This is a genomic window from Kribbella sp. NPDC056951 (assembly GCF_042674205.1).
Lineage (GTDB): Bacteria > Actinomycetota > Actinomycetes > Propionibacteriales > Kribbellaceae > Kribbella > Kribbella yunnanensis.
Genome location: NZ_JBHUQZ010000003.1, coordinates 275,678 through 389,995, shown reverse-complemented (window position 1 = coordinate 389,995; position 114,318 = coordinate 275,678). Strand labels below are relative to the sequence as shown.

Here is a 114,318-nt window from a genome sequence, read left to right as displayed (position 1 = left end):
GATCTCCGGATCAAGTTCAGCAACCAACACCCGTGACGGCGACTACGCCTCCACGCTGGCACTGTCGAGAGCCCGCATCGCGGCGTACGACGCCCGCTCGAACGAGAGCCTGACACTCATCGCCCGTGGTTCCGGCACGGCGTACGACGAGGCCTACAACGCGTCGGCGAAGGTGGTCGACGAACAACTCGGGAAGATCTCCGGGGGCACGGCCGGGTCCGGCCTGTGGAGCACCTACCAGCAGTCCCACGCCGACGTCCGATCCAAGGACACCGCCGGCAACTGGGACGCCGCCGTCAAGGTCGCCACCAGGACCTCCGTGGACGCGTTCGGCGCCTTCGACCAGGCAACGGCGAAGGAACTGGAGAACACGAGCAGCGGCGTCAGCAGCGAGCTGAGGGACGCGCGGGACGGGCTGCCGCCGATCGGGTGGCTGGGACTGCCGATCGGGATCCTGGTGGCGCTGCTGATCGCCTGGGGAATGTCGCAGCGACTGGGGGAATACCGATGAAGAAACTGATCGCCGCCTCGGCCGCCGTGCTCATGACAGTCACCGCCTGCGGTTCCGGCGCCTACGACGCCACCCAGATCCCGGCGAAGCCCCAGCCGAAGGCCGCAGTCGCTCCCGCAGCGCCCGCGGCGTGCAACGACCCCAACCCGCTCCGCTCGTATGCGCCTGCAGGCGCATCATTGGACAGCCAAGCCCTGGTAAGGATCAAGAAGAACCGTCGGCTGATCGCGGGTGTATCCGCAGACAGCCTGCATCTGGGGTCGCGGAACCCGATCAGCGGCCAGATCGAGGGCTTCGACATCGACATGGTCAAGGCCGTGGCCAAGGCGATCTTCGGTGAAGACGGTCATCTCGAACTGCGGGTCATCTCCAGTCCGCAGCGGATTCCCTCGCTGGTGGACAAGAAGGTCGACATCGTCGCGCGCAACATGACGATCAACTGCGTGCGCTGGCAGCAGATCGCGTTCTCCGCCGAGTACTACCATTCCGGCCAGAAAACCCTTGTCCCGCTGGATTCCACCGTGACGAGCACGAAGGATCCCAAGCTGGATGGGAAAACCATCTGTGCCCCGGCCGGTTCGACGAGCCTCGACAACCTGAAGAAGCAGAACCCGAACGTCATCCCCATCACCGCCGACACCGACACCGGCTGCCTCGTGTTGTTCCAGTCGGGTAAGGCGTACGGGATCAGCGGCGACGACACGGTGCTGGCCGGCGACGCCGCTCAGGATCCGTACGCGAAGGTGTTGCAGGAGAAGGCGTTCAGCGCCGAGCCGTACGGGCTGGGGATGAACAAGGACGACCACGACCTCGTGCAGTTCGTGAACCAGGTGCTCGAGCAGATGAAGGCCGATGGGCGGTGGATGGAGTCGTACAACAAGTGGCTCGCTCCTGACCTCGGCGAGCTGAAGGCACCGCCGGCACCCGTCTACGGACGGCCCCTCCCCCGATGACGGTTCGGACGCCTACTGCGGCGGCCCCGGCGCCTCCGGGGCGGATGGGGAGCAGCGTTCCAGCTGGTGAACTGCTGCCGTTCCTCAGCGAGCTGGGGAACTGGCGCGATCGGCGGAAGGCTGAGCTTGAGGAGTTGGATCAGGCGGCCCTGCATGCCCCGGATTCGGATGCTTTGAGTGCTGATGTTGTGCTCAGTATGGCGGTGTGGAAGGCGGTTTCGGATCGGTACGAGCTGATTCTGGTGACGTGGGATTCGGGGCGGGTCGGGCCGACTGAGACCGAGCGGATCTCGACGTTGATCTGGGGTGGGCTGGATACCGGGAGTGCCGGTGGGTCGCTGGCGGTTTCGTTGCCTGAGGCATGCAAATTGTCGGATGCGTTGGCTTCCAGTTTGCGGGCCAAGCTGGCGTTGGAGCCGGGGGATGCCGACCGGGCCGCGAAGTTGCGGCAGTTGCGGGCTCAGGTGGAGCGGATCGGGGATCTGGTCAAGCTGGAGCCGGCGAATGTTCGTAACGCGGCGCTGGCCGAGCATCACGATCTGGATCGCCGGCTGACAGACCTTGCCGACCGCAACAAACGGGGTGCGGATGTCGGCGGTTTGATCGGACCGTTCGAGATCGACGCGGCGCGGGCTGAGCGTGACCTGATTGTCGGTGCGGCTACTCGCAAAGAGCGTGCGGCCGACGTAGCGCGCGCACGGTCGCTGCGGAGTGAGCTGGAAGCGCAGGGGACGGCGGTGCGGGCGCTGGCTGACAAGGCGGTTGCCGCAGTCACACCGGCCCCGCGGCTCGCCGTACCGGATGTCACCGCGCTCGGACCTGTGCCGAATACCCCGGCTGAGCTGGAGAGGTACCTGACCCGGTTGGACGCCGTACGGCGGGCGCTCGGGCAGGCGCAGGCTGCGTACGGCGCGGCTGTGGCGCGGCGGGACGAGTTGGCGGCGCTCCTGGATGCGTATCAGGTGAAGGCGGGGCTGATGGCCCCGAACAACGAAGACCTTGCGGAGTTGTACCGGCGTGGCCGTGCGGTGATGGAGTCGGAGCCGGTGGACAGTGTCCGGCTCGCTGCGCTCGTCACGGCGTACCAGGCCTACCTGGAGAGCACAGGAGGGACCAGATGACGACCACTATCGCCTGCACGCAGCCTGGCTGCACGGGCACCATCATGGACGGGTACTGCGATGTGTGCGGCTCGCCTGCACCCGCTGGTGCGGTCAGCCCGTCCGCGGTCGCCGGTGCGCCCGATGTGATCGCACCTGACGAGGCTGACCCGATCAGCTCGCCGTCGACGGTATCCCGCGCGTCGAACCGTCTCGCGTCCACACCGCTCGGCTCTGCCCGCGCTGCGGCCGCAGGTTCGAAGCTGACGCGCCGACTCGGTACGTCGTCCACCCGCCTGCGTGGTGCGCGGCTGGGTGCCGGTCTGACCCATGTACCGACGATTCCGCCGATCGACGCGAGCAAGGCGATCCTGGCGAACCCGATGGTGCCGGAGGACCGCCGGAACTGTCCCAGCTGTGGCAACCCGGTCGGCCGGTCGCGTGACGGGCAGCCGGGGCGCACCGAGGGCTTCTGCCCCAAGTGCCGCAACCCCTTCTCGTTCTCGCCGAAGCTGAAGGACGGTGACCTGGTCGGCGGCCAGTACCTGGTCAGAGGCTGTCTGGCGCACGGTGGCTTCGGCTGGATCTACATGGCCCAGGACAAGAACGTCTCGAACCGCTGGGTCGTCCTGAAGGGCCTGCTGAACTCCGAGGACCCGGACGCCGTCGCGGCCGCGATCGCCGAGCAGCAGTTCCTGGCCCGCGTCGAGCACCCGCTGATCGTCGAGATCTACAACTTCGTCACGCACGAAGGCGCCGGCTACATCGTGATGGAGTACGTCGGCGGCACCTCGCTGAAGACACTGCTCAAGCAGCGGATGGCGGCCAACAACAACCAGTACGACGCCCTGCCGATCGACCAGGCCATTGCGTACCTGCTGGAGATCCTGCCCGCGTTCTCGTACCTGCACGACCTCGGGCTGGTCTACTGCGACTTCAAGCCGGACAACATCATCCAGGTCGGTGACGCGGTCAAGCTGATCGACCTCGGCGGTGTGCGGCGGATCGACGACCTGGACTCGGCCATCTACGGAACGGTCGGTTTCCAGGCGCCTGAGGTGGCTGAGGTCGGTCCGTCGATCGCCTCGGACATCTACACCCTCGGCCGGACGCTGTGTGTGCTGGCGATGGAGTTCCGCGGGTACCAGTCCCGCTATGTCACCTCGCTGCCGCCGGTGGGCGAAGTACCGCTGTTCCAGAAGTACGACTCGGTCTACCGGCTCCTGCTCAAGGCGTGTGCCAAGGACCCGGCGGACCGCTTCCAGACCGCTGACGAGTTCCGCGTGCAGCTGCTCGGCGTACTGCGTGAGGTCGTTGCGGACAAGCAGGGCATCAAGGCTGCCCAGCACTCCGCATCGTCGTTGCTGTTCGGTACGCCGGGCGACAAGTCGCTCGGGCTCGGTGATGCGGCCGCACCGTGGCAGCGGCTGCCCTCTCTGATCGCGGATGACAGCGACAAGATGGCCGGCTGGTTGAAGACCGTCAGCGTGCCGGATCCGCTCAAGCGGCTCGAGCTGCTGGTGGACGCGCCCGAGCCGTCACCGCAGATCCTGCTGGAGATTGCCGAGACCTCTCTCGAGGTGGGGCCGGACCGCTACGACATGGTCGACACTGCGGTGGCGGACCTGCTCGCAGCCGACCCCTGGGAGTGGCGGGCGGTCTGGATGGCCGGACTGGTCGCACTGGCCCGGGGCGACGCGGCTGCGGCCCAGTCCGCGTTCAACGCTGTCTACGGCCAGGTGCCGGGTGAGCTGGCGCCCAAACTGGCGCTGGCGATCGCCTGTGAGCTCAGCAGCGAGTTCGACGTTGCCGAGGGCCTTTACCAGACCTGTGCGCGCACCGACGCCAACTACATCGCACCGTCGGCCTTCGGGCTGGCGTCGATCCGGACTCACCGCGGCGACCTGGACGGAGCGCTGGGCGCGCTGGACCTGGTACCGCGAACCAGCGGCGCGTATGTGCGCGCTCGCCGCCAACGAGCCGGTCTACTGGCAGGATCGGGGCGTGGCCTGGATGCGCTCGCCCAGGCGATGGACAGCATCGAGTCGCTGACCATCGACCCGGTCGACCGGGCCAACCTGGCAGCGAGCGTGTTCCGGAACGCACTGGACGAGGTACGGCAGTCCGGTCCGCAGGAGGGTCTGCGGATCGACGGCCGGGAGGCGACCGAGCCGGCCCTGCGGGACGGGCTCGAAGCCACCTACCGGCAACTGGCCGACCAGGCCGAGAGCCGGCCGGAACGGATCGCCCTGGTCGACCTGGCCAACGAGGTTCGAGGATGGACGTTGCGATGACGAGTACGACCGACACGGTCTGCCCCACCTGTGGTGGCCATGTGTCCACCGCCGACCGCTTCTGCGAGGCGTGCGGCGCCGAGCTCAAGCCCGGCGAGCTGGCCCCCGCCGCGGCCGCTCTGGACACCGACACCGAGCCGACCGTCGAGATCCACGCACTGCCACCAGCCGGACCTTGTACGTCGTGCGGTGGCACGGTCGGCGCGGACGGGTACTGCGAGACCTGTGGGACCAAGGCGGCCAAGCCGCGGGACCACTTCAGCGAGCAGCCGGCGCCGTGGGTGGCTGGTGTGTGTGACCGGGGTATCCGGCACAGCCGCAACGAGGACGCGATGGCGATCGCCGCCGACGCGGAGCAGGGCAGCCGCGCGCTGCTGGTCGTCTGTGACGGCGTGAGCTCGTCACTCGACTCCGACGTCGCCTCACTGGCTGGTGCGCGCGCCGCACGCGACGTACTGACTGCTGGGCATGCACAGGGCATCGGCACCGAGTCGTCGCGTAGCGGTGCGATCGTGGCCCGGCTGACCGCTGCGGCTGATGCCGCGAGTGACGCCGTACTGGCGAACACCAGCCCCGACAGCCCGAACCCGGCGTCCTGCACGTTCGTGGCCGCCGTACTGGAGGACGGGCTGCTTGTGGCGGGGAACGTGGGCGACAGCCGGGCGTACTGGTTCCCGGACACGTCCGAGGCCGTCGCACTGACCGTGGACGATTCCTGGGCCGCTGAGCTGATCGCTACCGGCATCTCTCGTGCGGAGGCCGAGTCCGGTCCGCACGCGCATGCGATCACCCGCTGGCTGGGCAAGGACGCTCCGGATCACACACCTCGTACGACGACTGTCCGGGTGACCGAGCCGGGCTGGGTCATGGTCTGTTCGGACGGACTGTGGAACTACTGCTCCGAGGCGGCACCGTTGGGCGAGCTCGTCCGTCAGACCGCTGCGGCCAACGGTGGCGACCCGCTCGCCACGGCATCCGCGCTGGTCGACTGGGCGAACGCTCAGGGCGGCCAGGACAACATCACCGTCACGCTTGCGCGTGTTTAAGGGGAGGACCCGAGATGGCAGACTTCACCGCCGCTGTTTACCAGAACGAGTTCCTGCCTGACGGCGGTACCGACGTGCACGCGATCGTCACCGTGAACTGCACCGGTGCCGGTGCGGCCGGCCAGTCCGGTACCGGTGACGCGGGCGAGATCATCATCGTCGACACCTCCGGCTCGATGGGCAAGGAAGGCGTCCAGGCGGCCGCGTTCGCCGCGCAGACCGCACTCGACCAGATCCTCGACGGGGTCTGGTTCGCGGTCATCTCCGGTAACGACCGCGCCCAACTGGCGTTCCCGCCGTCCGCGGAACCGGTGATGGTCAAGATGGATCCGTACACCCGGCAGGCCGCCAAGGACGCCGTCTCCCGCTTCTACGCCGACGGTGGCACCGCCATGGGCACCTGGCTGCGACTGGCCGGGCGGGTCTTCGCCACCGTCCCGTCGCTGTCGCAGAAGCACGCGATCCTGCTGACCGACGGCGAGAACCAGCACGAGACGCCGGAGGCGCTGACCCAGGCGATCAAGGCCGTCACCGGCCAGTTCCAGTGCGACACCCGCGGTGTCGGCGTGGCCTGGCAGGTCGACGAGGTACGCCGGATCGCCCAGGCGCTGCTCGGCACTGTCGACATCATCCCGGCGCCGAACCAGCTCGCGGCCGAGTTCTCGAAGCTGATCCAGAACGCGATGAGCCGTGGTGTCGCCCAGGCCGACCTGCGCGTCTGGGCGCCGCAGGGTGCGGAGGTGCTGTTCGTTCGCCAGGTCGCACCGACGGTCGAGGACCTGACCTCTCGCCGTACGTCGATCAACCCGCTGACCGGTTCGTATCCGACCGGGTCGTGGGGTGACGAGTCCCGTGACTACCACGTGTCGATCCGGCTGGCGGCGAAGGGCGTCGGCCAGGAGCAGTTGGCTGCCCGCGTCCAGCTGACCATCGGCGACAACGTGGTCGCACAAGGCCTGGTGAAGGCGCTGTGGTCCGCCGACGAGGCGCTGACCACGCGGATCAGCCCTGAGGTCGCCCACTACACCGGGCAGACCGAACTGGCCGAGGCGATCCAGGACGGCCTGGCCGCGAAGGCCGCGGGTGACACGGCCACGGCGACCACCAAGCTGGGCCGTGCGGTTCAGCTGGCCGCCCAGACCGGCAACGAGGAGGCCACCACGCGGCTGCGCAAGGTGGTCGACATCGACGACCAGGACACCGGTACCGTCCGGCTGAAGCGGACTGTCGAGAAGGCCGACGAGATGGCTCTCGACACTGCGTCCACGAAGACCACCCGGGTGAAGAAATGAGCACAGTGAACTGTCCGAGCGGACATCCGTCCGTCTCGACCGACTACTGCGATGTCTGCGGCCTCCCTATCGGTGCCGCAGCCACTCCTGTCGCACCGCCCGCACCTGCGGTCGCTGCGCCCGGTCCCGCGGTAGCCACGCAGACGTGTCCGAACTGCTCGGAGTCGGCCGCTGCGGACGCGCTGTTCTGCGAGAGCTGCGGCTACGACTTCACCACCGGCACCATGCCTCGCCCCGCCTCATCACTCGACCTCTCGGCGACTCCGCCGACCGCACCGCCCGCACCGGCACCCGTGGTGGCCGAGTGGGTCGTCGAACGCTGGGTGGATCCCGACTGGTACGCCGTACAGCAGAGTGACGACCCGTGTCCGTCACCTGGCCTGCCAGTGGTGATCCCGGTGACCGAGAAGAGCGTTCTGGTCGGACGTCCCTCCCGCAGCCGTGGCATCGCTCCTGAGGTCGACTGTGGCGACGACACCGGTGTGAGCCGCCGCCAGGCCCAGCTGACCACCGACGGTCAGCGCTGGTGGGTCGAAGACCTCCAGTCCTCCAACGGCACCTACGTGGCTCCCGCAGCCGGCCCTCTGCCCGAGATCCCCATCCCGCCGGGCCAGCGCCAGGAGCTCAACTCCGACGACCGCATCTACGTCGGTGCCTGGACCCGCCTGGTCCTGCGCAAAGCCACTCCGGAAGAACAAGCCGGCCAGGCCTGAGGTCAACTGGCGGCGAGGTCTCGCATCCGGAAGCACAACCACTCGATCACCACGGTCCCCAGCACGACCGGTAGGAGCCAGGTCCACGACTGGTCGGGGACTGTGGTGATCAGAATGCCCGTCCACAAGGCGATCCAGGCACCGCCGTACCCGCGCAGCACTCCGCGGTACCAGAGGCCGCCTGGCGCCTCGGCAGCGCGCTGGCCGAGGTAGACGAACAGGTAGGTGGCCAGAGCGACCGGCCAGAAGAACCACAGTCGCTTCCAGTCGTACGGAACCATCACCAACGCGCTCAGGCACGTCACCGCGATCACCCAGTGGTAGATCTCGCCGACCCAGTTCAGCCGGCGTCGGCGCAGCGTTACCACGATGGCCGGGATCCCGAGCAGTACTGCCAGGACCCCGGCCCCCACGTGCACGATCAGTGCGAGATCTCGCACCGGAAACTCCCTGACATGTCAGGGAGCATAGGGCTGGCTCACGCCTCCGGGAAGGACAGAACCCGGCGTACGGCGAAGTTTCGGTAGCCGCCGCGTTCGAACGCCTTCGCCATCGGCACGTTGCCGAAATCGGTGTCGGCGCGGATCTGCTCGGCCCCGGTCTCGGCCAGCAGGTGGGTGATCTCGGCGAGCAGGTCGTCGATGTACCCGTTGCCGCGGTGCTCGGGCAGGACGCCGAGGTAGCCGACGACCGGTCCGCCGTTGTTCTTCGACGGGATCGCGAACCCGATCAGTTTGCCTTCGGTGTCGTACCCGAACCGCCACCAGTCGCGATCGCCCACGAGCATGGTCTGATACAGCTCGACCTCCTCACGGGCGGCCGCTTCGGCGCCGAGCCGGGCGATATCGCGAGCGGTCGCCGCGTCCAGGCTGCCGGCGCTGACACGCATGAACATGTCGACGAACGCCTCGTCGTCGGCCCGCTCGAACCGCAGCCGGGTCGACCTCGGCGGCAGCCCGCTCTCCGCCAGCCACTCGTAGCGCAGCCGGTCGGTGACCGCGGTCCAACCGGCCGCCGTACCAGCCTTCTGCCGTGGTTCGAGCGCTGCCACCACGGTGGCGTCGGACTCCCAATCGCCGTCGAGGAAGAAGTGGTACTCCGGCGGCTCGGCGTCGGACGGCCGGCTCTGCATGCCGTGCTTGATCAGCTCGGTCCACACCGGAACCGGGTCGCCGGCACCCGCGTAGTACAGGCCGTCGATGCTGTACGGGTACGTGTCGTCGATGCCGCCCCACCAGATGGCCACGGCCTGGATGGCGCCGTCCTCCTCGACGACCCAGCTCCAGTCGTGCCGGTAGTGGCCGATCTCGAGGTACTCGTCGAAGCGCTCGAGCGTGACGGTGTTGACCGTCGGCTGCTGCTCGATCAGGGTACGGATGGTGTCGAGGTCAGCCTCGACGGTGTTGCGAATACTCACAGTTCCTCCAGCAGGAGGCGCGCCGCTCCGCTCAGTGCGAGCTGTGATCGCGGGCAGGTCGCGCCGGAATACCGAACAAGGTGATCATCGGTCGCTCCTTCCGCTCGAGGCATCTTCTCGCCGGGCAGAACTCTAGGGCCGACCGGGGTCATAGTCCAACTGTTATTCATACCTGGGATGTGCGAGCGTTTCCCGGGCCGGGCAGCCTCCCAGCCATGAGAACCCTCATCACCGCCCTCGCCCTCACCGTCGCGACCACAGTCGCCCCCACCACGGCGTACGCCGCCATCCCGACCTGCGCGTTGAGTTCGCTGCCGTCGCAGGCCTCGGACACCCTCGACCTGATCCACTCCGGCGGCCCGTTCCCCTACCGCCAGGACGGGACCGTCTTCCAGAACCGGGAAGGCATCCTGCCGAGCCAGTCCAGCGGCTACTACCGCGAGTACACCGTCAAGACGCCCGGCTCCCCCGACCGCGGTGCCCGCCGCCTGATCGGTGGCGGCTCGCCGGTCACCAACCCGGCGTACGTCTACTACACCGCCGACCACTATGCGTCGTTCTGCAAGGTGACCTGAACGCAGAAGCGGTCCCGGGCCGAAGCCCGGGACCGCTCTTTGTCCTGCTGAACTTCAGTGGATCAGAAGTCCATGCCGCCCATGTCGGGCGCGCCACCCGGAGCGGCCGCAGCCTTCTCCGGCTTGTCGGCGATGACGGCCTCGGTGGTGAGGAACAGGGCCGCGATCGAGGCTGCGTTCTGCAGCGCCGAGCGCGTCACCTTGGCCGGGTCGATGATGCCGCTGGCGATCAGGTCGACGTACTCACCGGTCGCGGCGTTCAGACCGTGACCCGGCTCGAGGTTGCGAACCTTCTCCACCACGACGCCGCCCTCGAGGCCGGCGTTCACCGAGATCTGCTTCAGCGGGGCCTCGACCGCGGACCGCACGATCGCGGCACCGGTGGCCTCGTCACCCTCGAGCTCCAGCTTCTCGAACGCGACGACCGACGCCTGCAGCAGCGCGACGCCACCACCGGCGACGATGCCCTCTTCGACGGCCGCCTTCGCGTTGCGAACGGCGTCCTCGATGCGGTGCTTGCGCTCCTTCAGCTCGACCTCGGTGGCCGCGCCGACCTTGATCACCGCGACGCCGCCGGCCAGCTTGGCCAGCCGCTCCTGCAGCTTCTCGCGGTCGTAGTCGGAGTCGGACTTCTCGATCTCGGCGCGGATCTGGTTGACCCGGCCACCGATCTGGTCCGCGTCACCCTCGCCCTCGACGATGGTCGTCTCGTCCTTGGTGACGACGATCTTGCGGGCCTGGCCGAGCAGCTCCAGGTCGACGGTGTCGAGCTTGAGGCCGACCTCCTCGGAGATGACCTCACCGCCGGTCAGCACCGCGATGTCGACCAGCATGGCCTTGCGGCGGTCACCGAAGCCCGGCGCCTTGACGGCGACGGCCTTGAAGGTGCCCTTGATCTTGTTGACGACCAGGGTCGCCAGCGCCTCACCCTCGATGTCCTCGGCGATGATGGCCAGCGGCTTGCCGGTCTGCATGACCTTCTCCAGCACCGGGACCAGGTCCTTGATGCTCGAGATCTTGCTGTTCACGATCAGGATGTACGGGTCGTCGAGGACCGCTTCCATCCGCTCGGTGTCGGTCACGAAGTAGGGCGAGATGTAGCCCTTGTCGAAGCGCATACCCTCGGTGAGCTCGAGCTCGAGGCCGAAGGTGTTGCTCTCCTCGACGGTGATGACGCCTTCCTTGCCGACCTTGTCCATCGCCTCGGCGATGATCGAGCCGACCTGGGTGTCGGCGGCCGAGATGGACGCCGTCGCCGCGATCTGCTCACGGGTCTCGACCGGCTTGGCCAGTGCCAGCAGCTGCTCGCTGATGGCCTCGGTCGCCTTCTCGATCCCCTTCTTCAGGCCCATCGGGTTGGCGCCGGCGGCCACGTTGCGCAGCCCCTCGCGGACGAGGGCCTGGGCCAGCACGGTGGCCGTGGTGGTGCCGTCACCCGCGACGTCGTCGGTCTTCTTCGCGACCTCCTTGACGAGCTCGGCCCCGATCTTCTCGTACGGGTCCTCGAGCTCGATCTCCTTGGCGATCGAGACACCGTCGTTGGTGATCGTGGGGGCGCCCCACTTCTTCTCCAGGACGACGTTGCGGCCCTTCGGGCCGAGCGTCACCTTCACGGCATCGGCGAGGGTGTTCATACCCCGCTCGAGGCCACGGCGCGCCTCTTCATTGAAAGCAATAAGCTTGGGCATTCTCCGCGAGTCCTCCCGCGTCGAGTCTTTGGTGGTTCAGCCGGCCAGATGCCCGCGACGGACGGCACCGAAGTCGTGGCGCTCATGTCCCGCCCCGCTCCCGGCACCTCATCTGGGCCGTCTCAGTTCTCACTCCGTGGGCACGAGCCTTATCACTCTCACCCATGGAGTGCTAACCAAGTATTAGCACTCGCCCCAAACGAGTGCAAGCCAGGTCAGACCCTCGCGGTGAAGGCGATCTCGATCAGGAGCTCCGGAAACGCCAGCCGGGTGGTCCCGACGATGGTGCTGGCCACCTGCGGATCAGGGCGCCCGTACGCCGCCTTGCGGACCGGACCGGCGTAAGGGAAGGCCTCGTCCATGTCGCGGACGTAGAGCGTCTCCTCGACCACGTTCGCCAGCGAGGCGCCGTACCGCTGGAGGAGCTCCTCGGCGTTGGCGTACGCCTGCCGCATCTGCGCCTCGATCCCCTCGAGGATCTCGGTACCGCGGTTGCCCACCTGGCCGGACAGGTAGATGGTGTCGCCCGACCGGATCGCCTGGACGTAGCCGTAGTCCTGCTCCCACGGCAGGCCGAAGTTCTCGATCACGGATGCACTCCCTTTAGAAAGATTGATTTTCAACTAACCTAGGGAGGGCGGCCCGGCCGCGGCGATCGGCCGCAGTGCCAGGAACCGCCGGATTCGTGCCTGCGGAGGAGTGCTCTTGCCTGAACTGGTCGTGGCGTTGCTGAAACTCCCGCGGGCGATCTCGCTCGACCTCGGGATCGCGGCACACGTCTTCGGCCGCCACGACGGCTACCGGGTGATCGAGGACAGCGACCCCGCGACCGCGGCCGGAGCGGACATCATCGTCGTACCGGGTTTCGACGAGCCCGAGCTGCCGCCACCGGCGCCGTACCTGGAGTTGCTGCGTGACACTCCGGCCCGGCTGCTCGGGATCTGTACCGGCACCTTCGCGCTGGCCGCGGCCGGCGTACTGGACGGCCGTGAGGCCACCACGCACTGGCACTACACCGACCAGCTGCGCAGCCTGCACCCACAGGTCACCGTGCTCGAGAACAGGCTGTACGTCGAAGATGGCAAGGTGCTGACCTCTGGCGGCGGGGGCGCTGGTATCGACGCCGGTCTGCACGTCATCCGCGCCGACTACGGCGCGGCGGCCGCCCACGAGGTCGGCAAATGGGTCCTCGCGGCCCCCGAGCGAGGCGGAGAACACCGCCAGTACGCCGACGTGCTCACGCCAGTGCGGTCTGACCTGGGACCGGTGCGCGCCTGGGTCCAAGACCACCTGGCTGAGCCGATCACCGTCGACCGACTGGCCACCAGGGCCGCGCTGTCCCGCCGTACCTTCATCCGCCGCTTCGAGGGCGAGACAGGCATGCCGCCGATGCGCTGGGTCGTCCACCAGCGCCTGCTGGGCGCCCGCCGCCTCCTCGAGACCTCCGACTGGACAGTCGACCGCATCGCCGCCGCCAGCGGCTTCGGCAGCGCCACCTCACTCCGCGAAGCCTTCCGCCGCGAGCTAGGCACCTCCCCCTCCAGCTACCGCAGGCGGACGTCGATGTCCTGACTCCGGTCGACAGACTGCGGTTCCGGCCGCTCGGCCTCCCGCCGTACGGCGCGCTCCACGGTTTCGCGCACCTTGGGCGCCAGGTCGTCGCGCTGAAGGAGCCGGTCCGCCGTCCGCAGCAGGTGGTCGTGCGATGCCGGAGTGGGCGGCTGCGCACGCTCTTCGAGGATGGCGTCCTTTACGCGCGGTGGACGCTCCCAGGTGCCGCTGGCGGTACGGCGGTTCTCGTACAGCACCGAACCGCCGCGGTCGACGAGGTAGATGTCGTCGATCAGGCCCTCTGTCTCCAGAGCCTGAGCGGTGTCGGGCAGCTCGTCGTAGAACTCGTCGTGCAACTCAGGGTCGAACCAGCCACCGTCTCCCCCAGTATCCAGAGCTGTCTGATGGCGCTCTGCCAGTGACAACGCGCTGTCCGCCTGGTTGACGACCAGGTAGACGAAGCTGCAGCGGTAGCCCAGGTCCCGCAGGTCGCCTGCCCACCGGCGCGCCCACTGCTGTCGGGCGAGCGGATGGCTGGCCACGAGGTCGTACCGCGGGTCCCCTGCGCAGATGTGCGCCAGGATGGCCTCGTGCAGGCGGGCGTTCGGCCCGTTCTCCAGGGCGTCGGCCACCATCTCGAGTCCCTGGATCCCGTACTGGTGCCGGAGGACGTCGTACCGCGGATGAACCCGCAGGCTGTCGTCCGCCTCGTACCGCACCACGCGGTCGGCGCCCAACGCCGAGTGGACCAGCCGTGACATCGTCGACTTGCCCGCGGCCGGCTGGCCGCCGAGCACGACCGCGCGCGGTCGGACACCCGGTGCCCGGTCCGGAGGGTTGGGTGGCGTGAGCTGCGCGAGTCGCTCGGCAAACGCCCGCTCCAGCTCGGCCGGCGTGAGGGCTCCAACCATCCGGGCAGCTTATTCAGTTGTCGAGCTGGGCGATCAGGTATTTCGGGGCGGTCAGCCGCCACGCCTCGGTGAGGAGCTCTCCGACCTCGTCCTCGTCGGCGACGGCCAGGGTCACGTCCAGCCAGGCGAAGCGGCCGCTCTCCCAGGACGGGGCGTAGACGTCGGGGCTTTCTGCGATGAGGGCCTCCTGCTCTTCGCGGAAGGCCTTCACGATCAGCCGGGTCTCGTCCTCGGACAGGTACGCGAAACCCTTCTTGCGCACCTTGAACGCGGGCTGCCCGGCCCAGCCCTCGTGTTCCTCGGCTCCGGGCAGCCCCTGCACCAGCTTCTGCACCACCTGCGCATCCATGCCGGCAACGCTAGGCGGCGGCACCGACAGTTCTCAGCCGACGACCGTCACCGTCACGGTGGAGCCGTTCGGCACCATGGTTCCCGGCGTCGGCGACACCGCGGTCACTGCACCCTTCGGCACACCAGGCGCCGGCTTGCTGACGATCGTCGGCACCAGCCCGTAGTCCTTCAGGGCCGCTAGGTACTTCGCCTGCGACGTCTCCAGCTCCAGGGTCTGGAACCCGGGCACGCCGGTCGCGTCCTGCACGAACCAGATCTGCTCGAGTGCCTTGCCGACCTCAGCCTCGCCGGTCGACGACTCAGCCTGGATCCAGATGTTCCGGGACGGAATCAGCACGGCCCCGGTGCAGACCGGCACCTTGTTGCGCTTCACGCAGACCGTCCGCTGCCGTTGAGCCTGCACGCCCTCCACCTCGAAGGTCTCATCGGCCTTGAACTCGGACGCGGGCTTGCTCCCGATCTGCACGCTCTCGACGCCGGCCGGGTACGGGGGCAGGCAGTAGCCCTGGGCCCCCGGGTCCACGATCACGGTGTTCTTCGTCGGCGTACCGCACTTCAGCTGGTTCGTCGCCCAGTCCTTCGGCACTGCGACTGCGGTGTGGCCCACGCCAACCAGCCGTACGTTGTCCGGAACAGTCGCGGTCGGCGTCCCACCTGCCACTGGTGGCTGCTCGAGCGGACTGGCGCCGTTGTTCGTCAGTGCGGTCGATCCGCCGATCACGGCCGCTACGGCGACCGCCGTACCGGCTGCCGACCAGACTGCGGTACGGCGGCGTCGGCGGCGCGTCGCACCGGAGCGCATGGCGTCGATCGGGGGCGGGTTGACGGCGGTCCGCTCACCGGCTTGTTCGAGGAGCTCGGACAGTTTCGATTCGTTCATAGGATCTCTCGCAGTTCTGCCAGATTCGGGTCCTGGGCCAGTGCTTTGACGGCCCTGGAGAGACGGCTCTTCACGGTGCCGGCGGCGACGCCGAGCACGGAGGCCATCTGCTGTTCGGTCAGGTGTGCGTAGTAGCGCAGTACAACGGCTGTCCGTTGATCAGTCGGCAGCCGGTCGAGGGCACGCGTCATCAGGTCGGCGTCGTCGACACCTGCGGTCCGGTCCTGGTCGGCGTGCTCAGGCAGAGCAGCCGATGGTTTCTCGCCGGTCCAGCGGCGTCTCCGCGCCGAGAGGAAGCTGTTGACCAGCATCCGGTGCACGTAGGCGTCCCGGTCGTCCACTGCGCTGACCCGCTTCCACTTCACCAGGCACCGCTCCAGCACCGTCTGGACCAGGTCCTCGGCCTCCGGATGCGAACACCCCAGCAACACCGCGGACCGCACCAGCACCTGCCAGCGCGCCGCCACATATTCAGTGAAGTCATCCATTCGGCACCCTCCCTCACCGTAGAGACAGCCTGGCCCGCCCCTCAGGTTCCACGAAAGTAGTCAGGGTGTCCGACCAGGGTCCCCGGGGTCAGGTCAGGGGCCACTCGGTACCGATCCTGATGTGGCGGAGGGGTCTCAAACGGGACAGTAGAGCCATGACGAACTCCAACGCACCGTTCTCGAACCTGTCCGGCAAGGTCCTGCGTCGCTCCAGCTCCCAGCGGATGCTGTCCGGCGTCTCCGGCGGTCTCGCCGAGTACCTCAACATCGACGTCACCCTGGTCCGCCTCGGCATCGTCGGCCTCACCATCATCACCGGCGGCACCGCCATCCTCGGCTACGCCATCGCCTGGATCGTGATGCCCGAGTCCGACGGCAAGGCCGTCTGGCAGAGCGCCCAGCACACCAACAACCACCAGACCCAGACCCCCGAGGCCGACATCGCCTCCCGCATCTACGACGACGCCCCCAAGCCCCCGGCCGCCTGACCTCGTCCTGTCACACTCTGCCTGTGCAGAGTGCTGAAGAAGTCACCAGGTGCCCCGACTGCGGACATCAGATCCGTGTCGACCGGCGCTACGTGACCTGGTGCGAGAAATGCGACTGGAACGTCGATCCGACGCCGTTGCTCGACCTGACCCCTGCCTGGCGGCTCAGAGTCGAGCAACGGCTGGTCGACTCGCTCTACCGCGAACTCGAACGCGGAGCGATCCATCGCCCCAGCTGGGACGCCGCGCGGATCACCGCCAACCTGCTCTCGGTCCTGATCCTCCTGCTGCCGCTCATCGCGTTTCTGACCGGCATTGGGCTCCTGATCTTCTACCGGCCCTTGTGGTTCAGCATCATCCTGGCGCTGCTCGCTCTGACCATCGCCTTCGTGTTCCGGCCCCGAGCCGGTCACATCGACGAGGCCAACATCTGGTACTCGCAGGTCGGCTGGCGCTTCCGACCGGTCATCGGTATCGGTCTGCCGCTCTGGATCGGGCTGCGACCCCAGGAGCGAGTCGCCATCCTGGCCCACGAGTTCGGCCATGGCCGCCACGGCGATCTGCGAAGCGGCTGGCTGATCGGCAACGCACACAGCGTCCTGGAAGGACTGAGTGCGACGTTCAGCGAGAGCCCTCTCGATGCGGCACGCCGCGAATGGGGTGCCGAGGAGCTCAGCGGTGGGACTCTGTTCAGCCGCATGGTCAACGCGACTGTCGGCACGGTGGTGCGCGGCCTGAGCGCCGTACTGAACCGCCTCGAGTTGCGCAGCGGTCAGCGCAACGAATACCTGGCAGATCGTCGCGCAGGTGAGGTCGCCGGCTCTGAAGCCGCTGCGCATGCGTTGGAGCGCACGCTGCTGGCTGATACCTCGTATGACGCTATGGTCCGAGCGCTGCGGTTCCCGAGCGAGCTTGCTCCGCTGGACGCGGTACGGCGCGCAGTGACCGAGGTGCCGGCCCGGGAGATCGAGCGGCGGCTGCGAGTGAGTCGGGTGCACGGGACTCGCACGGACGCGACCCACCCGCCGACGTACCTGCGCACGAAGCTGATCCGGACCAGGCCGGCCACGTCGGCTCGCGTGGTGATGGGGATCGATCAGGCGCGCAACATCGACCGAGAGCTCGCATCGGCGGCCGAGCAGGTGTTGAAGGAAGTGAAGGCCGAGCTCTAGCTGGACAGCGATGCGGCCTTGAGGGTGGCTGCGGCGATGTCGGGGTGGTCGGCAAAGACGCCTTGGAGGCCTAGGGCGGCGAAGCGGGACAGTTCGGTGCGGAAGTCGGTGTTGGTGGGGAGGAAGCGGCGTTCGGCGCGGAAGGTCCAGGCTTGGACTCCGAGGCCGGCGCGGTGCGCTTGGTCGACGAGGCGGGTGGGCTCGCCTAGTGCGCCGGTGGGGGTGCGTGGGATGACCAGGTCCTTGTGGGGCGCCAGGATCTGCGCGTACGTCGAGATCTCGCGCAGACCGGACGGGTCGAGCAGGTCGGTGAAGGTGCGGCCGTCTCCTACCCGGAGGAAGTCGTACGGCGAGCTCTCGGAGTCGACGAGCTGGACCAGCGGTACCCGGGTCATGACGGCTAGCCGGCGCAGACTGGTCGGCTCGAAGGACTGGATCATGATCTCGTCCGTGCGCAGGCCCAGAGCGAGGATGCGCTCGGTCAGCAGCTCTTCCAGCGGCAGACCGAGCCGCCGGAAGTACGTCGGGTGTTTGATCTCGGGGATCACGCCGATGGTCCGCCCGAGCCGCAGCGACTCCTGCCGGGCCAGTGCGACCACGTCGTCGAACGTGGGCACTCCCTCGGTGCGGTCGTAGGCCGTATTGGCGGACCGGAGCGCAGGCATCCGCTCGCGGGCTCGCAGCAACCGCAGCTCGGCGTACGTGAAGTCCTCGACGAACCAGCCGGTCACGGCCTCGCCGTCGACGATCTTGGTGATCCGCCGGTCCGCGAAGACCGGGTGCTCCGCGACGTCCGTCGTACCGGAGATCTCGTTCTCGTGGCGGCAGACCAGGACGCCGTCGAGCGTGGCGACCAGGTCGGGTTCCAGGTAGTCGGCCCCTTGGGCCGCGGCCAGGCGGTACGCCGCCGGCGTGTGTTCCGGGCGGTAGCCACTCGCTCCCCGATGCGCGATCACCAGCATGGGTCCAGGACAGGCGGCGCACATGGCTGACCGGGAACTCGTTGCCCAACGCAAGGTGAAGGTCACCGAACCGAACCACGGCCTATGCTCTGAGTCATGACCGGTCCGATTGCAGTCAAGGACCGTGCTCTCGGGCCCGATCTGGCCCGCGGATTTCTCCTATTGTTCATCGCACTGGCCAACATCCACGGTTTCCTGCATCCGCCCGGTGTCGGCGACATCCGCGCGATGCCGATCCCCACTACGCTGCCGGACCGGATCGTCGCGTTCCTGGAGACCACTCTGGTCGACGGACGCTCGTACACGATGTTCGCTGCACTCTTCGGCTACGGCATGGTGCAGATCGCCCGACGCCAGACCGGTGAGTGGAAGAGCACCCGCAAGCTACTGCGTCGCCGCGCACTCTGGCTGATACTGCTCGGCCTCCTGCACGCAGTGCTGCTCTACTACGGCGACATCCTGACCGCCTACGGGCTCATCGCGCTCGGACTGGTCTCGGCGATCCGCTGGAGTGATTCGCGGCTGCTGGTCTCCGCAGCGGTCATGACGCTGTTCGGGTCCTGGGCTTTCGCCTTCCTGTCCACTCCGAACCCACCGGACTCGGCCGCGGAGATGTACCCCTGGGCGATGGATCACAACCCGCTGCTGGGCATGGCCGGCCGGGCCTTCGCCATCTCGATCAGCGCCCCGGTGCTGGCGGTCACGGCGGCCGGTGCGTTCCTTTTCGGCATCTGGGCCGCGCGGCGCGGCCTGTACGAGCACCCGGAACAGCACCAGCAGACGCTGCGCCGGATGGTGGCCATCGGCGTACCGCTGTCGTTCCTCGGCGGTGTCCCACTCGCTCTCTACACAGCAGGCCTGCTGCCCGCCACCGACGCCAACATCATCCCGGTGGCCGGGCTGCACGCGCTGACCGGCTTCGCCGGAGGTCCGGCGTACGCCGCTCTGATCGCACTCTGGTCACTTCGGGTACGACGTACTCCCGTGGTCACCGCGATCCAGGCGACCGGCCAGCGCTCGCTGACCTGCTACCTCACGCAGTCCGTCGTCTGGACTGTCCTGTTCGCGCCGTTCCTGCTCGACCTGGGCAGTTCCCTGAAGCTGTGGCAGTCGGTGTTCGTCGCCGTCGCCACCTGGGCCTTCACTGTGTTCCTGGCTGACCAGATGCGCCGTCGCGAGCTACGCGGCCCGTTCGAGGTCCTGCTCCGCCGGCTGACCTACCGCAACCAGACTGCTCGCCAGTAGGTACTGCGCCGCGAGGTAGGTCGCCATCACGAGATACGGCCGCGCACCGAAGTCATGCCCGGCCAGTTCCACGCCAATGAGCGCATCGGACAGCAGGAACACCGCACCGCCCACTCCGGACCGCCAACCGTTCCATGCGCTCGTCACAGCAGTAGCGATCAGCAGCAGCGAGTACGCCGCCACCGGGGCGCGCACATCACCCAGATCGGGCCACAGCAGCGCCAGTACGCCGACCCACAGCACGCCGTACGCCGCAGCCACGACCAGCGACCGCTGCGTCGTTCGGCGGCTGAACAGCAGCACGTAACAGACATGCGCGACGCCGAACGCCGCCATACCCGGCACGAGCTGGTCGATCTGCAGCAGGAAGTCGCCGACCAGTGAGAAGGCCAGTCCGACCAGCAGTGTGATCGGGCCACCGCTTAGACGCACCCAAACCGCCAGGACCGGCATCAGCAGGACCTTGGTGATCGACTCCGGCCAGGGCTCGCCGATCGCGATCGTGACCAGGTGTACGACCGCGATCACGCCGTACGCGCCGAGCCATCCCGAACCTCGCTTCATGGCCTAGATGGTGCCTGGTCATCCGCGATTAATTCGCATGCGGGTTGTCGGTGGGCGCGCCTAGCCTGAAGGAATCATGCGAAATCTCCCTCTTGCCGATCCCGGCATCCCCGACGACCGCTCGCCGGCCCGCTACCTGCTGTGGGTCGCCCGCGGGCAGGCTCGCACGCTCGCGGGCGGGATGTCGTTCGGAATCCTCTGGATGGCGTCCCAGGCGTTCATCCCGGCGATCCTGGGCAAGGCGATCGACGAGGGCGTCGCGGCCAAGGACGGCGACAAACTGCTGCAGTGGACCGCGGCGCTGTGCGCGATCGGCGTCCTGCAGGCACTCGCCGGGATCATGCGGCACCGATTCGCGGTGACGAACTGGCTGATGGCGGCGTACCGGACGGTCCAGGTGATCACGCGGAAGTCCGCCGACCTCGGTGCGACGCTGCCCAAGCACCTGGCGACCGGCGAGGTGGTCAGCGTCGGGGCGAGCGACCTGGCCTCGATCGGGACCTTGATGGAGGTCAGCGCCCGGTTCGCCGGTGCGATCGTGGCGTTCGCCGTGGTCGCGACGATCCTGCTCTCGACGTCGACCGTGCTCGGCCTGGTCGTGCTGATCGGCGTGCCGGTGATGTTGTTCTGCCTGGGCCCGATGCTGCGGCCGTTGCACCGCCGGCAGTCCGCTCAGCGCGAGGCGGTCGGCGAGCTGAACTCGCTGGGTTCGGACATCGTGGCCGGGCTGCGGGTGCTGCGCGGGATCGGCGGCGAGGACTCCTTCTCGCAGCGGTACCGGCGTGAGTCGCAGGAGGTCCGCCATGCCGGTGTGCGGGTGGCCCGGATCCAGTCCGTGCTGGACGCGGCGCAGGTGCTGCTGCCGGGCACCTTCGTCGTGCTGGTGGTCGGCATCGGCGCTCACTTCGCACTGCGCGGTGACCTCAGTGCTGGTTCGCTGGTCGCGTTCTACGGCTACGCGACGTTCCTGGTGCTGCCACTGCGCACTGTGACCGAGTTCGTCAACCAGCTGATGCGTGGACTGGTCGCAGGCGCCCGGGTGATCCGGGTGGTCTCGCTGCGCCCCGAGATCACTGACCCTGCCAACGCCGTGCAACTCCCCGACCGGGGCGACCTGGTTGACCCCGTATCCGGTGTCCGAGCGCGGGACGGTCTGCTGACCGCGATCGTCGCGGCCGAGCCAGACGTGTACGGCGTTCTCGCCGACCGCCTGGGCCGGTACGACGAGGGCAGCGAGGTCCGGTTCGGCGGAGTGACCCTGGCCAGTGCGACGCGCGCCGATGTCCGGCAGCGGATCCTGGTCAGCGACGCCGGCTCCCAGCTGTTCACCGGCACCCTGCGCACCGAGCTGGACCCGGCAGGCCGCCGTACCGAGGAGCAACTGCTCACAGCGATCCGGACTGCCTCGGCCGAGGACGTACTGGTCGCCCTGGCGGACGGACTCGACTCCGAGGTCGAGGAGAAGGGCAGGTCGTTCTCAGGTGGTCAGCGGCAGCGGCTGGTGCTGGTCCGCGCCCTGGTGGCCGACCCTGCCGTGCTGGTGCTGGTCGAGCCGACCTCGGCCGTCGACGCGCACACCGAGGCGCGGATCGCCGACCGCTTGCGCGAACACCGGGCCGGCCGCAGCACCGTCGTACTGACTGCGAGCCCGCTGCTGCTGGACCGGGTCGACGAGGTCATCTTCGTCGCCGCCGGCCGAGTGGTTGCGGCGGGCAAGCATCGTGACCTGCTCGCCCGCGAGCCGCAGTACCGCCGGACAGTCACCCGGCAGACCGAGGAAGAACAAGAGCTGACGGAAGGGGTGCGACGATGAGGCAGATCCTGCCAGTGGCAGACAGCGCTGAGATCCGTCGGCATGCCCGCCGGCTCGCGCTCAAGCATCCGCGCGCATTGCTGATCGCACTCGGCCTGCATGCGGTCGCCGCGGTCTCCGGGCTCGCTGCGCCGCGGCTGATCGGTGACCTGGTTCAGAACGTGCAGAACGGGACAACCGCGAGCAAGGTCAACCTGGTCATCGGGCTGATCGCTGGGTTCGTGGTCGTGCAGTCGCTGCTCACCCGCTGGGCCCGCTACCGGTCGTTCGCGCTCGGCGAGCAGGTGCTGGCCGAGCTCCGCGAGGACTTCGTCGACAACGCCCTGGCGCTGCCGATCGGCACAGTCGAGCGAGCCGGTACGGGCGACCTGCTGTCGCGCACCTCGCGTGACGTCGACACACTGTCGCGGACCGTGCGCTTCGCCGTACCGGAGACGATCATCGCGTTCGTCACCGTGCTGTTCTCGCTGACGGCGACAATCCTCGTCGGCGTCTGGGTGCTGGTCCCATTGCTCGCGATGGTGCCGGTGCTCTGGCTGAGCACCCGCTGGTACCTGGGGCGTGCCAAGGACGGCTACCTGCGCGAGAACGCGGCGTACGCACAGATGACCAGCTCGCTGGCCGAGACGGTCGAGGGCGCGCGCACGGTCGAGGCCCTCCAGCGGTACGACGACCGCGTGCGGCGCGGCGATGACGACGTACGGGGCTCGTACAACGCCGAGCGGTACACGCTGCGGTTGCGCACGGTGTGGTTCCCGGCCGTCGAGGTCGGGTATCTCATCCCGATCGTCGGCACCCTGCTGTTCGGTGGCTGGCTGCACATCAACGGCCATGTCACGCTCGGCGCGGTGACCGCCGGCGTGCTGTACGTGAACCAGCTGATCGACCCCGTCGACCGCCTGTTGTCCTGGGTGGACGAGCTGCAGTCCGGTGGGGCCGCATTCGCCCGCCTGCTTGGGATCAACGACGTACCGGATGACCGGACGGCGTCTGGTCGCACTCCGGACGGCGAGCTGGTCGAGGCGAAGGACGTGCGGTTCTCGTACGTCGACGGTCGCGACGTGCTGCACGGTGTCGAGCTGACAGTGCAGCCGGGTGAGCGGATCGCCATGGTCGGTCCGTCCGGCGCTGGGAAGTCGACGCTGGGCCGGCTGGTCGCCGGGATCCATCCGCCGCGCACTGGCTCCGTCACGGTCGGCGGTGTCGGGATGACCGAGCTCCCGCTGGATGAGCTGCGCAGACAGGTCGCACTGGTGACACAGGAGCACCACGTCTTCGTTGGCACCTTGCGCGACAACCTGTCGATGGCACGGCCCTCCGCGACCGACACCGAGCTGTACGACGCACTTGCGGCGGTCGACGCACGTGAGTGGGCCGAGGCGTTGCCGGACGGGCTCGACACGCGAGTGGGTTCCGGTCAGCTCGCACTGACGCCAGCACAGGCGCAGCAGTTGGCACTGGCCCGCCTGGTGCTGGCTGATCCGCACACGCTGGTCCTGGACGAGGCGACCTCGCTGATCGACCCGCGTGCGGCCCGGCACATGGAGCGCTCGCTTGCCGCAGTACTCGAAGGCCGCACGGTGATCGCGATCGCCCACCGGCTCTACACCGCCCACGACGCCGACCGGGTCGCTGTGGTCGAGGACGGTCGGATCACTGAGCTCGGCAGCCATGACGAGCTGGTCGAGTGGCATGGGTCGTACGCCAAGTTGTGGAAGTCCTGGCACGGCTGAGACTTCCAGACGCCAGTGAGCCCCGTCGATCACCTCTGATCGGCGGGGCTCATTGTCCTTTCAGCGTTTGCGCAGCACGAGCACTGCGGAGTCGACATGTGGAGGTGGGGTAAAGGCCTTACGGGGAAGGCGTAGCCCTACAGACGGCTCGTAGTGGCGGTACCACCGCTGTGCGCCCGGTGCCTCACCGCGGACATAGCGGTTCACCACCTGCCGCTGCAGCACCAGATCGGCCGACACCAGGCGAGAGCCCGGCGCCAGCAAGCGCTTCAGCAACGCGGTCGACAGCGTGTACGGCGGACTCGACACCACTCGGAACGGCCGCGACGGCAACCGCAGGTCAGCGGCGTCGGCACGGACCACCGTGACCGGCTCGTCGGCGAACCGCCGGCGCAACCGATCGGCACGCCCCGGATGCAGTTCGACTGCGATCACCCGGGCACCGGCCCGGACCAGCGGTCCGGTCAAGGCACCGAGTCCGGCTCCGACGTCGAGAATCAGCTCGCCAGGTACGACCCCGGCAGCGTCCACTACTCGTTGAGCCCACCGGCTATCGAGCGGATGCCATCCCCAGGCACCCCGCGCCTGCCCGGAGCCGGGCACGACGCACCATCACAAAGTACATATTCATGCCGTCGACCCTAGACCGCCGTGCGCCCAGTACTCAAAGCATTTTCGGTGTTGCTCCGAGCGACAGCACGGTCTCGTCGGTCCGCCGCTGGGCAAGCTGCAGCCGGGCTCGTTTCGCCGCAACCAGGCCCGGCTTCGCAAGCTCCCGCCGTACGTCGAGAACCCGGACCGGCAGCGTGTCGGTCATCAGCAGCGGCGCGTAGCCGGCCTGCTCGGTGGTCCACTTGTCGCCGTCGCGCTTGAAGCTGAAGCGAGCCAGCAGGCCCTCGGCCCGCGTGCTGTTCGGCTGGCGATGGGCGGCGACCAGGTTGCCGAGGCCGTAGGCGACCCACTTGCCGTTGTGCTGTTCCATCGGCTGGACGACGTGCGCGTGATGGCCGATCACCAGATCAATGTTGCTATCGGCAAGTAGTTGCGGGGCGAGCTCACGCTGCTGATCGTTGATCTTCGCCGAGTACTCGGTCCCCCAGTGGCAGCTCACCACGACGATCTCGGCGCCGCGATCCCGGGCCTCCTTCGCCATCCGGCTGATCGTGGCGACGTCGAGCTTGCCGGCCCGCCAGGTCTGCCCATTCGGGTACGGCAGGCCGTTGAAGCCAAAGGTGTACGAGAGCGACGCGATCTTCACACCGCGGACGTCGATGATCGTCGGAGTCTCGGCTTCCTGACGGTTCCGGGCGGTGCCGGCGGTCCGGAGTCCGGCCTTCTCCAAGGTGTTCAGCGTCCTGTCGACACCGGCCGCACCTCCGTCGAAGCTGTGGTTGCTGGCTGTCGTGCACAGGTCGTAGCCGGTTTGCTTCAGCGCGGTGGCGATCTGCGGCGGGCCCAGGAACAGCGGGTAGCCCTTGTAGGGACCGCCCATCGGCGCCAGCGGCGTCTCGAGGTGCGCGATCGCGAGGTCGGCCTGCTGGACGTGCGGCTTCACGCCGGCCAGCAACGGCGCGAAGTCCCAGGCACCGCCGTGGCCGTCGCGGCGTGCCGTTGTCCACAACCGTTCGTGCAGGAGAACGTCGCCGGTGGCAACAATCGAGATCCGGTCCGGGCGCGCTCCGGAAGGCACCGATGGATTCTCTGGTGGACCGACCGATCCGCCATCCGACGGCATGCTGGGCGAACTCAGACCGACATCCGCACAACCTCCGACGACAGTCGCCCCCGCCCCGGCCAGCAGTGCACCCAGCACCGCACGCCGTCGTACCGCCATCACAGCCCCCAAGATTCGGTGTCCTTCACTCAACGGACGGCCTGGGGCGCTCCTGGGTTCGACCGGTAACCCGATCGTGTCCTTGCGGGTACCGTTTGCAGCCAAAGGATCACGGAGCGAGGGCACAGGCGATGGTTGAGCTGAAGACACCGGCAGAGATCGAGGCAATGCGCGCGGCCGGACGGGTCGTCGGCAACGCGTTGGCCGCAGTGAAGAAGGAGGCCGCGGTCGGCGTCTCGCTGCGTGAACTCGACGAGGTGGCGCGGGAGGTGCTCCGCGCGGCCGGTGCGGTGTCGTTGTTCGAGGGCTATCAGCCTGGATTCGCGACGAGCCCGTTCTCCGGCGTGATCTGTACGTCGGTGAACGATGCCGTCCTGCACGGACTTCCTTCGGATCTCAAGCTAGCGGACGGCGACCTGCTGAACGTCGACTGCGGCGCCTCGGTCGACGGTTGGTGCGGGGATGCGGCAACCAGTTTCTGCGTCGGTACGCCACGACCGGAGGACCTGCAACTGATCGAGCTCACCGAGCGCGCCTTGGCCGCCGGTATCGCGGCTGCACTTCCGGGCAACCGGCTCGGGGATGTCGGTGCCGCGATCGGCCGCATCGGCAAGGAAGCCGGAGTCGGCACCAACCTCGACTTCGGCGGCCACGGCATCGGCCGCCGCATGCACGAAGAACCCCACGTCCCGAACGCCGGCCGCCCCGGCCGCGGCTTCAAACTCCAGGTCGGCCACACCTTCGCCATCGAGCCCTGGTTCTGGTCCGGCCCCGGCAGCACCTACCTCATCGACCCCGACGGCTGGACCCTCCGCTCCGCCGACGGCACCCGCGGAGTCCACGCCGAACACACCATCGCCATCACCAAGGCCGGCCCCGAAATCCTCACCCTCCCGTAGTCACCCGTCAGAACAGGGCTTCTTGTGCCGGCGGCTCGTGGCGGCGCTCCCGGGCGGGGGTCGCTGAACCGCGGAACCGAGGGTGGGTTGCGGCGGGCTCGCCCCAGCCGGAGTCGGCGCCGTCGACCACGCCGAAGGGGTTGGAGCGGTGGCGAGAGCTGCAGCCGAAGCCGTGTTTGTCGAGGAGGGGGCGGACCTTCTGCTCGAAGGCGGTGCGGTAGCTGGGTGCGGCGTTCGAACCGCGCGCGTAGAGCGATTTGTACCGCCCGACCAGCTCAGGGTGGTCGTGGCCCAGCCAGCCCATGAACCAGTCCTTCACGCCCGGTCGAAGGTGCAGGACGAGCGTGGTGACTCCGGTCGCGCCCGCCGCTGCGAGCTCACCGAACAGATCGTCGAGCTGATCGGCCGAGTCGGTCAACCAGGGCAGCACCGGAGCGACCATCACCCCACAAGGCAGACCTGCCTCACGCACGGCACGGATCAGCTCGAGCCGACCGCGCACAGACGGTACGCCGGGCTCCAGCCGCCGCCGCAGTTCCTCGTCCCCGAGTGCGAGCGACACCCCGATCCCGACCGAAACCTCGCTCGCCGCGGAAACCAGCAGGTCGAGATCACGCCGCAGCAGCGTCCCCTTCGTGAGCACCGACAACGGCGTACCGGAACCCGCCAGCGCGCCGATGATCCCCGGCATCAGCCGGTACCGACCCTCGGCCCGCTGGTACGGATCCGTATTGGTGCCCAAGGCAACCTGTTCCCGCCTCCACGACGGCCGCGCCAACTCCCGCCGCAGCACGTCGGCCACATTCGTCTTCACCACGATCTGCCGATCGAAGTCCAGCCCCTGATCGAGCTCCAGATACTTGTGCGTCGGCCGCGCGAAGCAGTACCGGCAAGCATGCGTACACCCCCGGTACGGATTCACCGTCCAGTTGAACGGCAACCCGCCACCAGGCACCGAATTCAACGCCGACCGCGCCACCACCTCATGAAACGTGACCCCCCGAAACTCCGGCGTAGTCACCGACCGAACCAGCCCCGCAATCGACCCCATCCCCGGCAACGCACCAGGAACCTCCGCGTCAAGTTGCTGACCAGCCCACCTCACGCAGAACAGTCGAACACATGTTCTACCCAGATTCAAGTTACCTCAGGCCACAACCTCAGGCCGGACCTCAGGCCGGACGCGTGTAGGTCAGCGCGAGATTGCCTCGCGGGAACGACTTCACGTCGACCAACTTGAGCTTGGTGAACTCGGTGAACAGCGGACTGCCACCTCCATGCGCGACCGGGTTGATCAAGAGGTGGTACTCGTCGACGAGATCGGCGAGCACGAGCGCCTGCGCGAAGCGGACGCCACCATGCGCGAGGATCGGGCCACCATCCTGCGCTTTCAGGCTCGCAACCTCCTCCGCGAGGCCCCCGGAGCAGACCGTCGTCGTCTCCCAGGGCGTCTCGATCGGCGCTCGCGAGAAGACGACCTTCGGAATCCTGTTCATCGCATCCGCCTCCGGCCCTTCCTGAAAAGGCCAGTGCGCCGCCATATCGCGGTACGTCCGCGCACCCATCACATGGACACCCGCGCCGCCGAGCACCTCGGCCATGTGCGCGACGAACTCCTCATCCTCGTCGTACTCGAGGAAGAAGTCGTCAGGAACACCCGGCGGTGGTGCGGCGTAGCCGTCGAGGGACAGGCCGTGGCGGAGGATGAGTGGGCGCACGAGAACTCCTCAGGAGGGTCCGACGGTGAGGACCTCATGTTCCCGCAGAGTTCAGCGGAAGGCTTCGACGTTTCGCATTGCCCAGTCTCGGTACGGCGTTGCTGGGCGGCCGGTGAGGTTGGCGACTGTGGGCTCTGGGGTCATCGGGTGCTCGGCCATCATTCGGAAGCCGTCCAGGAGCCACTGGGCGGTTTCCAGGCCGGTGAACGGTTCGAGTTGGTCTAGGTACTGCTGGGGCGTGAGCTCTTCGAACTTGATCTCGCGCCCGAGCGCCGCCGCGATGTGCTCGACCTCCTGGGGCTGGGTGATCGCCTCTGGACCGCTCATCACCAGCTTCTGGTGGTTGAAGGACTCATCGAGGAGCGCTACCCGCGCTACGGCGGCGATGTCGACCAGGTCGATCGGCGTCTGCACGGCAGCGGCGTACGGCGCTCGCACCACGCCCTCTGACTTGATCGTTGGGGCCCAGTCCAGGGTGTTGTTCATGAACTGGCCGGGTCGCAGGAAGGTCCACTCGAAGCCGGCCTCCTCGATCGCTCGCTCGACGCGGTAGTAGTGCCAGTTCGCCGGATCCCCCTGGGCCTCGTACTCAGCAGGCTCCCCCGACAGCACCACCACTCGCCGTACGCCGGCCTCCTGGGCGCACCGGACGAAGTCATCGACGTACGCCGGCAGGGGCGCCAGGTAGACCGTGTCGATCCCCTGGAGTGCCGCCGGCAACGACTCCGGCTTGCCCAGGTAGCCAGTCGCGACCTCGACACCTGCTGGAAGCGCAGCGCGGGCCGGTTTGTTCGTCAGCGCCCGCACCGGCGCTCCGGCCGCCACTAGCTCATCCACCACGAGCCGCCCGACGCTCGCCGTCGCACCGGTCACCAAGATCGTCATGCCGTTCCCCTCAGCTTCGAAGTAATTCTCGTAGGGTATACGAGAATTCAAATCAGCGCCTATGGTTGGTTCTGTGACGGTCGATCGCACGCTTGCGCTGCTGTGGCGTAACCACCGCCCGCTCGCCCCGGCCGCCAAGGGCGCAGGGCGGCGTCCGTCGCTGGATGTGAACGAGGTGGTCGCCACCGGGATCCGGCTGGCGGACAGTGACGGTCTGGCCGCGGCCTCCATGGGCGGGGTGGCCAAGGAGCTCGGCGTCGGCACCATGACGCTTTACACCTACGTCCCGTCGAAGGACGACCTCCTGGAACTCATGGTCGACCAGGTGCTCGGCGAGCGTAAGCTACCCGGGCCCAACGACCCCCGTCCGGACGACTGGCGTGCACAGGTCGATCTGTACTCCGAACAGACCCAGCTGATGTTCAACCGGCACCCGTGGCTCTCACAGGTCTCCCCGATCCGCCCACCCGCCGGACCGGGATTACTGGCAGGCCGTGAGTACCTGCTGTCCGTGGTGAGCACTCTGAACCTCACACCGCGCGACACGAACACCGCGGCGCTGGCAATCTCGACGTACGTCGACTCTGCGGCCAGCCTGGCTGCGGAGAGCCAGCTGATCGAGCGGACCAGCGGTCAGAGCCATGACTCCTGGTGGATCGAGCGCTCGGACCTGTGGGAGACGTACTTCGACGTCGAGCGTCATCCCGCGATGACTGCGGTCTGGAACGCAGGTGGTTTCACCGCAGGTCCCAACGAGGTGGCAGCCGAGTCGTACCGCTACGGACTCGACCGCCTCCTCGACGGCATCGCGAACGCCTAGACGTCCAGTGAGATCCAGGCCGGGTCATGGTCGGTACCGTCCCGCGCCAGCTTCTTCCGGCGACCGATGAAGGCGCCCTTCAGCCGTGGCACCAGCGCCGGTGACAACCAGATCTGATCGATCAGGTCGAACGACCGTGGCTGCCGCGCGCCCTTGAACGTCGACGTCCACGCTGGGTTGGCCGGGAGCTCCACCGTGGTCTTCACCGTGCCGATCTCGGTCGGAGCGGTCAGTGCGTTCACCAGACCGGACTGCGCGTACGCCGCTAGTGCCGGCGACTCCGGAGTGTCGTTCATGTCCCCACAGAGCAGGTATCGCTGCCGACTGCTCATCCGCGCAGCGATGATCCGCACGATGGTGTCGGCCTGCCGCGTGCGCAGCAACTCGGCCTCCGCAGCGGCCGCCACCGGGTCTGCCACAGTGAAGTCGACGAACTTCGACTTCAGGTGTGTTCCGAACACCGTCAGCACCTTGCGCCCGCGGGCGTCCAGAATCTCCACCTCGACCAGGTCACGCGAGAAGATCGGCCGCCCCGGCACGTCCGGGTGGAACGCCCGCTGGTAGCTGGTCACACCACCGATCGGCCGCCGCGACAGGATCCCGATGTCGATGAACCGGGTCGCATCATTGCCGTCGATCACCATCACGTGCTGGTACGCGCCGTTCAGATGCTCTCGGTTGAACTCCCGCAGGACGTCGACGTTCTCGACCTCCTGCACCACCCAGACGTCCACATCGGCCGTCAGCAACCGCTCGGCCACCCGGTCGGTGTCCTCCGGCTTCTTGGACACCAGCAACTTCCCGCGGCCGTCCAGCTGCAGCCGGCGCCGGTGCTCGTCGTCGAACGTGTAGGTGGCCGGCACCGTGCTGGTGCCCTGTGCGAGTACGTCAACCGCACCGGCGAAGTTCCAGCGGTCGAACAGGTTGTTGAGATTGAAGGTCCCCACCGTCAATGCCATAGCGTCCTCCCCCAGACACCTCTCAAAGTACGGTGCGAACTGGCCATTGGGTAGGTTGGCGGCGAACAAGGGGGTGTGGGGTGAGTGAGAACTTCCAGGTCGACCTCCAGGGCATCGTCGACCTGCTGAGCAACCATCTGTACAGCAGTCCGCGGGTGTACCTGCGAGAGCTGCTGCAGAACGCCGTCGACGCGATCACCGCGCGCGAGGCGGTCGAGCAGGGGGCACCGCGACGGATCGACGTACAGGCGACGGACGGGTCCCTGAGCATCGCCGACACCGGCATTGGCCTGCTGCCGGACCAGGTGCGCGAGCTGCTGGCCACCATCGGCCGGAGCTCGAAGCGGGACGAGATCGGGTTCGCCCGCTCGGAGTTCCTCGGCCAGTTCGGTATCGGCCTGCTGTCGGCCTTCATGGTCGCCGACGAGATCGAGGTCGTCACCCAGCCCACGGGCGGCCCGGCCACCCGCTGGCTCGGTACGGCGGATGGCCGCTACGAGCTCGCCGCCACAGCGGACCGCGCCGAGACCGGTACGACGGTGACGCTGAAGGCCCGGCGTGGTGCGGAGCAGTGGTACAAACACGCCACTGTCGTGGAGCTGATCCGCCTGTTCGGCGCACTGCTGCCGATCGAGATCCGCGTCAACGGTGAGCAGGTGACCGACGGCAAGGCGCCTTGGGAGAACACGGGAGCACTGCAGCGGGCCGAGCTGGTGGGCTATGCGCAGGACAAGCTCGGGTTCACTCCGTTCGACGTGATTCACCTGAACAATCCGAGCGCCGGACTGACCGGTGTGGCTTTCGTGCTGCCGTTCGCCGCGAACCCGGCCGAGCGCGCCACACACCGCGTGTACCTGAAGCGGATGCTCCTCGCGGAGAACGTCGAGGGCCTCCTGCCGGACTGGGCCTTCTTCGTCCGTGCGGTCATCGACACCTCCGAGCTGCGGCCGACCGCGAGCCGGGAGGCGCTGTTCGACGACGGCACGCTGGAGGCGACCAGGGACGCGCTGGGCGATCAGCTGCGTGGCTGGCTGGTTCGGCTCGGCAACACCGACCCCGCGAAGCTGGACCGGTTCCTCAGCATCCACCAGCTCGGTGTGAAGGCGCTGGCCCTGCACGACGACGAGATGCTTCAGCTGGTCCACCGCTGGCTGCGGTTCGAGACCAACCATGGCCGGATGACCACTGCGGAGCTGCAGCAGCGCACCAACCAGATCAGGTACGTCACCACGGTCGAGGAGTTCCGCCAGCTCGCAGCGGTCGCGGCCGCGCAGCAGATCACGGTGGTGAACGGCGGCTACACCTACGACAGTGAGCTGCTGGCCCGGCTGCCGGAGGTGGTGCCCGAGCTGAGCACCAGCCGATTCGACCCGACTGAGCTGAGCACGAGCTTCGACAGTCTGGATCCGGACACCGAGCTGCGGCTGCGGCCGTTCGTCCAGCTGGCACAGGACGCACTGGACCCGGTGGGCTGCGAGGTCGTCGTACGGGCGTTCGAGCCGGCCGGGCTGCCTGCGCTCTACCTGGTTGACCGCTCTGCCCAGTTCGCGAGTGAGTTGCGTGCCACCAAGGACCGGGCCGACGCGCTCTGGTCAGAGGTGCTCGGTGCACTCGACACCAAGGACGACAGTCGGCCACAGCTCGTGCTGAACTACCGCTCCCCGCTGGTACGGCGGATGGCGTCACTCAATGATCGTGAGCTGACCCAACTGGCGGTGGAAGGGTTGTACGGGCACGCGTTGATGCTCGGCTACCACCCGATCACACCGGCCGACTCTGCTCTCGTGAACCGCTCTTTCCTCGGCCTGCTCGACCAGGCCGTCCCCACGCCGGAGGACCAGACGCCATGAACCCGGAACTCATCGACCTGCTCCAGCGTGCCGAGAGCGCGCCGTACGGGAAGGTCCGGTCGGCCCTGCTCGAGGACGTCGTACGGCGGGCCGATGCGGCCAGCGAAGCGGAGCTGGCGTTCTACAGCCGCCTCGCACTCGTCACCGCGTATGTGATGGGTGGCGAGCCGCGGAAGTCGCTGGTGCCGTTCGCCCGCTGCGTGGCGGACTGGGACGCGGAGCCGGACAAGTATCGCGAGTACTCACACCTGTTCCACTGGTGCTACAAGTACGCGCCCAGCACCCTCAGCAAGTTCCCCGAGGTGCCGCTGGACCGCGCGTACGCCGTGCTGGACGACATGGAGCAGCGTTGGCGGCTCAGCGGGCACAGCATGCACGCCGTCCACCAGCACCGCTGGCTGGTCGCGCACCACATCGGCGACGAAGAGACTGCAGCCGAGCAGTTCCGGCTCTGGTCGACCGCACCACGTGACGACCTGTCCGACTGTGTCGGCTGCGACCCGACCTCGAAGGTGCACCACCTCACCTCGGTCGGCCGGACGGCGGATGCCGTCGCACTGGCCGTGAACGTGCTGGACGGTCAGCTCACCTGTGCCGAGCAGCCGCAGCAGATGCTCACCGCACTCCTCCCGGCTTATGTTGCCGAGGGCATGTACGACGAAGCTGTCGACGCGCACCGCAAGGCCTACCGGCTGCTGCGGAACCGGGTCGGCGAGCTGAGCGAGCACGCCGATCACGTCGAGTTCCTGGCCCGCACCGGCAATGAGCTCAAGGCGGTCGAGCTGATCGAGCGGCACGCGGCCGAGCTGGCCGACCCGCCCTCGCCGTACGCGGAGATGGCTTTCTCGGCAGCGGCATCACTCGCGCTGAGCCGGGTGGACAGCGACCTGGCGATCCGGCAGCCGCAGGCGGACGCAGAGCCGGCCGCCGCGCTCGCCGAGCGCTACGCCGCGCGCGCACTGGAGCTGGCTGCGCAGTTCGATACCCGCAACGGCACCACGCATCGCAGTGAGCAGATCCAGCGCGTGCTGACCGCAGAGCCGTGGGTCGAGTACCTGCCGCTGTCGGAGACCGCGCGGCGCGCTCAGCTGCGTAAGCAGGCCCAGGCCGAGCAAACGGAGCAGACAGCGCCGGCCGAGCGTCCTGCCGTATCCGGCAGTGGCTGGCTCGACCGGGCCGAAGAGGACTGGCTGAACTTCGACAGCGAAGCCGCGATCGCAGCCTGGCAGGCCTTCGAGCGTGAGGTGCCGGAGAGCGAGTGGACTCCGCTCGACCGCGCCCGGCTGCTCGACGGTCGCGGCCTGTCCAGCAGCGAGGACCCGCAGGTCGCACTGGACGCCTGGAGCGAAGCGCTCGCGCTGTACGACGAGCTCGGCGAGGAGGTCCGGGTCCTCCGGACCCGTGGGCGGATCGGCCGGATGCTGTGCGAGCAAGGTCAGGTCGCTGAGGGACTGGCCGCCGGTGAGGAGCCGATCCGCTGGCTGATCGCGAACGACGAGCTCGAGCGGCGTCCGTCGCAGCGGGACTCGCTGGCGATCATGTATGCCCAGGCCGGACGGTTCAGCGAAGCCATCCAGGTCTTGACTGAGCCGGGGCCGGCACACACGCGCGTCGAGCACGCCGGCAGCACTGCGATCCTGCTGGCCAACCTGCTGCTGCAGGACGAGCGTTTCGAGGAGGTCGAGCCGGCGATTGCCGTTGCCTTCGATTCACCGCATGACGCCCAGCGCTCGTTCGCACATCACCTGCGCGGACGCGTGCGGCTGGAGCTGGAGCGCCCGGCCGAAGCGGCCGAGGACCTGATCGAGGCGGTCGCGCTGGCCACCGGCGTACCCGGTCTGGAGGCGCACGTCGCCTACTCGCAGCTGATGCTGGCCCGCGCCTACCTGCTGACCGGCCGTCCGCTGGAGGCCGCCGAGTCGGCCGAAGAGTCGCTGTCCGTGCTGACCGATGACGCCCTGGCCGACGCCCGCGGCGTACTGATCGACTCCTACCGGATGCTCGGCGAGAACGAGTCAGCGCTGGCCAAGGTCCGTGAGCTGCTCGCCGATGTCTCCCCCGACGCCCACCCGGCCTGGCTGGCCACTCTGCGCCAGGACGAGGGCATTCTGCTCGAACAGCTCGACCGTGACGATGAGGCGGTCGAGGTCTTCCTCGATGCCGCCCAGTACTTCGGCACCGCGGATTCTCCGCTGCAGCAGGCGCAGGCCATCCGCTTGGCCGCCCAGTCCGCCCGCTACACCGGCGACCACGCCCGGGCGCTCGAGCTGGCCACCTCGGCCCAGCCGATCCTGGATGCACTGCCGTCCGCCGATGAGGACGTCATCTTCCAGACCGCTGGTGTCCACTGGGACCTGTCGCTCATCCACCTCCAGCAGGGCGACCAGGCCACCGCGGTCGCCCACGCTGACCATGCAGCCGACCTCTACGAACGCGGCGGCTACGAGGACCAGTACCTGAACGCCCAGCTCCTGCTGGCCGAACACGGCACCGAGGACGAGAAGGCGCTGGAAGACCTGTTCAACTCTCTGGAAGCGGCCACCGACCTCTGGTACCGCACTGGCTACCTGCTGGTCGACCGCCTCCGCGGCGTCGGCCAGGCGGAGGCAGCCGCAGCGTTGGAGACCCGCCTCAACAGCGAGTCCTGATCACCCGCGCCTGAACCAGCCCCGCCGCTTCTTCGCGGCCGGGGCTGGTGCTGGTGCTGGTTCAGGAGCTTCGGTCTGCAGGTTCAGGACGTCCCGGGCGAGACTCGCTGCCGAGGAGTTCATGGCCGGCGTCGCGAGGACCAGCTGGGCCAGCGACTCCAGGATCGTCAGCGGCCGCTCGCGTGCTGCCTCGACCGCCGCCATGAAGCGCCAGCCCACCAGCTCAGCCACGTCCTCGCGCGTCGCCGGATCTGCCCAGGCGGTGGCAATCAGCGCCAGGGTCGCCGACTCCGTGACCCAGTCCTCCGGACCGTAGGCCAGATCAGCCAGCACCTTCCTGCGGGTGGAGTCCGGCCAGGCCTCATCGGTCCGGTGATGGGCGATCCCGAGACAGGCCCAGGTCTGCAGCTGCCGGATCCACATCGGCCAGATGGCCAGGTCGTCCGACGGCGGCAGTACCGGATGCACCAGTACGCCGAGCAGGTCGTCGAGCGAGGTGTCCGCCAGCAGCACGGCTCGGTCGTACGCCGCCGGCAGGTGCAGCCACTCCCAGTCGGCCACCCGCGCAACGGCCTGCGCACCGGCCTCGGATGGCGGTGCAACCGCGGGGCGAGCGGTAGTCCCGTCGTACGACCAGACCGCTACCTCGATCTGCCGCATCGGTCGGCCGTCGAGCACTGCAGGCTGACGTGGGTCCGGTGTGAGGATCTCGTTGAACGTCACGTCAGACCCTGGGGCGACCTTCTCGACGGAGAGCAGTGCGCTCGGCGGCTCGATCGAGGAAACCGCCAGCGACAGTTGCGGCCGCTCGTCGCCCGGGCTGTGGTTCTCCAAGAACTGCCCGAGCACGTTGATCACCGCCTCGGTCGGGATCGCGATCCCACCGAGCCAGGTCTGCCGGGACCGGTCGGTCAGTTCGGCGTCCGCGTGCTGCGCCTCGTGGCTGTCCGGCTCCGCCGATCGACGCAGGTCCGCGATCGCAACCAGCTCGTTGACGTCGCCGTCGCGGCGATAGCGCAGCCCATGCCGCTCGACCAGCGAACAGTCGTGACCAGGCTCGATGGCAAGCGCCCGGTCGGTCCACTCGATCGCCTCGTCCAGCCGGCCCGCCGTACCGAGCAGACCGGCGATGTCGGCGTACAGCGACAGGTTCTTCGGGTCAAAGGTCAGTCCGTGCTGCAGTGCGGCGAGGGCCTCGTCGGTGCGGCCCTGCTCACGCAAGGCGTAGCCCAGTGCGATGTCCGCCCGGTCACTCGGCTCCAGCTGCGCAGAACGCTCCGCTGCGGCCGCTGCCTCGACGTACTCGCCGCTGCGCCGCAGGTAGATCGACGCCGCCCACCACAGCCACGAGGACTCCGGATGTGCCGCAGTCATGTTCCGGGCCAGCGCCAGGTACGGCGTGAAGGCCGCCCGTACGTCGTCCTGTCGCAACTCGGGCATCACGCGGAACAGTCGCGCGAACACGCTGACCAGATCGCCCGGCTCAATCCGTGCGGGCGTGGCCGGGTCCAGCACCCAGGGTGCATCCGCCCAGCGCATCGCGGGCTCGTGTCCTTGCGCTGACACCAGTAGCTCCAGCGCCTCGGCGTACTGGCCTTGGTACGCGAGCGCATGTGCCCGGGCGACCGCCGTACCGACGTAAAGCTCGCCGTCGAGCGGCCACAGCTCCGGACCGCCGTCCGGCCGGCTCACGAGCATGCCCAGCACCTCGTGCGCCTCCGGCAACGTCGGGAACGCACCCAGTGCGCTCGCGACGTGGTCGGCCGCATGGCTCAGCTCGTTGTCGTCCAGCGCCAGTCTGGCCAGGCTGACTTCACCTTCCGCGGTCAGCCGCGGATCCCCTACCCCTTCGTCCACCCGGTCAGTATGGCGACGGCAGGGTCACTCCCACTCGATGGTGCCCGGGGGCTTGCTGGTGATGTCGACGGTGACCCGGTTGATCTCGTCGACCTCATTGGTGATGCGGGTGGAGATCCGCTCCAGGACGTCGTAGGGGAGGCGGGCCCAGTCCGCGGTCATCGCGTCCTCGCTGGTGACCGGACGCAGTACGACCGGGTGGCCGTAAGTGCGGCCGTCACCCTGGACGCCGACCGAGCGGACATCGGCGAGCAGCACGACCGGGAACTGCCAGATCTCGCGGTCCAGGCCGGCCGCGGTCAGCTCGGTGCGAGCGATCAGGTCGGCGGCGCGGAGGATGTCCAGACGCTCCCGGGTGACCTCACCGATGATGCGGATGCTCAGACCCGGCCCCGGGAACGGGTGGCGGTAGACCAGGGTCTCGGGCAGTCCGAGCGCGATACCGAGCTCGCGGACCTCGTCCTTGAACAGGGTGCGCAGCGGCTCGATCAGGCTGAACTGCAGGTCGTCGGGCAGCCCACCGACGTTGTGGTGCGACTTGATGTTCGAGGTGCCCGCACCGCCACCGGACTCGACCACGTCCGGGTAGAGCGTGCCCTGGACCAGGAACTCGATGTGGCGCTCGGCGTCCAGCTTGCGTGCGGTCGCCTCGAAGGTGCGGATGAACTCGCGACCGACGATCTTCCGCTTCTGCTCCGGGTCGGTGACACCGGCCAGTGCGCCGAGGAACTGCTCCTCCGCGTCCACAACCTCCAGCCGGGTCCCGGTGACCGCGACGAAGTCCTTCTCGATCTGGTCGGACTCACCGGCACGCTGCAGACCGTGGTCGACGTACACACAGGTGAGCTGGTCGCCAATAGCCCTGCTGACCAGCGCAGCGGCCACTGCGGAGTCCACTCCGCCGGACAGCGCGCACAGCACCTGCTTGTCACCCACCTGCTGGCGGATGAGCTCGACCTGCTCGTCGACAACGTTCGTGGTGGTCCAGTCGCCGACACAACCGGCGATGTCGTACAGGAAGTGCTCCAGCACAGCCTGTCCGGCCTGCGAGTGCAGCACCTCCGGGTGCCACTGCACACCGGCCAACTGCCGGTCCACATCCTCGAACGCTGCCACCGGTGCACCCTCAGACGCAGCCAGTACGGCGAAGCCGGCCGGCGGCGCGTGCACAGCGTCACCGTGCGACATCCACACGTTCAGCTCCTCCGGGATGCCGGCCAGCAGCTTCCCGGACTCGCTCACGGTCACCGGCGTCCGGCCGAACTCCCGCAGCCCGGTACGGCGCACCTCGCCACCGAGCGTCTGAGCCATCGCCTGGAAGCCGTAGCAGATCCCGAACGCCGCAACGCCGGAGTCGAACAGCGCGGAGTCGACCCGCGGCGCCCCCTCGGCGTACACGGACTGGGGCCCGCCGGACAGGATGATCGCCTTCGGCTGCCGGGCCAGCATCTCCTCGACCGGCATCGAGTGCGGCACGATCTCGGAGTACACCTTCGCCTCGCGCACCCGCCGCGCGATCAACTGCGCGTACTGCGCTCCGAAGTCGACAACCAGAACCAACTCATGCTCCGCCACCGTCAAAGCGTATCGGTGCAGGTCAGCAAGGTTGTAACCAGCAGCCGCTTCGGTGCGCGGAAGGACAGCAGGTCGATCATCGGGGGCTCCTCCACCAGCCGTGCGCTCCGCAGGAGTTCTGCTGCGCATTCCAGGGCCACGCGGGTCTCCAGACGGGCTAGACCGGCGCCCAGACACCGGTGGATGCCCACACCGAAGGCCAAGTCCGCCGGACCGCCGTGGCCGGTCAGCCCGAGCAGCACCTCCGCCCCAGCCGGTACCTCCACGTCGCCGACAGCAACCGCCGAAGCGGTCACCCGGCGCCAGGTGGGCACCGACGACGCCTCCGCCAGCACGTCCTCGACCGACACTGCCGTTCCACCCACTACCCGGTGGAAAGCCGTGGAGATCAGCTGGGTGGTGGTCTCCTGGCCGGCTATCAACAGGAAGTAGCCGACCGCACACACCTCTTCGTCGCTGAGGCCCAGTCCTACCAAGGCACCGAACAGGTCCTCACCGCCACTCACGCGAGCCGCGGTAGTCCGGGACCGCAACCAGCCGTAGAACTCGGCGGCGCTGTGGGCCAACTCCAGTTGCCGGTCCTCATCCGGGTAGCCCCAGAACAGCTCGAGCGAGTCGAGGCTCCAGGCCTTCAGCTCGGCGAGCGGCACGTCGCTGAGCCCGAGCAGGTGCAGTACGACGAGTGCTGGTGGCTCGGCGGCGACGGCCTCCACCAGGTCGACCTGCTCACCCGCGGCGAGGCGTTCGGAGGCGGCAGCTACTCGGTCGGTCAGTAGCGTGCGGGTGAGGGGTTCGACGGCTGCCACTCGGGCTGGGCTGAAGAAGCGAGCGACTGCGGCGCGGATTGCTCGGTGTGACTCACCGGCGTTGTTGGCCAGCGTGGGCGGTAGGGCGAACCCCACGGCGGACAGGACCCGGAGGGCCTTCACCGAAAGTGGTGTGTGGGCCAGTACGGCGTTGTCCGGGCGGAATGTCGCCGGGTCCAGCATCACGGCGCGGACCTGCGCCGGGTCGTCGACTACCCAGTACCCGAGCTCATCGTCGTACCGGGCTGGGCAACCGGTCACGCGAACCAGCCGGGCACGGCCTTCGTGAAGGTCTCCTGGTCGTAGTCACCGGCGCCGGCGGGGATGCGGGCGAGCACCTTCAGGCCGGTGGTGGCCGGGAGGTCCTCGAGGTTGCACTGCTCGGCCAGGTCGGGCTTGTCCGGCCAGGAGCCGATGATCAGGCCCTCGACCGGCAGACCGCGCGCCCGCAGCGCCTCAACGGTCAGGCCGGTGTGGTTGAGCGTGCCCAGGCCGGACCGGGTCACGACGACGAAGGTGTACGGCTTGGTCAGCGCCTTGGCCAGGTCGATCAGAGTCCCGCCCTCGGCGTCCAGACCGACGAGCAGACCGCCCGCGCCCTCGACGATGACGTTCTCGTGGGTGGCGGCGAGTCCGTCGACCGACTTGGCGTGGACCTCTGCCGTCGGTAGCGGGACGCCCTCGCGGCGCGCAGCGGTGGTCGGCGCGAGCGGGTCCCGGAGGCGGACGCCCTCGTAGAGGGTGGTGATCCCGGTCAGGCGGTTGACGTCGTCCAGGTCGGCGGGGTCGTCCGGGCCGACACCTGTCTGGGCCGGCTTCACGACTGCGACCTTGCCGTGCACTGCAGCCCGTACGGCGAGTGCGGCGGTGACGACGGTCTTGCCCACGCCGGTGTCGGTACCGGTGACGATGGTGATCATGAAACCTCGCTGATGGCTTGACTGATAACGGCGCAGGCCCTGGCCAGCTCGTCGTCGGACAGACCGGCATGGGCGGTCAGCCGCAGCCGGCTGATGCCGTCCGGAACCGACGGCGGCCGGAAACTGCCGACCAGTACGCCATTGTCCCGGCAGAACTCCGCTGCGCGGACAGTCTCTCGCGGACCGGGCATCGGGACCGAAACGACCGCCCCGGCGGCCGCTGCGACCCCAGAGGCCGCGGCCAGCCGGGCAGCGGCTGAGTGAATCGCCGTAGGTCGGTCCGGCTCAGCCTCGAGCACCTGTAGCGCGGCCAGTGCAGCAGCGCAGGCCGCCGGTGTGAGAGCTGTGTCGTAGATGAACGGCCGCGACCGGTTGATGAGGTGCTCACGCAGCACGGCAGGGCCGAGTACGACGCCGCCCTGTGACGCCAGCGCCTTGGACAACGTCATGGTGACGATCACATGGTCCAGACCGGCCAGCCCAGCCGCATGCACCGAACCACGCCCGCCACCGGTCACACCGAGCCCATGCGCCTCGTCCACCAGCAGTACGGCGTTGTGCGCCGCGGCGACCTCGGCCAGCGGCACGAGTGACGCCTCGTCGCTGAGCACACTGAAGACCGACTCGGTTGCCACCACCGCATGCGGTTCGTTGCGCTCGGCAAGCACCTTGGTGATGGCCTCGACGTCGTTGTGCGGAACGATTTCCACCCGCGACCGAGCCAGCCGGCCCGCATCGATCAGTGACGCGTGCACGTGCTCGTCGGACACCAGCAGCGTCCCCGGCCCACCGAGCGCGGTCACAACGCCCAGATTGGCCAGGTAGCCCGATGAGAACACCAGTCCGGCCGCCTGACCGACATACGCCGCCAGCGCCGACTCCAGCTCCTCATGCAGCGTCGTCGTACCGGTCACTAGTCGGGAGGCGGTAGCGCCAGTCCCCCAGCGGCAGACTGCTTCGGCGGCTGCCTCGATTACCCGAGAGTCTCGTGCCAGGCCCAGATAGTCGTTGCCGGCCAGGTCGATCAGGTCGTCGTCAGCAGCCCGCGCCCGGAGTCGTCGGGTCAGCCCACGGACCTCCAGCGCCGCAGCCTTCGGGGCAAGCCACTCCTCCAGCATCAGCCGACCTCTCGCACCGCATCGGTGATCGCAGACCCGATGGTGGCGATCTCCGACTCCGTGCAAACGTACGGCGGCATCGTGTACACGAGATCGCGGAACGGGCGAACCCAGACACCACGTCGCAGTACGGCGTCCGTCATCCGCACCATGTCGACCGGACCGGCCAGCTGGACCACACCGACCGCACCGAGCACCCGAACGTCCTTCACACCCGGTAACTCCGCAGCCGGGGCCAGTCCAGCCGTCAGACCGGCAGAAATCTCAGCCACTCGCGTAGCCCAGTCCTGAGCCAGCAGTAGGTCGATTGACGCGAGTGCCACCGAGCAAGCCAGCGGATTGGCCATGAAGGTCGGCCCGTGCATCAGTGCACCGCCAGGACCGTTGGACACGGTCTGCGCGACCTCCGCCGTACACAGCATCGCGGCCAGCGACAGATAGCCGCCGGTCAGCGCTTTGCCGACACACAGGATGTCCGGGTCGACCCCTGCGTGCTCAGACGCGAACATCACACCAGTACGGCCGAAACCGGTAGCGATCTCGTCGAGGATCAACAGGAAGCCGTGCTCATCGGCCAACGAGCGCAAGACGCGCAGACAGGCCGGACTGTAGGGATACATGCCACCTGCGCCCTGCAGGATCGGTTCCACCACAATCGCCGCGACCTCATCAGCCGACGAGGCAGCAACGGCCGACATGGCCGCCGCCCAGGCCTGCAGCTCCGGATCGTCAGCAGGGCGGTCGAAACCGGCCGGTGGCTGCGGTCCGAAGACCTGCTCCTGAAGGGCTCCCGTAAACAGCGAGTGCATCCCGTTGACCGGGTCACAGACACTCATCGGCGCAAACGTGTCGCCGTGGTACCCGCCACGCACAGTCAGCATTCGCGTCCGCCCGACGTACCCGCGGGCCACCTGGTACTGCAGCGCCAGCTTGATCGCGACCTCGACCGACACCGAGCCGGAGTCGCAGAAGAACACGTGCTCCAGCGGTGCCGGCGTGATTTCGACCAGCCGTTCCGCCAGCTGGATCGCAGGCTCGTGTGTGAGCCCGCCGAACATCACATGGCTGAAGTCGTCCACCTGGCTCTTCAGTGCGGCGTCCAGGACCGGGTTCCGGTAGCCATGGATGACGCTCCACCACGAGGACATCGCGTCGATCACCTCAACGCCGTCAGCCAACTGCAGGCGCACACCGGACGCGCCCCGCACCAGCCGCACCGGGGACGGCTCACTCAGCGACGAATACGGATGCCAGAGCAGCTGAGCGTCCTTCTCCAGCCAGGTCTCCGTCATCTGGGAAGCATCGCAGATCACGGCGATCAGATAGTTCTGACGTTGCGCGAATCACTTCCGCGCACGCCTTGACACGCTTACATTGAGCGCAGCAATCGCTACAGGCCGTAAACCGCCCATGTTGTCTGGCCTTCTGTGAGGAGCGCCCATGCGCAGAATCCACCCAGTGATCGCCCTGGCCGCAGCCAGCCTGCTGTCGCTCACGATCACTCCGATCCACGCCCAGGCGCAGAATTCCGCGCCGGTCCAAGGATTTCTGAGTCAGCAGCTCGACCGGCTGCAGCGCACCACGGTTCTGGTGCATGGCACCGATCTGGCGGCCGCCAACGCAGCCGTCAAGGCCGCCGGCCTGCAACGGCTGTCGTCGTACGACCGGATCGGTGTGGTGGTTGCCGAGGGCACCCGCTCGCAGATCCTGGCCGCCCGCACCAAACCCGGCGTCACCTACCTCGAGGGCAACCAGCCGATCACAGTCAGTACGTCGACCTCACACCTGGCCACCCGCGGCGCGGAGGCCGCGGACACCCGGACCGGGGCGAACGGCCTGGCCCTGGACGGTAGTGGCGTGAGTGTCGCGGTGATCGACAGCGGTGTCGATCCGACCCACCCGTTCTTCAAGAAGGCCGACGGCAGTTCGGCGGTGGTGAAGAACCTCAAGATCGTCTGCGACCCGTTGACGGAGACCCTCTGCCTGCCGGTGGACGCTGGCTCGGCCGACACCGACCTGCTCTCACTGGGCGGTCACGGCACCCACGTCAACGGAATCGTTGCCGGACGCAAGGTGACACTCGCCGACGGCACCAAGCTCCAGGGCGCTGCTCCTGGCGCCTCACTGGTGAGTGTCTCGGTCGGTGCGGCCCTGCTGATCGTCGGCGCGGATGCGGCGCTCAACTGGGTGTTGGAGAACCACGCAGCTCCCTGCGGTGCTGGGGTACCGGCGAGCAAGTGCCCGCCGATCAAGGTCACCAACAACTCGTACGGCCCGTCCGGCGGCGGCGCCTTCGACCCGAACTCGGCCACCGTCAAACTCCAGCGTGCGCTGGCTGCTGAGGGTGTCGTCACAGTCTGGGCCGCCGGCAACGACGGTGGCGACGGCACCAAGTCGCTGACCAACCCGCCCGGCCAGGACCCGACCGGCGGCATCCTGTCGGTCGCCTCGTACTACGACCTCGCCACCGGCACGCGGAGTGGACAGGTCTCCAGCTTCTCGTCGCGCGGCCTGAACGGCACGCAGTCCACCTACCCGGACCTGTCCGCACCTGGTGAGGACATCACCTCGTCCTGCCGGGTCTACCTGCCGATCTGCAGCACCGGCCTCAAACCGCTGGACGGCGGCAACTACAACACCATCAGCGGTACGTCGATGGCCGCGCCGCACATCGCCGGGATCGTCGCTCAACTGTTCCAGGCGAACCCGTCGGCGACTCCGGCGCAGATCGAGACCGCACTGATCTCGACCGCACACAAATACACCAACGGCGCGGCGTACGAGCCCGACAGCCGGGGCGGCGGTACTACGTCGTACGACAAGGGCCATGGACTCGTCGACGTCGTGGCAGCCTCAGATGCAGTCCGTTAGCTAGACAGAGTGCCGTGGACGGAGCAGCGGGCGCTCCACCCCATCGGGTGGACCTGCACGACCATCCGCCGGCGGCACTCGGCGCAGTACCGCGGTGGTTCCATCGCCAGCGCCCGACGGCAGTCCTCGTGGCTGCCGTCGGCCTGTGAGCGACCACAGTGTCCGCAAAACGACGTCATAGCGTCTTCTGGAGCTCCTTGACCGGCATCTTGAGCTCGGCCAACAGGTCGAGGTCAGCGGTGGCCGGGCGGCCAAGCGTGGTCAGGTAATTCCCGACGATCACGGCGTTGATCCCACCGAGCAGTCCGTCGCGGGTACCCAGGTCACCAAGGGTCAGTTCGCGACCACCGGCGTACCGGAGCACTGTGCGCGGCATGGCCAGGCGGAAGGCGGCGATGGTGCGCAGTGCGTCCTTGCCGTCCATCACCTCCATGTCGCCGAACGGTGTGCCCGGCCGGGGGTTCAGGAAGTTCAGTGGGACCTCGTGTGGCTCCAGCTCGGCCAGCTGCGCGGCCAGCTCGGCACGCTGCTCCAGGGACTCGCCCATTCCAACCAGTCCGCCGCAGCACAGCTCCATGCCGGACTCGCGGACCATCAGACAGGTCTCCCAGCGCTCCTCGAAGGAGTGCGTGGTGACGACGTCCGGGAAGTAGGAGCGCGCCGACTCCAGGTTGTGGTTGTAGCGGTGCACCCCCATCGCCTTCAGCTCGTCGACCTGCTCCTGGGTGAGCATGCCGAGCGAGCAGGCGATGTTGATGTCGACCGCAGCGTTGATGGCCTCGATGCCGGCCTTCACCTGCGACATCAGCCGCGCGTCCGGACCGCGGACCGCCGCCACGATGCAGAACTCGGTCGCACCGGTCGCAGCCGTCTCCTGCGCCGCCTTGACCAGCTCGGGGATGTTCAGCCAGACCGCGCGCACCGGAGAGGTGAACTGACCCGACTGGGAGCAGAAGTGGCAGTCCTCCGGGCACCCGCCGGTCTTCAGCGAGATGATCCCCTCGACCTCGATCTCCTCGCCGCACCACTTCACCCGCACGTCGTGCGCGAGCGCCAGCAGCTCCGGGAGCCGGTCGTCCGGCGTCTGCAGCACCTCGACGAGCTGCTCCTGGCGCAGGCCGATGCCCTGCTCCAGCACCTGCTCACGTGCCACGTCCACGATGTCGCCCATGGTTCTCCTGCCTGATCCGGACCGAGAGGTCGCGGCCACACCTTAGGGCAGGCCGGTACCGCGCGGCTGCGGCCCGGGTCACAGCAACTCTGAGCGACTGCCGCCCGGCCCCGGAGAAAGTTTTTTGATTTTTCTTGGGAACCTCGTAACCCCCTGTAGAAGGGCTCGTTGATGTGAGCAGAGGCGGTTACCGCAAGGAAGACCGCCACCCGGTAACAAAGAGCAACGAGTGGCCGATCATTACGAACGGCACGCAGAGTGATAACAACCACTCCGCAGGGCTCGAAACTCCAGAAATCGGATGTAAGGTAGTGACCAAGAGCTCGGGTCGCCAGCCATGGTTGGTGACCCGATCCCAAAGCGCCGGGCGCCTCACCCCGGCTTGAGTGAGCCCCTCGGGAAACGATTTGGGCGGAAACGTTCCCGAGGGGCTCGCTCCCTTTTACGGCACCTTTCAGCGAATCACCTCAGCCTCCACAGAGGCTGAGGTTCTTTCATTTCATCGGGGTTCGCAACACCCTTGAAGAATTACCTCGATGAAAGATCAGGAATACGTTACGACTTCGTCACAGGCTGCTTTGTACTGATCTGAACGATCGGCAGCCGGAGCGCTCCGGGCGCATCCGCGGGCACCACCGGGGACAATGGCGCGACCGGCTGCAGCCGCTGGTAGGGCCGGTTCAGCGCCGGCCGGGTGTCGTCGGTCCCCTTGTTCGGCCAGAACGACAGCGCCCGCTCGGCCTGGGCGGTGATCGTCAACGACGGGTTCACCCCGAGATTGGCCGAGATCGCCGATCCGTCCATGATGTGCAGCCCGTCGTACCCGTAGACGCGGTGGTACGGGTCGACCACGCCGGTGGCCGGGGAGTCGCCGATCGCGCAGCCGCCGATGAAGTGCGCGGTCATCGGCACGTTGAACGGCTCGCCGATGGTCCCGCCCGGCGTCCCCTTCATCACCCGCGCCATCCGGCGGACGACCTCGTTCGCGACCGGGATCCAGGACGGGTTCGGGGCGCCGTGGCCCTGCTCCGAGGACAGCTTCCAGCGGCCGAACCGGTCCCGCTTGCCGAAGGTGGTGATCGAGTTGTCCGCGGTCTGCATGACGAGCGCGATCACGGTCCGCTCGGACCAGTGCTTCAGGTCGTAGAGCCGACGCAGGTTGCTCCGCTGCACCCGCAGCTCGCGCAACCACGTCCGCCAGCGCGGCCGATCGCCGTCCCCGTCGGTGAGGACGGTCTGCAGCAGCGACATCGCGTTGCTGCCGCGCCCGTAGCGGACCGGTTCGATGTGGGTGATCTCGTCCGGGTGGAACGACGAGGTGATCGCGACGCCGCGGGTGTAGTCGATGTCGAGGTTCATCGCCATCGCGCCGAGCAGGGACTCGGAGTTCGTCCGGGTGAGCACGCCGAGCCGGGTCGACAGCCGCGGCAGCTTGTTCTCGTCCCGCAGCCGGTGCAGGAGTTTCGCCGTACCGAGGGCGGAGGCCGCGAAGATGACCTGCTGCGCGGTGAACCGCCGGGTGCTCTTCCGATCCGCGGTCCCGCGGGTGTCCACGGCGTACCCGCCGCCGTCCAGCGGCTCGACCGAGGTCACCGTCGTCAGCGGGTAGACCGTCGCCCCGGCCTTCTCGGCCAGGTAGAGGTAGTTCTTGGTCAAAGTGTTCTTCGCGTTGTGCCGGCAGCCCGTCATGCACTCGCCGCACTCGATACAGCCGGTACGGCGGGGGCCCGCGCCACCGAAGTAGGGATCGTCGACCTCGACCCCGGGTGAGCCGAAGAAGACGCCGACCGGGGTCGGGTGGAAGGTGTCGCCCACACCCATGTCGTCGGCGACCTGCTTCATCACCTGGTCGGCCGGGGTGAATCCGGGATAGGTGGCGACACCGAGCATCCGCTTCGCCTGGTCGTAGTACGGCGCGAGCTCGGACTTCCAGTCGGTGATGTGCGCCCACTGGCGGTCGGCGTAGAACGCGTCCAGCGGCTCGTAGAGCGTGTTCGCGTAGACGAGGCTGCCGCCGCCGACTCCGGCGCCGGACAGGATGATCACATCCTTGAGCGCGCTGATCCGCTGGATGCCGTACATGCCGAGCTTGGGCGCGAACAGGAACCGCTTCTTGTCCCACGAGGTCTTCGCGAACCCGGAGTCCTCGAACCGTGCCCCGGCCTCGAGCACCGCGACGTCGTAGCCCTTCTCCGTCAGCCGCAGCGCACTGACGGATCCGCCGAACCCGGACCCGATGATGAGCACGTCATAGTCGAAGGACATCTGATTTCTCCCAGCTAGCAGATCAAGCGCGACCCAGCTTCTTGAGAACGCGGAGGGCGCCGGTCATGACCTCGGCGTACGCCTGGTCGGACAGGCCGTGCGATGCCGCGATCGGCAGCAGCCGCTGCGTCGCGATCGCCTGCGGATCGACGTACCGGCGGATGCCTTCGACGCCCTGGCGACGACCGACACCGGAGGAGCGCATGCCACCCATCGGGGTGTCGATCGAGCCGAAGGTCGCCGCGTACCCCTCGTTCACGTTGACCGTGCCGGCCACCAATTGGGCCGCGACAGCGCGGCCGCGGCGGGTGTCGCGGGTGTAGACGCTCGCGTTCAGCCCGTACTCACCCTCGTTGGCGCGCTGGATCGCCTCGGACTCGTCGGAGAACCGGTAGATCGACACAACCGGCCCGAAGGTCTCGTTGTCGAAGCACTCCATCGCGGGCGTCACGCCGGACAGCACGGTCGGCTCATAGAACAGCGGGCCGATCTCCGGCCGCGCCTTGCCACCAGCCAGTACGACGGCGCCCTTGGACCTGGCGTCCTCGACATGCCGGGTCACCGTCTCCAGCTGCGCCTTCGAGATCAGCGAGCCCATGTCGACATCCCAGCCGGTCCCGGCCGACAACTTGAGCTTGTTCACCCGCGCGAGGAACGCTGTCACGAACGCGTCGTACACCTGGTCGGCGACGTACAGGCGCTCCATCGACACACAGAGCTGGCCGGCACTCGCGAAACAAGCCCGTACGGCGCCCTCGGCCGCACGCTGCACGTCGGCATCACGCAGTACCAGCATCGGGTTCTTGCCACCGAGTTCCAGGCTGAAACCGATCAGTCGCTCAGCCGCCTGCTGCGCGACCAGGCGCCCGGTCTTCGTGGAACCGGTGAAGCAGATGTAGTCGGTGTTCTGGATGATCGCGCCGCCGACCGTCGGCCCGTCCCCGTTCACCGGGATCCACGCTTCGCGCGGCAGACCTGCGTCGTACAGGAGCTCGATCGCCCGCAGTGCGGTCAGCGGGGTCTGGCTGTCCGGTTTGTGTACGACGGTGTTGCCGGCCAGGACCGCGGGCAGCCCATCGGCCATCGCCATGCTGAGCGGGTAGTTCCACGGCGAGATGATGCCGACGACACCCTTCGGGACGAACCGCTGCTCCGCGCGCGTCAGCACCGGGAACATGCCGAGCTTGCGCTGCGGGTCGAGCAGTTCGTGCGCCTTGCGGCCGTAGTACCGGGCGGTCAGCGCGACGTGCGCGACCTCCTCGAAGGCCTGCTTGCGTGCCTTGCCGGACTCCCGGATCACCAGGTCGACCAGCTCGTGCCGGTGATCCAGGACCAGGTCGTGGTAGCGCAGCAGGATCGCGGCCCGCTCATCGAGCGGCACCCGACGCCAGCTCAGCTGGGTCTTGCGCGCCGACCGCACAGCAGCGATCACGTCATCCGGGCTGGAGACCGGCAGGTCAGCGATCGGCTGCCCGGTCGCCGGCGCGTACGACGTCCGCGTGCCGGCCGACGCCCGCAGCAACCCCGACAACCGCCGAATCACCGACTGATCAGTCGCGTACGACGCGGTCGGATCGAGCTCCGGGTCAGCAGGAATCGAGGTCTGCTCGCTCATTGACCCAGGCTACCTGCCAGTAATAGACCGTGTCAGTAGCAGAAGTCGTGTTCGTGTCTCTCTGCACGTGCAGATGCATTGCCCTAGGCTGGACGGCTGAACGTCGTGAAGGGGTGGAACTGCGAGATGGTGGACAGCGGGGGGCTCTTCACGCCTCCTGAGGACGAGCTCGGTGAGGCGCTGCAGACAGCCCAGGTACTGATCGAGGAAGGCCGTGCCGACGAGGCAGGGCCTTACCAGCAACGCGTTATCGAGCTGGCCAGGGAGCGGGCCGAGGGGAGCCCGAACCACTACGAGGCCAAGCATCTGATGGCCGCGACCCAGTACGAGCTGGCCGGCTCGCTGAACGCGTCCGGTCGGCACGAGGAGGCGCTGGCAGCGCTGCACGAGGCGCAACTGGGCTATACCGAACTGAGCGACGCCGGTGTGCTCGACGCCACATCCTTCCTGGCCGATATCCGGGCACGGCGGGCGATGACGCAGGCGCACCGCGGTCGCGGCGCTACCGCCGTACTGGAGATGGATGGCGCAGTCATCTCGTACGGTCAGCTCGTCAGCGGTGAGGACGGGCTGCGGCACCAGCCGGACTTCGCCCGGGTGCTCGCGATGAACGCGCTGATCCTGCGCCGGTACGGCGATCCCGCGCTGGCCGTCGCGTCCGCGGACGCGGCCACCCAGCTGTTCCTGCAGCTGGCCGACCAGATCAACGAGAGCCCGCAGTCCCTGTCCTACGCGCGCTACCTCTGTACGGCGACCGCCGTATCCGCCGACGTCCATGCAGCCGAGGGGCGGCTCGACCTGGCGTTGGAAGCGGACGAGATCGGGCTGACCACGGCAGACACCCTCGCCGACTCGGACTCCGCGACCGACATGCGCACACTGGTCGCCGCACTCACCCGCAAGGGCAAACACCTCGGGATCGTCGGGCGGCTGATGGAAGGCGAGACCTGTTTGCGCACCGCCTTCGACACCGACGCAGAGACGGCCGCTCGGGTCACTGAGGAGCTGGAGCGCGGTCTACCGCTGACCCTGGTCACCGCACTGGAGAACGCGGAGATCAAGCTCGGCCCGTACGAGCAGTACTTCCGCCTGCTCGCCCTGGCCGAGCCAGCGCCGGGCATGACGCTGGCGACGGTCTCCGGTCGCACCGACCCCGAGTCGGCAGCGGTGCGCGCAACCGAGCTGGCTGAGCTGGTACCGCAGCTGCTGGTGCAGGACGTGGACACTGCGCTGACTCTGGGCGTGGAAGCGCACTATCTGTTCGCGATCTCCTCGGAGCGCGAGTCACAGCGGATGCGCTACGAGACGAGCACCTACGCGCCAATCTGGGCGAAGCTGCTGCGTGATGTCTCCAACGCGTACTACCAGTCCGGTCGGCTCGAGCTCGCTCTCGACCTGGCCGGCTGGTGTGCCGAGGTGGCCACGGCCCTGATCCCGTTCACCGACGACGATCCCGAAATGAAGGACCTGGCCGCCGACTGCTACCGCCACCACGGCGACCTCCTAGCCGCGACCGGCGATCTCACCGCCTCCCAGCACGCTCACGAGGCCGCCCAGCAACTCCTCACCGGCCCCGAACGCCGCATCGGCGGCTGACGGCGTACGGGGCCCTTACCGCTGGGGCTCGGGCGTTGACCGCCGATCCGCGCGGGCGGACTCTGACGGTGAGAGGGGGAATCGTCATGGAGGTCGTAGAACTGCACAACCGCAGCGTGGAGGGATTCGTCCGGCTGGTCGCCGTGGTGGGAGACGAGCAGTGGTCGGCGGTGACGCCGTGTGCCGACTGGGACGTACGAGCGCTGGTGAACCATGTGGTCGGCGAAGAGCGCTGGACCGCGCCGCTGATGGCCGGCCAGACCATCGCCGACGTCGGCTCGACGCTGGACGGAGACCTGCTCGGTTCCGATCCGGCCGCGGCAGCGAGCGAGGCCGGGCGAGCTGCTCAAGCGGCGGCCGCGCTACCGGCGACTGCCGTCCATCTGTCGTACGGCGACGAGGACCCAGCGGAGTACCTTCGCCAACTGATCGCGGACCATCTGATCCACACCTGGGATCTGGCCGCGGCGATCGGCGCCGACCGCAGCCTGGACCCGGACCTGATCGGGCCGGTTGCGGACTGGTTCGCGGATCGCGCCGAGCTCTACCGCTCGATGGGGATGGTCAGCGCGCCGATCGCGGGCTTCACCGCCCCGGGCGACGTACTGCTCGGCACCTTCGGACGCGATCCGAGGTGGACGCCTTAGTCCTGCAGGTCGATGTTCAGAGCACCGACGAACAGCCCGGCCTCTGCCTCGGTCATGCCGGTCTCCGACACCACCAGAGCGGTCGCCTGATGCAGGTCACCCGCGGCCTTCAGCGCGCGGGTGCGCTCGGCCAGGTTCGTCCCCGGCCGACGCATCAGCGGCGTCTTCTCGATCGGCGGCACGTAGGTCCCGTACCGGATCTCGTCGACGATCTGCCGCGCCTTCTTGATGTCCAGTCCGGTCCGGTCGATCACCAGCTTGGTGGCGTGGATGAGCAGCTTCGAGGTGATCAGGAACCGCACCTGATCCACGTCGTCCGAGGTCAGCTTCGCGCGCGCCCCAGCGAGGGCGGCGTTGTCGGCGTCCTGGTTGCGCTTGCGGCTGAACAGTCCCATGCGGCAATCCTTTCAGAGTTCATCAAGCGATGCCGCTCGCCGCACGTCGTGCAGCAGCGTGAGGATCTCGGGCCACGCGCGATCGCCGAGCTCGCGGTCGGCCGCCTCGGTCCCACCCCGGGCCATCGTCTGCCCGGCCGTCTTCGGCGTCTCGCCCGGCAGCACCGGCCGATGCCCGGCCGCTTCACCGACCACCAGCCGCGTCGGCAACGCACCGCGCCGCCGGACGATCTCCGCGGCGAAGTCCACCGACGGCCAGACCTTGTCGTCGCCACCAGCGATCAGCAGTACGTCGCGGATCCGCTCGACCGGTATCCGGGCCGCCTCGTGGTCAGCCTTGCTAAGGCTCTGTCGGTACAACGACGTGTAGCTAGGCGGATCCGCATCCGGCTGCCAGTCCGTGGCGAACGGCACGAACGGCAGCGGCTCACCTCGCCACGTCCACGCCGACCGCTGGCTGCCGTCCTCGTCCACCCGACCCCACACGTAGGCGCTCGGAGCGAAGGCGACCACCGCGTGGACCCGCTCGTCGAGTGCCCCGAGCAGCAGCGCCGCCTCGGCACCCCATGAGCTGCCCATCACCACGAGCCGATCGTTGCGCCCCGCCAACTCGTCGAGCGGGAACGACTCCAGCGGCACCTCGGCCCGAACAGGCCAGGCCGGTGCCAGTACGTCGTACCCCTCGTCGCGCAGGATCCGGGCCCGATCCGCGTCCGGCGTACCGCTGGAGCCGTGCAGGATCAGGACGCCGGTGCTCAACCGACGACGACCTCGACCCGCTGGAATTCCTTCAGCTCGGTGTAGCCCGTGGTCGCCATGGCCCGCTTGAGCGCGCCGACCAGGTTCATGGTGCCGTCCGGGACCCAGGACGGGCCGAACAGGATCTGCTCCATCGTGCCGGTGACGCCGACCTCGACGCGCTCGCCACGGGGCAGATCGGCGTGCCACGCCTCGGCACCCCAGTGGTACCCACCGCCGGGCGCATCGCTGGCCCGAGCCAGCGGCGAGCCGACCATCACGGCATCGGCACCGCAGGCGACTGCCTTCGCGACATCGCCGGAGCGACCGACCGAACCGTCCGCGATCACGTGCACGTAGCGACCACCGGACTCGTCCATGTAGTCACGCCGCGCCGCAGCCACATCGGCCACGGCAGACGCCATCGGCACCGCAACGCCGAGCACCTTGCGAGTCGTGTGCGCAGCACCACCACCGAACCCGACCAGTACGCCGGCCGCCCCCGTCCGCATCAGGTGCAGTGCGGCCTGGTGCGTGGCACAGCCGCCGACAATCACCGGCACGTCGAGGTCGTAGATGAACTGCTTCAGGTTCAGCGGCTCAGCCTGACCGGACACGTGCTCGGCCGAGACCGTCGTACCGCGGATGACGAAGAGATCGACCCCTGCATCGACAACATGCTTCGCGAACTGCTTGGTCCGCTGCGGCGACAACGCGCCGGCCACCGTGACACCGGAGTTGCGGATCTCCTGCACGCGCTGGGAGATCAGCTCGGGCTTGATCGGCGCCGAGTAGATCTCCTGCAGCCGGTGCGTGGCCTGCTCACGATCGAGAGAGGTGATCTCCTCGAGCAGCTTGGTCGGGTCCTCGTACCGCGTCCAGAGCCCTTCGAGGTTCAGCACCCCGAGCCCGCCGGCCTTGCCGATCGCGATCGCCGTCGCGGGTGACATCACCGAGTCCATCGGCGCGGCCAGGATCGGCAGCTCGAACCGGTACGCGTCGATCTGCCAGGCGACCGAAACCTCCTCGGGATCCCGGGTCCGGCGCGACGGCACGATCGCAATGTCGTCGAAGGCGTACGCCTGCCGCCCGCGCTTGGCCCGGCCGATCTCGATCTCGGTCATCTGGTGTCCTTCGCTTACGGGCGGGTCAGCGGCCGGAGTAGTTCGGCGCTTCGACCGTCATCTGGATGTCGTGCGGGTGCGATTCTTGCAGGCCGGCCGAGGTGATCCGGACGAACCGGCCCTTGTCCTGCAGCTCGGACACCGTGCGGGCGCCGGTGTACCACATCGACTGGCGCAGGCCGCCGATCAGCTGGTGCGCGACGGCCGACAACGGACCGCGGTACGGCACCTGGCCCTCGACACCCTCGGCGATCAGCTTCTCGTCGCTGCCGACATCGCTCTGGAAGTAGCGGTCCTTCGAGTACGACTTGCGCAGCCCGCCGGACTGCATCGCGCCGAGCGAACCCATACCGCGATAGGCCTTGAACTGCTTGCCGTTGATGAAGACCAGGTCGCCGGGCGACTCCTCGCAACCGGCGAGCAGCGAGCCGAGCATCACCGTGTCCGCACCGGCGACCAGCGCCTTCGCGATGTCACCCGAGTACTGCAGGCCGCCGTCGCCGATCACCGGTACACCGGCCGGCTTGCACGCCAGCGAGGCCTCGTAGATCGCGGTGACCTGCGGGACACCGACGCCGGACACGACTCGCGTCGTACAGATCGAGCCCGGTCCGACGCCGACCTTCACGCCGTCCGCGCCCGCGTCGACGAGCGCCTGTGCGCCGCCACGGGTGGCGACGTTGCCACCGACGATGTCGACTCCGCTCGCGGCCGGGTCGGCCTTGAGCTTGCGGATGATCTCCATCTGGGCCTTCGAATGCGCGTGCGCGGTGTCCACCACGAGCAGGTCGACACCGGCCTCGACCAGCGTCATCGCCCGCTTGTAGGCCTCGCCGAAGAAGCCGATCGCACCGGCGACCCGCAGCCGGCCGGACTCGTCCTTGGTGGAGAGCGGGAACTTGTCCCGCTTCACGAAGTCCTTCAGCGTGATCAGACCGGTCAGCTTGCCGTCGGCGTCGACCAGCGGCAGCTTCTCCACCTTGTGCTTGCTGAGCAGCGCCATCGCGTCGTCGGCGGTGATGCCCTGCTTGCCGGTGATCAGCGGCTGCTTGGTCATCACCTCGCGGACCGGGCGGTTCATGTCGTTCTCGAAGCGCATGTCACGGTTCGTCACGATGCCGACCAGGACACCGGCGTCGTCGACCACCGGCACGCCGGAGATCCGGTACTGCGCGCAGAGCGCGTCGGCCTCGCCGATGCTGGCCTCCGGGCCGATGGTGATCGGCTGCGCGATCATCCCGGACTCCGAGCGCTTGACCAGGTCGACCTGCTGGGCCTGGTCCTCGATCGACAGGTTGCGGTGCAGCACGCCGAGACCGCCCTGACGGGCCATGGCGATCGCCATCCGGGCCTCGGTGACGGTGTCCATGGCACTGGACAGCAGCGGGATGTTGACCTCGATGTTGCGGCTCACCCGGGACCGGGTGACAACCTCGGAAGGGATGACGTCCGATTCGTTGGGCTGCAGCAGGACGTCGTCGAAGGTCAGGCCGAGCGCGGCAAACTTGTCGGGAACTCCAGCGGCTGTGATGTCCATGGGAAAAACGTGCACCTTTGTCCGGCGAGAACGGACCACCATCGTATGCCGCCGCTACCCGGAGTCAGAATCGGACTCCGGGTCACGACGCACATGACCAGGGCCCGGGTGCAGACCCGGGCCCTGAATCGCCGTTCAGTTCACTGCGCGGGCTTGTTCAGCACCCCGAGGATCTGCAGCACGGTCTCGTCCTCGATCGAGCCATGGGTGCGCTCGATCGCCGCGTGCTTACCCTCCGCGTAGGACCCCGTGGAGTGCTTGCCCTTGGGGTACTGCTGGCGGACCGAGCCCGACGTCACCTTGCCGTTGGAGTGCTTGCCGATCAGCTCCAGACCGCGGCCGAAGAACTGCACCACGCTCTGCACCTCGACCGGCGCACCGGACGGCGTCGGCAACACCGGTACGACGTCCTTGCCACCGTCAGCCGGATTCTCGACCGGCTTGCTGTCGGCGGGGTTGTCGACCGGCTGGTCACCGAGCGGCGGCGTACTGGGCTTGACCTCACCGGTGGGCTTGCCGCCGTCGCCGGTCTGACCGGTCTCGCCGTCCTGGCCCGGTAGCGGGTTGCTGCCGGTGTCACCCGTCGGCGCCGTACTGGGCGCTGTGGTCGGGTCGGTGCTGCCCGGGTTCGGGTTGTTCCCCGTCTCGCCGTTGTTGGTCGGCGTGGTGGGCGGGCTGGTCGGGTCCGTCGGCGGTGGCGAAGCCGGCGGATCGGTCGGCGTGGACGGCGGCGGGGTCTCCGGCGGCGTGCTCGGCTCCGTCGTCGGCGGATCGCTCGGCGGCGGGTCGGACGGCTTGGTCGTCGGGTCGCCCGGCTCCGGGTCGGCCGGCGGCTGGGTGGTCTGCGTCGGTTGCGTCGGCTGCGGAACCGGCTGCTCGATCACCAGCGGCTTGGTCTCCACCGGCGGCCGCAGCAACGGCGGCTGCGGCTCGATGTTCGCCTGCGGCAGGTCGCCGTTCGCCAGCGTCTTGTCCTGCTGGGCCTCGGCGGCCTTCTCTTCCTGCTTCTTCTGGAAGTTCTTCTGGACCTTGACGATCTTGGCCTTGTCGAGGACCGGGTACCCGCCGAGCTGTTCCTTCGGGAAGTCCGTCTGCGGCGTGACCGCCTCGGTGATCTTCTCGATCACCTTCTCGTACGGCGACAGCGGGTCGCCGGTGACGGCCGCGGCCACCCCGGAGACCGACAGCGCGGCCACCGCGGCGACACCGAGGGCCAGACCACGCGCCGCCATCTTGCGGGCGAACGGATCCGTCACCGGGTTCAGCGCGGCGCAACGCGCCAGGAAGCTCTCCGGGTCGTCGATGGTCTCCACCGGGAGTTCGTCCTCGACCTCCACGGCCAGCCGAAGCTCGGCCAGCAACGCCACGGCCGGGTCGTGCTCGCCCGCGTAGTACGCGGACTCCCCTCCAGCAGCCAGCAGGTCGAGCAGTGCGTCATCGGCGTCGATCGCGTCCAAGTCGAATCGGTCAGCCATGATGCCCCTCCCCTGCTCCTCGTCCCTCATGCCCCACATACCCCCTGAGCGTGTTCAACGCCCGATGCTGTGCGACCCTCACCGCCCCCGGTGTCATCCCCAGTGCCCGGCCGGTCTCCTCGGCTGACATCCCCGCCACCACCCGGAGCCGCAGGATCTCCCGCAGCTTCTCCGGCAGCTTCTCCATCAGGTCCGTGATGCGCTGGACCTCCGAGTGCCGGACCGCGTGCTCCTCAGGTGTCGGCGACTCGTCAGCGCCGTCCGGCAGGTCCGGCGTGGTGACGTCGGCGACCGCGAACGCACGCTGGGCATCGGCGACCTTGCGGGCCGCGATGCCGTAGACGAAGGCCTCGAAGGGCCTTCCCTCATCACGGTACCGGCTGAGCGCGCCGAAGACCGCGACACAAACCTCTTGGGCGACGTCATCGACCATGTCGGCGCCACCGGGATAGGTCCACAAACGGGACCGAACATAGCGGTGCGCGACGGCGCGCACCCGTGTGAGCAGGTCGTTAAGAGCTGTACGGTCCCCGTTGCCGGCCAATGCGGCTAGATCCCTGAGCTCGACCCGGTCGTGGGTGTGCGGTACTCGGACCTCAGTCACCCCTCGCCCCCTCGTGTCGGACCGGTCAGCGTGAAAGATGGTACGGCTCTCATCTCTGCTTGCCTAGTGGCAATCCGTGGCCACTACCGGCCACTTCATCACGATCTGTGACTACCGGCCCGTAGCGCCTTGATCTCGTCGGCAACCAGGCCGGCCGGATCGACATCCATCCCGCTGAAGTGCCCCGCCAGTTCGAGTGACAGCACACCATGCAGCCGGGTCCAGAACAGCAACCCCCGATGTACGGCGGTCGCCGAGTCGCCGGCCGTTTCGACAATCACCCGCATCACCTGGTCGGAGATCGCGGTCGTGTCCGCCGGAGCGTGGTAGCCCGGCACCGGCGTTCCGTAGATCAGCAAGTACCGATGCGGATCAGCGCGGTGATCTGCTCCCACGCGTGCCGCCGCCCCCTCCCCGTGACCACAAGACCGGATAACCCCTCGTGTGGCCCGTTCTATCCCCCGTACACGACCGGAGAAGGGGCAACACCAGCGGATATCCGCTGGTGTGGTTGGGGGACAAGGCCGGGTCGCCGGCGCGGCAACCGTCGTACGGCGTGGGTTCTGATCAGGCCGGTGGTTCGAAGTGCAGGAGGTGGGAGGCTTCATCGCCTGCCCAGTCGATCGGGGTCCGACCGGCCTCTCGCCAGCCCGCGCGGCGGTACAGCGCGATCGCCGCGGATCCTGGCTTCTCGACCACCTCGAGGGTGAGCTTCCGCCCCGACTCCACGGCTGTGGTGACGCAGTGCTCGAGCAGCCGCCGGCCGACACCGGCTCGCGTCGCCCGTGGATCCACGAACAACCGCTCGACCGATGCGCCCCCGGCGGAATCCGTCGTCAGTACGACGTGGCCGACCACCCGGCCGTCAATGACAGCCACCCAGCAGTTGAGCCGATCCACCGGTGTCAACCACCCGCGGGGATCTGCCGGCCAGTTCACCGGGTATCCGGCGAGCTCGTGCACGTCCCGCAGCAACTCCACACAGACGTCGAGGTCCGCATCGGACCGTTCCCGAATCATCACCACCTGGCCAGCCAACCACACAAAGAACACCGCCCCGGCACACGTGGTGCCGGGGCGGTGCGGTGGTACTACTTGCCTGAGGTCAGTGACCGTGGCCGTGGCCGTGACCGGCTGCGGCGGGCTCTTCGTCCTCGGGCTTGTCGACGACCAGGGTCTCGGTCGTCAGCAGCAGGGCGGCGATGGAACCGGCGTTGGCGAGCGCGGAACGCGTCACCTTGACCGGGTCCAGGACACCCTGACCGAGCAGGTCGCCGTACTCGCCGGTGGCGGCGTTGAAGCCGCTGCCGACCTCGAGCTCCGCAACCTTCGAGGTCACCACGTAGCCCTCGTAACCGCCGTTCTCGGCGATCCAGCGCAGCGGCTCGACGACCGACTTGCGGACGATCCGGACACCCGCGAGCTCGTCACCCTCGAGGCCCAGGCCGTCGTCGAGCACCGTGGCGGCGTGCACCAGGGCGGAGCCGCCACCGGCGACGATGCCCTCTTCGATCGCGGCGCGCGTCGCGGAGACGGCGTCCTCGATCCGGTGCTTCTTCTCCTTCAGCTCGACCTCGGTGGCCGCGCCGACCTTGATCACGCAGACGCCGCCGGCGAGCTTCGCCAGCCGCTCCTGCAGCTTCTCGCGGTCCCAGTCGGAGTCGGTCCGCTCGATCTCGGCCTTGATCTGGTTGACCCGGCCCTCGATGTCGTCGGCCTTGCCGGCACCCTCGACAACAGTGGTGTTGTCCTTGGTGACGACGATCCGGCGCGACGTACCGAGCACCTCGAGGCCGACCTGGTCGAGCTTCAGCCCGACCTCCGGCGCGATCACCTGGGCGCCGGTGAGGGCAGCCAGGTCCTCGAGCATCGCCTTGCGGCGGTCACCGAAGCCCGGCGCCTTGACGGCGACGGAGGTGAAGTTGCCGCGGATCTTGTTCACCACGAGGGTGGACAGGGCCTCGGCCTCGACGTCCTCGGCGATGATCAGCAGCGTCTTGCCGGACTGCACGACCTTCTCCAGCAGCGGCAGCAGGTCCGCGATCGCGGAGATCTTGCCCTGGTGGATCAGGATGTACGGGTCCTCCAGCACCGCTTCGCCGGCCTCGGCGTCGGTGATGAAGTACGGCGAGATGTAGCCCTTGTCGAACTGCATTCCCTCGGTGAACTCGAGCTCGGTGCCGAAGGTGTTCGACTCCTCGACAGTGATCACACCGTCCTTGCCCACCTTGTCGAACGCGTCCGCGATCAGGGTGCCGATCTCGGCGTCCCGGGCGGAGATGGTGGCGACGTGGGCCATGTCGCCCTTGTCGTCCACCGGCCGGGCGGTCTCGACGAGCCGCGCGGAGACGGCCTCGACAGCCGCCTCGATCCCGCGCTTGAGGCCCATCGGGTTGACCCCGGCGGCGACGGCCCGCAGGCCCTCGTGCACCAGTGCCTGCGCCAGCACCGTCGCGGTGGTGGTGCCGTCACCGGCGATGTCGTTGGTCTTGGTGGCGACCTCCTTGGCGAGCTGCGCGCCAAGGTTCTCGAACGGGTCGTCCAGCTCGACCTCACGGGCGACGGTGACACCGTCGTTGGTGATGGTCGGGGCGCCCCACTTCTTGTCCAGGACGACGTAGCGGCCCTTCGGGCCCAGCGTCACCTTCACCGTGTTCGCGAGCTTGTCGACGCCACGCTCCAGCGCGCGCCGCGCGTTCTCGTCGAACTCGAGGATCTTCGGCATGAAGAAAACCAGTCCTTTTCTGAATGTCTCGTACGGCGGTTCCCGCTGCCCTGACCCACTCCGCCCCGGTGCCTAGTGGCAGCCGGGGCGGTGACAGTCAGGAACAGCGGGCGGTCGTCACTTGCTGACGACTGCGAGGATGTCGCGGGCGCCCAGGATCAGGTAGTCCTGGCCGTCGTACTTGACCTCGGTGCCGCCGTACTTGGAGTAGATGACCTTGTCGCCGACGGCGACGTCCAGCGGGACGCGGTTGCCGTTGTCGTCGATCCGGCCCGGGCCGACGGCGAGGATCTCGCCCTCCTGCGGCTTCTCCTTGGCGGTGTCCGGAATCACCAGGCCGGACTTCGTGGTCTGCTCGGCTTCGAGCGGCGCGACGAGGACCCGGTCCTCGAGCGGCTTGATCGTGACCGACACTTGCTGACCTCCACGGTCGATTCGCTTTTTGTCTGTGGTGCTGCGGTGATCGCGCTCCCCTGCCGTCGCGGGGGTCAGGAGGTTGGACCACTGGCACACTCACACCGAGAGTGCCAACACCGAATCTAGGCCGCGATTAGCACTCGGTCAACTCGAGTGCCAAACGAAATCTCCCCGAGCGGTCACTCCGGGCAACCAACCGCTCCCAGCGCGAGTCCAACTCGCCAACGGATCCCGATCGGAGGGTCCCGTCTCTGGGGAGCACAAGATGTTTCGTCGCCTGCCGGCCGTCGCCCTCGCTGCGGCTGCCCTCGTCGTCAGCCCGCTCGCGGCCACCGCGTCCGCCGCACCTTTGAGCCAGTGTGACTCCGCGACGTTCAAGAACGTCGGGAAGGGCTGGACCGTCTTCGTCCCGAGCGAGTGGGAGAGCACCAGCACCACCTGCAACCTCAAGTACGGCGACAACCCGCACCGCGACCCGAAGAACCCCTTCGGCGACCCGGCCCGCGCGATCCAGGCACTGCAGAGCAACCTGAACTACTGCTACGGCTACAAGCTCGCCAAGGACGGCAAGTACGGCGCCAAGACCCGCGACGCCGTCAAGGCCGTCCAGAAGAAGCTCAAGCTCCCCGCCGACGGCATCTACGGCCCGAACACCCGCTCCGCGCTCAAGTGGCGGATGTACAACCCGACCACGAAGGCCTGGAGCCAGGCCTGCTACGACAAGCTCTGACCCCAGTACAACCGAACGGGCTCGTGCCGGCGTCATACCCGGTACGAGATCCCGATCAACGGGATCCGGTCCTTGGGGAGGACCTCATGCCTATTCAGCTGCGCTACAAGGCGGCCGTGACACTCGTCGCGGCCGCCCTCGTCATCACCCCACTCACCGCCGCCACAGCGTCCGCCGCACCGCTGCCGCAGTGCCAGTCCGCGACGTTCCGGAACGTCGGGGGCGGCTGGCAGGTCTTCGTCCCTGACGTCTGGGAGGACTGGAGCACGACCTGCAACCTCAGGTACGGCGATCTGCCGCACCGGGACCCGAAGAACCCGTTCGGCAACCCGACGCAGGCCATCCAGGCACTGCAGAGCAATCTCAACTACTGCTACGGCTCCAAGCTGTCCAAGGACGGGTTGTACGGCGCCAAGACGCGGGACGCCGTGAAGGTCGTCCAGGGCAAGCTCGGGCTGACCAAGGACGGCATCTACGGCCCGCGGACCCGGTCGGCGATGAAGTGGCGGATGTGGAACCCTTCCAAGAAGGTGTGGAGCCAGGGCTGTTACGACAAGCTCTGAGCATCCAAGCGTGCACAGATAGTGGTCACACGCTGGCCTAACGCAGGCCGGCGTGGGACCGTCTTCCCATGGCTTTCACGCTGCCCAAGCTGCCGAAGTTCTCCGGCCGCACCATCGCGGTGCTGGCCGTCGCAGGTGCACTGGGGGTTGGTGCGGTCGCGGCGGGCGCGTCCAAGCAGCAGCAGGCGGCAGCGCCGCCGAAGCCCGCCGACGGCCAGGCAGCGCCGCTCACCGCGGACAAGGCCAATGACCAGACCTCACTCGAAGCGGCAGCCGCAGCGGAGGCCAAGTTGGTCCAGTGCCGCTCCGCACGGCTCATCCCGGTCAACAAGACCTGGGGCATCCCGATGCCGTCGGTCAACGGCAACTCCAGCACCAACTGCAACCTCAAGTACGGCGACACCCCGCACCGCGGCTCCGACCGGACCGGCGACCCACTGACCGCCATCCAGGTACTGCAGCGCAACCTGAACTCCTGCTACGGCACCAAGCTCACCGTCGACGGCATCTACGGCAAGAACACGAGAGCTGTCGTCACCATGGTGCAGCGCAAGCACAAGATCGTCGTGGACGGCATCTATGGCCCCAAGACCCGCTCAGCGATGAACTGGCGCCTCTACTCCAGCGCAACCCGCAGCTGGAGCAAGACCTGCTCAAGCCCGCTCTAAAGTGTGCGGGTGACCGTCACCTCCCTGCTGGACAACCCTGAGGTCCTGGCGGCCGCTTGCGCGGAGTACCAACCGGGCAGCGAACTCCAGTTGGTCGAAAAGCTCCGACGCCGGTACGACGGCCTGCTGGTCAGTGCTGCGGTCACGCAGGCCGCACTGCGGCACCGGGCAGTCGCGAAGTTCGGTGCCGATGCCGCACACATGTACTTCACCCCGGACGGCTACGAGCAAGCCACCCGCACTGTCGTCGGCACGCACCGCGCCGCACGGATCGCTGCGGCTTTGCCGGGGAGCCGTGTGATCGACCTGGGCTGCGGAATCGGCGGTGACCTGATCAGCGCCGCCCGCGCCGGCCTGCGAGTCACCGGTGTCGAGCGTGACCCCGAAACCGCCGCAGCAGCGCGCGCCAACCTCGCTGCGCTGGAACTACCGGGCGAGGTGCTCATCGGCGACGCCGAGTCCGCGGACATCACGCCGTACGACGTCGTGTTCGCCGACCCGGCGCGGCGAGCGGACGGGCGGCGCGTGTTCGACCACAACGCCTACTCGCCGCCATGGACCTTCATCACCGGACTGCTGGAGCGGACTGCCTGCGTGAAGGTCGCACCGGGGATCCCACACGACGCCGTACCAGAGGGGGTCGAGGCCGAGTGGATCAGCGACGCAGGTGAGGTGAAAGAGGCCGCACTGTGGTCTGGCGCTTTGTACTCCGGTACTGCGCGACGGGCGACGCTGTTGCCGGGTGGCGCGACCGTGACGGACGCACCGGAGACGGACAGCGGCCCGGTCGGCAACTACCTGTACGAGCCGGACGGCGCCGTCGTACGGGCCGGTCTGGTCACCGCTGTTGCTGCTGTGGTCGACGGCTGGCTGCTGGATCCGCGGATCGCCTACGTGACCGCCGACAAGCTCGTGCCGACACCGCTCGCGTCGGCGTACGAGATCGTCGAAGAGCTGCCCTACAAGGAGAAAGCGCTGCGCGCCTGGGTTCGCAACCAGGACATCGGCACCCTCGAGATCAAGAAACGCGGCGTCGACCTGGACCCCGCCGTACTCCGCAAGAAGCTCGCCCCCAAAGGCACCACCTCAGCCACCCTCGTCATCACCCGCATCGGCCGCGACGCCGTCGCCTACTCCTGCCGCCGGGTGTAAATCAAGACTTGCGTTCGACGTCTATTCGAACATATGATCGAGTCACGAGCGGGCCCCCGGGTGATTAGCCGACGGACGAGGTGCTGCGTCCAGTTGATGCACTCCCCGGGGGCCCGCCACTAAGACGTCACGCCACCGACTTAACCCGTTCATCTCCCTTCGGCAAGCTGCCACCAGAACCGGTCGGCCGCTGACCGCTTACCTGGGGACGAAGCGGCAAACACCGCCCCAGGTCTTCACCCGTCCGCCGCGCCCTCCCCCGCGCCGCGGCCCATCACCACCTGCGGTACGAACGTCCCACCGCTCCCCCGAAGTCTGCGATGGGGTCTCAGTCGCGTGCGGCGGTGCGGAAGCGTTCTTGGACTGGCATTGAGCGGCGGGATCGGGCGACGTGGAGGATGGCGGTGGCGGGTGTTGTGGGCGGGGTGGTTTGGGGTAGCTGCTGGTCGTCGTTGGGGATGGTGCCTTCGGTGGTTAGGGCGTGGTGGGTGAAGGTGGTGACCAGGGCGTTCCAGTCGTGGAAGCGGTGCAGCATGGCGTGGGTTTCGCCGGGTAGGTGGAGTACGCCGACTGGCCTGCCGGCGGCTCGGAGGCGGTTGGCGTAGGCGACGGTTTCGGCGGGCGAGGTCACCGTGTCATCGTTGCCGTGGGCAAACAGCACCGGCGACCGCAGAGCCACCAGCGGATCCTCCGGGGGTAGCCAGGGGGCCAGGCCGAGGACGCCGGCGACGCGGGGGTGATCGCCGGCGGCGACTACTGCACGGCCGCCCATCGAGTGGCCGATCAGTACGACGCGCTGGATCACCGGCGGTAGTTCGTCCAGTACGGCGCGGAGGTCGGTCGCTGGATCGCCGACGTCGTTCCAGCCGCGGTAGCGGTAGCGCACCAGGCCGACAGCTGCCGATGGGACGGCGGACCGGAGTGCTGCGGCGAAGGGCCACATGCGCAGGATGGGGCCCCGCCACAGGTGTGGGTTCTTGCGTGAGTGTTCGTAGCCGCCGTGGGCGAGCAGGACCAGATCCGTTGCCCCGGGCGGGTTCCAAAGCAGATCTACACCGGGCTGTCTCACTAAGCGCCGTACAGTGAGGCGGGGTCCTGGCGGATGACCATCATCGTGGTCAGGTCGGGAAGTTCGTTGAAGCCGTGCTGACGGTAGAGCTCGTGCGCGTCCCGCGTGGCGAGCATGATCCGCCGCAGGCCCTTGAGGTCCGGGTGGTCGAGCAGCGACGTCACCACGAATTTCCCGAGACCGTGCCCGCGGTACTCCGGCAGCACGAACACATCCGCGATCCACGCGAACGACGCCCGGTCCGTCACCGCCCGCGCGAACGCGACCAGCTCCCCGGCCGACGTGTACACGCCGACATTCAGCGAGCCCTCGATCGACCGCGCGACGACATCCCGCGGGATCCCGGGCGACCAGTACGCCGTACTGAGGAAGCCGTGCACGACGTCGACATCCACGCGGGCGAGGTCGTCGTCGGCCTCGAAACCGTCCGGGTGGGACCACTTCATTTGTTCAGCACCTCCGTGATCGGCATGGACGAGTCGGCCGGCAGGCCCAGCGGTGACGGCGTTTTGCCGGCCCGCACCAGCTCGGACCCCAGCGCCGCGACCATCGCACCGTTGTCGGTACACAGGCCAGGACGCGGAACCCGTACGGCGATTCCTGCCGCGGCACACCGCTCTTCGGCCATTTGGCGGAGCCGGGAGTTCGCGGCGACACCACCGCCGATCAGCAGGTGTTCGTAGCCGCGGTCCTTGCAGGCGTCGATCGCCTTGCGGGTCAGCACATCGCAGACCGCCTCCTGGAACGCGGCGGCGACGTGGTTGACCGGCACGTCCTCGCCGTCACGCCGGCGAGACTCGACCCAGCGCGCGACCGCGGTCTTCAAACCGGAGAACGAGAAGTCGAACCGGTGCCGCTCGAGATCGCGCTGCGAGGTGAGCCCGCGCGGGAACCGCACGTACAGCCGGTCGCCGCCGTCGCGAGCCGCTTTGTCGATATACGGCCCACCGGGGAACGGCAGCCCGAGCACCCGCGCCACCTTGTCGAAAGCCTCACCCGCGGCGTCGTCGATGGTGCTCCCCATCGGCTGCACGCCCTCGGTGATGTCCTCGACCGCGAGCAGCGACGAGTGCCCACCGGACACCAGCATCGCGATCGCACCCTTCGGCAGATCCCCGTGCTCGAGCGTGTCGACGGCAACGTGCGCTGCGAGGTGATTGACGCCGTACAAGGGTTTGTCGAGCGACAGCGCGAGGCCCTTGGCAGCCGCGACACCGACGAGCAGGGCGCCGGCGAGACCGGGGCCGCTGGTGACGGCGACCGCGTCTACGTCGGTGGGTTTGATCCCGGCGGTTTCGCAGGCGCGTCGGATGGTCGGGACCATCGCCTCGAGGTGCGCGCGACTGGCCACCTCCGGTACGACGCCGCCGAATCGCGCATGCTCCTCGACACTGGACGCGATCGCGTCGGCGAGCAGCGTCTGCCCGCGCACGATGCCGACCCCGGTCTCGTCACACGACGTCTCGATCCCGAGGATCAGAGGTTCTGTCTTGCTCACGCTGTCTCCCGCCACCGCATGATCACCGCATCTTCGCCGCCGGCGTAGTACCCGCGCCGCCGGCTGATCTCATCGAACCCGAACCCGCCGTACAGACCGATCGCCGACTCGTTGCCCGCGGCAACCTCCAGCAGTACCGTCCGCCCGGCGCACCGCGCAAGCGCGGCCGTCATCAACTGCCCACCGATCCCGGTACGCCGTTCCGCCGGCGCCACCGCGATCCGCAACAACTCCACCACGTCCACCTCGACCGGCGGTACCAGCAGCACGGCGTAACCCACCACCGCACCTTCATCCGCCACGAGAACCACCCGATCCTCGGTCAGTCGATCGAACTCGTGCTCCCAAGCGGCCGCACTCCAGGCCTCCCGCCCGAAACACACCCCGTCCAGTTCCGCGATCGCCGCCAAGTCATCAACCACCGCAGGACGAATAGCCGGTCTCACTTGGTCAACACACTCTTGGGCCCACCCGACAAAGTCACATCAGGCCGCCGCAGATAAAGGGGGTCCGGAGCAACAACCTCCAAAATCCCCAAAGCAACCCCCCGAGCAAGCACTTCCGCCGAAGGATATTCGGATACGGACTGTGGTGAGGGGGAGGAAGGGGCAGCCGCAAGCCCATCACCGGTGACTGAGGTAGCTACCGCCTCGGACCGTGGTGAGGGGGACGCGCCGGTGGGTGGGGTGTTGTTGGTGGGCGCGTCGGCGGGTGCTTCGGCGGCGGGGATGCCCAGGAGGTCGCCGTACAGGACTGCGCCTCGGCCGATTACCGGTAGGCCGGACAGGACGTGGGCTACGGCGGCTGGTTTGTCTACGGCGGGGCCTTCGAGGCGGCGGCGGCTGCCGTCGGGGGCGGGGCCGTCGTAGAGGGCCCAGTAGATCTCTTTGCGGCGGGCGTCGGTGGCTACGGCTACTGGTAGTTGGAGAGGGGACTGGTGGGCGAGGATGTCAAGGCTGCAGACTCCGGCTACCTCGATGCCCAGTACGTCGGCCATGGTGCGGGCCGTGACTAGGCCTACGCGCAGGCCGGTGAAGGGGCCGGGGCCTACGCCTACCGCGATGCGGGTCAGGTCGCGAGCTGTGCAGCCGGCTTCGGCGAGGGCTGCGGCTATGGCGGGGGCTAGCAGTTCGCCGTGGCGGAGGGCGTCGACGGTGGTCGACGACGCGACAACCGCGCCGGTTAGCGGGTCGGCGACGGCTACGGTGACGGCGGCGCTTGAGGTGTCGAAGGCGAGCAGCATGTCAGTTCTTCTCCAGTACCGAGATCCGTACGCCGGATGCCGCCCAGCGCGGACCCACGGGGGTGATGCGTAGTTCGCGGGTCTCGTCGGTGTCGTCGTCGCCGCGGGTCACCACGATGTCGAGCCGGTCCGGGGCGAGCGCCTCGGCGAGCCCGTGACCCCATTCGACCACGGTCACCGCCTCCTCGAGCGAAGCATCCAGGTCGAGGTCGTCCAACTCAGCGAACCCGCCGAGCCGGTAAGCGTCCACGTGCACCAGCGCCGGCCCACCACTCAACGACGGATGCACGCGCGAGATCACGAAGGTCGGCGACGTGATGTCACCCCGCACCTTCAACCCAGCGCCCAACCCCTGCGTGAACGTCGTCTTCCCGGCGCCGAGATCACCGGACAGCACCAGTACGTCGCCCGCCCGCAACTGCCCAGCCAGCTCCTCGGCGATCGCCCGCATCTCCTCGGCCGTCGGCACGGTGCGCTCGACCGGCATCCCCTTGGCGTAGATCAGGTTCTGCCCCTGCTGCTCGACGACCGAGTACCCGCGGCGGCGCCAGAACTCCACGGTGTCCGGCAACTCCACGCGCGCAACCAACCGCACCCGCGCGAGCCCACGCCGTACGGCGACCTCTTCCGCGCACCCGACCATCGCCGACGCGACCCCACGACCCTGGTGTCGCGGATCGACCGACACCCGGCGCAACACGAGCACGTCACCCGAGACCTCGAACAGAACCGCCCCCGCCGGAACCCCATCGATGCGCACCAGCAGACCGCCGTACTGCGCGATCGCCGCCGCCACCGTGGTCGCGTTCTCGCTCAACGCCGTGGACGGCGGATCGAGTACCCGGCGCGACGAAAAGGCGTGGTGGATCACCGTGACGATCTCGTCCACGTGCTCAGCTGTCGCGTCAACGACATGCAGGTCGGTCATGCTCACATCATTTCAAAAAGAGTTCGGGTCGCTCATCCCAGGCTTTGTTCTGCTCTCTCGATCATGCCAAGGAGGGCGTCGGTGAACTCACGGTGGTGCTCGACCAGGCCCAGGTGACCGCAGTTGCGAACCTCGACGAGCTCCGCGCCGGGCACCCGGCGGACGATCTCCTCGGCGTGCTCGAACGGCGTGAGCGCGTCCTTGTCGCCGCCGATCACCACGCACTCGACCTTCTGGAGCGGCTCGAGTGAGGCGTACTTGTCGTGCAGCGCGAAGATCGGGTAGAAGTCCGCGATCACCGAGATCGGTGTCGCCGCGATCATCTCGTTCACGAACTCGGTGAACGCCGGCGGCACCTCGGAGCCGAACGCGTACTGCCGGGTCAGCAGATAGCTGATGTCCGTCCCCGCCTTCCGCCCCCGCTCGACCGCATCCGGGACCCGGGCCAGCGCGGACACCGTCGGGAGCGCGAGTTTCCGCAACCACCGGCCGGGCAGTCCCGGCAGGATGATCGGTACGTCGTCCAGCTGACCCGCGCTGGTCGAGCACAGCCCGACGCCGATGATCCGGTCCCCGAACAGCTCCGGGTACTGGTCGGCGAGCGCCATGATCGTCATCCCGCCCATGGAATGCCCGACCAGAATCACCGGACCGGTCGGTGCGTACTCCGAGATGATGCCGTGCAGATCGCGCCCGAGCTGGTCGATGCTGATGTTCTCCTTGGGCGACCGCCCGGATCGCCCGTGCGACCGCTGGTCGTAGAACACCATCTTGCCGATCCCGGCGAGATCGCGGCGCTCGAAGTGCCAGAGGTCCATGTTCAGCCCGTACCCGTGCGCGAAGATCACCGTCAGATCCTCTGGCGGCAACGGCAGCTTGCGCCCAAATCGCTTCTTCGGCGGCGGCGCAGGTCGCCGGGACCGCTTCAGCTCGTCAACTTCGACGTACAGCTCGACGCCGTCGTCGGCGGTGAAGACATGCGGAGTACCACGCAGGGAGCCGAACGGCTCCGCCTCCAACTGCGCACGCTGACCCGACCGGCGGCCGATGACCGTGCGCTCGACCGCAACTCCGGCGGCCGCACCGGCGGCCAGCACCCCGACCGCGGCTCCGATGAGGCCAGCGGTCCGTCCTGCTTTCGACATCGCCTACTCCTCGACCGCAGCAGTGTCGATGTAGCGCCGCGGGATCCGCGGCCCGAGCCGGGTGACGATCTCGTAGTTGATCGTGTGCGCGGCCTCGGCCCAGTCGTCGACGGTCGGTTCCCCGGAAGTCCCCGGACCGAACAGCACGACCTCATCGCCGGCCGCGACATCGTCGTCCTCGAGGTTCACCACGCACTGGTCCATGCAGATCCGCCCAACCACGCTCCGCCGCCTACCGGCCGACTGCACCGGGGCTCCGTTCGACGCGTGCCTCGGCAGACCATCGCCGTACCCGAGTGGGATCAGCCCAAGCGTCGACGGCCGCGGCGCGGTCCAAGTCAGCCCGTACGAAACACCGACACCAGCCGGCACCCGCTTGACCATCGCGAGCCGTGCCTTCAACGTCATCGCGGGCCGCAGCCCCAGCTCACTGGCCGACATCGCATGCCCGAACGGCGAGAGCCCGTACGTCGCGACGCCGGGCCGAACGAGGTTGAAATGGGTCTCGGGCAACTGCAGCGTCGCGCCGGAGTTCGCCAGGTGCTTGAACTCGGCCTCGACCCCGAACGACTCGGCCACCTCGATCGCCTCGAGGAAGCTCGCCAGCTGCGCCTCGTTGATCGCGCTCTTCGGCTCGTCCGACTGAGCCAGGTGCGACCAGATGCCCTTGATCTCGATCCGCCCGGCGGCCTGCTCCCGCAGCGCGGCGCGAATCAACGCCGGCCACTCCTCCGGTACGGCGCCGCCCCGGCTCATGCCCGTGTCGATCTTCAGGTGCACCCGGGCGGGGCGGTCGTCGACCGCGGCAGCCAGCTCGTCGATCTCCCACGGCGCACCGGCGGACAGGTCGATGCCGGTGGCAATCGCCTCCGCCAAAGGCTCACCCGGAGTAGTCAGCCAGCAGAAGATCGGTCCGGTGTCACCGGCGTCCCGCAGCGCGAGCGCCTCCTCGAGAACGGCCGCACCGATCCAGTCCGCACCAGCGGCGCGAGCGGCCTGGGCGACCGGCACGATGCCGTGCCCATACCCGTCGGCCTTGACCACCGTCATCAGCTGCGCACCCTCGGCACGGTCACGCAGCGTGGCCACATTGTGCCGAATCGCCGCCAGGTCAACAATCGCCTCGGCGCGCGTCGGACGCTCGCGTGGCGGATGGCTACTGGGTGACTGGTGAGTAGGCATAGCCCTCCCAGTGTCTCAGGCCGCGGCGATCAATCCCGGCAGGGATGTCATCTTGTGGAAAACTTGACGCGCGTCGGCCAGCTTCGCGGGGTCAGTCATCCCCGCGTAGCCGAAGACCGTCATACCGGCCGCGTTGGCGGCGGCGACGCCGAGTGGGCTGTCCTCGACGACGACACAGTCAGCCGGTTGCACGCCCAGGGTGGCGGCCGCGTGCAGGAACAGATCGGGCGCGGGTTTGCCGTGCGCAACGTCCTCGGCACTGAAGATTCTGCCCGCGAACCGGTCCAGGAAACCGACCGCGGTCAGCGCCGTCCGGATCCGCCGATGAGTCCCCGAGGACGCGAGACAGTACGGCGTACCGGTCGCTTCGAGCTCGTCGAGAACGTCCTCGACCCCCTCGATCGCCTGCAGGTGCGCGAACCCGTCGAACAACCGCTGGTGGTACCGATCCTCGAGATCAGCCGGCAACGCCCGCCCGAGCTGGGCCTCGGCCTTCAGCCGCATGGACGCCATACTCCCGCCCATGAAGTCCCGTACCGCTTCGTCGAACGTGTACGGCAACCCCGCCTCGGTCAGCAACTCGGCCAGGATCGTATTGGCCAGCCGCTCCGAGTCCACCAGTACGCCGTCATTGTCGAAAATCACCAGACCGGTCACGCAGGAGACCCTACGCAACCGGTCTGATCACAAGGCCCTCAGCTCTCCTGGATCGAGAAGTCGTTGAAGGTGAAGCGCTGCTTCGTGTTGTTCGTGGAGACGACCTCGACGCCGTAGTCGACCTGCCACGTGGTGGAGTTGGCCGGGATCCACTTGCGGGCCTCGAGGTCCTTGAAGAAGGCCTGCAGCGGCATCGTGCCGGAGGTCTGCGAGTTGACCGACTTGTAGGTGAAGATGCCGCCCGGCTTGGTGGTGCCGCCGGCCTTCCAGACCTCGTACGCCTGGCCGCCGATCGTCGTCGTACCGACCTTGGTACCGGCCGGGGTCTGACCGTGGTTCTGGGTCCAGATCATCAGCTCGTTCGAGAAGCCGTCGTTGATCCAGACGTCGAAGGCGACGTTGTAGATACAGCCGGTGCAGCTCGGCGCGGTCGCGGCGAACTTCGCGGACTGGATCTTGGCCAGCGGGAAGTCGTTGTAGTCCTTGTGCACGTTGGGATACGCCTGTACGCCGTTGTCTCCCGGCCGTGACTGCGTGACGTCCTCGTACCAGCTGTTGTAGTTGCAGACCGCCATCGTGTACGTGCCGTTGTGGTTGTTCCACATGTTGTTGTGCACGTAGTACTGACCGTAGGTCCGGCCCTCACCCTGGTTGCCGGTCGCCGTGGTGGTCCACGTCGGCTTGGTGCAGGTCTGACCCGGGTTGCTGGTCGGCGGCGTACTGGTCGGCGCGGTGGTCGGCGGCTTGGTGGTCGGAGGCTTCGTCGGCGGTGCAGTTGTCGGCTTGGTGGTCGGGGGCTTCGTCGTCGGTGCGACGGTCGGTTTGGGGGTCGAGGGCTTGGGTGTCGGCGGTTGTGCCGGAGCGGTGACGAAGTCGTAGTGCGCGGTGTAGCGCAGCTTCGTCCCCGCGCGGTAGTTCTTGCCGTCGCGCCGTACGGCGTGCAGCCGGTAACTCGTGGCGGTGGTCTTCGCGGGGTCGATCGACAGTTGCGCGGGTCCGGAGGCGATCGCGGTGATCGCGACCGGCTTCTTGCCGAACCCGTGCAGGACGGTGCAGCCGGAGCTCTTGTCGAGGACACAACTCTCGACACGCCCGACGCTCGGGAGGGTGGTGATGGTGCTGTCCGCGGCGTTGGTGGTACTCGCCACGACGGGGTTTTCCTTGGCTGCCTGGACGGCGATCGGGACGGCGACCAGCGCGCTCAGGGCAAGGAAGACTGCCGGAACGACGAGACGGCGTCGGGCAGTTCGGGTGGGGGGCATGCGTAACGATCCTTCGTCTGTTCGACGGGCCGCGCTGTGTTGCCCCAGCACTTACAGCGGATCAGCCCTACCTGTGAGGTTGGATCCCCAGTGGGACCGGCAGTGCCGGCCGTGGTCTGTCAGCGCGCCGACGTTATCCAACCGTGATCTGATGCGCCACCCCCAACCGGGCGGTAGCACTGACTTTACGCGCCTTTGACGGTTCGACAGCCTGCAACGCCACGCTCACCTTCCGCGTCCCTACAGTGTGAAGATGCGGATGACTGCCCTCGCCGGAGCCGGACTCCTCCTGCTCGGACTCGCCGCCTGCGGGAACGAGTCGAGTGCCGGGGGAACACTGACCGGCAAGACCTATCTGTCGACCTCCATCACCCAGGAAGGCGAGGGCAAACCACCGGCACCGGACACTCGCGTGCGGCTGCATTTCACCGATGACGGCCGGCTGATCGCCGACGCCGGCTGCAACACGATCCAGGCCCCGGTGTCGACCGGCGACGGCAAGATCACGCTGAAGCAACCGGCGGCGATGACCGAGATGGGCTGCCCGGGTGGCCGAGACCAGCTGGACCTCTGGCTGATCAACCTGCTGAAGAGCAGTCCGACGTGGAAGCTGTCCGGGAACACGCTCACGGTCGCGGCCGACGGTACGACGATCGCCCTGACCGACCGCGAGATCGCCGAACCGGACGCCGCCATCGACGGCACCAAGTGGACTCTCAGCGGCGTGATCGACTCGGACTCGATCAGCCACCAGGTGGGCGCGGAGAAGGCCTGGATCACCCTCAACGGCGACCGGGTGACCGGTTTCACCGGCTGCAACGAACTGAACGGCAAGGTCGCCCGGGCCGGCCACATCATCACCTTCGGCGAACTGGCCACCACCCGGCGCGCGTGTGCCGGGGACGACGGCAAGCTGGAGTGGTCGCTGGTCAATGGCCTCAAGGGGGCGATGACCTACAAGATCGAAGCCGGCAACCTCACCCTCTCGGCGGGCACCAACGGGCTGACCTTTACTGCAGCCCGCTGAGCCGACGCGCGTTCAATTTGATGGCGAACGCTTGCACTTGGTCGGCTGCGGTCTCGTAGGAGATCAGCAGCCGGCCGTCCTGTGCCAGCTTCTGCCGCTGCGCAGCCGTCAACGGAATCGACCACAGCTGCAGACCGCGAGTGATCTGCTGCTCGGACTGCTTCACCAAGCGACCACTCATGTCTGGAGCCCACGGCGGGATGCCGCCATCCGTCACTGCGCACGGCGTGAAGGGGTCTCCGCTGCAACTCGACGTCCAGACTGGGATCGCCCCGAGCTCGCCGGTGGTCAGGAACGCGCGGGCAGTCCCCTTGCCACGAGACACGGTGACGATGTCCACGGCGTTGCCCCGCAGACCGGCGTACCGGATCTGCAGGTCTGTGCTGGGGACGCGCCCGGAGATCGGTACGCCGTTCCGCGCGGACTGGGCGATGGTCTGCGGGGACAGGGCGCCGTTGAGGTTCGGACTGGAGATGTCGGGCGGACCGGGGACGGTCGGCCGGTCAGCGGGTGGGGTGTAACCGGGGAGCGTCGCCAGACCCCAGCGGTACGGATCCGACTGCACCGAACCGAGTGCGGACCATCCGAGCCGAGTGCTCTGGTCGATGTGCCGCAGCGTCGTCGTACCGGGCGCTGAGGTGTCGTCATTGTCGTACGGCGTGATGTTGAGCCCGAGTCTCGCCGGGTCGACCGCGGCCGGCAGTAGCGCGAGCGGGATCTTCACCTCGAGGTCGTAGCCACCGCCCGCGTACGCATGCGGCACGGCGGTCTCGTTGCTGCCGACCCACTGCGCAGTCGACGCCACCTCTACGCCTGGCGCGGGGCCCTGTTTGTTGTCCGCGTCACGGGACCAGCAGGGCTTACCTGTCTGGCTGAACGGGCCACTCTGACTAAAAGGGAAAACGCCGAGCTTGAACGTGTTGGCGGTGTCCATCAGCGACTGTGACGCCGTACCGCGTGGGTCGAGCAGGATCTCCACCGAGTCCGCCTGCCAGTGGCCGACGCACTCGGCCGGTGTGACGGCGTACGACTGGTAGTCGTCGTTGACGTGGATGAAGAAGTACAGCGCGTCGTCTGACCAGCTGACCTTTGCAGTGCTGCCACAGTCGGCCGGACCGGTGCAGCCGGAGGCGCCTTGCCAGATGCGGTTCACGTCGAGCGTTGGGCCCGGGTACTCACCCGGTGCGGCCTTTCCGTCGACCGCTACTGCTGCCTGCGGGATCGCTGTCGTTGGAACCAGGCTTAGCGTCAGTGTCTCGCTGCCGGACGCCGTTCGGATCGGTATCGACACGTTCTGCTGTACTGGCAGCGCAGTGTCGGTGTTGGTCAGTCTGAAGGTCACAGTGGCGTCGGCACCGGGCTGCAACGTGTACGGCTTGGAGGTGGCATCCGTCGTGAAGTTCGACGGTAACTCCAGCGACACTGCGCCGCTCTGCGGCCGAGCCGACCAGTTGTGCACCACGACCGGCACGTCGATGCTCTGTCCCACGCCCATCGACTGGATCGCCTGCGACCGCCCGAGCCGATTCGCCTGCGGTGCAACGGTTTCCAGCCACTGGTCGTACTCCTGCCAGTTCCCCCACCGCTGGAAGCGCCCCTCGGCCGCAGCGACGATCCGTACGACGTTGTCCGTGTAGCCAGACGCCTTCGCTGTTTTGTAGTGCGCAGCGATCCGTGCGTTCTGGTCAACGGTCGCAGAGGCCGGCGGGGTGACCGTGAAGGTCACATCAGCGCGCGAGCCGGACCTGACCTCCTTCGGCCCATCGGTCACCCAGCCGGCCGGCACTGTGAGCTCGACCGTGCCGCGCGCGAGCTTCCCGCGCAGGTGCACAGTCGCCTGGAACGGCTCCCCCGCCACGTTGTAGAACCGCGAGAACGTCAAGTACTGCAAGGTTCCGAGTGGCAGACCACCAGGGTCAGGCTTCATCGCCCCGAACAGGATGGCCTCGTCCAGTCCGGCCGCCGGACTACTGTTCGGCTGGAACGGCACGAACGACTGCGTCATCGCGAACCGCGAGCACGCCGGCGCCGACGTCCCCTTGAACATCACCCGGCTCTGCGTCGGATACGCCGCCCGCCCCTCGTCGGCCACCTGCTGCCAGATCTTCGCCGTACCGGCTGGTTGGCCCTGCAGGTTCCCAGCCGGCCAGGTGTACGGCGACGGGTAGCCGGTCCACACGCCAGCCACCGTGTCCAAGCCACTCGGGGTGAAGCCGGTCGTGCAGTTGGCGGCGGACGTCGTACCACCTGTCCCCGCTGTGCTTCCGCCGGAGAACACCTTCTTCACCTGCCACGTGCTGAGCGCCTTCGGCCCACGCAACTGCTCCGGGAACCGCGTCGGGTCGGCCGCTGCCAGCACGCCTTCCCAGATGAGCCGCCCGGCCTGCTGGTGGTTGCCATGGCCCGCAGCCAGCGTCGGAGTGAACCCGATGTAGATCTCCGGCTGCGTCTGCCGGATCACTCGAGTCACCCGGCGTAGCGTCTCCTCCTCGTCCCAGAAGTACTGCGTCAGCGGCGCACTCTGGTTGTAGAAGAAGTCGATCCGATCCAGGTTGAAGATGTCGACGGTCCCAGACCGGTAGTGCGCAACCCGGTCCTCGTTCTCCCGCCTTAGCCCGAGGTCCGGTCCCAGCTCGGTCCCGACCGCATTCCCGCCGCCCTCGCCCCGAGTCACCATGATCACGCCGCACTTCACGCCGTACCGCTGATGCCAAACCCCACACGGCCCGATGATGCTGGTGTCGTCGTCAGGATGCGCCCACTCGCCCATCACATGGATCTTGGTCTGCGCATCAGCCACGTAGGACCGAGTCGCCGAAGCCGGCAGCGGACCGGCGATCAGCAGTGCAACAACCAGCAGGGCGAAACGTTTCATTCGAGCACCTCCGGGCGGTGGGTGCATTCCTACCCACAACCCCGCGGCTCAAAGCAAAATCTGTCGAGTCACCTCAGGGAGCGCCGCGGCAACCTTCATCGCGGTGATCGGTCCATCGGCCGCAGCGAGCTGGCCGGCTGCTGCGTGCAGGTATGCCGCCACCGCTGCCGCCTCGAACTCCGGTACGCCGCCGGCCAGCAGCGAGCCGAGTAGTCCGGCGAGCACGTCACCCGATCCGGCCGTCGCCAGCCATGGTGTGGCGATCGGGTTCACGAAGGCCGAGCCGTCTGGTGCGGCGACGACTGTGGTCGCGCCCTTGAGCAGTACGACGAGTTGGCGGTCCTCGGCGACCTCTCGGGCGTAGTGCAGCCGCCGTGCCTCGATCTCCTCGCGCGGTACGCCGATGAGCTGGCTGAGCTCACCTGCGTGCGGGGTGATCACCACGTAGCCCGCACGGTCCGTGTCCAGTGCGGTGATCCCGCCGGCGTCGACCACCACCGGCAGGTCCTGCTGTTGGGTGACTCGATCGAACAGCTCCCGGTCCAGCGTCTCGTCGCTCAGCCCGGATCCGACGGCCCACGCCTGCACTCGTCCCTCGCCGACAACTACCTCGGGGTGCACCGCGAGAACCGCACTGGCGACTGCGTCAGGGCCGACGTACCGCAGCATCCCGAGGGGACCGGCCAGCGCACCTGTGGTGGCGATGACCGCGGCACCTGGGTACTGCGTGGAGCCGGCGATCAGTCCGAGCACACCGCGTGAGTACTTGTCGGAGTGGGTGTCTGGGATGGGATAGAGCGCGCGGACGTCGTCCGGTTGCAGGGACTGGACTGGGGCGTCCGGTAGGTCGAGGCCGATGTCGATCAGGTGGACGGGGCCGCAGGCGGAGGCGGCTGGGTCGATCAGGTGGCAGATCTTGTGGGTGCCGAAAGTGACTGTGAGTGCAGCGTGGACGTGCGGTTCTGGGGTTTCGCCGGTGTCCACGTCTACGCCGGACGGGGTGTCGACCGCGACGATCGGGACCTGGTGGTCGGCGGCGAGGGTGACGGCTGCGAGTGCTTCGGGTCGGAGGCCCGGGCGGCCGCCGATTCCGACGATGCCGTCGACGACTACATCGGCGGTCGGGATGTCGTCGGTCGAGCCGACTCGGCCGCCGGCTGCTTGCAGTGCGGCCAGGCCCTCGGCGTGGGCGTGGTCGGAGAGCGGGACGGCGATCACCTGCGCACCACGCCGGGCTAGGCGAGCGCCGGCGTACAGGGCGTCACCGCCGTTGTCGCCGGAACCGATCAGCAGCACGACGCGAGCGCCGTACGTGCGGCCCAGGAAGTTGCCGATAGCAACGGCGAGGCCGCCGGCCGCGCGCTGCATCAGGGTGCCTTCCGGCAGCTTGGCCATCAGCTCGGCCTCGGCGGTGCGGACCTGCTCGACGGTGTGCGCGCGACGCATGCTCAGCCCTCCAGAACAACCACAGCGGAAGCGATCCCGGCATCGTGACTCAGCGACAGATGCATGCTCTGCACCCCAAGCCGCGCAGCCTGCGCAGCCACCGTCCCCGTGATCTCCAACCACGGCCGCCCGGTCTCATCGGTCTGCACCTCGGCATCGTGCCAATGCATCCCCGCCGGTGCCCCCAACGCCTTGGCCAAAGCCTCCTTGGCCGCAAACCGAGCCGCCAACGAAGCCGGCGGCTTGACCGCCTCCAACTCCGTGAACACCCGATCCCGCAACCCCGGCGTCCGCTCCAACGTCTTCATGAACCGCGCCACGTCGACCACATCAATCCCCACGCCGACGATCATGCTCGCCAGACTAACTCCCCCTCCCCCACCAACCTCACCTACCCACCCGGACCGCCAACACTCACCAACCTCGTTCCAGGCGGCGGCTCCACGCTCAGATCGCCCGCCGCCGACCGCCTTTCGGCTACTTGGTGAGTGGGGGCGGTCCGGTTGAGGCGCGGATCCGCATGTCGACGGCGAGGTCCAGGCGGAGGGCGGCTGGGGTGGTACCTCGGGCTAGGTCGAGGACCAGGCGGGTGGCTAGTTCGGCCATTTGGCGGAGGGGTTGGTGGACGGTGGTGAGGGTCGGGCCTACCCACTGGGCGACGGGGAGGTCGTCGTAGCCGACAACCGAGAGGTCGCGGGGGATTTCGAGGCCGAGTTCGCGGGCGGCCTGGTAGACGCCCAAAGCCTGCATGTCGCTGCCGGCGAAGATTGCGGTCGGCCGGTCCGGTAGGCGAAGAAGCGCGAGGGCCTCGCGATAACCGCCGGTCACCGCGAAGTCGCCGACCCGGATCAGCTCCGGATCGACCACCAGCCCGGCCGACCGAAGAGCGTCCGTGTATCCGTCGACCCGTTGCCGCGAGCACAGGACCTCGCCCGGCCCACCGATCACCGCGATCCGGCGGTGACCGAGCGCGGTCAGGTGCTGGGTCGCCATCCGGCCGCCGTTCCAGTTCGCCGAACCGATCGCCGGTACGTCGGCCCCGACGTCACCCACCGGATCGACGACCACGATCGGGATCCGCCGCGCCTCCAACTGCGCCCGTTGGTCCGCACCCAAATCCGAGAAGACCAGGATCGCCCCGAGCGGTCGACGGTTCAGCACCGACTCGATCCACTCCTGCCGCGGCCGCCAGTCACCTCCGCACTCCGACAGTACGAGCTCGACACCTTCGGCGCGGGCTACCTCCTTGACCCCGCCGATCAGTTCGATCGCCCACTCGCCCCCGAACTGGCTGAATACCAGGTCGATCATCTGACTGCTCGTCGTACTGGCTGAGCGTCGCCGGTAGCCGTGGTCCTGGATCAGCTGTTCAACCCGGGCCCGGGTCGCCTCGGCCACATCGGACCGTCCGTTCAGCACCTTGGAGACCGTCGGGACCGAGACTCCGGCCATCCCCGCGATCTCCGCGATCGTCACCCGTTCCGCCGTCACGCCCTCAGCCTATCGCTCCCAGAACCGAAACTTTCGGCCCAACCGAGGCCGGGTTGAGACGAAGCCCACGCCGGTGTGGTGTGGTGCACTCCCCGCGGATGGGAAGAATGGGGGCCATGCTGCAGCCGTCCCGGGAGGTGACTCCCTACACCGAGCTGGATCGGGCCGCCTGGGCGGAGCTGGCGGAGACCACCATCTCGCCGCTGACGGCCGAGGAGATCGAGCGGCTGCGGGGTCTCGGTGACGAGATCGACCTGGACGAGGTCCGCGAGGTCTACCTTCCGCTGTCCCGGATCCTGTCCCTGTACGTCCGCCACGCGCGCGCGCTCCACGAGGACACCGAGAGCTTCCTCGGCAAACCGGCCGCGACCCGGACGCCGTTCGTGATCGGGATCGGCGGATCGGTTGCCGTCGGCAAGTCGACCACCGCCCGCTTGCTGCGCGAACTGCTGGCGCGCTGGCCCGAGCACCCGCGGGTCGCGCTCGTCACCACCGACGGGTTCCTCTGGCCGAACGCCGAGCTCGAGAAGCGCGGCCTGATGCTGCGCAAGGGCTTCCCGGAGTCGTACGACCGCAAGTCGCTACTGCGCTTCGTGGTCGAGGTGAAGTCCGGGATCGACGCGGTCGAGGCACCGGTCTACTCGCACCTGCACTACGACCGCATGCACGGCGTCCGGACCACCGTCGAGCAGCCCGACATCCTGCTCCTCGAAGGCCTGAACGTCCTCCAGCCTGCCCCTCGGCACGCCGACGGCAAGAGCGGACTCGCGGTCAGCGACTTCTTCGACTTCTCCGTGTACGTCGACGCTGCCGCCGCCGACATCCGCTCCTGGTACGTCCACCGGTTCCTCAAACTGTGGGAGACGGCCTTCCGCAACCCCGAGTCCTACTTCGTCCGGTACGGCGAACTCAGCCGCGAGGAAGCGGTTCGCAAGGCCGAGTCCCTCTGGGACGGCATCAACGGCCCGAACCTGCGCGAGAACATCCTCCCGACCCGCTCCCGCGCCACCCTCGTCCTCCGCAAAGGCCAAGACCACGCCGTCCGCTGGGTCCGCCTCCGCAAACTCTGACCCACCCGGCCGACCCCCGCGAAGACACATCTCGTGGGTACACCCATCCCACGGTGGGTTGGCCAATCGGAATCCGGCTAGCCAACCCACCGTCTCGTGGGTACACCCATCCCACGGCGGGTTGGCCAATGCGATTCCGGCTAGCCAACCCACCATCTCGTGGGTACACCCATCCCACGGTGGGTTGGCCAACGGGATTCCGGCTGGCCAACCCACCATCTCGTGGGTATACCCATCAGACGGATCTGAGGTGGCGGGTGAGGGTTCGGAGGGTTTCGGCGGTGGCGATGGCGTCGCTGCGGGCGTTGCCGTGGCGGCCGTCGGAGCTGTAGAGGGTGGGGTCGGTGGACAGGGGGTGGTCGGTGAGGTTGATGTGGATGGTGCCGAGTTTGGCGGCGAGGGCGGCTGTGCGTTCGGACAGGGTGCGCATTCGTTGCCTTAGGCCTGGACGCAGCCACTCGACGACAGCGGGGCTGTAGGAGACGTCGAACATGCCGAGCGTCATCACCTCCGCGCCGGCGTCCTGCAGGGTGGTGATCAGCTCGGTCAACTCACGGTCGACCCGATCCGCGTCGTACGTCGCTGGGAACGCATCGTTGCCGCCACCAACCACCAACGCAAGGTCGGGGCCGAAGGCAACTGCCGGTACGAGTTGGGTGGCGAGGATCTCGCGCGTTCGCAACCCGCTCACCCCGAGGTTGAGGTACGCGATCGGCCCGAGTTCATGTGCGATCCGGGCCGCCCACTGCAGGTCGCTGTAGCCCTCGACCGGCTCGCACAGTCCCTCGGCCACGCTGTCGCCCAGTACGACGAAGCGTCGCCACGGGTGCCCGGCGAGCAGCTCCTCGCTCTCGCCGGGGCGCAGGCAATAGGGATCGGTCTCCTCGGTCACAGGGCCTCCACCGGGGCTGGGGTATCGAGCACCTTGCCCGGCCCGCGCCGGATCAACGGGTAGGCGCTGAAGATCAGACACACGATCCCGGATCCGATCAAAGCCGGGAACAAGCCGAACCCGGTCACCAGTTCACCGGCCAGCAACGCACCAAGGGGTAGACCGGCGAACGACGTGGCCGCGACCAGCCCGATCACCCGTGCCTGCAGGTCCTTCGGGACGTGTTCGTACAGGACTGCACCGAAGACCGGATTGATCGCCGCGATCCCGATCCCGGACAGGAACGTCACCGCGACCACCAACTCCAGGCTGTCGCTCAACCCGAGTACCAGCAACCGCGGACTACCGCCGATAAACGCACCGAGCGCGAACGTCAGATACCGCGGCAGCTTCGTCGCCCACACAGCGAATGCGATACTCCCGAGCAGAGCGCCAGCCGCGAACGCACCGAGCGTCAGACCGAGACCGGCCGGAGATCCGAGTTCATCCGCAACCCACACCGGGATGAAGACCGCCGTACTCGCGCTGGCGAAGATGTTCACGGCGAACGTGGTGATCAGCATCGTCGCCAGCAACGCATCACGACGTACGTAGGCGAATCCAACTGCGAGCGAGCGGAAGTACTTGTCCGGCCGGGACGCCGACACCACCTCCGGCGGGCGCACGAATCCCGCAATCAGTAGCCCACACACGAGAAACGTGACCGCGTCGATCCACAACACCGACGACGCATCCGTCCAGTAGATCAGCAGCCCGCCGAGAGGCGCACCGAGCAAGGTCGCACCCCGGGAGAACGCCTCGTGCAACGACGTGATCCGGATCAACTGCACTCCGGCCGCCTCAGCCATCGGCCGAACCAGCAGGTCCTTCGACCGATCCGCAGCACCCCGCAATCCACCGGCGACCGCAACCAGAGCCAGCAGTACGGCGAACCCGATCGTCGCCGTACCCGCGATCGCGGCGACCGCGACAGCACTCGTCAGGTTCGCCAGGATCGCCGTACGGCGGGGGCCCAGCCGGTCGATCACCGGACCGGCCATGATGCTCACCACGATGTACGGCACCAACTCGACCGCCGCCACCAGGCCCATCCGCGCCGCGCTGCCGGTGGTCACCAGCACCAGCCACGGAATCGCCACCATCGTGATCCGGCTGCCCACCGCGGACAGGACGTCCGCGACGAACAGGATCACCAACCCACGACGCGCGGTCATGCTGGGTGCAGTTCCGCGTAAAGCTTGCGCAAGGCAACCTTGTCGACTTTGGCAATGCGCGTGAGCGGCAGCTCGGCGACGAAGTCGATCGCCGCCGGCGCCCACATCTCGTTCAACTGCTGAGCCACCCAGCCACGCAGTTCATCAGCAGTCACCGGCGATCGCGCGACCACAAAGGCATGCACGGCCTCCCCCACGACCGCATCCGGTACGCCGATCACCGCCGCCGTCCGCACAGCCGGGTGACTACCAAGAACGTCCTCGATCGGCCGACAGAAGATCGCCCAGTTGCGGCGCGTCGTGACGATCATGTCGTGCACCCGATCGACCAGGAACAGATAGCCGTCCGCATCCAGATGACCGAGATCCCGAGTCCGCAGCCAGCCGTCGACCAGCGTCTCCGCCATCAGTTCGGGCTTCCCGAGATACCCAGCGAACGTGAGCCGGCTCCGCACCCACACCTCACCGTCCTGCCCCGGCTCGAGCACCTTCCCGTCGTCATCGCGGATCTCCACCTCGACATCGCCGTACGCCGTCCCCGCGGAAGCAAGCCGCTCCGGATGCGCCGGGTCCTCGGTCAGCCCGGGTTGCGCGGTAACCACCACGGCCTCGCTGAGCCCGTACACGATCCGCAATACCGGCCCGAATCGCGCGATCCCCTGCCGCAACCGCGCCGGAGTCGCCGGACCCGCACCGACGTTCAGCATGAACAAACTGCTGCAGTCGAAGTCCGCACCACCCGGATGATCGAGGAGCTCGTACAACATCGGCGGTGTGACGTACGTCGATGTGATCCGCTCGGTCGACACGGTCCGATAGAACTCCTCCGGCGACCACGTGTCGGTCAGGAACAGCACCCCACCGGTGAACAGGTTGAAGAAGCTGGTGATCTGCCCACTGGCCAGCCACAGCGGCGAGCTGGAGTAGTGCCGCAGCAGCGGAAACCCGTTCGCCACAAAGGCCGCCGCGAGTTCAAGGATCTGCTCGTAGAACGCCTCCGTGTGATGAACCAGCTTCGGATCGCCGGTCGTCCCACTCGTCTGCAGCACCGAATCCGGCGCCGGCACCTGCTCCACCTCGTACGGCGTCGCAGCACCCCGAGCGACGAGTGAGTTCAGCCCGTACGACGGCATCGGCGCGAGCGCGGTCGCGAGCTCACTCCCGAGTTCCGCCTCCTCGTCGTACACGAGGGCATCCGCATCAGCGAGCACGGCGAACCGATCGATCTCGCGGCGCGACGTGATCGGCGCGCACCACAGCACCCGACAGCCGTGCAGATGCAGGGCGAGTTGCAGTGCCGGGGCGTCGAAGCAGTTCGCCGCCATCACGAGCACCTTGCCGCCCGGCCGGATCCCGGCGTCCCGCAGCGCGGCGGCGATCCGCAGCACGTCCGCGGACAGCTCGCCGTACGTCGCCTGCCGGGTGGCGCGCACCAGCGCCGGCCGCTCGGCGAATTGCGCGAACAACGCCAGGACCCGGTGCACGTAATTGCCGGACTTTTCGGGCAGCACGAATTCAGGTGGCATTAAATAGTTTCCCCTCACCCCAACGGCGACCCCCAGCCGTGCCGCGACTCTACTGGACCGTCCAGCACCTGAACAGTGCCGGAAACGGCCTGCTGCACACGGTTTCGTCGCTCTCCGGAGCCGCCCGGTCACCGCGCCTCCCGGACGAAGGTATACCCCTGCGAACCGGGGGTACGAACCCCTCGCTAACCACCACCGGAAGCATTCGAAACAAGCATTTGCCGATGCATTGACCGGCTCGAAGAATGCGTAATACGTTCCGTCCGATTCCATTCCGCCGGGAGGTCCGTCCATGCATGTTCCGAAGCACTGGCGCGCGGTCGCACTGACTGCCGCACTGACTCTGGCCGGGTCGACCCTGGCCGGCGCGAGTTACGGCGGTGGTGGCCATCGCGCCAACACCTGGGTCGGCACCTGGGCGACGGCCGTCACGCACGGCAACGCGGCCGGGTCGACCAACCTCGGCCTGACCGACCAGAGCGTCCGGCTCGTGGTGCGTCCGTCGGTCGGCGGTGACAAGATCCGGATCCGGCTGTCGAACATCTACGGCGAGAAGACCGTCACCGTCGGCGCAGCCACCGTTGCCAAGCCCAACAAGGCGACGCCGGAGCAGTCCGACATCGACCCGAACACCCTGCGCACACTGACATTCAACGGCTCCGGTACGGCGTCGATGGTGAAGGGCAGTGAGCTGCTCAGCGACCCGCTGAACTTCGAGCTCGGCAATCTCGACGACCTCGTGGTGAGCCTCTACTTCCCGGTGAACACCGGCCCGACGACCTTCCACGGCTCGTCCTTGCAGGAGAACTTCGTCGGCCCGTCGAACCTCGTCGACCAGCCCGGCGGAGCGGCGTACACGTTGACTCGGCGCTGCTGCTTCTTCTTCCTGTCCGGCGTCGATGTCCAGGCCGATGAGCCCCGAGGATCGATCGTCGTTCTCGGCGACTCGATCACCGACGGCACCGCCAGCACCTTCAACGCGAACAACCGCTGGCCCGACCAGCTCGCCGAGCGACTGGCCGCGAGCGGCAAGCCGTTCCCGGGTGTGCTGAACGCCGGACTGGCCGGCAGCCGGCTCAACCACGACGGCACCGAGCCGTCCGACAACGGCGCGTTCCCCGGCTTCAACGAGGTCGGCGTGAACTCGCTGGCTCGGCTGAACGAGGACGTGTTCCCGCAGACCGGCGTACGGACCGTCATCACTGAACTCGGCGTCAACGACATCTGGATGTCCGACGACTCCGCGGACGAGATCATCGGTGCGCTGCGGCAGATCAACACCCAGGTCAAGGAACGTGGACTGCGCAGCATCGTCAGCACGATCACGCCGTTCGAAGGTATCGGCGGTACCGACAGCTGGACGCCGGCCAAGGAGACCACCCGTCAGGCGGTCAACAGCTACCTGCGGTCGAGCCGCGAGTTCGACGGCGTTCTCGACTTCGACAAGGTGCTGCGTGACCCGGCCGCGCCGAGCAAGCTGAACGCGCTCTATGACTCCGGTGACCACATCCACCCGAACGACGCCGGCTACCAGGCCATGGCCGCGTCCGTGCCCTTGAAGCTGGTGCGGTAAGCCATGCATTCTCGGAGCACGAACGACTCACGGTCCGCCGCTGATGTCGTCGCCGCCCTCGGCTCCGAACAAGGCCGCCGCGATCCGATGCCGCTTTTCGCGGAGCTGCATCGGATCGGCCCGGTCAGCCGGCTCACCCCCGGCAGCTCGCCGTACGCCTTTGTCATCAACGGGTACGACGCCGCCCAGGAAGCCCTCAAGGACACCCGGTTCCATCGGCTGCTGTCGGCGGATCCCAATCCACAAGATCCGGTACTGCGTCATCTCGGTGGCTCGATGATGTTTCGCGACGAGCCGGACCACCTGCGGATGCGCAAGGTCTTCCAAGCCGTCCTGACTCCACGTCGACTGGCCGGTTTCGAACCGGTCGTCGAGGCGCTGGTCGCCGAACTGCTGGACGAGCTCGGCGCCAAGCAGGAGGAGGTCGTGGACTTCACCGACTTCGCGTATCGGCTGCCGATCACGGTGATCGCGATCTTCCTCGGCATCCCGCGCTCCGATGTCGCCTGGTTCAAGGACCGCACTCAGCGGATCGACGAGTACCTCGATCTCGGCGGCAAAGAACCCGCCAAACTGGCCGCCGCGAACCGGGCGGCCGAAGAGCTCAACGACTACTACGCCCGGATGATCTCCGAGCGTCGACTGCGGCCGCGCGACGATGACCGGGGTGGTGGGGCGGGGAAGGAATCAGACACAGTCGGCTCATTGGTTCATGCACTGGACTCCGGTACGTCGGGGATCGACGAGCAGGAGTTGATCGACAACCTGCTGGTCCTGGTCAACGCCAGCTTCGTCACCACGATGAATCTGCTCACCAACGGTCTCGAGCAACTGCTCGCCGTACCGGCTCTGATCGATGCCCTGCGCAATGATCCGGAGCTCGCGTCGAGCTACGTCGAGGAGATTCTGCGACACCAGAGTTCCGTCCAGCTGATCAGCCGGAAGGCGTCGACCGATCTCGAACTGGCCGGCGTCGCGATTGCTGAGGGCAGTCTGGTGCTGATCCTGCCCGGCGCGGCGAACCGCGACCCGGCGAAACATCCGGACGCCGACACCTTCGATCCCGGCCGCGAGGACCTGCAACACCTGTCCTTCGGCGCCGGACCGTTCTTCTGCGTCGGGGCCGCCTTGGCTCGGATGGAAGGACGGGCGGCCTTCGGGCAGCTGTTCCACCGCTTTCCGACATTGCAACTCGCTGGGGAACCCGAACGCAGTCATAGTCTGCTGTTGCGTGGACATCGATCCATGCCGATCCGATTGGGGTGAGCTCATGCCGCTGGATCCACAGGTGGAGGCGATGCGCGCCGAGCGCCAGGCCCGCGCCGTACCGCAGCTCTACACCCAGACGCTGGCCGAGGCACGCGCCGCCGACCTGGCCTCGATCCAGGAGGCGGGCGGCCAGGCCGAGCCTGTCCATCACGTCGAAGATCTTTTCACCGATGCCGGGCTGCCGCTCCGGCTCTATCGGCCGGATCTGGCCGGGCCGTTGCCGACCCTGATCTACTTCTTCGGCGGCGGCTGGACGCTCGGCAGCATCGACACCGCCGACGGCATCACGCGGCGGCTGGCGAACGCCGTACCGTGTCAGGTCATCACCGTCGGATATCGGCTCGCGCCGGAGCACCCGTTCCCGACCGCGGTTCACGACTGTCATGACGCCACGCAATGGATCGCCGCTCAGGCCGACAAATTGCAGGTCGATCCCGCCCGATTGGTTGTCGGTGGGGACAGTGCTGGTGGAAACTTGGCGGCGGCAACGACATTGCTTGCCCGGGACAAGGGTCCGGCGCTCGCCGGGCAACTGCTGGTCTACCCGAATACCCGGTACGGCGCGAATACGCCGTCGATGCTCAGCGGCGACGACCCGCACCTGTTCAACAAGACCTCGGTCGGCTGGTACTGGGATCACTACCTGACCGACGCTCTCGACGGCCTCGATCCGCTCGCCTCACCGCTACTCGCCCTGTCACACGAAGACCTCCCGCCGGCCCTGGTGATCACGGCGGAGTACGACCCGTTGCGTGACGAGGGTGAGTTCTACGCGGAGAAGCTGCACGCTGCCGGAGTACCAACCACACTCAGCCGGTACGACGGGATGGTGCACGGGTTCTTCGCCATGGCGGGCATTCTCGACGGCGGGCGGCGAGCGACCGCCGAAGCCGCGGCCTGGCTCAGTCGGACCTTCTCCCATGGCTGAGGCGTTGGTCGATTTCGAACAGCTCGCCGAGCTGCCGGCCGCCGTACATGACTTCGTTGCCGGCGGCAGCGGTGCGGAGCTCACGCTGCGCCGCAATCGGTCTGCGCTCGACGCAATCACCGTCACTCCGCGAGTCCTCGGCGGCGTCGAGTCACCCGACACGACAACCACGATTCTCGGTACGCCGGCCGCCCTGCCGGTCGCGGTCGCGCCGATGGCCTACCAGCGTCTGTTCCATCCGTTGGGTGAACTCTTCCTCGCCAAAGCCGCTGCCAACGCGGGGATTCCGTACGTCATCAGCACGCTGAGCAGTGTGCCGCTGGAGAAGATCGCGGCGGTCGCGCCGTCCTGGTTCCAGCTGTACTGGCTGCGCGACCGCAAGACCGTTCGTGCGCTGATCGATCGTGCCACCGCGTCCGGGTGCCGCGCCTTGATGATCACGGTCGATGTGCCGGTGATGGGTCGCCGGTTGCGCGATGTCCGCAACTCCTTCGCGTTGCCGCCCGAGGTCACGGCGGCCAATCTTGTCGACAAATACACAGAGGCACATTGTGGGGTGAGCGGCTCGTCTGCGGTGGCTGCTCATACGGCCTCCGCGTTCGATCCGACGTTCTCCTGGCGCGACCTCGCGTGGGTGCGATCCGTGACCGAGATTCCCTTGCTAGTAAAGGGGATTCTCGATCCGCGGGACGCGCTCGCCGCCGTCGATGCGGGCGCCGACGGCGTGGTGGTGTCGAACCACGGCGGCCGACAGTTCGACGGTGCACCGGCCTCGATTGATGCCCTCGGCTCCGTTATCGATGCGGTTGGCAATGACTTCCCCGTGTTGCTGGACAGCGGGATCCGCGGGGGCACCGACGTACTAAAGGCGCTCGCGATCGGAGCGGACGCCGTACTGGTCGGGCGGCCGTTGCTGTGGGCACTCGCTGCCGGAGCGGCCGACGAAGCGCTCGCGCTGCTCGGCCGCGAACTGCGGGATGCGATGCTGCTGGCGGGCTGCGCGGACCTCGCCGCGGTCGCCGACCTGGTGACGGGGAGGAGCTGATGGCCGACCTCGACGTGACCACACTGCACGCGTCGCTCACCGATCGCGCGCTGAACTCGATGACCTTCCTCAACGAGATCTCGCACCACTATCCGGACGCGATCTCGCTCGCGGCTGGTCGGCCGACTGAGGAGTTCTTCGACCTGGACGACGTACCGCGCTATCTCTCGCTGTTCGCGGACTATCTGCGTGAGCGGGGTCTCGACGAGCCGGCGGTGCGGCGGACGATCCTGCAGTACGGGCGGACCAAGGGCATCGTGCACGAGTTGGTCGCGCGCAATCTCGCGGTGGACGAGGACATTCATGTCGACCCGGAGGCGATCGTCGTCACCGCCGGATGCCAGGAGGCGATGCTGCTCACACTGCGCGCGCTCCGGGCCGACGCAACGGACGTGCTGCTGGCGATCTCACCGGCGTACGTCGGCATCACCGGCGCGGCGCGCGTGGTCGACCTACCGGTCCTGCCGGTGCCCGATGTCGACGACCTTCTAACCGTGGTCAAAGGCGCGCGCGCCGACGGTCTGCGCCCGCGTGGCTTCTACGTGATGCCGGATTTCGCCAACCCGTCCGGGCTCAGCATGGATCTGCCCACTCGGCATCGCCTGCTGGAGATCGCTGCAGCCGAGGACCTGCTGCTGCTCGAGGACAACCCGTATGGGCTCTTCCCCGCCGCCGGTGTCGATCGGCTGCCGACGCTGAAGGCGCTCGACACCGAACGCCGCGTGGTCTATCTGGGGTCGTTCGCCAAGACCGGTCTGCCCGGTGCTCGGGTCGGCTACGTGGTTGCCGACCAAACCGTCAGCACCGGCGGCCTGTTCGCCGATGAGCTCTCGAAGCTGAAGAGCATGGTCACGGTGAACACCTCTCCGATCGCCCAGGCGGTCATCGGCGGCAAGCTCCTGGACTGCGACTTCAGTCTGACCACGGCCAACCAGCGTGAGCGCGAGATCTACGCCGGCAACCTGCAGACCGTCGCTGATCACCTAGCCGGTGTTTTCCCGAACGGCGAGGTGACCTGGACCGTCCCGTCGGGCGGGTTCTTCGTCGTCATCACCGTCCCCTTCGCGGTCGACGATGAGCTGCTCACCACGTCGGCCCAGGAGTACGGCGTGCTCTGGACACCGATGGCGCACTTCTACGAGTCGGACGCTCCGGTCAACTCACTCCGGATCTCCTGCAGCGGGACGACCGGCCCGCAACTCTCGGCCGCGCTCGATCGGCTGACCGCGCTGATCAGGGATCGCTTGAGCTGAAATTGGTCCTCTCAGCGCTTTTCAAACTGGATCTGCGATGGAGACCGCTCTGGTTCTAGCGTGATCGGTATGACGATCTGCGATGTCCCCGTAGAGCCTACCCAGCGACTGCTCGGTGCGCGGTTCATCCGCCTGCTGGTGATGGCCACTGGATCCGGACTCAGCATGTACCTGCTGACCTCGGTGGTCCCGCTCTACCTCGCGGCCCACGGCTCAGCCGCCATCGGCCCCGGGCTCGCAACGGGCGCAATGATGCTCTCCGCAGTCGCCGTCGAACTGCTCGTCCCCCGGATGCTGGCCCGCTGGGGATACCGCGTCGTACTCGGCCTCGGCCTGGTCCTGATGGGCGCACCCGCGCTGGTGCTGCTCACCACGTCCTCGCTGCCGATCGTCGTACTGGTCTCCGTGATCCGTGGCGCCGGCTTGGCCATCAACGTGGTCGCCGCGGTCGCCCTGATCGCCGAGCTGGCACCAGCCCATCGCCGCGGTGAAGCACTCGGCCTGTACGGCGTGGTGGTCGGCGTACCAGCGGTTGCCGGCCTACCGCTCGGGGTCTACCTGACGAATGTGATCGGCTTCAACGCCCTGTTCGTGATCGCCGCGGTGGCCGCTCTGGTTCCGTTGGTGTTGGCGAGCGGCATTCCCAGCCAGACCAGCGCCGAAGAGACCCACGTGAAGGTTCTCGGCGGTCTGCGCGGCAGCGGCCTGCTGATGCCGTCGTTCGTGTTCGCCGCCGTCACCCTCGCCGCAGGCATCAGCGTCACCTTCCTCCCCCTTGCCGCCGGCAACCATTCCCTGGCCGCCACCGCCCTACTCCTCCAAGCCCTCGCCACCCCCGGCGCCCGCTGGCTAGCCGGCCGCTACGGCGACCGCGTCGGCCCGGCTCGCCTACTCCCCGCCGCCCTCACCCTCTCCGCTCTAGGCGCCGCCGGCCTCATCCTGATCGACACCCCGATCGCCGTACTCACCGGCTCAACCCTCTTCGGCATCGGCTTCGGCGCCGCCCAGAACCTCACGCTCACCCTCATGTACAACCGAGCCCCCGCCTCCCGCTACGCCCAAGTCAGCGCCCTCTGGAACCTCGCCTACGACGGCGGCTGGGGCCTAGGCGCCATCGCCTTCGGCGCCGTAGTAGCCGGCACCGGCTACCCCCTCGCCTTCGCCCTAACCGCCACCATCGTCGCCCTCAGCATCATCCCGGCCGTGCGAGCGGCTGTCGTTTCATAGCCCTTGGGGTACGGCAGGGTGGCTGAGGTGCGCTGGCATGCGGCCGGCGTCGTGGGTGCCGGGCACTCGCCGCCGCGGCCGGCTTACAGAGGAGGTGTGGCTGGCCGAGCAGATGGCTGGGCCGGTTGGCGAGGTCGCGCCCGTGTACCCGTTGCCTGAGGCTGACGGGCTTGGGTTGCGGCGACAGATGGGCGGTGGGGGTCAGGTTTGGTCGATCATTGGAGTGCTACTGCCAATGGGTGGCAGTAGGACTCCGTGGATCTGCCGTTTCCGTCCTGAGGTGGGCAGTTGGTGGGGGCTTGAACAGGAAATGGTGGGCTGGGACAGGGCATAACCTGTTCAAGGGCCCGGCGCGGTGTTCACGCCCACGTGAGCTGGCTCGCCTCGGCCGCTGGGGCGACCGCTGGAGCCGGTGGGCTCCCCGGCCCTTCAACCCCAGCAAGCCGCACCCAACTGCCAACCGCACCTGACTGCCCCAGCCACAGCCCGTCAGACCCAGGCGACGGGCACGCGATCGCCTACCTCGCCAAGCAGCCCAGCCACAGGCGGCCCCGCCACTCCTCCTCTGTAAGCCGGCCGCAGCGGTGAGCAACCAGCGCCGTAGGTCCCCGGCCGCATGCCAGCGAACCCAAGCGACCGTGGTTTCAGGGCAGCAGGAGTAGGCCGCTGGTTAGGGCTCCTTGGGCTACGTTGACTACGGGGCCGGCGCCGGGGACGGCGAAGCGGAGGTAGGCGCCGGCGGGGGTGCCGCCGAAGAGGTACGGGGCTAGGCAGAAGGGGACATCCGACTCTTCCACCGCACCGCTTTCCATGTCGACGAACTGCATGGTGAGCCGGTCGACCGGGATGTACTTCTGCAGGATGTAGCCGGTCTCGGCCAGTGCCTGGTCGACCGCGTGCTGCCATTCATCGGCCGATACCTCAGGGCCGACGACGACACCGACACCGCCGTAGGAACCGGACGGTTTCAGGACGAGCTCCTGCTGATCCGCAATCGCCTGCACGCGGAGGTCGGCCGACAACACCTGGGTTCGTGGGACGTGACGGCGTACTACGTCGGCGTCGGCTGGATCGAGGGTGTCGAGGTCGTCCCACAGCCACGCGAAGATCGCCTTGCTGGCAAGCAACCAACTGGCGGTCGGGGTGAAGATGCGGATCGCGCCCGTCTGAACCGCCGTCCCCAGTGCATCCAGACCGGCACTCGGCTTCGTGCCTTGTGGGACGAACATCCGCAGTACGGCGTCGATCGGGCCGTCGTCGACGCACAGGCGGCCGGCGTCGTCGAGGGTCAGCCACTCGACCGGGTACACGCGCATGTCGAGCCCCAACTGCCGACCCCGCTCGCTGAAGCCCTCCAGCAGCTTGATCATCGCGAGCCCATCCTGCGAACCCGGGTAGGTGCCACCTGTCGTGAACACCATCGCCAACCGGTCCGTCCCGGACAACGACAGCGCCGAGCGCACCGCCTCATACCGAGCGTCGACCGCTGACGGTGGCGCGGTCAGCCCGACCGCATCCAGGATCGGATCACCGACGTACGCCGCAAGGAAGCGGGCCGCGATTCCGTCGGAGTCGTGGGCACCGCCGAGGGCGCTGTCGATATTCGCCTCGACCATGTACGGCGTTCCGTCCGCGAGCAGGATGTCTGCTCGGACACCGCCGAGCAGGTCCTCGGTCAGCGGCAGGTTCTCGTCGAGCAGGTCGATCGCGCCGACCGGCATTCCGAGTGCCTCCCGCAGCTCCCCCGCTGTTTTCGCTCGCTGCCGACAGGCGGTCACGATCAGTCGCGAGACCGTCGCCGAGATCGCGGTGAAGTCGTCGTAGACCGCGGCCGACATGATCGGCGGCCGGAGTGGGCGCCACTGCTTGTTGTGGGTGGCCACCCCGTCGTACACGGTCCGCCACGAATCGGCGCCACGGGCGAGCAGCGCCGTACGGGTTGCCTCGGGCAACGTGTTCCACAGATCGGTCATCGGGTCTCCCGGGCGTGGAGTGAGGAGCTCTGCAGGACGTCATGCAGGGCGGCGGTCAAGTGTTGCCGGCCGGGTTGGACGGCTCGGTCCAGAGCGAGGGCGAACGGGAGCACGGCCCCGTCGGGGCGGGTCACCCGGCGCGGCGGTGCGATCAGGGTGCAGTTCTCGGAAACCACCGCGAGCACCTCGGCCGCGAAACCGCTCGTCCGGTTCGAGTCGTCGATGACCAGGAGCCGCTGAGTTTTCTGCACCGAAGCGATCAGACCGGCGACGTCCAGCGGATAGACCGTCCGCGGATCGAAGACCTCGACCGATATCCCCTGCCCGGCCAACTCATCGGCGACTGCCAGCGCGTCGTGCAGAAGGTGGCCGAGGGCAACCACCGTGACGTCGTCACCAGTCCGAGCCACTCGCCCAACACCCAACGGAACCGGCGCGAGCGCTCCAAAATCCAGATCATCCCGTACGCCGAGCGCCGCCGAAGGAGCGAACACGACGACCGGGTCGTCATCGCGGATCGCCGTGACCAGCAGGCCGTAGGCATCAGCCGGGGTGGCCGGGACCACGGTCTTCACGCCGACGTGGGCGAACAGGGAGTACGGATGATCCGAGTGTTGGCCGGCCCACCCGGTCCGCGAGCCCGACCCGGGGACGACGTACGTGACCGGGACCTTGCACTGGCCGCCGGTCATCAGCGAGAACTTGTGTGCCTGGTTCGCGATCTGTTCGAAGACCAGGAAGAGCAGTGACGGGATCTGGAACTCGATCACCGGTCGCATCCCGGCCAGTGCCGCGCCGGTGGCGAAGTTCGTGAACGCCTGCTCGGACAGCGGAGTATCCAGGACCCGGTCGTCCCCGAACCGCGCATGCAGGCCGGCCGTCACATTCGACGCCGCGGCCCGGATGTCCTCACCGAGCAGAAACACCAAAGGGTCCCGCTCCAGCTCGTCGGCCAGCGCCCGGTTCAGCGCCTTCAAGTAGGACAGCTTCGGCATTCAGATCCCCCCGGCGTACAGGTACGAGAGTGCGGCGGCGGGGTCTGGGTGGGCGCTGCCCAAAGCGATCCCCGCCGCCGCCTCCAGAAGGGACTCGACCTCGGCGTCGACGGCCGCCCGATCCGCGGCCGTCAGCCGTGCGCCCTGGATCTCCACTGGACACCGCGAACGCCCAGTCGTGATCTCTTCGGCCGAGCGATAGGTGAGGCGGGCACGGTGCTCGAATGTGTGGTGTGCGTCGAACCGATAGGTGAGGCACTCCAGGAACGTCGGGCCCTTCCCGGCCCTAGCCCGCGCGACCGCCGTACTGGTTGCCTCCAGCACCTTCTCCGGATCCTGGCCATCGATCGTGAAGGCCGGCATCCCGAAGGCCTGGGCCCGGGCGGTGATGCTCCCGGCGACCGCGGACGCGACCGGCATCGTGGTCGCGTACCCGTTGTTCTCGCAGACGAACACCACCGGTACCTGCCAAAGCGCGGCCAGGTTGAAGGCCTCCAGCAGCATGCCTTCGTTCATCGCGCCGTCCCCGAAGAACGTCGCGGCGACCGAATCCCGGCCCTGTTGCCGCAAAGCCCACGCGGCGCCGGTCGCGATCGAACCGGCCGCGCCGACGATCGCGTTCGCACCGAGGATGCCGAGGCTGAAATCGGCCGCATGCATCGAACCGCCGCGGCCCTTGTTCAGACCGGATTCCCGGCCCATCAGCTCGGCCATCAAGCGGGCCGGATTCGCGCCACGGGCGAGCACGTGCCCGTGACCGCGGTGCGTACTGGTGATCACGTCGTCCGGACCGAGCGCTGCGCATACCCCGGCCGCGATCCCTTCCTGACCGACGTACGGGTGGATACCTCCGACGATCTCCCCGGACCGCACGAACTCGATCGCCCGTTCCTCGAATCTGCGGATCAGCCGGACGGTCCGGTAAAGATCGTTAGTGGTCATGGGTCAGGCCGGCACACTCGTGACAACAGCGGCGGTGATCGCGTCCCAGAGCCGGGCCCGGGCGGCGAGCGCGGTGTTGATGGTGTCCGCGCAGGCGTCCCACTTGGCCTGGTCGTCACCGCACAGGTCGGCGACCATCTGCATCGCCATCGGGGTGTGGAACTCGCCGTCCACCTCGATGTGCCGCTCGAGGTAGTCGACGAACGTGTTGAGCTTGTTGGAGCGCTCGTTCACCGCGACGACCTGGGTGAACATGTCCGGGATCAGATCCTCCCGGCCGAACGCGAACGCCGCCGCCTGGCAGTGCACGGGCGCGTTTTCGATGATGCCCCAGGTGGTTCCGGCGAAGTCGATCGAAGCCTGCGGTACGCCGGCCGCTGCCAGCGACTCGACCACCGGAGCGCCACTGCTCAGCAGTTCGATCAGCTTGTCGATCGCGCTGGTGTCGGCGCCGGCCTCGTGCATGCCGTCGACGTACAGCTCGAAGTGACTGATGAACGCGGGCTTGCCGTCCGTGCCGCCCAGCTCGTCACTCTCCTCGACCATCACGATGTCGTTGATCAGGCGGCGGCTGCTGCGGTGCTCGGTCGGGATCCACGGGACTGTCACACAGGTGAGTTCGCGCTGCAGCGATTTCAGCAGGGACATGAAATCCCAGACCGCGAACACGTGGTGCTCCATGAACGTGACCAGCGCCTCGTGGGTGTCGAGGATGGCGTAGAGCGGGTGCTGGACGACCTTGTCGCGGGCCTCCGAAACGGCCTTCTCCAGCTGCTCGATCCCGGGGTGCGTCTGACCCCAGTCGTAACGTGACATTGTTCGTTCCTCTCAGCGATCGGCCCAGAGCGTCGGGCAGTACTCGGGATCGGCGTAATCCGGCCGCCCGTCGGAGGTCCGCCGTACCAGGACGTCGTGGTTGTACGCCGCCGTGGTGCCGTCGGACAGCGGGAACTCGCGGTAGCGGTTGTCCCCGTCCTGCAGGTGCAGCGAGATCGCCCGGCGTGGGCGGTCGCTGATATTCGCACCGCTGCCGTGATACGTGCGGCAGTGGTGGAAGTTCATGTGGCCGCGCGGGATCGTGATCGGCAACTTGACCACTTCGGCCCCGTTGTACGACGCGTTCTCGGCCAGCATCTGGTCGAGCTGCGAGCGGTCCCGCTCGGCGAAGTGGCGGACGACCGTGTCGTCGGAGCCGATCTCCTTCCAGCGGTGACTGCCGTCGACCATCGTGATCGTGCCCATCTCCGGCGGGCAGTCGTGGAACGGGATGAACGCGGTCAGCATCCGGTCCGACGACGAGGACGACCAGTAGTGCTTGTCGAAGTGCCAGGGCACGATGTTCGACGGTTCGCCCTCGATCGGCGGCTTGTAGATCAACGTGGACTGGAAGATCCGGATCTCGTGCGTCTGCGCGAGCCGGGCCGCGACCGCACCGATCAGCGGCTTGCGGAGGATCTTCGCCAGCCCGTCGTGCTCGTAGTGCACGTAGTCGTTGTGCCGCTGGACATTGCCCTTGGTCGGGTCCCAGTACGCCAGTTTGGGCGGGGCCGTCGGGAGGGTCCGGTCCCGCTCACCGGCGTAGTACCGCTCGCTCGCGTTGACGAGCTCGTCGGTCTCGTCGTCGGTGAGCAGCTTCTTCGAGAGGTACCAGCCGTGTTCGTTGTAGAAGGCAACGTCTTCGTCGGTGGGGAGGAGTTCGATCTCCTCCTCCGAGAGTTTGAACTCAAGCGTCATGGGCCAACTCCCGCTCCTTGGCTTCGTACAGGGCCTTGATGTTTCCGCTGCCGAATGTCATCGCCCCGCGCCGCTCGATGATCTCCAGGAAGAGCGTGCGCCGGACGTGCATCGACTCGGTGAAGATCTGCAGCAGCTGACCCCAGTGGTCGCGGTCGACGAGGATGCCGCGCTGTTGCAGTTCCTCGATCGGCGTCTCGACCTCGCCGACCCGTTCAGCCAGCGCGTCGTAGTACGTCGATGGTGTGCCGAGGAAGTTCACGCCACGATCGGAGAGCGTGCTGACCGCTTCGACGATGTTGCTTGTCCGCAAGGCGATGTGCTGTACGCCGGCGCCCGCGTGCCAGGTCAGGAAGTCGTTGATCTGACCAGGCCGGCGACTCAGATCCGGCTCGATCAGCGTGAACGTCACGTGCTTCGACGGGCTCTGCACCACCTTCGAGTCCATCCCCTGCCCCGCGACCTCGATGTACTCCTCGAAGATCCGCGGGAAGCCGAACACATCCTCGTAGAACTTGGCGGTCGGCTCGAGCTCACCGGACGGTACACAGATCGCCAGGTGGTCGATCTCGCTGAACAGCTTCTCGTCCGGTACGCCGCTCGGCGCGGTCAACTGGATCCGCCCCGGCAAGAACTCCCGCCGCGGCCCGCGCCGCTCCACCAGCCGATGGATCACATCACCGAACCCGGCGACTTCAGCTGTTGTCACGACCGACTCGCCGACCTCGAATCGCTCGGGCTCCTTGAGACCTTGTGCCCCACGCGACGTCAGTTCGCCGTACGCCGCTGTGGCGTCGTCGACCTCCATCGCCACGATCGCCACGCCGTCCCCATGCCGCTGCACGTACGCCGCGGCCGGGTGGTCGGCGACCAGGCCGGTCGTCAATACGATCTGGACGGCGTCCTCCCGCAGCAGCAGCGACCGCTGATCCGGCAGCCCGGTCTCCGGCCCACCCTGACCATGCACGTGCAGCCCGAACGCATGCCCCAGGTAGAACGCCGCCTGACGAGCGTCGCCCACGTACATCTCCACGTGGTCGATCCCGTAAATCTCCATCTACGCCTTCTCCTCACTGCTGGTGATCTGTCGCTGCTTCGGCGTACTCGCCTTGCCGAGGAGCAGGCTCACGTTCTGGCCGCCGAACCCGAACGAATTCGAGACGGCGTACTCGAGCGGGATCGCCCGTGGTTCCTTGCGAATGTGATCCAGCGGGCAGGCCGGATCAGGGTCGTCGAGGTGGTACGTCGGCGGTGCCATGCCGGCGTTGATCGCGAGCGCGGCCGCCGCTGCCTCGACCACCCCGGAGGTGCCGAGCATGTGTCCAGTCAGCGCTTTGGTGGAGGAGACCGCCGGCAGGTGGTTGCCAAAGGCAAGCCCGATCGCGACCGACTCGGCGACATCGCCGAGCTTGGTGCTCGTCCCGTGCGCGTTGACGTAACCGACCTGTTCCGGCCGGACGTTCCTCATCGCTAGCCGCATGCACGCCGCGGCCCCGGTTCCATCCGGTCGCGGTGCAGTCGGGTGATGCGCGTCCGAGTTGACGCCGTACCCCGCAACATCGGCGTACCCGCTCGCACCTCGCGCGGCCGCATGCGCCGTACTCTCAAGCACGAGCAGGGCGGCACCTTCACTCAGCACAAACCCGTTACGCCGCAGGTCAAACGGCCGGCTAGCCTCCGCTGGATCGTCCCAACCTCTGGCGAGTGCCCGCGCATTGGCAAAGGTCTCCGCAAACGTCGGAAACAACGGCGCCTCGCTGGCCCCGCACAGTACGACGTCCGCCTCGCCGGCCCGGATGAGCCGCACAGCATCCGCAATCGCCTGCGCGCCCGACGCACAAGCCGTCCCCACCGCCGACGTATACCCACGCATCCCAAACCGGATCGCCACCCGAGCCGCCGGCATGTTCGGCAAGATCCCCGTCAGCAAATAGGGGCTAACAGCAACCTTCCCCCGCTCCGCCCTCGCAAGCACCTGCCGCTCGAGAGTCGCCATCCCCCCAACCCCACCCACAATCACACCAATGCGCTCCGCAGCAACGTTCTCCCCAACCCTGAGCCCCGCATCAGCCAATGCCTCCTCAGCCACGAGCTGCGCGAGCACAACGGTCCGATCCATCACCTTCCCGTCCGGCCCCGCCGCGATCGCCCCAGCATCAAACTCCGGCAGAATCCCCGCCAACTCGATCGACCCCGCGATCGGATGATCCTCAGGCGGCGCCACAACCCCCGACCGCCCGTGGAGGAGCGACGCGAACACCTCCGCCGCACCCCGACCCACGGGGGTCAACATCCCGATCCCCGTGATCGTGACTCCGGCCGAAGCGGTCTCAGCACCCGCGGCGTGGTCGGCCGCATTCGCGCGGCCCCCCGCCGTACTCATGACCGGGCCTCTCGTAACGCGACCTTGCGGACTTTGCCGGTGACGGTGAGGGGGACGTCGTCGGCGCCGACGACCGTGACGCGGCGGAGGATGGCGGCGACCTCCTCGCCTACGGCTTCGCGGACGGCGTCCGTGCGATCGACCTCGGGGGCATCCGGGGTGAGTTCGAGGAGTACGTCGGCGGCGTACTGCCCGCCCTCCGCCACGATCACGACCGTGCAGTCGACGACCTCAGGGATCGCAGCGAGGATGCGTTCCTCGGACAGTGACGTGTAGAGCTGCGGCCCGTCGAACCCGGCCACCGCATCAGGGATGCGGTCCAGGTGGAAGTAGTGACCGGTCTCGTCCCGGTAGACCAGGTCCCCGGTAACGAACCAACCGTTTAGTCGGAAGCGATAAGTGTTGACCGAGTCGTTCCAATACCCCGGCGACACCGACGGCGACCGGAACCCGAGGATCCCCGCCTTCCCCGGCGGCAACTCCTCCCCCGCTGAACTCAACACGGCCGCCGATGCGAACTCGTACGGCTTCCCGATACACCGCCCGTAGTGCTCGGACGAGACCGTGTGCGTGATGTGGAACCCGTTGTGCCCCATCTCGCTGGAGCCCAGCCCGTCGATGAAATGCGACCCCGGCACAGTCACCCGACCATCCCGCGTCACCGTCTCCCGGCTGCCGACCGCGACCAGCTTCCGGATGTGCGGCTCGTGCGCACAGTCCCCCGTGTTGAACCACATCCGCACCGAGTCCAGCTCGTACTGCGACAGATCCTCCCGAGCCAGCTCGGACCACGTCACCGCGAACCCGTACACCGCATGCGGCTTCCACCGCTCGATGTGCCGCAGCACCCCACTCGCATCCTGGCTCGACACGAGCAGCATCTCCGCGCGGTTCCCCAGCACCTGGTTGACCATCAGCACCGTCGCCGTATGCGGAATCGGCAGCGCGTTCAGAATCCGGTCCGTCCCCTGCGCCTGCGGCATCGTCAGCAGGTGCTTCAGAGCGGCGTACAACGTGGTGTGCGTATGCAGAACAGCCTTCGGTACGCCGGTCGTCCCGCTCGTGTGCGTGATCACCACCGGGTCGTCCCGGTGATGCCGGTAGTGCTCAGGCGCCTTCGCCGGATCGCCCGTCCCCAGCTCCCGCGGCTCGGCGAGCACCTCGGCTTCCAGCAACGCCCGGTGCCCCGCATCAGCCAGTACGGCGGTCACCCGCAGCCGCCGGATGTATTCGTCCGCAATCGCCGGCGCCATCTTCCCGTTCAGCAACGCCGGAATCGCCCCGACCCGGGTCAGCGCCAGAAAGCTCAGTACGACGTCCTGCGCCTCAGTCGCCCAGACCGCCACCACGTCCCGCCGCCCGATCCCGTGCTCGTGCAACCACGCCGTACGAGCCTGGACCCGCTCATCGAGCTCACCCAAGGTCAACGGGTGCTCGGCCGCGAACTGATCAACAGCCGTGTCGAACGTCAGCCCCGGCCCGTCCAGATCGGCGCCCTGAGCAATCACCGTCGCCAGCACGTTCCCAGTCCCGATCCCCGGATCCGCCGCCAACCGCGCCCGCCACCCTGCAACCTGCTTCATACCGACTCTCCCCCACTCACGATCTGCGCGGACGCCTCGTCCGCCGCCACCTGCACGATCAGCACCCGATCGGCATCTCCGTCGCCGATCAGCAACGCGGCCTCGTCGAACCCGCCGTCCGTCACACACACCACCGGCCCCCGCAGGTCCCACTTCGCCGCGATCCAGCCCGCGATGCTGTTCGGCACCGACTGGAAGAAGAACAACGGCCCCACCCGCTTGCCCTGCGCAACCAACTCCTGCACAGCCGCCGCACTCACCCGATCCCCCGCCGTCACCACCACAACCCCGGTCGCCCCCGCGGGCCGGCCGGCCCGCTCCAGACATCGCTCAGCCGCAGCCGCTGCCAACGGGTTGAAGGCCGACTCGACAAACCCCGGGATCCCCGATGGCACCCCATCACCCGGCTCGGGCCAGCGCGCCTCGGCGAGTACCACCAAGTCATGGACCTCGATCACACCGTCACCACCAAAGCCGTGTTGGCGCCCCCGAACGCCGAGTTCACCGAAACCCCGACCTGCGTCTGCACGCTCCGCGGCGCATCCAGGATCACGTCGACTGGACACTGCGGATCACTCCCGAGAAACCCCGCGTTGACCGGCAGCTTCCCGTCCAGCAGCGCCTGCACCATCACCACAAACTCCACGACCCCGGAGGCCTCCAGCGCATGCCCGTGCAGCCCCTTGGTAGAGCTCACCGGCGGACTGCTCCGAAACACCGCACCGAGCGCAGCAGCCTCGGCCTGGTCGCTGAAGAGCGTCCCGGTCGCATTGGCATTCACATAGCCCACGTCGTCCGGCGACACCCCCGCACGCTCCAACGCCCGTCGCAGCGCAACAGCCAGCCCACGTCCATCCGGTGCGGGCTGACAGGGGTGGTAGGCATCGCCAGCACGCCCCCACCCGGCCAGCCGAGCCAGACCAGCGCCAGCCTCAAGCACGACAGCCGCAACCCCGTCACCAAGCAGAGTCCCGCGACGCTCAGCGCTAAACGGCCGCACCACGTTGTCGGACGCCAGTGCGCGCCCCGCATCGAACAGTGCGAACTGATACGGCTCCACCAGATACGCACCCGCAACGACGATCCGGTCCGCCCGCCCACTACTGATCAACGCCGCCGCGTCGGCCAACGCCGTACTGCCAGACACACAGGCACTCGTGTAGACGCGAGCCTGACCGAAGTCGCAGGCCGGCGCACTATGCATCGCCAGCAGCAACGGCGTCGTACTGCGATCCACACCGGCCTGGATGCATGCCGTGGCGATCGCCAGGTCGAGCTCCTCGTCCAGAGTCCCGGTCTCAGCGGCCAGAGCGGCGTACCGGACCCGCAGTGCACTGGTGTCGAACCGCCGCACCTCGGTAAACGCGGGCACGCCAGAGAGCTGCGCCTCGGGACCACGTCCGAGGGCAGTGAGGATGGAGAGTCCGGTCACGGCGACCGGGCGGCGTTCAGACATGACTGGCCAGCACCTCAGCCAGTACGGCGACCGCTGCGTCGATCGTGGTCATCCGCTCGAGCTGTTCGTCCGGCAGCTCCACGCCGTACCGCTGCTCGACCTGATGGACCAGCCAGGCCAGCTCCATCGAGTCGATCCGCTCGGTACCTGGTGGGCGCTGGCCGAGGCCGGCCAGCCAGTCGATGATCTCTGCCCGCCCGGGCGGGGGCTGGGCGGTCATCAGACCTGCTGTGCGACCCGGCCGGCCACCTCGGTGGTGAACTCGCCGACCGTCATCAACGCCAACTGCTCGGACTCGTCGTCGGAGAACCGGACGCCGTACTTGTCCTCGACCCGGACCGACAGGTCGGCCAGCGCGAGCGACTCGAGATCGACCCCGGCCGGGCCGAGTGTGGTGTCGTCGTCGATTCCCTCGACGTCGTAGTTCATGTCCTGCAGTTGCGCGATGACGAAATCGCGAACCTCGTCCTTCATCGGGTTACCTTCTTTCCGTGGGTGTTGAGGTGTGGACTGCGCCGGCGGGTGACGATTCCCGGGCCACTGCTCATGCCTTGCTGCTCTCGCTGGCCAGCACTCTCGTCACCGATCCGGTGCTGCAGCACGCCGCGAACGGCCGACCCGAAATCCCCGGGCTGGCGGTGAGCCTCAGTCACAGCCGCTCGCGCGTCGCCGTCGCGGCCCGCCGTACCGGCTCGATCGGGATCGACCTCGAGGACGTCTATCCGCGGGAGGTGAGCGGACTCGCGCGCCGCTGGTTCGACGCCACCGAGCTGGACTGGATGGCCGGCGACCTGCACGCGTTCCTGCAGCTGTGGACCGCCAAGGAGGCTGTTGGCAAAGCGCTCGGCGTCGGCCTGCGGAACTCCGGACTCCGCCGACGGGTCCCGTTCGGCGACGGGCCCGTCGGCTCGGTCCCCGGTCTGTACGTCGTCCGCCTGCCGCTCGACGGCGCCGTACTGGCCGTAGCGCTCGACGAACCGCCGGTAGAGATCGTTCTGACCGAGCATCAGGGCACCGCCTTGCGCAGTACGGTGAGGTCGCGGACCAGCTTCCCGGTCGTTGTCCGGGGCAACTGATCGAGCACGTGCAGGGTCCGCGGCCGCTTGTACGACGCCAGCCGCTGGGACAGCTCGGCCTCCAGCCGCGTGGTCTCGCGGCGTTCGTGGAGCTGCAGGTAGGCCGTGATCGAGCCGTCGAAGACGACGACCGCGGCCTCGACACCTCGAAGCGTTCCGAGCGTGTACTCGACCTCGGTCAGGTCGACCTTCAGCCCACCGACCGAAACCTGCGAGTCCAGCCGGCCCTTGATACTGACCAGCCCGGTCTCGGGGTCGACGATCCCGGCATCACGCGTCCGCAGCCAGCCGTCCGACCAGCGCGCCGGATCGGACAGCCCGAGGTACGGCGATTCCTTCCGTGCGATCTGCAGTTCGCCGTCGACCGTCCGTACGTCGATTCCGGGCGCGGGCCGAATCGCGGGGCGATGCCGGCCGAACAGATCGGTGCCGATGACACCGACCTCGGTCATCCCGTACATGTTTCCGAGCGGAACGCCGTACTTCTGCTCGAACGCATCCGACACGGATTGCGGCACGAGCTCGCCGCCGGTCGTCATGCGTTTGAACTGCGGCAACCAAGGTGGCTGCTGAACCGAAGCCAGCAAGCCGATGTGAAACGGTACGCCGAGCACGGTGGCCGGCGTGGTCTCGGCCGCGATCGCGTGCACGATGGCGTCACCGGTGAGGCGGGCGGGCGGTACGAGTTCGACTCCGGCGTGCAGGCCGTAGAGGAGGCCGCCGACCAGACCGAGTACGTGCACCATCGAGGGCAGCAGAATCAGTCGCTCGTTCTTGGTGGGTACGCCGCCGATCTGCGTGTACCTGTTGACTTCCTCGACCAGATCCTCGGCGGTCCGACCGATCACCTTGGAAGGCCCGGTCGACCCCGAACTCAGCTGCACAACCGCATGCGCGGTATTGGCCGTGTGCCCTGAATAGCTCGCCAACTCCGCACCCACGTCATGGAACGTCCGCAACCCGGCCGGCACCGGCCGATCCGCCGACACCACCACCTGCGGTGCCAGCCGCTCGATCGCCCGCCGTACCTCGTAATCGGTCAACCGGTGGTCCAGCAGGATCGCCTGCCCACCACTGCGCCATACCGCCAGCAAATGTGCAACAAAGGTCACCGATGGCGGTAACCGTAAAGCCACCGCACCACCCGGCCGGAAACCGGCCTGAGCCAACTCCTTTTGTCGTTGCTGTACCAGCGTGCGTAGTTTCCCGCGGCTGATCACTTCCGGCAGGCGTAAACAAACGTCAGCCGCCGGTCCCGCCAGCAGCACATCGTCGACCCACTCCGCGCCCAGCGCGTTTCCGGGCACGACGAAAGACTCGTCCATGGCCATCCGAGCTCCAAAGCCGTTGCACACAAAGGATTCGAAGGCCAGCACCCCCACCAAGGCCTGGCGATGACTGGACGATACGACACGATCACACAGCCGCGCTATGGACCAGAAGTAATGATCCCATCACGCGAAGCAACCCCTCAAAACAAACGTTCCACCCCCCGAAAAACAAACCGCTGGTATTTTCCCGAAGGGTTAGAAATGGCCTACCCGCAAGTCCTTTCGAAGGGTTCCCCGCACGCTTCGCCGGACAGCATCCAAAGGACACCGAAACTTTTTTGGCCCAGTCCGTCAGCCGCCGAGTAAGAGCGCACGATTCTCCAGGATGTAGGCCACCGCGGCCCGATATCCACCGGCATGGTCCTCGTCGCGATGGACGTCGTACGCCGGGTTCCCCGCCTTCACCTGCTGCTCGATGTTCGCCGCATGCCCCAGCAACCGCAGCCCGATCAGATCCACCAACTCGGCCGGCTCAACCCCCAGCCCGTACGCATCACAGAACATCCGCAACCGCCGCGCCCGATCCGGCTCGACATCCCACCCGAACGGCGCCAACCAGGCCGGCGGATGAAACGGCACGAACTGATGCGCCGCATACGCCAGATCCCACCGCCGATTGGACGGCCGGATCGTGTCCCAGTCGATGATCCCCACCACCTCGACTCCATCGAACACCAGATTCCACGGCGCCAAGTCATGATGCCCAATGCAATCCACCTGCACCGGCGCCGCCACCTCCAGGTCGTGCCACCCCTCGTCGACGGGCTCGAACCCCACCGTCGCGTCATGCAACCGCCGAACCGCCCGAGCCACACTCACCAACGCCGCATCCGACCGAATCTCCCCCGACAACGGCGGATACCCAGCCACCCCCTCGACGTACGTCAACGTCTCCGTCTCATCCCCCACCTCAACCACCCGAGGCGCCAACCCAAACCCCACCCGCTCCAAATGCCCCAACAACGCCCGCGAGTTAGCCGACCCCCGCCGCCGAACCACCGTCTCCCCCCGCCGCACCGCCCCCGAGAACCGCCCACCACTCAATTCCTCATCCATCCCCAGACCCTAACCACGCCCCGACCCCCGAGCTTGGGGAAGAAGTCGGCCCGGACAGGCACAAGATGCACCCCACACTCCAGACCGCCGGGCGCAACGAGCCGCGCGCGTTGACGAAGTCGCACGCCGCCACCCGCCATCCGCCGCGCGCCACGCGCCACGCGCGGACCCCAGCCACTCACCAACCCCGTTCAACGGGGTGATCCCAGGCGTAGCACCCCCCGAAAAGAGCAGTTGGTGAGTGCTGGCGGTCCGCGCCTTCCCCGCATCGCCCGCCTTCCCGCGTCGGCCGGCACGGTGGCTTCGGTCGCCGTGCGAGACAGCGGCCGGAACATCGAGTGGAAGGAGATTGTCGTCAGAAATCGACGTCCAGCAGCATGGCGCTTTCAGTCGGCGACGCACTCCCCGCATTCGCCGCATTGCGCGCCCGCGCAGGAGGCGCCAAAGGGCTGTCGCCGCCGGAGGCGGTGTCTTTTCAGGCGTGGGTGTTGAGGGTGGTTAGGGCGGTGGCTACTCGGCCGTGGGCTTCGGTCAAGGCGGTTTGGGCGGCGGGGATGGGGGCGCCGGTGAGGAGGTGGACCAGGGCTGGTTTTAGTTCGCCGTCGGCGGCGGCCAACGCCGATTCGCAGGCGTCGGGGTCGGCGCCGGTGGCTTCGGCGAGGATGCGGAGCATGCGGTTGCGGAGTTTGGCGTTGGTGGCTACCAGGTCGACCATGAGGTTGGACCAGGTGCGGCCCAGTTTGATCATCAGCGTGGTGGAGAAGGCGTTGAGGATCATTTTCTGGGCGGTGCCGGCCTTGAGGCGGGTGGAGCCGGCGATGACTTCGGGGCCGGTGTCGGCGGCGATCACGATGTCGGCCAGGGGTGCCAGCGGGGCATCCGGGTTCGAGGTGACCAGGACGGTGGCGGCTCCGGCGGCTCGGGCGGCCTTGAGGGCACCGGCGACGTACGGGGTGCTGCCGGAGGCGGCGAGGCCGATGGCCACGTCTCGGGCGGTGACTGCGGCTGCGTCGTCGGCGCCGCCTTGTTCGGAGTCTTCGACGTTCTCGACTGCGCGGAGCAGCGCTTCCATGCCGCCCGCGTGGTGAGCGACCACCAAACCGTCAGGCACATGGAACGTCGGTAGCAGTTCGGCCGCATCCAGCACCGCGAGGCGTCCCGACGTACCGGCGCCGAAGTAGTGCACCCGGCCACCGCGCCGGACCGCGTCGACGGCGCAGTCGACGGCCTCGGCCAACTGCGGGAGGACGACCGCGACGGCACCGGCGACCGAGGCGTCCTCGGCGTTGACCATGCGAAGGATTTCGGTCGTGCCCACCGCGTCGATGGCGAGCGTGCGGGGATTGCGCTGCTCCGTCGGTGTCGTCACAGTGTCGATGTTAGTTTTCTACTGAAGGATTTTCAATTCTGTTCATCGTTGACAGAAACGCTTGACGTAACGATCCGTACCCGACCGGTCTCACTCCGAACCCTTGAGCCGGTGCCCGCGGACCGACGTCGCCGTCTCCTCCAGCGCCTTCCGCGCGTCCGGCAGCACCTGCTGAGCGACCCCGATGAACAGGCAGTCGATGACCGTCAGCTGCGCGATCCGCGACGACATCGCACCCGACCGGTACGTCGTCTCGCGCGCGGCCGTGGTGAGCATCAGATCGGCGGTCCGGGCCAGCGGTGAGCGCGGGAAGTTGGTCACGGCGACCGTGGTGGCGCCGTGTTTGGCGGCCTCCTCGAGCGCCTCGACGACCTCGACGGTGACACCGGTGTGCGAGATACCGATCGCGACGTCGCCGTCCCCGAGCAGGGCGGCCGACGGCAGCGCCATGTGCACATCGGACCACGCGAACGCGACCCGGCGGATCCGGTGCAGCTTCTGCTGCAGGTCGAGCGCCACGAAGGCGCTGGCGCCGAAGCCGTAGATGTCGACGCGCGGCGCGTTCACGACCGCGGTCACCACCTTGGCCAGGGCGTCGATGTCGACCTGCTGCGCGGTCTCGCGGACGGCCCGCTCGTCGGCGAACGCGACCTTGCGGACGACGTCGTCGAGCGAGTCACCCGGCTCGATGTCGCCACCGACCTCGGGCCGGATGTTCTCCGTGGCCGACTGGGCCGCCAACTGCAGGCGGAGCTGCGGATAGCCGGGGACACCGATCTGCTTGCAGAACCGGATGACCGTGGTCTCTGAGGTGGAAGCCACCTCGGCCAGTTCGGAGATCGTCATCGCAGCCACTCCGCCCGGGTCCGCGAGGACCGCGTTCGCCACCCGCTGCTCGGCCGGCGCCAGCGCGGGCATCACCGCGCGGACTCGGACCAGCAGCGGCCCCGTGGGTTCAGGAGAGGTTGTTGAGCTCATGACAGCCACGGTACGGCGACTATGCACCAGATGGGATCACCGACGCGAAAGTCTCCAACCTGTTGCCGTAAATGACTCCGGACTGCGTTCCCCGTCGAGAAGAACATCACGCCCGCTCGTGATCTTCACACCATCCACGTAGACACCGCGGCCCTGGTACAGCGGATCGGTCGTGTACCGCCAGCGCAGCGACCGCTCACCACCGGCCAGTTCGGCCGTCACCTGATGCCAGTGCCGGTCGCCGGAACCGCTGATCGTCCCGTCGGTGTCGATGACCGAACCGCGATCCCGCACCGTGAACGGCACCTTGGTCCAGGTCTGCCCGTCCGTCGACGTCTCCAGATACAACAGATCCGAGTCCTCGGTGTCCACGAACAGATCGAACGCGAGCTTCGCCCCAGCAGCCGGTACGGCGACCGAGGTGGCCAGCGTCGTCGTCGCGGCATCCGTCGTCCCGGAGAACCAGGCGTCCTTGCCGTGTCGCGGACCGACCCCGAGCGCCAGCGCGAGTCCCTGCGCAACCGCCCGCCGAGCCGGGTTGTTCGAACCCCAGTTGCGACTGGGGTGCACCCGGTTGGTGAGCAGGATCGCGAACGACCGCGAGTCGAAGTCGATCACGAGCGACGTACCGGTGTAACCCGTGTGCCCGGCGGTCCGCGGGCCGGACAGACCGGCCATGTACCAGCGCTGGTTGAGCTCGAAGCCGAGGCCGTGATCGTTGCCCGGGTAGGCCTGGTTGAAGTTGGTGATCATCGCGGTGACCGAGGATTCCTTGAGGATCCGCGCTCCGCGGTAGCTGCCGCCGTTCAGGAAGGTCTGCGCCAGCACGGCCATGTCGTCCGCCGTACTGAAGACACCCGCGTGCCCGGCGACGCCATCCAGCGACCAGGCGTTCTCGTCGTGCACCGAACCCCAGACCATCCCGCGAGCCGGCGACGCCTGGAACTCGGTCGCGGCGATCCGCGGCTTCTTCTTAGCGTCCGGGTTGTAGCCCGTGTCGCGCATCTGCAGCGGCTTGGTGATGCCGTCGGCAACGAGTTTGTCGAGCGTCTTGCCGCTCACCCGATGCACGACCTCGCCGAGCGCTATCAGGTTCAGGTCGCTGTAGAGGTAGGTCGTCCCCGCCACGCTGGTCGGCTTCGCGGTCAGCGCCATCTGCAACCGCGAGGCGGGATCGGGGCGCGCGCTCCACAACGGCAGCCACGACGGCAGCCCGGTGGTGTGCGTGAGCGCCTGCCGCACAGTGATCGCCGCCTTGCCGTTCTCGGCGAACTCCGGCACGTACTTCGCGATCGGCTCGTCGAGCCCGACCTTGCCCTTCTCGACCTGCTGCAGCACCACGATCGAGGTGAACAGCTTCGAGACCGAGGCCATGTCGAAGATCGTGTCGGTTCGCATCGGGATCTGTTGATCCGCCGGCAGTTCCGTCCCGCTCCAGTCGGCATACTTCAGCGCCAGCCCCGTCGCCTGCCGGGTGACCACGCGACCGTCGTGACCGAGCAGCGTCACCGCCCCGGCGAACAAAGGTTTCGCCGTACCGGCGGGACGCGTCCAGGCGTCGACCTGAGCCAGCGCCGCGTCGATCGGCGCGGGATCGAGGCCGGCGCGTTCAGGCGTCGCGTCCCGTAGGAGAGTTGTCTTCGGCGCGTAGCCGTCATAAGGCTGGTCGAACCGGCCGGATTTGTTGCCGTGGGCAACCGCAGGGGAAGTCATCGTCAGCATCACCGCAGAGGCTATCGTGAGGGCAACGGAGCGTTTCACCGGTGCGCTCCCTTGTAGAGCAGGTATTTTGCCCGCCGCGCGGTCCACGCGTCGGTCTCGGCCTGCCACGCTGCCACGATCTCCTCGGCGGTCGCATCGGCCAAAAGCATGGTCCGGAACCGGTCGGATCCGGTGAGCAGATCGATCCAGCGGCCAGGCGGGTTCTCGGTCCGCCAGTTGAAGCCCGGGTAGAGCTTCCGCGCCTCCACGATCATGTGCGTCGCGGCCGTGATCGCCTCCACCTTCAAAGGATCGGTGATCTGCACCTGCACGCCGCCGCACAGCACGTTCGCGTTCTTGCTGATCGTCGGCGTGAAGTAGGCCTCGCGGAACGCCACCCCCGGGATGTTCTTCGCCTGCAACGCCTGCGCCCACCGATAGTCGACGTACGGCGCTCCGATCAGCTCGAACGGCCGAGTCGTGCCACGCCCCTCGGACATGTTGGTCGCCTCGAACAGGCACATGCCGGGGTAGAGCAGGGCGGTATCCGGAGTCGGCATGTTCGGACTCGGCATCACCCAGGTGAGCCCGGTGTCGGCGTACAGCTGGTCGCGTTTCCAGCCGCGCACCTGGATGACCTGCAACTCCTTCAGCCGGGCGCCATTGGTGTCGAGCGGCAGATACTCCGCGTTGAAGATCCGGGCCAGCTCGCCCACCGTCATGCCGTGCTGCTGGATGATCTCCCGCTTGCCGACGCCAGAGGTGTACCCAGGCTTCAGCATCGGCCCGCGCGCCGACCCACCGGTCGGATTCGGCCGGTCCAGTACGACGAAGCGCGCGCCGGTGCGGACCGCGGCCAGCATCGCCTCGTACATGGTCCAGATGTAGGTGTAGAACCGCGCTCCGACGTCCTGGATGTCGAAGACGACGGTCTCGACACCGGACTTCGTGTACAGGTTCACCAGCTTGTCCGCGTTCGCGCCGTACGCGTCGTAGACCATGATCCCGGTCCGCGGATCGACGTGATCGCCCTCGGAGCCACCGGCCTGCGCCGAACCGCGGAAGCCGTGCTCCGGCCCGAAGACCGCGACCACGTTGACCTTCCCCGACCCGTGCATGACGTCGACGACGTGGTTGAGGTCGGGCAGGATGCCGGTCGGGTTGCTGATCACGCCGACCTTCTGACCGGCGAGTGCCTTCCAGTTGTCCTTGGCCAGTACCTCGGCCCCGGTCATCAATTTCCGGCCACCTCCCGATCCGTGGGCGACAGCAGCGGGCGCATCAAGCAGCGGTGCAGCGGCGATCACGCCGGCGCCGGCAAACAGAGTGCGTCGTTTCATCGTCACCAGCTCATTCCGTGGCCGAAGGGGTACAGGGGTGTCCGCGGATCGCCGGCGACCGGGATGTCGACGGGCAACTTCCCGGTCGGCTTGATCTCGCCGTACAGGGCCTTGGCCAGCGACTCCATCGACACCGAGGCATAGCCGTAGGTGGCCAGGAACGTCGGTGCGGCGTCGAAGTACGCGATGTCGTAGGGATCCTGGACCGCGACGACGATCACCGGTTTGCCCGTGGCCATCAGGTCGCCGACCAGCTTCCGTTGCTTACCGAGTTTGTCGGTGATCTTCGAGTCCCACGCCTTCCGCGTCAGTACGACGGTCACGTCGTTCTCCGCGGCCTTCGCCACCGAGCCCGCGATCGCGGCGTCGGTCGGTGCTGCGCCGGTCTGGGCGACGGTGGTGACCGCACCGCGTTTGGCGAGACTGTTCGCGAGGTTCTGCGTGGTCGAGACTCCCCAACCGGTGACGAGAATCTTCCGCGGGGTGTTGCTCAGCGGGAGCGTCTTCGCGTTGTCCTTGATCAGCGTGATGCTCTTGTCGACGATCTTCTGCGCCGTGGCCAGGCTGGCCGCCGGCCCCATCGCCGCGGGCACCTTGGCGACATCGACGTACGGCTGGAACAGAACGCCGTTCTTCAGCTTGAGCAGCAGGATCCGCAGGAGACTCTCGTCGATCCGCCGCTCACTGATCCGGCCGGACCGAACGGCGTCCAGGACCGCGTTGTACTGCACGTCCGGCGCCGGCGGCAGTAGCAACTGGTCGACCCCGGCCTCGATCGCGCGGACCGCGACCTCTGCATCGCCGTACTCCTGGCGCACCGCGGCCATCTCCAACCCGTCGGTCACGATCACACCCCGGAACCCGAGCTGTTTCCGCAGTACTCCGGTCAGGATCGGCTTGCTCAGCGTCGCCGGGTCACCGGACGGATCCAACGCCGGTACGACGATGTGCGCGGTCATGATCGAGTCGATCCCGGCCTTGATCGCCGCCTTGAACGGTGGCGCGTCGATCGCGTTCCATTGCGCCAACGTGTGGTTGATCGTCGGCAGGTCGTTGTGGCTGTCGTCGACTGTGTCGCCGTGACCGGGGAAGTGCTTGGCGGTCGCGGTGATCCCGGCGTCCCGCTGGAATCCGTGGACCTGGGCGGCGGTCATGTCGGAGACCAGCTTCGGGTCGCTCGAGTACGAGCGGGTGCCGATCACCGGGTTGAGCGCATTGACGTTCACGTCGGCGTCCGGCGCATAGTCCTGCCGGATCCCGATCGCCTTCAACTCCTGGCCTGTGATCGCGGCGGCCGTGCGAGCGTCCGCCGTACTGCGGGTGGCGCCGAGCGCCATGCTGCCGCCGAACTGCGTGGCCGGCGGCCCAATCCGCGTCACCACGCCCTGCTCCTGGTCTGTGGCGATCAGGAGCGGCACGTGCAGCCCGGTCCCGATCGCGGTCTCCTGGAGCTGGTTGGACAGCGTCGCGACCTGGGTCGGGTTCTGCACGTTGCCGCGGCCGTCGAAGTAGATCCAGCCGCCCGGTTTGTACTTCTCGACCACCTCGGCCGGCGTGGCCACGCCGTACAGCTTGGTGTTGCGCGCGTCCGGCTGGTGCGCGTCGGGACCGTAGGCGAACAGCACGAACAGTTGCCCGACCTTCTCCTCCAGCGACATCCGCTGAATCGTCCGCCCGACCTGCGCGGCGGCGGATTCAGTGGGTTCAGGGGGTTTGGCAGCGGCCGTCATCGACACTCCCGCAACGGTGGTGGCCAGGGCGAGCCCGGCCAGACTGAGGCGGCGAAGAATGGGAAGGGCGGGCATGGCGGACCCCCAACAGTAAGTGAATTACAGGCGCAGCCCCCGGTAGCGAAAGTTAACCACAACCCCGCCACAGTGGGTCAAGGCCAAACTACTGATCGCCACCGACAGTCACTGGAGGCCGGATCACCAGAGTCGCAACCACAGCCACCATGAGCACCGTGGTGACGATGAACGGCACCGGAACAATCGGGTCGAGCAGCACCAGCACAGCCCCGAGCGGTACGACGATGTTCACCACCCGATCGGCGTTCGCACGCAGGGCGATCCACCAGATGCCCAGCACGAAGATCGCGATCGGCAGCGTCATCGTGAACGACGCGACGAACTCACTGAGCTTGCTGTGATGGGTGATGACATCGATCTGCGCCTCCACGCCGGCCGAGAACGCCCCAGCCGCGGCGAACACGAAGAAGTGCACGTAGCCGTAGCGCAGTGAGCTGGCGAAGGACGTGATCGCGTGGTGGTGCGGCGGCCAGAAGTAGATCCACCACAGGGCTGCAGTGACGAGCAGCGTGAGCACCGAGATCGAGATGAGCGGTGCGAGCTCCTCATGCGCGTGGACAGCCTCGATGATCGCGTTGGCCGAGGCCAGCAGGCTCTCGCCGAGCAGGATGAGCGTGAACAGGCCGTACCGCTCGGTGATGTGGTGCGGGTGCCAGGGCGTCGGCTGTCCACCGCGGCGCTCGGCCACGACGGGCACCGCCATCTCGGCGATGACGAGGATCAGCCAGCCGATCAGGGTCACCTCGTGCGGCAGGAACATCAGCGCGATCCAGAGCACCTGAACGACGGCGATCCCGGCCGCGTACGACAACCCGACCCGGCGGATCTCCGGAGCCGATCTCGA

General features: G+C 67.8%; 107 protein-coding genes (2 of these 107 only partly in view). 35 read left to right on the top strand and 72 right to left on the bottom strand.

Going from position 1 to position 114,318, the window contains the following annotated elements; all coding sequences use genetic code 11:
* The 7 genes in view from ACFTSF_RS14755 to ACFTSF_RS14725 are tightly spaced (at most 14 nt apart) and all read left to right on the top strand, a layout consistent with a single transcriptional unit that may run on beyond the window.
* Positions 1-511: the final stretch of a hypothetical protein gene (locus ACFTSF_RS14755; protein ID WP_380154269.1), read on the top strand. The gene continues 794 nt to the left of window position 1, outside the view; only the last 511 of its 1,305 coding nucleotides appear in the window; the start codon falls outside the window, past its left edge; it ends in the stop codon at positions 509-511.
* Positions 508-1,464 (top strand): glutamate ABC transporter substrate-binding protein, encoded by a 957-nt coding sequence (locus tag ACFTSF_RS14750; RefSeq protein WP_380154268.1) that lies wholly within the window; start codon positions 508-510, stop codon positions 1,462-1,464. Before ACFTSF_RS14755 ends, ACFTSF_RS14750 begins: the two co-directional genes overlap by 4 nt.
* Complete coding sequence (locus ACFTSF_RS14745) at positions 1,461-2,585, top strand: hypothetical protein (RefSeq protein ID WP_380154267.1); 1,125 nt, start codon at positions 1,461-1,463, stop codon at positions 2,583-2,585. The genes ACFTSF_RS14750 and ACFTSF_RS14745 overlap by 4 nt, the downstream gene beginning before the upstream one ends.
* Positions 2,582-4,858, top strand: coding sequence for a tetratricopeptide repeat protein (locus ACFTSF_RS14740; protein ID WP_380154266.1), 2,277 nt, complete (start codon positions 2,582-2,584; stop codon positions 4,856-4,858). Before ACFTSF_RS14745 ends, ACFTSF_RS14740 begins: the two co-directional genes overlap by 4 nt.
* Positions 4,843-5,904 carry a PP2C family serine/threonine-protein phosphatase gene (locus ACFTSF_RS14735; RefSeq protein ID WP_344144867.1) on the top strand — a complete coding sequence of 354 codons (1,062 nt, stop codon included), beginning with the start codon at positions 4,843-4,845 and terminating at the stop codon, positions 5,902-5,904. Before ACFTSF_RS14740 ends, ACFTSF_RS14735 begins: the two co-directional genes overlap by 16 nt.
* 14 nt (positions 5,905-5,918) lie before the next feature.
* Complete coding sequence (locus ACFTSF_RS14730; RefSeq protein WP_380154265.1) at positions 5,919-7,196, top strand: VWA domain-containing protein; 1,278 nt, start codon at positions 5,919-5,921, stop codon at positions 7,194-7,196.
* Entirely contained in the window at positions 7,193-7,909 is a 717-nt protein-coding gene (locus tag ACFTSF_RS14725) for an FHA domain-containing protein (RefSeq protein WP_344144862.1), read from the top strand. The genes ACFTSF_RS14730 and ACFTSF_RS14725 overlap by 4 nt, the downstream gene beginning before the upstream one ends.
* Positions 7,910-7,911: 2 nt before the next feature.
* Here ACFTSF_RS14725 and ACFTSF_RS14720 read toward each other — a convergent pair whose 3' ends face one another.
* Positions 7,912-8,349 carry a hypothetical protein gene (locus ACFTSF_RS14720; RefSeq protein WP_344144860.1) on the bottom strand — a complete coding sequence of 146 codons (438 nt, stop codon included), beginning with the start codon at positions 8,347-8,349 and terminating at the stop codon, positions 7,912-7,914.
* Between the two features lie 38 nt (positions 8,350-8,387).
* Positions 8,388-9,326 (bottom strand): GNAT family N-acetyltransferase, encoded by a 939-nt coding sequence (locus ACFTSF_RS14715; protein ID WP_380154264.1) that lies wholly within the window; start codon positions 9,324-9,326, stop codon positions 8,388-8,390.
* A 215-nt stretch (positions 9,327-9,541) separates the two neighbouring features.
* Here ACFTSF_RS14715 and ACFTSF_RS14710 point away from each other — a divergent pair, with 215 nt between their 5' ends.
* Positions 9,542-9,901 carry a ribonuclease domain-containing protein gene (locus tag ACFTSF_RS14710; protein ID WP_380154263.1) on the top strand — a complete coding sequence of 120 codons (360 nt, stop codon included), beginning with the start codon at positions 9,542-9,544 and terminating at the stop codon, positions 9,899-9,901.
* Between the two features lie 62 nt (positions 9,902-9,963).
* On the opposite strand, the gene groL (ACFTSF_RS14705) is transcribed toward ACFTSF_RS14710, so the two are convergent.
* Together groL (ACFTSF_RS14705) and ACFTSF_RS14700 are read right to left on the bottom strand one after the other, a co-directional pair.
* Positions 9,964-11,589, bottom strand: a complete 1,626-nt coding sequence (gene groL, locus ACFTSF_RS14705) for a chaperonin GroEL (RefSeq protein ID WP_380154262.1) — start codon at positions 11,587-11,589, stop codon at positions 9,964-9,966.
* Between the two features lie 215 nt (positions 11,590-11,804).
* Positions 11,805-12,179 carry a Rid family hydrolase gene (locus ACFTSF_RS14700; protein ID WP_380154261.1) on the bottom strand — a complete coding sequence of 125 codons (375 nt, stop codon included), beginning with the start codon at positions 12,177-12,179 and terminating at the stop codon, positions 11,805-11,807.
* Between the two features lie 115 nt (positions 12,180-12,294).
* Here ACFTSF_RS14700 and ACFTSF_RS14695 point away from each other — a divergent pair, with 115 nt between their 5' ends.
* The gene (locus ACFTSF_RS14695; protein ID WP_344144850.1) at positions 12,295-13,161 is read left to right on the top strand and encodes a helix-turn-helix domain-containing protein; all 867 of its coding nucleotides are present in this window, start codon (positions 12,295-12,297) and stop codon (positions 13,159-13,161) included.
* Here ACFTSF_RS14695 and ACFTSF_RS14690 read toward each other — a convergent pair.
* From ACFTSF_RS14690 to ACFTSF_RS14675, 4 genes are read right to left on the bottom strand one after another with little or no spacing between them, the layout of a single operon-like run.
* Positions 13,134-14,051, bottom strand: a complete 918-nt coding sequence (locus ACFTSF_RS14690) for a zeta toxin family protein (protein WP_380154260.1) — start codon at positions 14,049-14,051, stop codon at positions 13,134-13,136. The two genes, ACFTSF_RS14695 and ACFTSF_RS14690, sit on opposite strands and share 28 nt — an antisense overlap.
* Positions 14,052-14,064: 13 nt before the next feature.
* A complete protein-coding gene (locus ACFTSF_RS14685) occupies positions 14,065-14,400 on the bottom strand; it encodes an MmcQ/YjbR family DNA-binding protein (RefSeq protein WP_344144847.1) in 336 nt (111 codons plus the stop codon).
* 33 nt (positions 14,401-14,433) lie between these two features.
* Positions 14,434-15,282 (bottom strand): PASTA domain-containing protein, encoded by an 849-nt coding sequence (locus ACFTSF_RS14680; protein ID WP_380154259.1) that lies wholly within the window; start codon positions 15,280-15,282, stop codon positions 14,434-14,436.
* Positions 15,279-15,770 (bottom strand): SigE family RNA polymerase sigma factor, encoded by a 492-nt coding sequence (locus ACFTSF_RS14675; RefSeq protein WP_344144844.1) that lies wholly within the window; start codon positions 15,768-15,770, stop codon positions 15,279-15,281. The genes ACFTSF_RS14680 and ACFTSF_RS14675 overlap by 4 nt, the downstream gene beginning before the upstream one ends.
* Before the next feature lie 155 nt (positions 15,771-15,925).
* Between ACFTSF_RS14675 and ACFTSF_RS14670 the strand changes: the two genes are divergently transcribed.
* The gene (locus ACFTSF_RS14670; RefSeq protein ID WP_344144842.1) at positions 15,926-16,258 is read left to right on the top strand and encodes a PspC domain-containing protein; all 333 of its coding nucleotides are present in this window, start codon (positions 15,926-15,928) and stop codon (positions 16,256-16,258) included.
* Positions 16,259-16,281: 23 nt separating this feature from the next.
* On the top strand, positions 16,282-17,430 hold the full coding sequence (locus ACFTSF_RS14665) for a M48 family metalloprotease (protein WP_380154258.1): 1,149 nt from the start codon (positions 16,282-16,284) through the stop codon (positions 17,428-17,430).
* Here ACFTSF_RS14665 and ACFTSF_RS14660 read toward each other — a convergent pair.
* Positions 17,427-18,392 (bottom strand): glycerophosphodiester phosphodiesterase family protein, encoded by a 966-nt coding sequence (locus ACFTSF_RS14660; protein WP_380154257.1) that lies wholly within the window; start codon positions 18,390-18,392, stop codon positions 17,427-17,429. The genes ACFTSF_RS14665 and ACFTSF_RS14660 overlap by 4 nt on opposite strands.
* A gap of 96 nt (positions 18,393-18,488) precedes the next feature.
* On the opposite strand from ACFTSF_RS14660, the gene ACFTSF_RS14655 reads away from it, so the two are divergent.
* Positions 18,489-19,637 (top strand): DUF418 domain-containing protein, encoded by a 1,149-nt coding sequence (locus ACFTSF_RS14655; RefSeq protein WP_380154256.1) that lies wholly within the window; start codon positions 18,489-18,491, stop codon positions 19,635-19,637.
* Here ACFTSF_RS14655 and ACFTSF_RS14650 read toward each other — a convergent pair.
* Complete coding sequence (locus tag ACFTSF_RS14650; RefSeq protein WP_380154255.1) at positions 19,572-20,201, bottom strand: lysoplasmalogenase; 630 nt, start codon at positions 20,199-20,201, stop codon at positions 19,572-19,574. The genes ACFTSF_RS14655 and ACFTSF_RS14650 overlap by 66 nt on opposite strands.
* A gap of 76 nt (positions 20,202-20,277) precedes the next feature.
* On the opposite strand from ACFTSF_RS14650, the gene ACFTSF_RS14645 reads away from it, so the two are divergent.
* The gene (locus ACFTSF_RS14645; RefSeq protein ID WP_380154254.1) at positions 20,278-22,014 is read left to right on the top strand and encodes an ABC transporter ATP-binding protein; all 1,737 of its coding nucleotides are present in this window, start codon (positions 20,278-20,280) and stop codon (positions 22,012-22,014) included.
* A complete protein-coding gene (locus ACFTSF_RS14640; RefSeq protein WP_380154253.1) occupies positions 22,011-23,747 on the top strand; it encodes an ABC transporter ATP-binding protein in 1,737 nt (578 codons plus the stop codon). Before ACFTSF_RS14645 ends, ACFTSF_RS14640 begins: the two co-directional genes overlap by 4 nt.
* 60 nt (positions 23,748-23,807) lie before the next feature.
* Here ACFTSF_RS14640 and ACFTSF_RS14635 read toward each other — a convergent pair whose 3' ends face one another.
* Positions 23,808-24,350 carry an rRNA adenine N-6-methyltransferase family protein gene (locus ACFTSF_RS14635; RefSeq protein WP_380154252.1) on the bottom strand — a complete coding sequence of 181 codons (543 nt, stop codon included), beginning with the start codon at positions 24,348-24,350 and terminating at the stop codon, positions 23,808-23,810.
* 61 nt (positions 24,351-24,411) lie between these two features.
* Positions 24,412-25,437 (bottom strand): CapA family protein, encoded by a 1,026-nt coding sequence (locus tag ACFTSF_RS14630; protein WP_380154251.1) that lies wholly within the window; start codon positions 25,435-25,437, stop codon positions 24,412-24,414.
* Between the two features lie 275 nt (positions 25,438-25,712).
* Between ACFTSF_RS14630 and map the strand changes: the two genes are divergently transcribed.
* Entirely contained in the window at positions 25,713-26,480 is a 768-nt protein-coding gene (gene map, locus ACFTSF_RS14625) for a type I methionyl aminopeptidase (protein ID WP_380154250.1), read from the top strand.
* Positions 26,481-26,487: 7 nt separating this feature from the next.
* Here the strand turns inward: map and ACFTSF_RS14620 are convergent, their stop codons facing one another.
* The 3 genes from ACFTSF_RS14620 to ACFTSF_RS14610 all read right to left on the bottom strand — a co-directional run bounded on the left by ACFTSF_RS14620 (position 26,488) and on the right by ACFTSF_RS14610 (position 29,083).
* Complete coding sequence (locus ACFTSF_RS14620) at positions 26,488-27,585, bottom strand: Rv2578c family radical SAM protein (RefSeq protein WP_380154249.1); 1,098 nt, start codon at positions 27,583-27,585, stop codon at positions 26,488-26,490.
* 67 nt (positions 27,586-27,652) lie between these two features.
* The gene (locus ACFTSF_RS14615) at positions 27,653-28,198 is read right to left on the bottom strand and encodes a dihydrofolate reductase family protein (protein ID WP_380154248.1); all 546 of its coding nucleotides are present in this window, start codon (positions 28,196-28,198) and stop codon (positions 27,653-27,655) included.
* 51 nt (positions 28,199-28,249) lie between these two features.
* Entirely contained in the window at positions 28,250-29,083 is an 834-nt protein-coding gene (locus tag ACFTSF_RS14610) for an NmrA family NAD(P)-binding protein (protein WP_380154247.1), read from the bottom strand.
* A 73-nt stretch (positions 29,084-29,156) separates the two neighbouring features.
* Here ACFTSF_RS14610 and ACFTSF_RS14605 point away from each other — a divergent pair, with 73 nt between their 5' ends.
* The gene (locus ACFTSF_RS14605; protein ID WP_380154246.1) at positions 29,157-29,903 is read left to right on the top strand and encodes a TetR/AcrR family transcriptional regulator; all 747 of its coding nucleotides are present in this window, start codon (positions 29,157-29,159) and stop codon (positions 29,901-29,903) included.
* On the opposite strand, the gene ACFTSF_RS14600 is transcribed toward ACFTSF_RS14605, so the two are convergent.
* Positions 29,900-30,862, bottom strand: a complete 963-nt coding sequence (locus tag ACFTSF_RS14600) for an endonuclease/exonuclease/phosphatase family protein (protein WP_380154245.1) — start codon at positions 30,860-30,862, stop codon at positions 29,900-29,902. The two genes, ACFTSF_RS14605 and ACFTSF_RS14600, sit on opposite strands and share 4 nt — an antisense overlap.
* 80 nt (positions 30,863-30,942) lie before the next feature.
* On the opposite strand from ACFTSF_RS14600, the gene ACFTSF_RS14595 reads away from it, so the two are divergent.
* Both ACFTSF_RS14595 and ACFTSF_RS14590 read left to right on the top strand, forming a co-directional pair.
* Positions 30,943-32,712 (top strand): HSP90 family protein, encoded by a 1,770-nt coding sequence (locus ACFTSF_RS14595; protein ID WP_380154244.1) that lies wholly within the window; start codon positions 30,943-30,945, stop codon positions 32,710-32,712.
* Positions 32,709-35,360 (top strand): hypothetical protein, encoded by a 2,652-nt coding sequence (locus ACFTSF_RS14590; RefSeq protein ID WP_380154243.1) that lies wholly within the window; start codon positions 32,709-32,711, stop codon positions 35,358-35,360. Before ACFTSF_RS14595 ends, ACFTSF_RS14590 begins: the two co-directional genes overlap by 4 nt.
* On the opposite strand, the gene ACFTSF_RS14585 is transcribed toward ACFTSF_RS14590, so the two are convergent.
* From ACFTSF_RS14585 to ACFTSF_RS14560, 6 genes are read right to left on the bottom strand one after another with little or no spacing between them, the layout of a single operon-like run.
* On the bottom strand, positions 35,361-37,217 hold the full coding sequence (locus ACFTSF_RS14585; RefSeq protein WP_380154242.1) for a tetratricopeptide repeat protein: 1,857 nt from the start codon (positions 37,215-37,217) through the stop codon (positions 35,361-35,363).
* A gap of 24 nt (positions 37,218-37,241) precedes the next feature.
* Positions 37,242-38,792, bottom strand: a complete 1,551-nt coding sequence (gene guaA / locus ACFTSF_RS14580) for a glutamine-hydrolyzing GMP synthase (protein ID WP_344144810.1) — start codon at positions 38,790-38,792, stop codon at positions 37,242-37,244.
* A 2-nt stretch (positions 38,793-38,794) separates the two neighbouring features.
* Entirely contained in the window at positions 38,795-39,859 is a 1,065-nt protein-coding gene (locus tag ACFTSF_RS14575) for a hypothetical protein (RefSeq protein WP_380154241.1), read from the bottom strand.
* Positions 39,856-40,518, bottom strand: coding sequence for a dethiobiotin synthase (gene bioD / locus ACFTSF_RS14570; protein WP_380154240.1), 663 nt, complete (start codon positions 40,516-40,518; stop codon positions 39,856-39,858). The genes ACFTSF_RS14575 and bioD overlap by 4 nt, the downstream gene beginning before the upstream one ends.
* Positions 40,515-41,636 (bottom strand): 8-amino-7-oxononanoate synthase, encoded by a 1,122-nt coding sequence (locus tag ACFTSF_RS14565; protein WP_380154239.1) that lies wholly within the window; start codon positions 41,634-41,636, stop codon positions 40,515-40,517. The genes bioD and ACFTSF_RS14565 overlap by 4 nt, the downstream gene beginning before the upstream one ends.
* On the bottom strand, positions 41,636-42,928 hold the full coding sequence (locus tag ACFTSF_RS14560) for an adenosylmethionine--8-amino-7-oxononanoate transaminase (RefSeq protein ID WP_380154238.1): 1,293 nt from the start codon (positions 42,926-42,928) through the stop codon (positions 41,636-41,638). Before ACFTSF_RS14560 ends, ACFTSF_RS14565 begins: the two co-directional genes overlap by 1 nt.
* A 148-nt stretch (positions 42,929-43,076) precedes the next feature.
* Here ACFTSF_RS14560 and ACFTSF_RS14555 point away from each other — a divergent pair, with 148 nt between their 5' ends.
* Both ACFTSF_RS14555 and ACFTSF_RS14550 read left to right on the top strand, forming a co-directional pair.
* The gene (locus tag ACFTSF_RS14555; RefSeq protein WP_380154237.1) at positions 43,077-44,507 is read left to right on the top strand and encodes a S8 family serine peptidase; all 1,431 of its coding nucleotides are present in this window, start codon (positions 43,077-43,079) and stop codon (positions 44,505-44,507) included.
* Positions 44,508-44,521: 14 nt separating this feature from the next.
* Positions 44,522-44,656: a hypothetical protein gene (locus tag ACFTSF_RS14550; protein ID WP_344144798.1), complete on the top strand. Its 135-nt coding sequence runs from the start codon at positions 44,522-44,524 to the stop codon at positions 44,654-44,656.
* 26 nt (positions 44,657-44,682) lie between these two features.
* Here the strand turns inward: ACFTSF_RS14550 and bioB are convergent, their stop codons facing one another.
* From bioB to ACFTSF_RS14535, 3 genes are all read right to left on the bottom strand, one after another.
* Positions 44,683-45,678: a biotin synthase BioB gene (gene bioB, locus ACFTSF_RS14545; protein ID WP_344144796.1), complete on the bottom strand. Its 996-nt coding sequence runs from the start codon at positions 45,676-45,678 to the stop codon at positions 44,683-44,685.
* 555 nt (positions 45,679-46,233) lie between these two features.
* The gene (locus ACFTSF_RS14540) at positions 46,234-47,943 is read right to left on the bottom strand and encodes a GMC oxidoreductase (protein ID WP_380154236.1); all 1,710 of its coding nucleotides are present in this window, start codon (positions 47,941-47,943) and stop codon (positions 46,234-46,236) included.
* Positions 47,944-47,965: 22 nt separating this feature from the next.
* On the bottom strand, positions 47,966-49,558 hold the full coding sequence (locus ACFTSF_RS14535; protein ID WP_380154235.1) for a succinic semialdehyde dehydrogenase: 1,593 nt from the start codon (positions 49,556-49,558) through the stop codon (positions 47,966-47,968).
* A gap of 126 nt (positions 49,559-49,684) precedes the next feature.
* Here ACFTSF_RS14535 and ACFTSF_RS14530 point away from each other — a divergent pair, with 126 nt between their 5' ends.
* Together ACFTSF_RS14530 and ACFTSF_RS14525 are read left to right on the top strand one after the other, a co-directional pair.
* Entirely contained in the window at positions 49,685-51,154 is a 1,470-nt protein-coding gene (locus tag ACFTSF_RS14530) for a hypothetical protein (RefSeq protein WP_344144790.1), read from the top strand.
* Between the two features lie 86 nt (positions 51,155-51,240).
* Entirely contained in the window at positions 51,241-51,801 is a 561-nt protein-coding gene (locus ACFTSF_RS14525) for a TIGR03086 family metal-binding protein (protein WP_380154234.1), read from the top strand.
* On the opposite strand, the gene ACFTSF_RS14520 is transcribed toward ACFTSF_RS14525, so the two are convergent.
* The 10 genes from ACFTSF_RS14520 to groES form a co-directional block, all read right to left on the bottom strand.
* A complete protein-coding gene (locus tag ACFTSF_RS14520; protein ID WP_344144786.1) occupies positions 51,798-52,196 on the bottom strand; it encodes a hypothetical protein in 399 nt (132 codons plus the stop codon). The two genes, ACFTSF_RS14525 and ACFTSF_RS14520, sit on opposite strands and share 4 nt — an antisense overlap.
* Before the next feature lie 12 nt (positions 52,197-52,208).
* Positions 52,209-52,955: an acyl-CoA thioester hydrolase/BAAT C-terminal domain-containing protein gene (locus tag ACFTSF_RS14515; protein WP_380154233.1), complete on the bottom strand. Its 747-nt coding sequence runs from the start codon at positions 52,953-52,955 to the stop codon at positions 52,209-52,211.
* Positions 52,952-54,058, bottom strand: coding sequence for a GuaB3 family IMP dehydrogenase-related protein (locus ACFTSF_RS14510; RefSeq protein WP_344144782.1), 1,107 nt, complete (start codon positions 54,056-54,058; stop codon positions 52,952-52,954). The genes ACFTSF_RS14515 and ACFTSF_RS14510 overlap by 4 nt, the downstream gene beginning before the upstream one ends.
* A gap of 25 nt (positions 54,059-54,083) precedes the next feature.
* On the bottom strand, positions 54,084-55,595 hold the full coding sequence (gene guaB, locus ACFTSF_RS14505) for an IMP dehydrogenase (RefSeq protein WP_380154232.1): 1,512 nt from the start codon (positions 55,593-55,595) through the stop codon (positions 54,084-54,086).
* A gap of 140 nt (positions 55,596-55,735) precedes the next feature.
* Complete coding sequence (locus tag ACFTSF_RS14500; protein ID WP_380154231.1) at positions 55,736-57,070, bottom strand: hypothetical protein; 1,335 nt, start codon at positions 57,068-57,070, stop codon at positions 55,736-55,738.
* Positions 57,063-57,674: an RNA polymerase sigma factor ShbA gene (gene shbA / locus ACFTSF_RS14495; RefSeq protein WP_344144776.1), complete on the bottom strand. Its 612-nt coding sequence runs from the start codon at positions 57,672-57,674 to the stop codon at positions 57,063-57,065. Before shbA ends, ACFTSF_RS14500 begins: the two co-directional genes overlap by 8 nt.
* A 98-nt stretch (positions 57,675-57,772) precedes the next feature.
* Positions 57,773-58,069 (bottom strand): TetR-like C-terminal domain-containing protein, encoded by a 297-nt coding sequence (locus ACFTSF_RS14490; protein WP_380154230.1) that lies wholly within the window; start codon positions 58,067-58,069, stop codon positions 57,773-57,775.
* A gap of 172 nt (positions 58,070-58,241) precedes the next feature.
* Positions 58,242-58,694: a GNAT family N-acetyltransferase gene (locus ACFTSF_RS14485; protein ID WP_380154824.1), complete on the bottom strand. Its 453-nt coding sequence runs from the start codon at positions 58,692-58,694 to the stop codon at positions 58,242-58,244.
* 85 nt (positions 58,695-58,779) lie between these two features.
* Positions 58,780-60,399, bottom strand: a complete 1,620-nt coding sequence (gene groL / locus ACFTSF_RS14480; protein ID WP_344144772.1) for a chaperonin GroEL — start codon at positions 60,397-60,399, stop codon at positions 58,780-58,782.
* A gap of 117 nt (positions 60,400-60,516) precedes the next feature.
* Positions 60,517-60,813 (bottom strand): co-chaperone GroES, encoded by a 297-nt coding sequence (gene groES / locus ACFTSF_RS14475; RefSeq protein ID WP_130384566.1) that lies wholly within the window; start codon positions 60,811-60,813, stop codon positions 60,517-60,519.
* 268 nt (positions 60,814-61,081) lie between these two features.
* On the opposite strand from groES, the gene ACFTSF_RS14470 reads away from it, so the two are divergent.
* The 4 genes from ACFTSF_RS14470 (at position 61,082) to ACFTSF_RS14455 (ending at position 63,929) form a co-directional block, all read left to right on the top strand.
* Positions 61,082-61,546 (top strand): peptidoglycan-binding domain-containing protein, encoded by a 465-nt coding sequence (locus tag ACFTSF_RS14470; RefSeq protein ID WP_344144770.1) that lies wholly within the window; start codon positions 61,082-61,084, stop codon positions 61,544-61,546.
* 86 nt (positions 61,547-61,632) lie between these two features.
* Positions 61,633-62,109, top strand: coding sequence for a peptidoglycan-binding domain-containing protein (locus ACFTSF_RS14465; RefSeq protein WP_380154229.1), 477 nt, complete (start codon positions 61,633-61,635; stop codon positions 62,107-62,109).
* Between the two features lie 68 nt (positions 62,110-62,177).
* A complete protein-coding gene (locus tag ACFTSF_RS14460; RefSeq protein WP_380154228.1) occupies positions 62,178-62,777 on the top strand; it encodes a peptidoglycan-binding domain-containing protein in 600 nt (199 codons plus the stop codon).
* A gap of 9 nt (positions 62,778-62,786) precedes the next feature.
* Positions 62,787-63,929: a methyltransferase domain-containing protein gene (locus ACFTSF_RS14455; RefSeq protein WP_380154227.1), complete on the top strand. Its 1,143-nt coding sequence runs from the start codon at positions 62,787-62,789 to the stop codon at positions 63,927-63,929.
* 328 nt (positions 63,930-64,257) lie between these two features.
* Here ACFTSF_RS14455 and ACFTSF_RS14450 read toward each other — a convergent pair whose 3' ends face one another.
* The 10 genes from ACFTSF_RS14450 to ACFTSF_RS14405 are packed head-to-tail and all read right to left on the bottom strand — an operon-like array spanning position 64,258 to position 72,913.
* Positions 64,258-64,998, bottom strand: coding sequence for an alpha/beta hydrolase (locus ACFTSF_RS14450; RefSeq protein WP_380154226.1), 741 nt, complete (start codon positions 64,996-64,998; stop codon positions 64,258-64,260).
* Complete coding sequence (locus ACFTSF_RS14445; RefSeq protein ID WP_380154225.1) at positions 64,998-65,444, bottom strand: GNAT family N-acetyltransferase; 447 nt, start codon at positions 65,442-65,444, stop codon at positions 64,998-65,000. The genes ACFTSF_RS14450 and ACFTSF_RS14445 overlap by 1 nt, the downstream gene beginning before the upstream one ends.
* Complete coding sequence (gene tsaD / locus ACFTSF_RS14440) at positions 65,441-66,496, bottom strand: tRNA (adenosine(37)-N6)-threonylcarbamoyltransferase complex transferase subunit TsaD (RefSeq protein WP_380154224.1); 1,056 nt, start codon at positions 66,494-66,496, stop codon at positions 65,441-65,443. Before tsaD ends, ACFTSF_RS14445 begins: the two co-directional genes overlap by 4 nt.
* Positions 66,493-66,918 carry a GNAT family N-acetyltransferase gene (locus ACFTSF_RS14435; protein ID WP_380154223.1) on the bottom strand — a complete coding sequence of 142 codons (426 nt, stop codon included), beginning with the start codon at positions 66,916-66,918 and terminating at the stop codon, positions 66,493-66,495. Before ACFTSF_RS14435 ends, tsaD begins: the two co-directional genes overlap by 4 nt.
* A 20-nt stretch (positions 66,919-66,938) precedes the next feature.
* On the bottom strand, positions 66,939-67,739 hold the full coding sequence (tsaB, locus tag ACFTSF_RS14430; protein ID WP_380154222.1) for a tRNA (adenosine(37)-N6)-threonylcarbamoyltransferase complex dimerization subunit type 1 TsaB: 801 nt from the start codon (positions 67,737-67,739) through the stop codon (positions 66,939-66,941).
* Between the two features lies 1 nt (position 67,740).
* Positions 67,741-68,667, bottom strand: coding sequence for a tRNA (adenosine(37)-N6)-threonylcarbamoyltransferase complex ATPase subunit type 1 TsaE (gene tsaE / locus ACFTSF_RS14425; protein ID WP_380154221.1), 927 nt, complete (start codon positions 68,665-68,667; stop codon positions 67,741-67,743).
* A 32-nt stretch (positions 68,668-68,699) separates the two neighbouring features.
* Positions 68,700-69,812 carry an alpha/beta fold hydrolase gene (locus ACFTSF_RS14420; protein WP_380154220.1) on the bottom strand — a complete coding sequence of 371 codons (1,113 nt, stop codon included), beginning with the start codon at positions 69,810-69,812 and terminating at the stop codon, positions 68,700-68,702.
* Positions 69,813-69,815: 3 nt separating this feature from the next.
* Positions 69,816-70,994 (bottom strand): alanine racemase, encoded by a 1,179-nt coding sequence (alr, locus tag ACFTSF_RS14415; protein WP_380154219.1) that lies wholly within the window; start codon positions 70,992-70,994, stop codon positions 69,816-69,818.
* 15 nt (positions 70,995-71,009) lie between these two features.
* A complete protein-coding gene (locus ACFTSF_RS14410; protein WP_380154218.1) occupies positions 71,010-71,651 on the bottom strand; it encodes an HAD family hydrolase in 642 nt (213 codons plus the stop codon).
* A 38-nt stretch (positions 71,652-71,689) separates the two neighbouring features.
* Positions 71,690-72,913 (bottom strand): hypothetical protein, encoded by a 1,224-nt coding sequence (locus ACFTSF_RS14405; protein ID WP_380154217.1) that lies wholly within the window; start codon positions 72,911-72,913, stop codon positions 71,690-71,692.
* 253 nt (positions 72,914-73,166) lie between these two features.
* On the opposite strand from ACFTSF_RS14405, the gene ACFTSF_RS14400 reads away from it, so the two are divergent.
* Entirely contained in the window at positions 73,167-73,940 is a 774-nt protein-coding gene (locus tag ACFTSF_RS14400) for an META domain-containing protein (protein ID WP_380154216.1), read from the top strand.
* On the opposite strand, the gene ACFTSF_RS14395 is transcribed toward ACFTSF_RS14400, so the two are convergent.
* From ACFTSF_RS14395 to ACFTSF_RS14380, 4 genes are all read right to left on the bottom strand, one after another.
* Positions 73,924-76,815, bottom strand: a complete 2,892-nt coding sequence (locus ACFTSF_RS14395) for a sugar-binding protein (protein ID WP_380154215.1) — start codon at positions 76,813-76,815, stop codon at positions 73,924-73,926. The genes ACFTSF_RS14400 and ACFTSF_RS14395 overlap by 17 nt on opposite strands.
* Before the next feature lie 48 nt (positions 76,816-76,863).
* Positions 76,864-78,261, bottom strand: a complete 1,398-nt coding sequence (locus tag ACFTSF_RS14390; RefSeq protein ID WP_380154214.1) for an NAD(P)H-hydrate dehydratase — start codon at positions 78,259-78,261, stop codon at positions 76,864-76,866.
* A 2-nt stretch (positions 78,262-78,263) separates the two neighbouring features.
* Positions 78,264-78,614, bottom strand: coding sequence for a holo-ACP synthase (locus ACFTSF_RS14385; protein WP_344144739.1), 351 nt, complete (start codon positions 78,612-78,614; stop codon positions 78,264-78,266).
* 124 nt (positions 78,615-78,738) lie between these two features.
* Positions 78,739-79,752 carry a LacI family DNA-binding transcriptional regulator gene (locus ACFTSF_RS14380; RefSeq protein ID WP_380154213.1) on the bottom strand — a complete coding sequence of 338 codons (1,014 nt, stop codon included), beginning with the start codon at positions 79,750-79,752 and terminating at the stop codon, positions 78,739-78,741.
* Between the two features lie 116 nt (positions 79,753-79,868).
* Between ACFTSF_RS14380 and coaA the strand changes: the two genes are divergently transcribed.
* Positions 79,869-80,822 (top strand): type I pantothenate kinase, encoded by a 954-nt coding sequence (gene coaA / locus ACFTSF_RS14375; RefSeq protein WP_380154212.1) that lies wholly within the window; start codon positions 79,869-79,871, stop codon positions 80,820-80,822.
* A 235-nt stretch (positions 80,823-81,057) separates the two neighbouring features.
* Here coaA and ACFTSF_RS14370 read toward each other — a convergent pair whose 3' ends face one another.
* Genes ACFTSF_RS14370 through ACFTSF_RS14360 form a run of 3 tightly spaced genes read right to left on the bottom strand, consistent with a single transcriptional unit; the run spans position 81,058 to position 84,454 of the window.
* The gene (locus tag ACFTSF_RS14370; RefSeq protein WP_380154211.1) at positions 81,058-81,714 is read right to left on the bottom strand and encodes an SGNH/GDSL hydrolase family protein; all 657 of its coding nucleotides are present in this window, start codon (positions 81,712-81,714) and stop codon (positions 81,058-81,060) included.
* Entirely contained in the window at positions 81,711-82,928 is a 1,218-nt protein-coding gene (locus ACFTSF_RS14365; protein ID WP_380154210.1) for an MFS transporter, read from the bottom strand. Before ACFTSF_RS14365 ends, ACFTSF_RS14370 begins: the two co-directional genes overlap by 4 nt.
* Positions 82,925-84,454, bottom strand: coding sequence for a class I adenylate-forming enzyme family protein (locus tag ACFTSF_RS14360; RefSeq protein ID WP_380154209.1), 1,530 nt, complete (start codon positions 84,452-84,454; stop codon positions 82,925-82,927). The genes ACFTSF_RS14365 and ACFTSF_RS14360 overlap by 4 nt, the downstream gene beginning before the upstream one ends.
* A gap of 292 nt (positions 84,455-84,746) precedes the next feature.
* Here ACFTSF_RS14360 and ACFTSF_RS14355 point away from each other — a divergent pair, with 292 nt between their 5' ends.
* The 6 genes from ACFTSF_RS14355 to ACFTSF_RS14330 all read left to right on the top strand — a co-directional run bounded on the left by ACFTSF_RS14355 (position 84,747) and on the right by ACFTSF_RS14330 (position 91,749).
* Positions 84,747-86,027 carry an SGNH/GDSL hydrolase family protein gene (locus ACFTSF_RS14355; protein ID WP_344144726.1) on the top strand — a complete coding sequence of 427 codons (1,281 nt, stop codon included), beginning with the start codon at positions 84,747-84,749 and terminating at the stop codon, positions 86,025-86,027.
* Positions 86,028-86,030: 3 nt separating this feature from the next.
* Entirely contained in the window at positions 86,031-87,293 is a 1,263-nt protein-coding gene (locus ACFTSF_RS14350) for a cytochrome P450 (RefSeq protein WP_380154208.1), read from the top strand.
* Positions 87,294-87,297: 4 nt separating this feature from the next.
* Positions 87,298-88,224 (top strand): alpha/beta hydrolase, encoded by a 927-nt coding sequence (locus ACFTSF_RS14345; protein ID WP_380154207.1) that lies wholly within the window; start codon positions 87,298-87,300, stop codon positions 88,222-88,224.
* The gene (locus tag ACFTSF_RS14340; protein ID WP_380154206.1) at positions 88,217-89,269 is read left to right on the top strand and encodes an alpha-hydroxy acid oxidase; all 1,053 of its coding nucleotides are present in this window, start codon (positions 88,217-88,219) and stop codon (positions 89,267-89,269) included. The genes ACFTSF_RS14345 and ACFTSF_RS14340 overlap by 8 nt, the downstream gene beginning before the upstream one ends.
* Positions 89,269-90,522 carry a PLP-dependent aminotransferase family protein gene (locus ACFTSF_RS14335; protein ID WP_380154205.1) on the top strand — a complete coding sequence of 418 codons (1,254 nt, stop codon included), beginning with the start codon at positions 89,269-89,271 and terminating at the stop codon, positions 90,520-90,522. Before ACFTSF_RS14340 ends, ACFTSF_RS14335 begins: the two co-directional genes overlap by 1 nt.
* Positions 90,523-90,591: 69 nt before the next feature.
* Positions 90,592-91,749 (top strand): MFS transporter, encoded by a 1,158-nt coding sequence (locus ACFTSF_RS14330; protein ID WP_380154204.1) that lies wholly within the window; start codon positions 90,592-90,594, stop codon positions 91,747-91,749.
* 644 nt (positions 91,750-92,393) lie between these two features.
* On the opposite strand, the gene ACFTSF_RS14325 is transcribed toward ACFTSF_RS14330, so the two are convergent.
* Genes ACFTSF_RS14325 through ACFTSF_RS14270 form a run of 12 tightly spaced genes read right to left on the bottom strand, consistent with a single transcriptional unit; the run spans position 92,394 to position 103,289 of the window.
* Positions 92,394-93,722, bottom strand: coding sequence for a hypothetical protein (locus tag ACFTSF_RS14325; RefSeq protein WP_380154203.1), 1,329 nt, complete (start codon positions 93,720-93,722; stop codon positions 92,394-92,396).
* The gene (locus tag ACFTSF_RS14320; RefSeq protein WP_380154202.1) at positions 93,719-94,717 is read right to left on the bottom strand and encodes an alpha-ketoacid dehydrogenase subunit beta; all 999 of its coding nucleotides are present in this window, start codon (positions 94,715-94,717) and stop codon (positions 93,719-93,721) included. Before ACFTSF_RS14320 ends, ACFTSF_RS14325 begins: the two co-directional genes overlap by 4 nt.
* Positions 94,718-95,659 (bottom strand): thiamine pyrophosphate-dependent dehydrogenase E1 component subunit alpha, encoded by a 942-nt coding sequence (locus tag ACFTSF_RS14315; protein ID WP_380154201.1) that lies wholly within the window; start codon positions 95,657-95,659, stop codon positions 94,718-94,720.
* 3 nt (positions 95,660-95,662) lie between these two features.
* The gene (locus ACFTSF_RS14310; RefSeq protein WP_380154200.1) at positions 95,663-96,475 is read right to left on the bottom strand and encodes a DUF3050 domain-containing protein; all 813 of its coding nucleotides are present in this window, start codon (positions 96,473-96,475) and stop codon (positions 95,663-95,665) included.
* 12 nt (positions 96,476-96,487) lie between these two features.
* Positions 96,488-97,393, bottom strand: coding sequence for a phytanoyl-CoA dioxygenase family protein (locus ACFTSF_RS14305; RefSeq protein ID WP_380154199.1), 906 nt, complete (start codon positions 97,391-97,393; stop codon positions 96,488-96,490).
* Positions 97,383-98,450, bottom strand: a complete 1,068-nt coding sequence (gene hppD, locus ACFTSF_RS14300) for a 4-hydroxyphenylpyruvate dioxygenase (RefSeq protein ID WP_380154198.1) — start codon at positions 98,448-98,450, stop codon at positions 97,383-97,385. The genes ACFTSF_RS14305 and hppD overlap by 11 nt, the downstream gene beginning before the upstream one ends.
* Positions 98,451-99,776, bottom strand: a complete 1,326-nt coding sequence (locus tag ACFTSF_RS14295; protein WP_380154197.1) for a beta-ketoacyl-[acyl-carrier-protein] synthase family protein — start codon at positions 99,774-99,776, stop codon at positions 98,451-98,453.
* Positions 99,773-101,359: a class I adenylate-forming enzyme family protein gene (locus tag ACFTSF_RS14290; RefSeq protein ID WP_380154196.1), complete on the bottom strand. Its 1,587-nt coding sequence runs from the start codon at positions 101,357-101,359 to the stop codon at positions 99,773-99,775. Before ACFTSF_RS14290 ends, ACFTSF_RS14295 begins: the two co-directional genes overlap by 4 nt.
* Positions 101,356-101,817, bottom strand: coding sequence for a beta-ketoacyl synthase N-terminal-like domain-containing protein (locus ACFTSF_RS14285; protein WP_380154195.1), 462 nt, complete (start codon positions 101,815-101,817; stop codon positions 101,356-101,358). Before ACFTSF_RS14285 ends, ACFTSF_RS14290 begins: the two co-directional genes overlap by 4 nt.
* Positions 101,814-102,815, bottom strand: a complete 1,002-nt coding sequence (locus ACFTSF_RS14280) for a beta-ketoacyl-[acyl-carrier-protein] synthase family protein (protein WP_380154194.1) — start codon at positions 102,813-102,815, stop codon at positions 101,814-101,816. The genes ACFTSF_RS14285 and ACFTSF_RS14280 overlap by 4 nt, the downstream gene beginning before the upstream one ends.
* Positions 102,808-103,035, bottom strand: coding sequence for an acyl carrier protein (locus tag ACFTSF_RS14275; protein ID WP_380154193.1), 228 nt, complete (start codon positions 103,033-103,035; stop codon positions 102,808-102,810). The genes ACFTSF_RS14280 and ACFTSF_RS14275 overlap by 8 nt, the downstream gene beginning before the upstream one ends.
* Positions 103,035-103,289, bottom strand: a complete 255-nt coding sequence (locus ACFTSF_RS14270) for an acyl carrier protein (protein ID WP_344144695.1) — start codon at positions 103,287-103,289, stop codon at positions 103,035-103,037. Before ACFTSF_RS14270 ends, ACFTSF_RS14275 begins: the two co-directional genes overlap by 1 nt.
* A gap of 17 nt (positions 103,290-103,306) precedes the next feature.
* On the opposite strand from ACFTSF_RS14270, the gene ACFTSF_RS14265 reads away from it, so the two are divergent.
* Positions 103,307-103,891: a 4'-phosphopantetheinyl transferase family protein gene (locus ACFTSF_RS14265; RefSeq protein WP_380154192.1), complete on the top strand. Its 585-nt coding sequence runs from the start codon at positions 103,307-103,309 to the stop codon at positions 103,889-103,891.
* Here ACFTSF_RS14265 and ACFTSF_RS14260 read toward each other — a convergent pair.
* The 8 genes from ACFTSF_RS14260 to ACFTSF_RS14225 form a co-directional block, all read right to left on the bottom strand.
* Positions 103,822-105,216: a class I adenylate-forming enzyme family protein gene (locus tag ACFTSF_RS14260; protein WP_380154191.1), complete on the bottom strand. Its 1,395-nt coding sequence runs from the start codon at positions 105,214-105,216 to the stop codon at positions 103,822-103,824. The two genes, ACFTSF_RS14265 and ACFTSF_RS14260, sit on opposite strands and share 70 nt — an antisense overlap.
* A 297-nt stretch (positions 105,217-105,513) precedes the next feature.
* Positions 105,514-106,131 carry a phosphotransferase gene (locus tag ACFTSF_RS14255; protein ID WP_380154190.1) on the bottom strand — a complete coding sequence of 206 codons (618 nt, stop codon included), beginning with the start codon at positions 106,129-106,131 and terminating at the stop codon, positions 105,514-105,516.
* Positions 106,132-106,753: 622 nt separating this feature from the next.
* Positions 106,754-107,647: an N-acetylmuramic acid 6-phosphate etherase gene (gene murQ / locus ACFTSF_RS14250; protein ID WP_380154189.1), complete on the bottom strand. Its 894-nt coding sequence runs from the start codon at positions 107,645-107,647 to the stop codon at positions 106,754-106,756.
* Between the two features lie 90 nt (positions 107,648-107,737).
* Positions 107,738-108,625, bottom strand: coding sequence for a MurR/RpiR family transcriptional regulator (locus ACFTSF_RS14245; RefSeq protein WP_344144681.1), 888 nt, complete (start codon positions 108,623-108,625; stop codon positions 107,738-107,740).
* A gap of 36 nt (positions 108,626-108,661) precedes the next feature.
* Positions 108,662-110,347, bottom strand: coding sequence for a serine hydrolase (locus ACFTSF_RS14240; protein ID WP_380154188.1), 1,686 nt, complete (start codon positions 110,345-110,347; stop codon positions 108,662-108,664).
* 35 nt (positions 110,348-110,382) lie between these two features.
* Positions 110,383-111,666: an exo-beta-N-acetylmuramidase NamZ domain-containing protein gene (locus ACFTSF_RS14235; protein WP_380154187.1), complete on the bottom strand. Its 1,284-nt coding sequence runs from the start codon at positions 111,664-111,666 to the stop codon at positions 110,383-110,385.
* A gap of 2 nt (positions 111,667-111,668) precedes the next feature.
* A complete protein-coding gene (locus ACFTSF_RS14230; RefSeq protein ID WP_380154186.1) occupies positions 111,669-113,471 on the bottom strand; it encodes a glycoside hydrolase family 3 protein in 1,803 nt (600 codons plus the stop codon).
* An 88-nt stretch (positions 113,472-113,559) separates the two neighbouring features.
* A protein-coding gene (locus ACFTSF_RS14225; RefSeq protein WP_380154185.1) for a low temperature requirement protein A crosses the window boundary here: on the bottom strand, positions 113,560-114,318 show its 3' portion. The gene runs 426 nt beyond the window's last position; the window shows 759 of its 1,185 coding nt (coding positions 427-1,185); the start codon falls outside the window, past its right edge — the gene reads right to left on this strand; its stop codon occupies positions 113,560-113,562.

Coding starts and splice junctions, on each gene's coding strand:
- tsaE (WP_380154221.1), bottom strand. CDS start 68,667: ATGACCGACCTGCATGTCGTTGACGCGACAGCTGAGCACGTGGACGAG.
- ACFTSF_RS14725 (WP_344144862.1), top strand. CDS start 7,193: ATGAGCACAGTGAACTGTCCGAGCGGACATCCGTCCGTCTCGACCGAC.
- ACFTSF_RS14235 (WP_380154187.1), bottom strand. CDS start 111,666: ATGAAACGACGCACTCTGTTTGCCGGCGCCGGCGTGATCGCCGCTGCA.
- ACFTSF_RS14675 (WP_344144844.1), bottom strand. CDS start 15,770: ATGGATGACTTCACTGAATATGTGGCGGCGCGCTGGCAGGTGCTGGTG.
- ACFTSF_RS14325 (WP_380154203.1), bottom strand. CDS start 93,722: ATGACCGATCTGTGGAACACGTTGCCCGAGGCAACCCGTACGGCGCTG.
- ACFTSF_RS14270 (WP_344144695.1), bottom strand. CDS start 103,289: ATGAAGGACGAGGTTCGCGATTTCGTCATCGCGCAACTGCAGGACATG.
- ACFTSF_RS14400 (WP_380154216.1), top strand. CDS start 73,167: ATGCGGATGACTGCCCTCGCCGGAGCCGGACTCCTCCTGCTCGGACTC.
- bioB (WP_344144796.1), bottom strand. CDS start 45,678: ATGGGCGACATCGTGGACGTGGCACGTGAGCAGGTGCTGGAGCAGGGC.
- tsaB (WP_380154222.1), bottom strand. CDS start 67,739: ATGCTGCTCGCCTTCGACACCTCAAGCGCCGCCGTCACCGTAGCCGTC.
- guaB (WP_380154232.1), bottom strand. CDS start 55,595: ATGGACATCACAGCCGCTGGAGTTCCCGACAAGTTTGCCGCGCTCGGC.
- ACFTSF_RS14355 (WP_344144726.1), top strand. CDS start 84,747: ATGCATGTTCCGAAGCACTGGCGCGCGGTCGCACTGACTGCCGCACTG.
- ACFTSF_RS14470 (WP_344144770.1), top strand. CDS start 61,082: ATGTTTCGTCGCCTGCCGGCCGTCGCCCTCGCTGCGGCTGCCCTCGTC.
- ACFTSF_RS14610 (WP_380154247.1), bottom strand. CDS start 29,083: ATGACGATCTTGGTGACCGGTGCGACGGCGAGCGTCGGGCGGCTCGTG.
- ACFTSF_RS14245 (WP_344144681.1), bottom strand. CDS start 108,625: ATGAGCTCAACAACCTCTCCTGAACCCACGGGGCCGCTGCTGGTCCGA.
- ACFTSF_RS14555 (WP_380154237.1), top strand. CDS start 43,077: ATGCGCAGAATCCACCCAGTGATCGCCCTGGCCGCAGCCAGCCTGCTG.
- ACFTSF_RS14680 (WP_380154259.1), bottom strand. CDS start 15,282: ATGAACGAATCGAAACTGTCCGAGCTCCTCGAACAAGCCGGTGAGCGG.
- ACFTSF_RS14330 (WP_380154204.1), top strand. CDS start 90,592: ATGACGATCTGCGATGTCCCCGTAGAGCCTACCCAGCGACTGCTCGGT.
- ACFTSF_RS14670 (WP_344144842.1), top strand. CDS start 15,926: ATGACGAACTCCAACGCACCGTTCTCGAACCTGTCCGGCAAGGTCCTG.
- alr (WP_380154219.1), bottom strand. CDS start 70,994: ATGCCTACTCACCAGTCACCCAGTAGCCATCCGCCACGCGAGCGTCCG.
- ACFTSF_RS14280 (WP_380154194.1), bottom strand. CDS start 102,815: ATGTCTGAACGCCGCCCGGTCGCCGTGACCGGACTCTCCATCCTCACT.
- ACFTSF_RS14565 (WP_380154239.1), bottom strand. CDS start 41,636: ATGCTGGAGGAGTGGCTTGCCCCGAAGGCTGCGGCGCTGGAGGTCCGT.
- ACFTSF_RS14535 (WP_380154235.1), bottom strand. CDS start 49,558: ATGAGCGAGCAGACCTCGATTCCTGCTGACCCGGAGCTCGATCCGACC.
- ACFTSF_RS14290 (WP_380154196.1), bottom strand. CDS start 101,359: ATGAAGCAGGTTGCAGGGTGGCGGGCGCGGTTGGCGGCGGATCCGGGG.
- ACFTSF_RS14335 (WP_380154205.1), top strand. CDS start 89,269: ATGGCCGACCTCGACGTGACCACACTGCACGCGTCGCTCACCGATCGC.
- ACFTSF_RS14445 (WP_380154225.1), bottom strand. CDS start 65,444: ATGAAGTGGTCCCACCCGGACGGTTTCGAGGCCGACGACGACCTCGCC.
- ACFTSF_RS14395 (WP_380154215.1), bottom strand. CDS start 76,815: ATGAAACGTTTCGCCCTGCTGGTTGTTGCACTGCTGATCGCCGGTCCG.
- ACFTSF_RS14735 (WP_344144867.1), top strand. CDS start 4,843: ATGGACGTTGCGATGACGAGTACGACCGACACGGTCTGCCCCACCTGT.
- ACFTSF_RS14655 (WP_380154256.1), top strand. CDS start 18,489: ATGACCGGTCCGATTGCAGTCAAGGACCGTGCTCTCGGGCCCGATCTG.
- groL (WP_380154262.1), bottom strand. CDS start 11,589: ATGCCCAAGCTTATTGCTTTCAATGAAGAGGCGCGCCGTGGCCTCGAG.
- ACFTSF_RS14230 (WP_380154186.1), bottom strand. CDS start 113,471: ATGCCCGCCCTTCCCATTCTTCGCCGCCTCAGTCTGGCCGGGCTCGCC.
- ACFTSF_RS14405 (WP_380154217.1), bottom strand. CDS start 72,913: ATGCCCCCCACCCGAACTGCCCGACGCCGTCTCGTCGTTCCGGCAGTC.
- ACFTSF_RS14640 (WP_380154253.1), top strand. CDS start 22,011: ATGAGGCAGATCCTGCCAGTGGCAGACAGCGCTGAGATCCGTCGGCAT.
- map (WP_380154250.1), top strand. CDS start 25,713: ATGGTTGAGCTGAAGACACCGGCAGAGATCGAGGCAATGCGCGCGGCC.
- ACFTSF_RS14590 (WP_380154243.1), top strand. CDS start 32,709: ATGAACCCGGAACTCATCGACCTGCTCCAGCGTGCCGAGAGCGCGCCG.
- ACFTSF_RS14260 (WP_380154191.1), bottom strand. CDS start 105,216: ATGGACGAGTCTTTCGTCGTGCCCGGAAACGCGCTGGGCGCGGAGTGG.
- ACFTSF_RS14465 (WP_380154229.1), top strand. CDS start 61,633: ATGCCTATTCAGCTGCGCTACAAGGCGGCCGTGACACTCGTCGCGGCC.
- ACFTSF_RS14660 (WP_380154257.1), bottom strand. CDS start 18,392: ATGCTGGTGATCGCGCATCGGGGAGCGAGTGGCTACCGCCCGGAACAC.
- ACFTSF_RS14295 (WP_380154197.1), bottom strand. CDS start 99,776: ATGAGTACGGCGGGGGGCCGCGCGAATGCGGCCGACCACGCCGCGGGT.
- ACFTSF_RS14390 (WP_380154214.1), bottom strand. CDS start 78,261: ATGCGTCGCGCGCACACCGTCGAGCAGGTCCGCACCGCCGAGGCCGAG.
- ACFTSF_RS14730 (WP_380154265.1), top strand. CDS start 5,919: ATGGCAGACTTCACCGCCGCTGTTTACCAGAACGAGTTCCTGCCTGAC.
- ACFTSF_RS14340 (WP_380154206.1), top strand. CDS start 88,217: ATGGCTGAGGCGTTGGTCGATTTCGAACAGCTCGCCGAGCTGCCGGCC.
- ACFTSF_RS14650 (WP_380154255.1), bottom strand. CDS start 20,201: ATGAAGCGAGGTTCGGGATGGCTCGGCGCGTACGGCGTGATCGCGGTC.
- ACFTSF_RS14240 (WP_380154188.1), bottom strand. CDS start 110,347: ATGCTGACGATGACTTCCCCTGCGGTTGCCCACGGCAACAAATCCGGC.
- ACFTSF_RS14365 (WP_380154210.1), bottom strand. CDS start 82,928: ATGACCGCGCGTCGTGGGTTGGTGATCCTGTTCGTCGCGGACGTCCTG.
- ACFTSF_RS14540 (WP_380154236.1), bottom strand. CDS start 47,943: ATGTCCTTCGACTATGACGTGCTCATCATCGGGTCCGGGTTCGGCGGA.
- groL (WP_344144772.1), bottom strand. CDS start 60,399: ATGCCGAAGATCCTCGAGTTCGACGAGAACGCGCGGCGCGCGCTGGAG.
- ACFTSF_RS14310 (WP_380154200.1), bottom strand. CDS start 96,475: ATGTCACGTTACGACTGGGGTCAGACGCACCCCGGGATCGAGCAGCTG.
- ACFTSF_RS14710 (WP_380154263.1), top strand. CDS start 9,542: ATGAGAACCCTCATCACCGCCCTCGCCCTCACCGTCGCGACCACAGTC.
- ACFTSF_RS14350 (WP_380154208.1), top strand. CDS start 86,031: ATGCATTCTCGGAGCACGAACGACTCACGGTCCGCCGCTGATGTCGTC.
- ACFTSF_RS14525 (WP_380154234.1), top strand. CDS start 51,241: ATGGAGGTCGTAGAACTGCACAACCGCAGCGTGGAGGGATTCGTCCGG.
- ACFTSF_RS14500 (WP_380154231.1), bottom strand. CDS start 57,070: ATGGCTGACCGATTCGACTTGGACGCGATCGACGCCGATGACGCACTG.
- ACFTSF_RS14740 (WP_380154266.1), top strand. CDS start 2,582: ATGACGACCACTATCGCCTGCACGCAGCCTGGCTGCACGGGCACCATC.
- ACFTSF_RS14320 (WP_380154202.1), bottom strand. CDS start 94,717: ATGCCGAAGCTGTCCTACTTGAAGGCGCTGAACCGGGCGCTGGCCGAC.
- ACFTSF_RS14315 (WP_380154201.1), bottom strand. CDS start 95,659: ATGACCACTAACGATCTTTACCGGACCGTCCGGCTGATCCGCAGATTC.
- ACFTSF_RS14360 (WP_380154209.1), bottom strand. CDS start 84,454: ATGCCACCTGAATTCGTGCTGCCCGAAAAGTCCGGCAATTACGTGCAC.
- ACFTSF_RS14685 (WP_344144847.1), bottom strand. CDS start 14,400: ATGGATGCGCAGGTGGTGCAGAAGCTGGTGCAGGGGCTGCCCGGAGCC.
- ACFTSF_RS14275 (WP_380154193.1), bottom strand. CDS start 103,035: ATGACCGCCCAGCCCCCGCCCGGGCGGGCAGAGATCATCGACTGGCTG.
- ACFTSF_RS14485 (WP_380154824.1), bottom strand. CDS start 58,694: ATGATTCGGGAACGGTCCGATGCGGACCTCGACGTCTGTGTGGAGTTG.
- bioD (WP_380154240.1), bottom strand. CDS start 40,518: ATGATCACCATCGTCACCGGTACCGACACCGGCGTGGGCAAGACCGTC.
- ACFTSF_RS14345 (WP_380154207.1), top strand. CDS start 87,298: ATGCCGCTGGATCCACAGGTGGAGGCGATGCGCGCCGAGCGCCAGGCC.
- ACFTSF_RS14745 (WP_380154267.1), top strand. CDS start 1,461: ATGACGGTTCGGACGCCTACTGCGGCGGCCCCGGCGCCTCCGGGGCGG.
- ACFTSF_RS14305 (WP_380154199.1), bottom strand. CDS start 97,393: ATGACGCTTGAGTTCAAACTCTCGGAGGAGGAGATCGAACTCCTCCCC.
- ACFTSF_RS14420 (WP_380154220.1), bottom strand. CDS start 69,812: ATGTCGAAAGCAGGACGGACCGCTGGCCTCATCGGAGCCGCGGTCGGG.
- ACFTSF_RS14645 (WP_380154254.1), top strand. CDS start 20,278: ATGCGAAATCTCCCTCTTGCCGATCCCGGCATCCCCGACGACCGCTCG.
- coaA (WP_380154212.1), top strand. CDS start 79,869: ATGCTGCAGCCGTCCCGGGAGGTGACTCCCTACACCGAGCTGGATCGG.
- ACFTSF_RS14750 (WP_380154268.1), top strand. CDS start 508: ATGAAGAAACTGATCGCCGCCTCGGCCGCCGTGCTCATGACAGTCACC.
- ACFTSF_RS14600 (WP_380154245.1), bottom strand. CDS start 30,862: ATGGCATTGACGGTGGGGACCTTCAATCTCAACAACCTGTTCGACCGC.
- hppD (WP_380154198.1), bottom strand. CDS start 98,450: ATGGAGATTTACGGGATCGACCACGTGGAGATGTACGTGGGCGACGCT.
- ACFTSF_RS14530 (WP_344144790.1), top strand. CDS start 49,685: ATGGTGGACAGCGGGGGGCTCTTCACGCCTCCTGAGGACGAGCTCGGT.
- ACFTSF_RS14560 (WP_380154238.1), bottom strand. CDS start 42,928: ATGACGGAGACCTGGCTGGAGAAGGACGCTCAGCTGCTCTGGCATCCG.
- ACFTSF_RS14690 (WP_380154260.1), bottom strand. CDS start 14,051: ATGGTTGGAGCCCTCACGCCGGCCGAGCTGGAGCGGGCGTTTGCCGAG.
- ACFTSF_RS14510 (WP_344144782.1), bottom strand. CDS start 54,058: ATGACCGAGATCGAGATCGGCCGGGCCAAGCGCGGGCGGCAGGCGTAC.
- ACFTSF_RS14520 (WP_344144786.1), bottom strand. CDS start 52,196: ATGGGACTGTTCAGCCGCAAGCGCAACCAGGACGCCGACAACGCCGCC.
- ACFTSF_RS14385 (WP_344144739.1), bottom strand. CDS start 78,614: ATGATCGTCGGCGTGGGGATTGATGTGGTCGACGTGGCGCGGTTCATG.
- ACFTSF_RS14460 (WP_380154228.1), top strand. CDS start 62,178: ATGGCTTTCACGCTGCCCAAGCTGCCGAAGTTCTCCGGCCGCACCATC.